At 63.7% G+C, this 113,707-nt stretch carries 102 protein-coding genes and 1 tRNA gene (2 of these 103 cut by a window edge); 45 read left to right on the top strand and 58 right to left on the bottom strand.

Translation table 11 applies throughout. The features are described 5' to 3' along the window. A protein-coding gene (gene xdhB / locus AC3EMP_RS06180; RefSeq protein ID WP_352713687.1) for a xanthine dehydrogenase molybdopterin binding subunit crosses the window boundary here: on the top strand, positions 1–1,672 show its 3' portion. It extends 695 nt beyond the left edge of the window; only the last 1,672 of its 2,367 coding nucleotides appear in the window; its start codon lies beyond the left edge, outside the window; its stop codon occupies positions 1,670–1,672. A 74-nt stretch (positions 1,673–1,746) separates the two neighbouring features. After that, entirely contained in the window at positions 1,747–2,769 is a 1,023-nt protein-coding gene (gene xdhC / locus AC3EMP_RS06175; RefSeq protein WP_023823873.1) for a xanthine dehydrogenase accessory protein XdhC, read from the top strand. Here the strand turns inward: xdhC and AC3EMP_RS06170 are convergent. Continuing rightward, entirely contained in the window at positions 2,766–4,025 is a 1,260-nt protein-coding gene (locus tag AC3EMP_RS06170; protein WP_352710714.1) for an LLM class flavin-dependent oxidoreductase, read from the bottom strand. The two genes, xdhC and AC3EMP_RS06170, sit on opposite strands and share 4 nt — an antisense overlap. Next, positions 4,022–4,999 carry an LLM class flavin-dependent oxidoreductase gene (locus AC3EMP_RS06165; RefSeq protein WP_352710712.1) on the bottom strand — a complete coding sequence of 326 codons (978 nt, stop codon included), beginning with the start codon at positions 4,997–4,999 and terminating at the stop codon, positions 4,022–4,024. The genes AC3EMP_RS06170 and AC3EMP_RS06165 overlap by 4 nt, the downstream gene beginning before the upstream one ends. 268 nt (positions 5,000–5,267) lie before the next feature. Between AC3EMP_RS06165 and AC3EMP_RS06160 the strand changes: the two genes are divergently transcribed. After that, positions 5,268–5,798: a hypothetical protein gene (locus AC3EMP_RS06160; protein ID WP_352496977.1), complete on the top strand. Its 531-nt coding sequence runs from the start codon at positions 5,268–5,270 to the stop codon at positions 5,796–5,798. Positions 5,799–5,815: 17 nt separating this feature from the next. Beyond that, positions 5,816–6,133: a hypothetical protein gene (locus tag AC3EMP_RS06155; protein WP_352496978.1), complete on the top strand. Its 318-nt coding sequence runs from the start codon at positions 5,816–5,818 to the stop codon at positions 6,131–6,133. A gap of 2 nt (positions 6,134–6,135) precedes the next feature. Here AC3EMP_RS06155 and AC3EMP_RS06150 read toward each other — a convergent pair whose 3' ends face one another. After that, positions 6,136–7,056 carry a LysR family transcriptional regulator gene (locus AC3EMP_RS06150; RefSeq protein WP_352496979.1) on the bottom strand — a complete coding sequence of 307 codons (921 nt, stop codon included), beginning with the start codon at positions 7,054–7,056 and terminating at the stop codon, positions 6,136–6,138. 135 nt (positions 7,057–7,191) lie between these two features. Between AC3EMP_RS06150 and AC3EMP_RS06145 the strand changes: the two genes are divergently transcribed. The 4 genes from AC3EMP_RS06145 to AC3EMP_RS06130 all read left to right on the top strand — a co-directional run bounded on the left by AC3EMP_RS06145 (position 7,192) and on the right by AC3EMP_RS06130 (position 11,986). Then, positions 7,192–8,409, top strand: coding sequence for a urate hydroxylase PuuD (locus AC3EMP_RS06145; protein WP_352594970.1), 1,218 nt, complete (start codon positions 7,192–7,194; stop codon positions 8,407–8,409). Positions 8,410–8,411: 2 nt separating this feature from the next. Then, a complete protein-coding gene (gene guaD / locus AC3EMP_RS06140; protein ID WP_488494593.1) occupies positions 8,412–9,728 on the top strand; it encodes a guanine deaminase in 1,317 nt (438 codons plus the stop codon). 311 nt (positions 9,729–10,039) lie between these two features. Beyond that, positions 10,040–10,546 (top strand): heme-degrading domain-containing protein, encoded by a 507-nt coding sequence (locus AC3EMP_RS06135; RefSeq protein WP_352594976.1) that lies wholly within the window; start codon positions 10,040–10,042, stop codon positions 10,544–10,546. A gap of 159 nt (positions 10,547–10,705) precedes the next feature. Beyond that, complete coding sequence (locus tag AC3EMP_RS06130) at positions 10,706–11,986, top strand: glycerate kinase type-2 family protein (RefSeq protein WP_031209106.1); 1,281 nt, start codon at positions 10,706–10,708, stop codon at positions 11,984–11,986. Between the two features lie 137 nt (positions 11,987–12,123). Here the strand turns inward: AC3EMP_RS06130 and AC3EMP_RS06125 are convergent, their stop codons facing one another. From AC3EMP_RS06125 to AC3EMP_RS06110, 4 genes are all read right to left on the bottom strand, one after another. Then, entirely contained in the window at positions 12,124–13,590 is a 1,467-nt protein-coding gene (locus AC3EMP_RS06125) for a UdgX family uracil-DNA binding protein (RefSeq protein WP_023694723.1), read from the bottom strand. Between the two features lie 2 nt (positions 13,591–13,592). Beyond that, positions 13,593–14,828, bottom strand: coding sequence for a putative DNA modification/repair radical SAM protein (locus AC3EMP_RS06120; RefSeq protein ID WP_023694722.1), 1,236 nt, complete (start codon positions 14,826–14,828; stop codon positions 13,593–13,595). A gap of 231 nt (positions 14,829–15,059) precedes the next feature. Next, positions 15,060–16,445, bottom strand: coding sequence for a glutamine synthetase family protein (locus tag AC3EMP_RS06115; RefSeq protein WP_023683505.1), 1,386 nt, complete (start codon positions 16,443–16,445; stop codon positions 15,060–15,062). 35 nt (positions 16,446–16,480) lie between these two features. After that, positions 16,481–17,863, bottom strand: coding sequence for an aspartate aminotransferase family protein (locus tag AC3EMP_RS06110; protein WP_023752459.1), 1,383 nt, complete (start codon positions 17,861–17,863; stop codon positions 16,481–16,483). A 155-nt stretch (positions 17,864–18,018) separates the two neighbouring features. Here AC3EMP_RS06110 and AC3EMP_RS06105 point away from each other — a divergent pair, with 155 nt between their 5' ends. Continuing rightward, on the top strand, positions 18,019–18,471 hold the full coding sequence (locus tag AC3EMP_RS06105) for a hypothetical protein (protein WP_023683507.1): 453 nt from the start codon (positions 18,019–18,021) through the stop codon (positions 18,469–18,471). 1 nt (position 18,472) lies between these two features. Here the strand turns inward: AC3EMP_RS06105 and AC3EMP_RS06100 are convergent, their stop codons facing one another. From AC3EMP_RS06100 to AC3EMP_RS06085, 4 genes are all read right to left on the bottom strand, one after another. Continuing rightward, on the bottom strand, positions 18,473–19,447 hold the full coding sequence (locus tag AC3EMP_RS06100) for a WD40 repeat domain-containing protein (RefSeq protein ID WP_352710707.1): 975 nt from the start codon (positions 19,445–19,447) through the stop codon (positions 18,473–18,475). A 111-nt stretch (positions 19,448–19,558) separates the two neighbouring features. After that, the gene (locus AC3EMP_RS06095) at positions 19,559–20,086 is read right to left on the bottom strand and encodes a hypothetical protein (RefSeq protein ID WP_023752460.1); all 528 of its coding nucleotides are present in this window, start codon (positions 20,084–20,086) and stop codon (positions 19,559–19,561) included. Then, a complete protein-coding gene (locus AC3EMP_RS06090; protein WP_352710704.1) occupies positions 20,083–20,361 on the bottom strand; it encodes a type II toxin-antitoxin system TacA family antitoxin in 279 nt (92 codons plus the stop codon). The genes AC3EMP_RS06095 and AC3EMP_RS06090 overlap by 4 nt, the downstream gene beginning before the upstream one ends. Positions 20,362–20,430: 69 nt before the next feature. Continuing rightward, positions 20,431–21,486 (bottom strand): CobW family GTP-binding protein, encoded by a 1,056-nt coding sequence (locus tag AC3EMP_RS06085; protein WP_023694718.1) that lies wholly within the window; start codon positions 21,484–21,486, stop codon positions 20,431–20,433. A 419-nt stretch (positions 21,487–21,905) separates the two neighbouring features. Here AC3EMP_RS06085 and AC3EMP_RS06080 point away from each other — a divergent pair, with 419 nt between their 5' ends. After that, complete coding sequence (locus AC3EMP_RS06080; protein ID WP_023694717.1) at positions 21,906–22,376, top strand: MarR family winged helix-turn-helix transcriptional regulator; 471 nt, start codon at positions 21,906–21,908, stop codon at positions 22,374–22,376. 26 nt (positions 22,377–22,402) lie between these two features. Here the strand turns inward: AC3EMP_RS06080 and AC3EMP_RS06075 are convergent, their stop codons facing one another. After that, the gene (locus AC3EMP_RS06075; protein WP_023694716.1) at positions 22,403–23,266 is read right to left on the bottom strand and encodes an AraC family transcriptional regulator; all 864 of its coding nucleotides are present in this window, start codon (positions 23,264–23,266) and stop codon (positions 22,403–22,405) included. A gap of 47 nt (positions 23,267–23,313) precedes the next feature. Here AC3EMP_RS06075 and AC3EMP_RS06070 point away from each other — a divergent pair, with 47 nt between their 5' ends. Continuing rightward, entirely contained in the window at positions 23,314–23,721 is a 408-nt protein-coding gene (locus AC3EMP_RS06070) for a DUF2000 family protein (protein ID WP_352710701.1), read from the top strand. Here the strand turns inward: AC3EMP_RS06070 and AC3EMP_RS06065 are convergent. After that, positions 23,718–24,506, bottom strand: coding sequence for an alpha/beta fold hydrolase (locus tag AC3EMP_RS06065; protein ID WP_352710698.1), 789 nt, complete (start codon positions 24,504–24,506; stop codon positions 23,718–23,720). The two genes, AC3EMP_RS06070 and AC3EMP_RS06065, sit on opposite strands and share 4 nt — an antisense overlap. 128 nt (positions 24,507–24,634) lie before the next feature. Between AC3EMP_RS06065 and AC3EMP_RS06060 the strand changes: the two genes are divergently transcribed. The 6 genes from AC3EMP_RS06060 (at position 24,635) to AC3EMP_RS06035 (ending at position 29,962) form a co-directional block, all read left to right on the top strand. Continuing rightward, positions 24,635–25,537 carry a LysR family transcriptional regulator gene (locus AC3EMP_RS06060; RefSeq protein WP_352710695.1) on the top strand — a complete coding sequence of 301 codons (903 nt, stop codon included), beginning with the start codon at positions 24,635–24,637 and terminating at the stop codon, positions 25,535–25,537. Between the two features lie 181 nt (positions 25,538–25,718). Beyond that, entirely contained in the window at positions 25,719–26,603 is an 885-nt protein-coding gene (locus AC3EMP_RS06055) for a DMT family transporter (protein WP_352447225.1), read from the top strand. A 65-nt stretch (positions 26,604–26,668) separates the two neighbouring features. Continuing rightward, the gene (locus AC3EMP_RS06050; protein ID WP_023671355.1) at positions 26,669–27,691 is read left to right on the top strand and encodes a LacI family DNA-binding transcriptional regulator; all 1,023 of its coding nucleotides are present in this window, start codon (positions 26,669–26,671) and stop codon (positions 27,689–27,691) included. Beyond that, positions 27,688–28,668: a 2-hydroxyacid dehydrogenase gene (locus tag AC3EMP_RS06045; protein ID WP_023703659.1), complete on the top strand. Its 981-nt coding sequence runs from the start codon at positions 27,688–27,690 to the stop codon at positions 28,666–28,668. Before AC3EMP_RS06050 ends, AC3EMP_RS06045 begins: the two co-directional genes overlap by 4 nt. A gap of 81 nt (positions 28,669–28,749) precedes the next feature. After that, on the top strand, positions 28,750–29,139 hold the full coding sequence (locus AC3EMP_RS06040; protein WP_027049205.1) for a hypothetical protein: 390 nt from the start codon (positions 28,750–28,752) through the stop codon (positions 29,137–29,139). A 151-nt stretch (positions 29,140–29,290) separates the two neighbouring features. Then, the gene (locus AC3EMP_RS06035; protein WP_488494592.1) at positions 29,291–29,962 is read left to right on the top strand and encodes an outer membrane protein; all 672 of its coding nucleotides are present in this window, start codon (positions 29,291–29,293) and stop codon (positions 29,960–29,962) included. A gap of 39 nt (positions 29,963–30,001) precedes the next feature. Here the strand turns inward: AC3EMP_RS06035 and AC3EMP_RS06030 are convergent, their stop codons facing one another. Further along, on the bottom strand, positions 30,002–30,775 hold the full coding sequence (locus tag AC3EMP_RS06030) for a gamma-glutamyl-gamma-aminobutyrate hydrolase family protein (protein ID WP_352710690.1): 774 nt from the start codon (positions 30,773–30,775) through the stop codon (positions 30,002–30,004). Positions 30,776–31,069: 294 nt separating this feature from the next. Between AC3EMP_RS06030 and AC3EMP_RS06025 the strand changes: the two genes are divergently transcribed. Beyond that, positions 31,070–32,179 carry a TRAP transporter substrate-binding protein gene (locus tag AC3EMP_RS06025; protein WP_023725935.1) on the top strand — a complete coding sequence of 370 codons (1,110 nt, stop codon included), beginning with the start codon at positions 31,070–31,072 and terminating at the stop codon, positions 32,177–32,179. Positions 32,180–32,430: 251 nt separating this feature from the next. On the opposite strand, the gene AC3EMP_RS06020 is transcribed toward AC3EMP_RS06025, so the two are convergent. The 4 genes from AC3EMP_RS06020 to AC3EMP_RS06005 all read right to left on the bottom strand — a co-directional run bounded on the left by AC3EMP_RS06020 (position 32,431) and on the right by AC3EMP_RS06005 (position 36,976). After that, complete coding sequence (locus AC3EMP_RS06020; RefSeq protein WP_352710687.1) at positions 32,431–33,459, bottom strand: zinc-dependent alcohol dehydrogenase family protein; 1,029 nt, start codon at positions 33,457–33,459, stop codon at positions 32,431–32,433. Between the two features lie 33 nt (positions 33,460–33,492). Beyond that, positions 33,493–35,271, bottom strand: coding sequence for a TRAP transporter large permease (locus AC3EMP_RS06015; protein ID WP_352710684.1), 1,779 nt, complete (start codon positions 35,269–35,271; stop codon positions 33,493–33,495). After that, complete coding sequence (locus AC3EMP_RS06010) at positions 35,268–35,873, bottom strand: TRAP transporter small permease subunit (RefSeq protein WP_023683517.1); 606 nt, start codon at positions 35,871–35,873, stop codon at positions 35,268–35,270. The genes AC3EMP_RS06015 and AC3EMP_RS06010 overlap by 4 nt, the downstream gene beginning before the upstream one ends. A gap of 197 nt (positions 35,874–36,070) precedes the next feature. Next, positions 36,071–36,976 carry a branched-chain amino acid ABC transporter permease gene (locus tag AC3EMP_RS06005; RefSeq protein WP_023732628.1) on the bottom strand — a complete coding sequence of 302 codons (906 nt, stop codon included), beginning with the start codon at positions 36,974–36,976 and terminating at the stop codon, positions 36,071–36,073. An 89-nt stretch (positions 36,977–37,065) separates the two neighbouring features. On the opposite strand from AC3EMP_RS06005, the gene AC3EMP_RS06000 reads away from it, so the two are divergent. From AC3EMP_RS06000 to AC3EMP_RS05980, 5 genes are all read left to right on the top strand, one after another. Further along, positions 37,066–37,674: a CGNR zinc finger domain-containing protein gene (locus AC3EMP_RS06000; RefSeq protein WP_352710682.1), complete on the top strand. Its 609-nt coding sequence runs from the start codon at positions 37,066–37,068 to the stop codon at positions 37,672–37,674. After that, positions 37,667–38,197 carry a hypothetical protein gene (locus AC3EMP_RS05995; RefSeq protein ID WP_023746550.1) on the top strand — a complete coding sequence of 177 codons (531 nt, stop codon included), beginning with the start codon at positions 37,667–37,669 and terminating at the stop codon, positions 38,195–38,197. The genes AC3EMP_RS06000 and AC3EMP_RS05995 overlap by 8 nt, the downstream gene beginning before the upstream one ends. Positions 38,198–38,418: 221 nt before the next feature. Further along, positions 38,419–41,889 carry an indolepyruvate ferredoxin oxidoreductase family protein gene (locus AC3EMP_RS05990; RefSeq protein WP_352710680.1) on the top strand — a complete coding sequence of 1,157 codons (3,471 nt, stop codon included), beginning with the start codon at positions 38,419–38,421 and terminating at the stop codon, positions 41,887–41,889. Between the two features lie 112 nt (positions 41,890–42,001). Beyond that, positions 42,002–44,344, top strand: a complete 2,343-nt coding sequence (locus AC3EMP_RS05985) for a putative bifunctional diguanylate cyclase/phosphodiesterase (protein ID WP_031196397.1) — start codon at positions 42,002–42,004, stop codon at positions 44,342–44,344. A 167-nt stretch (positions 44,345–44,511) separates the two neighbouring features. Continuing rightward, a complete protein-coding gene (locus AC3EMP_RS05980) occupies positions 44,512–45,279 on the top strand; it encodes an N-acyl amino acid synthase FeeM domain-containing protein (RefSeq protein WP_023695933.1) in 768 nt (255 codons plus the stop codon). On the opposite strand, the gene AC3EMP_RS05975 is transcribed toward AC3EMP_RS05980, so the two are convergent. Then, positions 45,254–45,385 carry a hypothetical protein gene (locus AC3EMP_RS05975; RefSeq protein ID WP_280793507.1) on the bottom strand — a complete coding sequence of 44 codons (132 nt, stop codon included), beginning with the start codon at positions 45,383–45,385 and terminating at the stop codon, positions 45,254–45,256. The genes AC3EMP_RS05980 and AC3EMP_RS05975 overlap by 26 nt on opposite strands. Here AC3EMP_RS05975 and AC3EMP_RS05970 point away from each other — a divergent pair. From AC3EMP_RS05970 to AC3EMP_RS05950, 5 genes are all read left to right on the top strand, one after another. Then, positions 45,384–45,533, top strand: a complete 150-nt coding sequence (locus AC3EMP_RS05970; protein ID WP_023671341.1) for a DUF3096 domain-containing protein — start codon at positions 45,384–45,386, stop codon at positions 45,531–45,533. The two genes, AC3EMP_RS05975 and AC3EMP_RS05970, sit on opposite strands and share 2 nt — an antisense overlap. Before the next feature lie 165 nt (positions 45,534–45,698). Beyond that, entirely contained in the window at positions 45,699–45,923 is a 225-nt protein-coding gene (locus tag AC3EMP_RS05965; RefSeq protein ID WP_023671340.1) for an aa3-type cytochrome c oxidase subunit IV, read from the top strand. 83 nt (positions 45,924–46,006) lie between these two features. Next, positions 46,007–47,284, top strand: coding sequence for a Re/Si-specific NAD(P)(+) transhydrogenase subunit alpha (locus AC3EMP_RS05960; protein WP_023695932.1), 1,278 nt, complete (start codon positions 46,007–46,009; stop codon positions 47,282–47,284). Continuing rightward, a complete protein-coding gene (locus AC3EMP_RS05955) occupies positions 47,284–47,709 on the top strand; it encodes an NAD(P) transhydrogenase subunit alpha part 2 (RefSeq protein WP_032891560.1) in 426 nt (141 codons plus the stop codon). Before AC3EMP_RS05960 ends, AC3EMP_RS05955 begins: the two co-directional genes overlap by 1 nt. Before the next feature lie 6 nt (positions 47,710–47,715). Next, positions 47,716–49,113, top strand: coding sequence for an NAD(P)(+) transhydrogenase (Re/Si-specific) subunit beta (locus tag AC3EMP_RS05950; protein ID WP_023671337.1), 1,398 nt, complete (start codon positions 47,716–47,718; stop codon positions 49,111–49,113). A gap of 92 nt (positions 49,114–49,205) precedes the next feature. On the opposite strand, the gene AC3EMP_RS05945 is transcribed toward AC3EMP_RS05950, so the two are convergent. Then, positions 49,206–50,123 carry a membrane protein gene (locus AC3EMP_RS05945; RefSeq protein ID WP_023695930.1) on the bottom strand — a complete coding sequence of 306 codons (918 nt, stop codon included), beginning with the start codon at positions 50,121–50,123 and terminating at the stop codon, positions 49,206–49,208. A gap of 331 nt (positions 50,124–50,454) precedes the next feature. Here AC3EMP_RS05945 and AC3EMP_RS05940 point away from each other — a divergent pair, with 331 nt between their 5' ends. Beyond that, the gene (locus AC3EMP_RS05940) at positions 50,455–51,897 is read left to right on the top strand and encodes a hypothetical protein (RefSeq protein WP_023736882.1); all 1,443 of its coding nucleotides are present in this window, start codon (positions 50,455–50,457) and stop codon (positions 51,895–51,897) included. Between the two features lie 231 nt (positions 51,898–52,128). On the opposite strand, the gene gyrB is transcribed toward AC3EMP_RS05940, so the two are convergent. The 3 genes from gyrB to AC3EMP_RS05925 form a co-directional block, all read right to left on the bottom strand. Then, on the bottom strand, positions 52,129–54,600 hold the full coding sequence (gene gyrB, locus AC3EMP_RS05935; RefSeq protein ID WP_023671333.1) for a DNA topoisomerase (ATP-hydrolyzing) subunit B: 2,472 nt from the start codon (positions 54,598–54,600) through the stop codon (positions 52,129–52,131). Between the two features lie 145 nt (positions 54,601–54,745). Beyond that, positions 54,746–57,376, bottom strand: a complete 2,631-nt coding sequence (locus AC3EMP_RS05930; RefSeq protein ID WP_352594995.1) for a caspase family protein — start codon at positions 57,374–57,376, stop codon at positions 54,746–54,748. A 76-nt stretch (positions 57,377–57,452) separates the two neighbouring features. Continuing rightward, positions 57,453–58,022: an NADPH-dependent FMN reductase gene (locus tag AC3EMP_RS05925; RefSeq protein WP_352652439.1), complete on the bottom strand. Its 570-nt coding sequence runs from the start codon at positions 58,020–58,022 to the stop codon at positions 57,453–57,455. A gap of 217 nt (positions 58,023–58,239) precedes the next feature. Between AC3EMP_RS05925 and AC3EMP_RS05920 the strand changes: the two genes are divergently transcribed. Next, positions 58,240–59,610 (top strand): cytochrome P450, encoded by a 1,371-nt coding sequence (locus AC3EMP_RS05920; RefSeq protein WP_352710678.1) that lies wholly within the window; start codon positions 58,240–58,242, stop codon positions 59,608–59,610. Between the two features lie 15 nt (positions 59,611–59,625). Here AC3EMP_RS05920 and AC3EMP_RS05915 read toward each other — a convergent pair whose 3' ends face one another. From AC3EMP_RS05915 to AC3EMP_RS05885, 7 genes are all read right to left on the bottom strand, one after another. Further along, positions 59,626–60,606 carry a complex I NDUFA9 subunit family protein gene (locus tag AC3EMP_RS05915; RefSeq protein ID WP_023732640.1) on the bottom strand — a complete coding sequence of 327 codons (981 nt, stop codon included), beginning with the start codon at positions 60,604–60,606 and terminating at the stop codon, positions 59,626–59,628. A 104-nt stretch (positions 60,607–60,710) separates the two neighbouring features. Next, positions 60,711–61,163 carry a DoxX family protein gene (locus AC3EMP_RS05910; protein WP_023700422.1) on the bottom strand — a complete coding sequence of 151 codons (453 nt, stop codon included), beginning with the start codon at positions 61,161–61,163 and terminating at the stop codon, positions 60,711–60,713. A gap of 329 nt (positions 61,164–61,492) precedes the next feature. Beyond that, positions 61,493–62,494 carry an Ldh family oxidoreductase gene (locus tag AC3EMP_RS05905; protein WP_023739667.1) on the bottom strand — a complete coding sequence of 334 codons (1,002 nt, stop codon included), beginning with the start codon at positions 62,492–62,494 and terminating at the stop codon, positions 61,493–61,495. 112 nt (positions 62,495–62,606) lie between these two features. Further along, on the bottom strand, positions 62,607–63,416 hold the full coding sequence (locus tag AC3EMP_RS05900) for an ABC transporter permease (RefSeq protein WP_352595002.1): 810 nt from the start codon (positions 63,414–63,416) through the stop codon (positions 62,607–62,609). Then, positions 63,416–64,081, bottom strand: a complete 666-nt coding sequence (locus AC3EMP_RS05895; protein WP_032891566.1) for an ABC transporter permease — start codon at positions 64,079–64,081, stop codon at positions 63,416–63,418. Before AC3EMP_RS05895 ends, AC3EMP_RS05900 begins: the two co-directional genes overlap by 1 nt. A 208-nt stretch (positions 64,082–64,289) precedes the next feature. Then, positions 64,290–65,090, bottom strand: a complete 801-nt coding sequence (locus AC3EMP_RS05890) for a transporter substrate-binding domain-containing protein (protein WP_352595004.1) — start codon at positions 65,088–65,090, stop codon at positions 64,290–64,292. 54 nt (positions 65,091–65,144) lie between these two features. Beyond that, positions 65,145–65,960, bottom strand: coding sequence for an ABC transporter ATP-binding protein (locus tag AC3EMP_RS05885; protein WP_023693139.1), 816 nt, complete (start codon positions 65,958–65,960; stop codon positions 65,145–65,147). Between the two features lie 226 nt (positions 65,961–66,186). Here AC3EMP_RS05885 and AC3EMP_RS05880 point away from each other — a divergent pair, with 226 nt between their 5' ends. The 4 genes from AC3EMP_RS05880 to AC3EMP_RS05865 all read left to right on the top strand — a co-directional run bounded on the left by AC3EMP_RS05880 (position 66,187) and on the right by AC3EMP_RS05865 (position 70,171). Further along, positions 66,187–67,059, top strand: a complete 873-nt coding sequence (locus AC3EMP_RS05880; RefSeq protein ID WP_352595007.1) for a dimethylarginine dimethylaminohydrolase family protein — start codon at positions 66,187–66,189, stop codon at positions 67,057–67,059. Further along, on the top strand, positions 67,029–67,697 hold the full coding sequence (locus AC3EMP_RS05875) for a TetR family transcriptional regulator C-terminal domain-containing protein (RefSeq protein WP_023725953.1): 669 nt from the start codon (positions 67,029–67,031) through the stop codon (positions 67,695–67,697). The genes AC3EMP_RS05880 and AC3EMP_RS05875 overlap by 31 nt, the downstream gene beginning before the upstream one ends. Beyond that, entirely contained in the window at positions 67,694–69,274 is a 1,581-nt protein-coding gene (locus AC3EMP_RS05870; RefSeq protein WP_352595010.1) for a 5-guanidino-2-oxopentanoate decarboxylase, read from the top strand. The genes AC3EMP_RS05875 and AC3EMP_RS05870 overlap by 4 nt, the downstream gene beginning before the upstream one ends. A gap of 189 nt (positions 69,275–69,463) precedes the next feature. After that, positions 69,464–70,171 carry an SDR family NAD(P)-dependent oxidoreductase gene (locus AC3EMP_RS05865; protein ID WP_352595013.1) on the top strand — a complete coding sequence of 236 codons (708 nt, stop codon included), beginning with the start codon at positions 69,464–69,466 and terminating at the stop codon, positions 70,169–70,171. Between the two features lie 135 nt (positions 70,172–70,306). On the opposite strand, the gene AC3EMP_RS05860 is transcribed toward AC3EMP_RS05865, so the two are convergent. The 4 genes from AC3EMP_RS05860 to aroA all read right to left on the bottom strand — a co-directional run bounded on the left by AC3EMP_RS05860 (position 70,307) and on the right by aroA (position 75,539). Further along, positions 70,307–71,128 (bottom strand): MOSC domain-containing protein, encoded by an 822-nt coding sequence (locus tag AC3EMP_RS05860; protein WP_352595016.1) that lies wholly within the window; start codon positions 71,126–71,128, stop codon positions 70,307–70,309. A 247-nt stretch (positions 71,129–71,375) separates the two neighbouring features. Continuing rightward, positions 71,376–73,073 (bottom strand): 30S ribosomal protein S1, encoded by a 1,698-nt coding sequence (gene rpsA / locus AC3EMP_RS05855; protein ID WP_023671316.1) that lies wholly within the window; start codon positions 73,071–73,073, stop codon positions 71,376–71,378. Between the two features lie 204 nt (positions 73,074–73,277). Further along, on the bottom strand, positions 73,278–73,922 hold the full coding sequence (gene cmk / locus AC3EMP_RS05850) for a (d)CMP kinase (protein WP_352595019.1): 645 nt from the start codon (positions 73,920–73,922) through the stop codon (positions 73,278–73,280). Between the two features lie 258 nt (positions 73,923–74,180). Continuing rightward, entirely contained in the window at positions 74,181–75,539 is a 1,359-nt protein-coding gene (gene aroA, locus AC3EMP_RS05845) for a 3-phosphoshikimate 1-carboxyvinyltransferase (protein WP_023703673.1), read from the bottom strand. A 206-nt stretch (positions 75,540–75,745) separates the two neighbouring features. On the opposite strand from aroA, the gene AC3EMP_RS05840 reads away from it, so the two are divergent. The 3 genes from AC3EMP_RS05840 (at position 75,746) to AC3EMP_RS05830 (ending at position 76,879) form a co-directional block, all read left to right on the top strand. After that, the gene (locus AC3EMP_RS05840; RefSeq protein ID WP_023683538.1) at positions 75,746–76,138 is read left to right on the top strand and encodes a TIGR02300 family protein; all 393 of its coding nucleotides are present in this window, start codon (positions 75,746–75,748) and stop codon (positions 76,136–76,138) included. 173 nt (positions 76,139–76,311) lie between these two features. Next, positions 76,312–76,387, top strand: a tRNA-Ala gene (locus tag AC3EMP_RS05835). Positions 76,388–76,489: 102 nt separating this feature from the next. Further along, a complete protein-coding gene (locus tag AC3EMP_RS05830; protein ID WP_023683541.1) occupies positions 76,490–76,879 on the top strand; it encodes a hypothetical protein in 390 nt (129 codons plus the stop codon). A gap of 50 nt (positions 76,880–76,929) precedes the next feature. On the opposite strand, the gene AC3EMP_RS05825 is transcribed toward AC3EMP_RS05830, so the two are convergent. From AC3EMP_RS05825 to msuE, 5 genes are read right to left on the bottom strand one after another with little or no spacing between them, the layout of a single operon-like run. Beyond that, positions 76,930–77,694, bottom strand: coding sequence for an ABC transporter ATP-binding protein (locus tag AC3EMP_RS05825; RefSeq protein WP_023671311.1), 765 nt, complete (start codon positions 77,692–77,694; stop codon positions 76,930–76,932). 24 nt (positions 77,695–77,718) lie between these two features. Next, positions 77,719–78,717, bottom strand: a complete 999-nt coding sequence (locus tag AC3EMP_RS05820) for an ABC transporter substrate-binding protein (protein WP_023671310.1) — start codon at positions 78,715–78,717, stop codon at positions 77,719–77,721. Positions 78,718–78,757: 40 nt separating this feature from the next. After that, positions 78,758–79,606 (bottom strand): ABC transporter permease, encoded by an 849-nt coding sequence (locus AC3EMP_RS05815; protein ID WP_023683543.1) that lies wholly within the window; start codon positions 79,604–79,606, stop codon positions 78,758–78,760. Positions 79,607–79,630: 24 nt separating this feature from the next. Next, positions 79,631–81,007, bottom strand: coding sequence for an LLM class flavin-dependent oxidoreductase (locus AC3EMP_RS05810; protein WP_023689214.1), 1,377 nt, complete (start codon positions 81,005–81,007; stop codon positions 79,631–79,633). Positions 81,008–81,062: 55 nt separating this feature from the next. Beyond that, on the bottom strand, positions 81,063–81,620 hold the full coding sequence (gene msuE / locus AC3EMP_RS05805) for an FMN reductase (RefSeq protein WP_023689213.1): 558 nt from the start codon (positions 81,618–81,620) through the stop codon (positions 81,063–81,065). Between the two features lie 60 nt (positions 81,621–81,680). Between msuE and AC3EMP_RS05800 the strand changes: the two genes are divergently transcribed. Beyond that, complete coding sequence (locus AC3EMP_RS05800) at positions 81,681–81,878, top strand: hypothetical protein (RefSeq protein WP_155921640.1); 198 nt, start codon at positions 81,681–81,683, stop codon at positions 81,876–81,878. A gap of 82 nt (positions 81,879–81,960) precedes the next feature. Continuing rightward, complete coding sequence (locus AC3EMP_RS05795; protein ID WP_352710673.1) at positions 81,961–82,980, top strand: LLM class flavin-dependent oxidoreductase; 1,020 nt, start codon at positions 81,961–81,963, stop codon at positions 82,978–82,980. Between the two features lie 81 nt (positions 82,981–83,061). Here the strand turns inward: AC3EMP_RS05795 and AC3EMP_RS05790 are convergent, their stop codons facing one another. From AC3EMP_RS05790 to AC3EMP_RS05770, 5 genes are all read right to left on the bottom strand, one after another. Further along, on the bottom strand, positions 83,062–83,907 hold the full coding sequence (locus tag AC3EMP_RS05790; protein ID WP_352710671.1) for a fumarylacetoacetate hydrolase family protein: 846 nt from the start codon (positions 83,905–83,907) through the stop codon (positions 83,062–83,064). Between the two features lie 146 nt (positions 83,908–84,053). Next, on the bottom strand, positions 84,054–84,785 hold the full coding sequence (locus AC3EMP_RS05785; RefSeq protein WP_023746527.1) for an SDR family oxidoreductase: 732 nt from the start codon (positions 84,783–84,785) through the stop codon (positions 84,054–84,056). A gap of 293 nt (positions 84,786–85,078) precedes the next feature. After that, positions 85,079–87,451, bottom strand: coding sequence for an aldehyde dehydrogenase family protein (locus tag AC3EMP_RS05780; RefSeq protein ID WP_352710669.1), 2,373 nt, complete (start codon positions 87,449–87,451; stop codon positions 85,079–85,081). A 225-nt stretch (positions 87,452–87,676) separates the two neighbouring features. Further along, positions 87,677–88,726 carry a deoxyribose-phosphate aldolase gene (gene deoC / locus AC3EMP_RS05775; protein ID WP_352710666.1) on the bottom strand — a complete coding sequence of 350 codons (1,050 nt, stop codon included), beginning with the start codon at positions 88,724–88,726 and terminating at the stop codon, positions 87,677–87,679. Between the two features lie 206 nt (positions 88,727–88,932). Further along, complete coding sequence (locus AC3EMP_RS05770; RefSeq protein WP_488494591.1) at positions 88,933–89,760, bottom strand: ferredoxin--NADP reductase; 828 nt, start codon at positions 89,758–89,760, stop codon at positions 88,933–88,935. A 221-nt stretch (positions 89,761–89,981) separates the two neighbouring features. Between AC3EMP_RS05770 and AC3EMP_RS05765 the strand changes: the two genes are divergently transcribed. Continuing rightward, the gene (locus AC3EMP_RS05765) at positions 89,982–92,066 is read left to right on the top strand and encodes a hydantoinase/oxoprolinase family protein (RefSeq protein ID WP_352595033.1); all 2,085 of its coding nucleotides are present in this window, start codon (positions 89,982–89,984) and stop codon (positions 92,064–92,066) included. 1 nt (position 92,067) lies between these two features. Beyond that, on the top strand, positions 92,068–93,750 hold the full coding sequence (locus tag AC3EMP_RS05760) for a hydantoinase B/oxoprolinase family protein (RefSeq protein WP_352510608.1): 1,683 nt from the start codon (positions 92,068–92,070) through the stop codon (positions 93,748–93,750). 22 nt (positions 93,751–93,772) lie between these two features. On the opposite strand, the gene AC3EMP_RS05755 is transcribed toward AC3EMP_RS05760, so the two are convergent. Next, positions 93,773–94,663 carry an SGNH/GDSL hydrolase family protein gene (locus AC3EMP_RS05755; protein ID WP_023729748.1) on the bottom strand — a complete coding sequence of 297 codons (891 nt, stop codon included), beginning with the start codon at positions 94,661–94,663 and terminating at the stop codon, positions 93,773–93,775. Between the two features lie 254 nt (positions 94,664–94,917). On the opposite strand from AC3EMP_RS05755, the gene AC3EMP_RS05750 reads away from it, so the two are divergent. Beyond that, positions 94,918–95,688, top strand: a complete 771-nt coding sequence (locus AC3EMP_RS05750; protein ID WP_023689202.1) for an ABC transporter substrate-binding protein — start codon at positions 94,918–94,920, stop codon at positions 95,686–95,688. 70 nt (positions 95,689–95,758) lie between these two features. Next, positions 95,759–96,874 (top strand): aminomethyl transferase family protein, encoded by a 1,116-nt coding sequence (locus tag AC3EMP_RS05745; RefSeq protein WP_352595037.1) that lies wholly within the window; start codon positions 95,759–95,761, stop codon positions 96,872–96,874. Position 96,875: 1 nt separating this feature from the next. Here the strand turns inward: AC3EMP_RS05745 and AC3EMP_RS05740 are convergent, their stop codons facing one another. The 6 genes from AC3EMP_RS05740 to AC3EMP_RS05715 are packed head-to-tail and all read right to left on the bottom strand — an operon-like array spanning position 96,876 to position 104,171. Further along, positions 96,876–97,337, bottom strand: coding sequence for a MarR family winged helix-turn-helix transcriptional regulator (locus tag AC3EMP_RS05740; RefSeq protein WP_352595039.1), 462 nt, complete (start codon positions 97,335–97,337; stop codon positions 96,876–96,878). Further along, entirely contained in the window at positions 97,334–97,918 is a 585-nt protein-coding gene (locus AC3EMP_RS05735) for an amino acid synthesis family protein (RefSeq protein WP_023703687.1), read from the bottom strand. The genes AC3EMP_RS05740 and AC3EMP_RS05735 overlap by 4 nt, the downstream gene beginning before the upstream one ends. Beyond that, positions 97,911–98,795: a UPF0280 family protein gene (locus AC3EMP_RS05730; RefSeq protein ID WP_352595042.1), complete on the bottom strand. Its 885-nt coding sequence runs from the start codon at positions 98,793–98,795 to the stop codon at positions 97,911–97,913. Before AC3EMP_RS05730 ends, AC3EMP_RS05735 begins: the two co-directional genes overlap by 8 nt. Beyond that, positions 98,795–100,336 (bottom strand): hypothetical protein, encoded by a 1,542-nt coding sequence (locus tag AC3EMP_RS05725; RefSeq protein ID WP_023739686.1) that lies wholly within the window; start codon positions 100,334–100,336, stop codon positions 98,795–98,797. Before AC3EMP_RS05725 ends, AC3EMP_RS05730 begins: the two co-directional genes overlap by 1 nt. Beyond that, entirely contained in the window at positions 100,333–103,296 is a 2,964-nt protein-coding gene (locus AC3EMP_RS05720; RefSeq protein ID WP_488494724.1) for a molybdopterin-dependent oxidoreductase, read from the bottom strand. Before AC3EMP_RS05720 ends, AC3EMP_RS05725 begins: the two co-directional genes overlap by 4 nt. Positions 103,297–103,307: 11 nt before the next feature. Further along, entirely contained in the window at positions 103,308–104,171 is an 864-nt protein-coding gene (locus AC3EMP_RS05715; protein WP_352535874.1) for an FAD binding domain-containing protein, read from the bottom strand. Between the two features lie 283 nt (positions 104,172–104,454). Here AC3EMP_RS05715 and pncA point away from each other — a divergent pair, with 283 nt between their 5' ends. After that, on the top strand, positions 104,455–105,069 hold the full coding sequence (pncA, locus tag AC3EMP_RS05710) for a bifunctional nicotinamidase/pyrazinamidase (protein ID WP_023683560.1): 615 nt from the start codon (positions 104,455–104,457) through the stop codon (positions 105,067–105,069). 85 nt (positions 105,070–105,154) lie between these two features. Further along, complete coding sequence (locus AC3EMP_RS05705) at positions 105,155–106,522, top strand: sodium:proton antiporter (protein WP_050586861.1); 1,368 nt, start codon at positions 105,155–105,157, stop codon at positions 106,520–106,522. Here AC3EMP_RS05705 and AC3EMP_RS05700 read toward each other — a convergent pair whose 3' ends face one another. The 7 genes from AC3EMP_RS05700 to pncB all read right to left on the bottom strand — a co-directional run. After that, positions 106,523–107,260, bottom strand: a complete 738-nt coding sequence (locus AC3EMP_RS05700) for an ABC transporter ATP-binding protein (protein ID WP_023683562.1) — start codon at positions 107,258–107,260, stop codon at positions 106,523–106,525. Next, positions 107,257–107,982, bottom strand: a complete 726-nt coding sequence (locus tag AC3EMP_RS05695; RefSeq protein ID WP_023683563.1) for an ABC transporter ATP-binding protein — start codon at positions 107,980–107,982, stop codon at positions 107,257–107,259. Before AC3EMP_RS05695 ends, AC3EMP_RS05700 begins: the two co-directional genes overlap by 4 nt. Further along, complete coding sequence (locus AC3EMP_RS05690) at positions 107,979–108,941, bottom strand: branched-chain amino acid ABC transporter permease (protein ID WP_023683564.1); 963 nt, start codon at positions 108,939–108,941, stop codon at positions 107,979–107,981. Before AC3EMP_RS05690 ends, AC3EMP_RS05695 begins: the two co-directional genes overlap by 4 nt. Then, positions 108,938–109,819 carry a branched-chain amino acid ABC transporter permease gene (locus AC3EMP_RS05685; RefSeq protein ID WP_023683565.1) on the bottom strand — a complete coding sequence of 294 codons (882 nt, stop codon included), beginning with the start codon at positions 109,817–109,819 and terminating at the stop codon, positions 108,938–108,940. Before AC3EMP_RS05685 ends, AC3EMP_RS05690 begins: the two co-directional genes overlap by 4 nt. Positions 109,820–109,978: 159 nt before the next feature. Continuing rightward, positions 109,979–111,283: an ABC transporter substrate-binding protein gene (locus AC3EMP_RS05680; protein WP_023683566.1), complete on the bottom strand. Its 1,305-nt coding sequence runs from the start codon at positions 111,281–111,283 to the stop codon at positions 109,979–109,981. Positions 111,284–111,435: 152 nt separating this feature from the next. Continuing rightward, positions 111,436–112,878, bottom strand: coding sequence for a hypothetical protein (locus tag AC3EMP_RS05675; protein WP_023700438.1), 1,443 nt, complete (start codon positions 112,876–112,878; stop codon positions 111,436–111,438). Between the two features lie 191 nt (positions 112,879–113,069). After that, a protein-coding gene (pncB, locus tag AC3EMP_RS05670; protein WP_023683568.1) for a nicotinate phosphoribosyltransferase crosses the window boundary here: on the bottom strand, positions 113,070–113,707 show its end. 667 nt of this gene lie beyond the right edge of the window; only the last 638 of its 1,305 coding nucleotides appear in the window; its start codon lies beyond the right edge, outside the window; the stop codon is at positions 113,070–113,072.

Raw genomic sequence — 113,707 nt, 5'->3', positions numbered from 1 at the left:
CGCCATCACAGTGGAAATCCGCCGCATGGGTGGCGGCTTCGGCGGGAAGGAGACGCAAGGCAACCAGTTTGCGGCATTGGCTGCGATCGCCGCCAAGAAACACCATCGCGCGGTAAAAATCCGGCCCGACCGCGACGACGACATGATCGCCACCGGCAAGCGCCATGATTTCCTTGTCGACTACGACGTTGGCTTCGACGACGACGGCAACATTTTAGGCGTCGATTTCATGTTTGCGGCGCGTTGCGGCTTTTCCTCGGACCTGTCCGGACCGGTCACCGACCGCGCGCTGTTCCATTGCGACAACACCTATTTCTGGCCGGCGGTGCATGCGCAATCGGCGCCGCTTTACACCAACACCGTGTCGAACACGGCGTTTCGCGGCTTCGGCGGCCCGCAGGGCATGGTCGGCGCCGAACGGGTCATCGACGAGGTTGCCTTTGCCGTCGGCAAGGACCCGCTCGAAATCCGCAAGCAGAATTTTTATGGCACCAGTGGTGATAAAGACGGGGGCCGCAACGTCACCCCTTATCACCAGACGGTCGAGGACAACATCATCCACCGCATCGTCGCCGAGCTGGAGGCGAGCGCCGACTATGCGGGGCGCCGCCGCATCATCCAGGCCTTCAACGCCAACAGCCGCTTCATCAAGCGCGGCCTGGCGCTGACGCCGGTCAAATTCGGCATCTCTTTCACAGCCACCCACTACAACCAGGCCGGCGCGCTGGTGCATGTCTACACAGACGGTTCGGTGCATCTGAATCACGGCGGCACCGAGATGGGGCAAGGCCTCTACGTCAAGGTGGCGCAGGTGGTGGCGGAAGAGTTCCAGATCGACCTCGACCAGGTCAAGATCACCGCGACGACCACCGGCAAGGTGCCCAACACTTCGGCCACCGCGGCGTCGTCCGGCACCGACCTCAACGGCATGGCGGCGCAGAACGGCGCCCGCCAGATCAAGGAACGGCTGACCGACTTCGCCGCCGAAAAATACCAGGTGCCGCGCGAGCAGGTGCTTTTCCTGCCGAACCGGGTGCGCATCGGCAACCAGGAGATCGCCTTCACCGACCTTGTCAAGCAGGCCTATATGGCCCGCATCCAACTGTCGGCGGCGGGTTTTTACAAGACGCCGAAAATCCACTGGAACCGTGACAAGGGCGAGGGCCGTCCGTTCTATTATTTCGCCTATGGCGCCTCGTGCTCGGAAGTCTCGGTCGACACGCTGACCGGCGAATATGTCGTCGAGCGCACCGACATATTGCATGAAACCGGCCGCTCGCTGAACCGCGCCATCGATCTCGGCCAGATCGAGGGCGGCTTCATCCAGGGTATGGGCTGGCTGACGACGGAGGAACTGTGGTGGGACGACAAGGGCCGGCTGCGCACGCACGCGCCGTCGACCTATAAGATCCCGCTCGCGTCCGACCGGCCGAAGATATTCAACGTCACGCTGGCCGACTGGCCGGAGGCCAACGAGCCGACGGTGCACCGTTCCAAGGCGGTCGGCGAACCGCCCTTCCCGCTCGGCATGTCTGTGCTGCATGCGCTGTCGGACGCGGTGGCAAGTGTGGCCGATCATAAGGTCTGTCCGCGTCTCGACGCTCCTGCAACACCAGAACGGGTGCTGATGGCGATCGAACGGCTGAAGGGTGAAGCCAAGAATAGCGCCTGACTCTGACCTGGATTCTGGCAAAACGTGCAATTCAGACTGAAAAACCCTATATTTCCCGTACGGGAATGCGAAATATGAAGTCGAAAGTGCAAAGCCTCAGAGCTTTTCTCGCCAGCGCCGACCGGTTTGCCTTGGTCGAAGTGGCCAGTACCAAGGGCTCGACCCCCCGCGAGAAGGGCGCCTTCATGCTCGTCTCGCAGGCGGCGACTTTTGGCACGATCGGCGGCGGTCAGCTCGAGTACATCGCGATCGACAAGGCGAGGCAGATGGTGGGGTCTTCACCCTCCCCCTTGTGGGGAGGGTCGGCCGGCGAAGCCGGCCGGGGTGGGGGTGCGGACGATCGTGCCAAGCCACCCCGTTTCGCTGACGCCGCCACACGGCGTCCGCTCACCGACCCTCCCCACAAGGGGGAGGGTAAAGAAGCCCGCATCGGCTTCGACGAAGTCTGCGCCACGCTTGACGTGCCGCTAGGCCCCGAGATCGGCCAGTGCTGCGGCGGGCGCGTCGAAGTCTTGATCCGTGTCGTCGATGCCGCGCTTACTGCCGAGCTGATCGCGGCCGCAGAAGCCGAGGAAGCCCACCTGCCGCATGTCTATATCTTCGGCGGCGGCCATGTCGGCCGGGCGCTGGCCTCGACTGTTGCACTTCTTCCCGTGCGTGGTGTCGTCATCGAGACGCGGGCCGAAGCGCTGGAAGGCATGCCGGAAACCGTCGAGACGCGGCTGACGCCGATGCCCGAGGCCGAGGTGCGAAACGCCCCCGCCGGCACCGCCTTCGCCATCCTCACCCACGACCATGCGCTGGATTTCCTCATCGTCGCCGAAGCGCTGAAGCGCGACGACGCGGCCTATGTCGGCATGATCGGCTCGAAAACCAAGAGAGCGACGTTCAGGAACTGGTTCCTGAAATCGGCTGAGGGCACGGAGGCTGAGTTCGCCCGCCTCGTCTCGCCGATCGGCGGCGATGCGGTCAAGGACAAGCGCCCACCGGTCATAGCTGCGCTGGCCGCGGCCGAGATCATGACGGCGCTGGTCGCGCACGGCGCGGCACCGGCGGTAAGCCAGCAGGCGCGGCAAGGCCAAGAGGTAGCCGGCTAATCTTTTTTATCCGACCGCTTCAGGCCAAGATGATCTCGCAAGGTGCTGCCTTCGTATTCCCGACGGAACAGTCCGCGTCGCTGCAGTTCCGGCACCACCAGCGTGGCAAAGGCATCGAGCTCGCCGGGGAAGTATGACGGCATGACGTTGAAGCCGTCCGCGCCGCCGCCCTCGAACCGCGCCTGCAATTCGTCAGCGATCCGCGCCGGCGTGCCGACGATACGCCAATGGCCACGTGCGCCGGCGAAATGGCGCGCAAGCTGGCGGATCGACAGGCCGTCGCGGCGCGATTGTTCGATGACCAGCGCCTGGCGGCTTTTCATGCCCTCGGTCTCCGGCAGCTCGGGCATCGGTCCGTCGATCGGATAGCTCCCGAGATCGGAGATGCTGAGATAGCTGGACAGCAGCGCCACGCCGACATCGTCAGGGATCAGCGCCTGCAATTCCTCCTGTTTCTCCCGCGCTTCGGCCTCGGTTTCCGCCACCACCGGGGAGACGCCGGGCATGATCTTGATGTCGTCGGGTTCCCGCCCATAGGCAGCCATACGGCCCTTGAGGTTGTCGTAAAAGCCCTTGGCTTCCTCGAGGGTCTGCGCCGCCGTGAACACGACGTCGGCGGTGCGGGCGGCAAGGTCGCGGCCGACATCCGAGGCGCCGGCCTGCACCATCACCGGCGCGCCCTGCGGCGAGCGCGGCAGGTCGAGCGGGTCGCGCACCGAAAAGCTCTGGCCGTTGTGACCGTGAAAGCCACTGCCTTGCCAAAGTCCTGATACCACCTCGGCGAATTCGCGCGCCCGCTCGTAGCGGTCGGCATGCGGTTTCAGGCCCGTCGCGCCGAAATTGGCGGCTTCGATGGGGCTGGCCGACGTCACCAGGTTCCAGCCAGCCCGGCCACCACTCAGATGATCGAGCGACAGAAAGGTGCGCGCCAGGCCGTAGGGCTCGTTGTAGCTGGTCGACGCCGTCGAAACGAGGCCGATGCGGCTGGTCTGCACGGCGAGCGCGGACAGCAGGCTGATCGGCTCGAAGCCGATCGAGCGTGAGGTCTGCCTGGCGATGCCGACATTGGCTTCGCGCAGACCGGCGGCGTCCTCGCAGAACACCATGTCGAACTTCGCCGCTTCCGCCGTGCGCGCCAGCTGGATGTAATGATCGATGTCGATGCCTGCAGTAACATGCGCCTTGGGGTGACGCCAGGCGGCGATGTGGTGGCCCGTCGCCCACAGGAAGGCGCCAAGCTTCATCTGGCGGGTCATTGCGCTCCTCCGGCAAGTCTGAGATGAGAGCGCAAGGTGGTGCCGGGATAATCCGGGTGGACGAGGCCGCGGCGCTGCAATTCCGGCAGCACGCGGCCGATGAAACCGTCAATCGCCGCAGGCGGTATTGCGATGTTGAACCCGTCGCAGCTTTGCGAGCTGAACCATGTTTCGAGCGCGTTGGCAGCGACATCTGCGCCAACGTTCAGCAGCAGCTTGACCGCACCCGGATCGCGTCCGCAGGCCACAACGCGGCGCTTGAGATCGTCATGGCGCGCCTTGGGGTCCTTTGTGGGTCTGTCCAGCAGGACGACATCGGCAGTGCGGGCGGCCATATCCAGGTCGGCCTCGGACAGGCCGGACAGCACCAGCACCGGCGTATCCTGCGGCGAGCGCGCGACGTTCAGCGGCCCGCGCACGGAGAAAAATTCGCCCTTGTGGTCGAGCAGGTGCATTTTTTCGGGATCGTGGAAGCGGCCGCCGATCTTGTCGAACAGCAGCGCGTCGGCATCCCAGCCCTGCCACAGGCGCTGAACGATGCCGATGTATTCCTGCGTGCGGCGGCGGAACACATCGTCGGAAAATCCATCCGGCCGGCTGAAATTGGCGGCTTCCCGTGGCGCCTGCGCCATGGTCGCGTGCCAGCCGGCGCGGCCATGGCTGATGATGTCGAGCGAAGCAAAACGGCGCGCCAGATTGTACGGCTGGTGAGCGACCGTCGAGGCTGCAGCGACAAGGCCGATCCGACTTGTCACCGTCGCCAGCGCCGCCAGCAAGGTCGTCGCTTCGAAGGCTACCAGTTGGTTTTGTGTGTCTTCGGAACCCGTCGCGGTATCGGCAAGCAGCACCATGTCCAGCCCGGCGGCTTCGGCCTTCTGCGCAAAGCTGGAAAGGCGATTGAATTCCGGCACATTCTGCGGCGAAGTGTCGAGGATCGGTGAAACGGCAAGATGCATCATGGTGCCGTTGGGCATCGGTCTTCCCTGGCAACAGATATTTCGCGAAAATTATCATCGCCGTCAGCGCGTAAATCAACCCGATCCGTGATGCCAGTAGGCCATCATTTCCCAGCCAGAACGCCATCGATAGGCCGCAGGGTAAGCGCGGCCACTGCTTCCTTTGAGCCGACAGCCGAGGCCTGAAAGGAATTATTCAAGCCACGATCGCAACTGCAAGAAATTTATGCTTGATTTGCTAATTTAGAAATGAGCAATATAAGTTATCATTGGTAGGGGGTAGGAAATGACACCAAAGAATGTGACCCAGGCTTTTTCCTGCTTGACTTTCTCTTTTTTTGTTACGGCATGTGTCGCGATTGTATCGCCATATGACATCACGTTTGATCAGACGCTGAACAAACTATCACAGGACACTTCAACATTTTTGGCTGCCGCTTCAGCCGGGGGTAGTGAGCGAGGCTATTCTTCGAAGGAAACAGTGGCCTACTACGCGTCGACCTACAATGTGCTGGATCGGCTGGAGCAGAGGGCCAGATTGACGAGAGCGATGGTCGCGTGCCCCACAGATGCCACTCTGCGTGACTTTGCGGCGGTGGCGACAAGTCGTACGCAACTGCCCCCCGACTATCTGAGCTTCGATTGCCGTGAGTTCCAACTCTACGCGGTTCAATTCTATGTCGACCAACTGCACTACGCCCATGAGAATGACGGCGTCTTGAACAAGTCGGAAGTGAACGCTCTCGGCGGCACCCTGCAAGCCTCCATTATGGGCGCGATCCAGACCTTTCTCGTGAATAAACCCGAGAAAGCATGATTTAAGGAGGAGACAAAATGGCCGATCTAGCGAAGCAAATATTGGCGCAAGCTGCCGCCACCGGCGGTGAGACGTGGGGCAAAATCCAGAAGTCGGCGCCTCTGTACGTTAAATCCTATGCGCAATCACTGGTCGACATCGCTGCAGGCGTCGTTGCCGGCGAGATTACAAAAAAAGACGCGAAAATGTACGTGCAGAATGCCCACCTGTTACTGGTTATGGGCATCGCAAACACGTCCCACATCATTCTTGCCCAGGTTCAGAAGTTCATCGACGGCGTGATCGCGACTCTTAAAAGCGCTATTAATGCGGCGCTGCCGATAGCGATCCTGTAATTCTACCGGCCGGCCAGCAAATCCTTGATCAGCCGCTGGCAACGCTCGGCCATGAAGTCGAGCAACAGCCGCACCTTCGGGTCCTGCAGCTTCTTGTGCGGATAGACGGCGGCGAACTGCACCGGCGTTGGCGGCGTGCTGGCCAGGATGACCTGCAGCCGCCGGTCGCGGATGAAGGGTTCGACCTCGAAGCGCGGCTTGTTGATGATGCCGCGGCCCGACAGCGCCCAGCCGGTCAGCACATCGCCATCGTCGGTGTCGTAGGGGCCGTGCACCTCGAATTTCTGCGGGCCGGACGGCGTCTGCAGCGTCCAGACATATTCGCGCGCCCCGGAATAGCGCAGCATCAGGCAGTCGTGCTTCTTGCCGATCAGCTCCTGTGGCTCCACCGGCTCGCCGCGCGCTTCGAGATATTTCGGTGCCGCCACCAGCACGCGTTCACATTCCATGATGCCGCGCATCCGCAGGCTGGAATCCTCGATGATGCCGAGCTTGAAGGCGACGTCGATGCCTTCCTTCATGATGTCGATATTGTGGTCGGAGAGCCTCAGCCGCACCTCGATATCGGGGTATTTGTCGTGGAAATCCGGAATGCCCGACGCCACCAGCCGCCGTCCGAGGCCGAGCGGTGCGGTCACCTTGATGGTGCCGCGCGGTTGGCCGGAAAGAGCCGAGACCGCGGCTTCCGCCTCGGTGATCGCCTCCAGCACCTGCTTGGCGCCGGAGTAGAACACCGTGCCATGCTCCGTCGGCATCAATTGCCGTGTGGTGCGGTTGAACAGCCGCACGCCGAGGTGTTTTTCCAGCTCCTTGATGCGGTTGGAGGCGACCGCCGGCGAAATGCGCATGTCGCGGCCTGCCGCCGAGAGATTACCAAGCTCGACGACGCGGACGAAGACGGCGATGTTGTCGAGATAGGCCATTCGTGGCTCTTTATGTGGCGGCGTACGTGGTCAGCCTAGTATTTTCCATTTTTTTTTGAAAGTCATCGTACACCTCGCCTCTTTTCGTTTGCGCCCGACACCGTAAAGTCAGCCGATCGGCAGGGACGATTTCAAATGATGGATTTCGCGATTTTCTGGGACTGGCTGAGTTTCGCCGTGCGCTGGCTGCACGTCGTCACCGGCATCGCCTGGATCGGCTCGTCCTTCTATTTCGTCGCGCTCGACCTTGGGCTGCGCCAGCGCCCCGGCATGCCGGCCGGCGCATTCGGCGAGGAATGGCAGGTGCATGGCGGCGGCTTCTACCACGTCCAGAAATATCTGGTGGCGCCGGCCGAAATGCCGGAACACCTGACCTGGTTCAAGTGGGAATCCTACGCCACATGGTTGTCCGGCTTCGCCATGCTGTGCGTGGTCTACTATGCCGGCGCCGATTTGTTCCTGATCGACCCCAATGTTCTGTCCATGTCGGTTCCCGTGGGCATCCTGCTGTCGATGGCGACGATCGGCGTCGGCTGGGTTGTCTACGATCTGCTCTGCCGGTCGCCGCTCGGCAAAAGTGACACCGGACTGATGCTGGTGCTCTATGGCGTGCTGGTGTTCATCGCCTGGGGGCTGACGCATCTGTTCACCGGCCGCGCCGCTTTCCTGCATCTGGGCGCCATCACCGCCACGATCATGTCGGCCAACGTCTTCATGGTGATTATTCCAAACCAGAAGATCGTCGTCGCCGACCTGATTGCCGGCCGCAAGCCCGACCCGAAATACGGCAAGATCGCCAAGCAGCGCTCGCTGCACAACAATTACCTGACGCTGCCCGTGCTGTTCCTGATGCTGTCGAACCACTATCCGCTGGCGTTTGCGACGGAGTTCAACTGGGTCATCGCCTCGCTGGTGTTCATCATCGGCGTCTTGATCCGGCACTATTTCAATACCGTGCATAAGCGTGCCGGCAACCCGCACTGGACCTGGATGGCGGCTGCGGTGCTGTTCGTCATCATCATGTGGCTGTCGACAGCGCCGAAAATACTGACCGGCGAGCTCAAGGCATCCGCCGCGGCTGAAGTCTATATCGCCTCGTCGCATTTCCCGGCGGTGCGCGACACCGTGCTTGGCCGCTGCTCGATGTGCCATACGGCCGAGCCGGTCTATGAAGGCATCTACCATGCGCCGAAGGGCGTGATGCTCGACACCGACGCCGGCATTGCCGAGCATGCGCGTGAAATCTATTTGCAGGCCGGGCGCAGCCACGCCATGCCGCCCGCCAACGTCACCCAGATCAGCGACAAGGAACGGGCGCTGCTGGTCGCCTGGTTCGAAGGCGCAGGGAAATAGGGATGACCTCCACACTTCTGCGCGGCCGCACGCTAAGCTTCTTGCGCTGGCCCGAAGCCATCGACGACCATGCCGCCTGGCGCTATGAGGAGGATGGCGGCCTGCTGATCCGTGACGGCCGGATCGTTGCCGCAGGCAGCTACACGGAAGTCGAAAAGCAAGCGGGCGACGGTGCGAAAAGGATCGATCATCGGCCGCATCTGCTGCTGCCCGGCTTCATCGATGCGCATGCGCATTTCCCGCAGATGCAGGTCATTGCCTCCTACGGCGCCGAACTGCTCGACTGGCTGAACACCTACACCTTTCCCGAAGAGACCAAATTCGCCAACGCCCAGCATGGCCGCCGCATCGCCCGGCTGTTCCTGGACGAGATGGTGCGCCACGGCACGACGACGGTCGCCGCCTACTGCTCGGTGCACAAGGCGTCTGCCGAAGCGTTCTTTGCCGAATTGCATGCGCGCGGCATGCTCAACATTGCCGGCAAGGTGATGATGGATCGAAACGCGCCGGCAGGCGTGCTCGACACGCCGCAATCCGGCTATGACGATACGAAGGCACTGATTGCGGAATGGCACGGCAAGGGCCGCCAGCTTTATGCGATCACGCCGCGCTTCGCCATCACCTCTTCGCCCGAACAGTTGGAGATGTCGGGCGCGCTCTGCCGCGAGCATCCCGATCTGCATATGCAGACGCATCTGTCGGAAAACCACGCCGAAATCGCCTTCACGCAAAAACTCTATCCGCAGGCGCGCGACTACACCGATGTCTACGAGCAGTATGGCCTGCTGGGGCCAAAGAGCCTGTTCGGCCACTGCATCCATCTCTCGGAACGAGAGGCCGATGCGCTGTCGGACTCAGGCTCGGTGGCGGTGTTCTGCCCGACCTCGAACCTGTTCCTCGGCTCCGGCCTGTTCGATTACCAGCGCTTTCGGCGCCGCGACAAGCCGCTGCGCATCGCCGCGGCCAGCGATGTCGGCGGCGGCACCAACTATTCGATGCTGCGCACCATGGACGAGGGCTACAAGGTGATCGCGCTGACTGGCGAAAAGCTGAACCCGTTCCAGTCCTTCTGGCAATTAACACGTGGCAATGCCGAGGCGCTGTCTATGGCGGACAAGGTCGGCACGCTGGATGAAGGCACCGATGCCGACATCACCGTGCTCGACGCCCGCGCCACGCCGGCGATGCGGCTGAGGATGGCGACTGTGGAGACGCTGGCGGAGGAGCTGTTCCTGCTGCAGACGCTGGGCGACGACCGTGCCGTGCGCGAGGTCTATGTCGCGGGGCGGCCGGCCAAGAGTGATATGATCGCGGGTTAGGACTTATCATCCGCGCGGGACAAGATGATGATTGCGCCTGGTTGCCAAGAGGTTCCCCCACTCCGTCGCCGCTTCGCGGCGCCAACTCTCCCCCCTCCGGAGGGAGAGGAAGGGAGCCTTTGCTTCGGAGGACGGGCGCCGGTTCGGACAGCTTTGCGCCCTTCCTCTACCCCGTCGATCGGGGGAGAGGTGTCGAGAGAAGCTCGACGGAGTGGGGGGCGACCCTGGCGGGGCAAGACCACCACCGCGACGAGACCTTGACCGGGCGGAGCTTGTCGTACACACGATTTGTGACGATTTCGGAGAACAAAATGGCCGCTGCCGACGACATCGCTCTGATCCAGAAGCAGGAAGAGACACTGGTCTTCCCGGCCTTCGACGAGGCCGTCGCGTTCAAGATCGGCGCGGCGATCCGAGAGCGGGCGCTGGCCGAAAAGCTGCCCATCATTGTCGATATCAGGCTGTGGGATCGGCCGCTGTTCTATGCCGCGCTGCCGGGTTCGAACGCCTCCAACCCCGACTGGGCGCGACGCAAGATCAATGTGGTCAAGCGCTACCTCAGGAGCACCTATCGCCTGGTGCTGGAGCAGCAGCGACCGGACCGCACCTTCAAGGTCGGCGAGGGGCTGGATATTGCTGATTACGTACTGGCCGGCGGCGGGTTTCCGGTGACTGTAAAGGGGGCTGGCGTGATCGGCGTCATCGCCGTCTCCGGCCTGCCGGAACGCCAGGACCACGGCGTCGTCGTCGATGCACTGTGCGATCATCTCGGCCTCGATCGGACACAATTGGCGCTGCCGCCGGAAGATAAATCGTGACGCTACCGCTGCCCCTCATCCGCCTGCCGGCACCTTCTCCCCCTATAGTGACGGGGAGAAGGGACAAGCCCGCTCTCCCCGTCTTTCACGGGGAAAGGATAAGGGAGAGGGGCAGCGCCAACGTTTGCTCAGTTTGAAAACCGCCAGTTACGGCCAAGGATAACCGTGCTCGACCCAAAATCCTTTCTCATCTCGATCTTCAATGCCGCTGTTGCCGCTGCCGATCCTGAACGGACCATCCGGAATCATCTGCCGGCGAGGCCCAGTGGCCGCACCATCGTCATCGGCGCCGGCAAGGGATCGGCGCAGATGGCGGCGGCATTCGAGAAGGTGTGGGACGGGCCGATCGAAGGGCTGGTCGTCACCCGCTACGGCTATGGCACCAGATGCGAGCGCATCGAAATCATCGAGGCGGCACATCCGGTACCGGACGCTGCCGGTCTTGAGGCGTCGCGGCGCCTGCTCGAAAAGGTGCAAGGGCTGACTGCGGACGACCTGGTAGTGGCGCTGATATCGGGAGGAGGATCGGCGCTGCTGCCGTCGCCTGCCCCCGGCCTGACGCTCGCCGACGAAATCGCCGTCAACGAGGCGCTGCTTGCCTCCGGCGCGCCGATTGCGGCGATGAACACAATCCGCAAGCATCTCTCGACCATCAAGGGCGGCCGGCTGGCAGCTGCCGCCTGGCCGGCCAAACTGGTATCACTGGTTGTCTCTGATATTCCCGGAGACAACCCGGCGCTGGTGGCCTCCGGCCCGACCGTGCCCGACTCCGGCAACCGCGCCGATGCGCTGGCCTCGATAGCGGCCTACGGCATGAAACTGCCCGACGCCGTCATGGCGCACATCAACTCGCCAGAGGCCGATGCGCCAGATCCGGATGACCAGCGCTTTTCACGCAATGAAGTGCACCTGATCGCCTCGGCTGGCGTGTCGCTGGAAGCGGCAGCCGCTGAGGCAAAACGGCAGGGCATCGAAGCCGTCATCCTCTCCGATTCCATCGAGGGCGAGGCGCGCGAGGTCGGTGGCGTGCATGCAGCCATTGCGCGCGAAGTGGCGACGCGCAACCGGCCGTTCAAAAAGCCGGTGCTGATCCTGTCCGGCGGCGAGACGACCGTGACCTTGCGGGCCCCTGTTGACGGAAAAAGGGGCAAGGGCGGCCGCAACTCCGAATTCCTGCTCGCCTTTGCCATCGGCATCAGCGGCGCGGAAGGTATTCATGCACTGGCCGCCGATACCGACGGCATCGATGGCTCGGAAGACAATGCCGGCGCCTTTGCCGATGGCTCGACCGTCTCGCGCATGCGTGCCGCCGGCGTCGGCGCCAAGGCGATGCTGGCCGGCAACAATGCCTGGACGGCGTTCAACGCGATCGGCGATCTGTTCGTGCCGGGGCCGACGGGTACGAATGTGAATGATCTGAGGGCAATCCTGATCAGTTAATTCGGCCGTGGCGGCCGAAGTTTCCAACGTTGGATTCACGACCGTGAAGCCACTCAGCTTCGTCATCCCTGGGCGAAGCAGGAGCGAAGCTCCTTGTTCGCCCGCGGATGACGATGTCGCTGAGGCTTTCGCTCATCTCACGACCCCATCAGCCGCTTCACCTCTTTCATATCCTTTAGGAACCGCTCGCGCTCAGCCTCCTTGTCCGTCGGCTCGTGAATGCGCAGGATAAAGGACGGGTGGATGGTGATGAACACGCGCAAGCCATCCTCGCGTTCGATCAACTGGCCGCGCATTTTCGTCACGGCAATGGCCTTGCCCAGCAGCGACAACGCCGCCGTTGCCCCAAGCGCCACGGCGAGGTCCGGCTTGATCAGCTCAAGCTCCCGGCCGATCCACCAGCGGCAGGCCTGGACTTCGCCGGTATTTGGCTTCGAGTGGATGCGGCGCTTGCCGCGCGGCTCGAACTTGAAGTGCTTGACGGCGTTGGTGACGTAGACTTTTTGCCGGTCGACGCCTGCGTCATCGAGAATTGCATCGAACACTTTGCCCGCTGGCCCGATAAAAGGTTTGCCGGCGAGATCTTCCTGATCGCCAGGTTGTTCGCCGACGAAGACCACTTTGGCGTCATCCGGCCCCTCGCCGAACACGGTCTGTGTCGCGTCGCGCCACAACGGGCAGCGGCGGCAGCCTTTCGCGGCTTCGCGTAGCTCGGAAATGGTGTTGGCGTCATCGTCCGGCGCCTCGGCCGGCTCGCGCTTCGGCCAATGTTTCGCCTGCAGCTTGGCGTGGTGCGGCGCCGGCATTGTCGGCAGTCTGGCAATCATATCCCTGGCGGCCTCGTCCGCTCCTGCGATCAGATCTGGAATGAGCGAGGCCTCGGGAAGGTTCCGCCAATATTTCTTCGGCATCTCCTTCTGCATCGCCTTCACCTTGAGCCGCGCCGGGTTGAAGATGTTTTCGAAATAGGTCAGCCACAACGCCTCGGTGTCGTCCTGATCGGGTGCATCGCCCTTGGCCGCACCCGGCCCGATCGCCAGCCTTTCGCCGTTCCAGTCGGCGGAGGCATAGGGCGTCAGGATGGTCCAGCGCATGCCGGTGAACCGCCGGACGAAGAAATCCGCGTTGCGCTCGACAATGAAATGCTCCGGCTCGAACCAGGCGACGTAGCGCTCGTTCTCGCCGTCGCCGATCTTCCGGAAGCGTACGAAGGCATGCATCTTATGGCTGTCGCGCCGCACCGCCTTTTCCATGGCTTCGAGCCGCCTGGTGTCGGGATCGGATGCGATCGCCAGCAGTTTCGGCTCGGTGCGAAGGCGCCAAAGCATCCGGTAGAGAAAGGCAAACCGGCCGGGGTCGGAGTGGCAGAAGGCAGTTTCTGCATGGGCGATGAACTCGCGCGGGACGGTAAGCTGCGCGCCCTCTGGCACCGCCGGCAAGGCATCTTGAGGATCATTGGCGTCGGACCCGACACCCCAACTAATATCCTCAGGCCGGACCTCATTCAGCGCCAGACGCCGTGCCGCATCGCGCCAACCGGCGAAATCGGTCTGGCTCGCTAGCCGGACGGTGTATCGGGCAAGGTCGAGCTGGGCCGGCTGCATGGTCAAAACAGCGACAGTTGTTCGCAGGACTTTACGATCGTATCGCGCAGGCCTGTCTTGTCGGTGAGTCCGCCCGGCGACCAGCCTTCGGCGATGATGAAGGGCCTCAGCTTGGCGATCGAATGGCAGATCCGTCCGACATCTTCCAGCCGCATACGTCGGTGGCGGCGGGTTTCAAGGATCTTCGCCACCACCTTGGTGCCCAGACCCGGAACCCGCAGCAGCGCTTCCCGATCGGCGCGGTTGATGTCGACGGGAAACCTCGCCCGATTGCGCAAAGCCCAGGCGAGCTTGGGGTCAATGGCGAGATCGAGCATGCCGTCGCTGCTGCCGGCGAGGATTTCCGGCTGCGAAAAGCCGTAGAAACGCATCAGCCAGTCGGCCTGATAGAGCCGGTGCTCGCGCATCAGCGGCGGTTTTTGCAGCGGCAGCGACGATGACGAATCCGGGATTGGGCTGAAGGCGGAATAATAGACGCGCCGCAGGTGATAGCTGCCATAGAGCCGCGCGCTGGTGTGCAAAATGCCGTCGTCGGATGTTTTGTCGGCGCCGACAATCATCTGCGTCGACTGACCTCCGGGCGCAAAGCGTTCGCGCTTCTTGGTCCTCAGCGTCGGCTCGGCCTTTTCCTCCATCTTCCGGCGCAGGTTCGCCATGGAAAGCCGGATCGTTTCCGGCTTCTTCTCCGGCGCCAGTTTCTTGACGCCCTCATCGGTCGGCAGTTCGACGTTGATAGACAGCCGATCGGCGTAGAGCCCGGCCTGCTCGACCAGTTCGGCCGAGCTTTCCGGAATGGTCTTCAGATGAATATAGCCGGAGAATTTTTCGTCCAGCCGCAGCCGCCGCGCCACTTCCACCATTTCGGCCATGGTCTCGTCGGGCGAACGGATGACGCCGGAGGACAGGAACAGGCCTTCGATGTAGTTGCGCCGATAAAAGTCCATGGTCAGCTTCACCACCTCGTCGATGCTAAAGCGGGCGCGGCGCACATTCGATGACGAGCGGTTGATGCAGTAGCTGCAATCGTAAATGCAGAAATTGGTGAGCAGGATTTTCAGGAGCGAAATGCAGCGGCCATCCGGCGCGTAGGAATGGCAGATGCCCATGCCTTCTGTGGAGCCGATACCGCCGGATTGGAGCGAATCCTTCTTCGCCGAGCCGGACGAAGCACAGGAGGCGTCGTATTTGGCGGCGTCAGACAGGATTGCCAGCTTTTCACGGACGGTGGGCGCGCTCATCCGTTCATGATATGTTCTTGAAGGCTGCAGCGCCACCTCATTTGATGCAGGCGGCGAAAAAGTGATCGCCGCCCGCCGTCAGGGCAATCAGAGACCGTTTCGAAATTCGCTCTGGCGAGTCATATGGTGGTGGTTTCGAGAACCGAAGCGCAGCGGACATTTGGTCCGTGAGCATCGGAAGCGCAGAAACCACCATCGATGGCCGCCGGAGTAGAATTTCGAAACGGTCTCTCAGACCTCGTGCAGGTAGAGGTGGTAGTCCAGCTCGCTCACCGTACGCGCGACGCGCAGATACTCCGACTGCTTGATCGCCACGAAGGTGCGATGCAGATCCTCGCCAAGCGCCTCTTTCAGGAAGCTCGAGGCCCGCGCCGCCTCGATCGCGGCGCGCCAGTCGACCGGCATGGTCGTGCGCGTGACAGCGGCTTCATAGCCATTCCCAGTGGTTTCAGGGCCGGGGTCGAGGCCTTCGTCCAGACCCTTGATGATGCCGGCCAGCACCGTTGCCGCGATCAGGTAGGGATTGGCGTCGACGCCCGACGGCCGGTGCTCGATGCGCCGATTCTTGGCGTCGCCGGCCGGCACGCGCAGCGCCACCGAACGGTTGTTGACGCCCCAGGTCGGCGCCACCGGCGCATAGGACTGCGAGACGAAGCGCCGCCAGGAATTGGCGTGCGGCGCAAACACCAGCATCGATTCGGCCATGGTCTGGATCAGCCCGCCGAGCCCCTGCAGCAGCGGCAGCGACCAGCTTTCGCCGCCTGCTTCGGCAAAAACGTTGCGGCCGTTCTTGTCCTGCAGCGAAACATGGAAATGCATGCCGGAGCCGGCATATTTTTCGATCGGCTTGGCCATGAAGCAGGCGGTAACACCATGGCGGCGCGCCTGCGCCCGCACCAGCCGCTTCAACATGACGAGGTCGTCGGCCGCCCGCATGACATCCTTGCGGTAATTCAGCGTCAGCTCGTACTGGCCGGGCGCGTATTCGGAAATCACCGTTTCGGCCGGAATGCCTTGCGCCTTAGCCGCGGCATAGATGTCGGAAAACAGCGGCTCCATGCCGTGCAGATGGTCGACGGAATAGACTTCCGTCTTGGCCGAGCGGCGGCCGTCGAGCACGGCGTCCGCCGGCTTTACCTTGCCGTCGGCGTCACGCTCATTGGCAAGCAGGAAAAATTCGAGTTCGAAGGCGCCGGCGGGATAGAGGCCCTTGGCCGCCAAGATGTCGACCTGCCTGGCCAGCGCCAGCCGTGGGTCCGACGACATAGGCTGTCCCTCGAGATGGTACATCGCCATCAGCAACTGGCCGCGCGGCGGGTTCGTGCCGTAAAGCGGCACCAGCGTGCCGGGGATCGGCCATGCCCTGAGATCGCCGTCTCCAGTCGTCCAGATCAGCCCGGTTTCGTGCACATCCTCCCCGGTGATGTCGAGGCCGAGGATCGAGATCGGCATGTGGCGGCCGCCCTCGAAGATGCTTTTCAGCTCATGCCGGCGCACGATCTTGCCGCGGCCGACCCCGTTGGCGTCGGTCAAGACGATGTCGAAGGCTTCGATTTCGGGATGGGCGTCGAGAAAGGCTTGCGCCTCGGCGGGCGTCGAGCCCGAAGGTGAAGTCATGATTAGTGTACTCGAGTTTGGCTTGGCAGCTTGTCTCATGCCGTCAGCCTTGCCGCAACCGTGGCGAAGGCGGTGACCAGCCGGTTGACCTGGGCGCCGGTGGTGGCCGGTGAGATCAGCATCATGTTGTGAAAGGGCGCGATCAGCACGCCCTGGTTGACCAGCGCGACATGGATAGCCGCCTCAAGCTCCGGCGCATGGGCAGTCTCGGCTTCGGCGCCGTTCCTGAGCGGGCCAGGGGCGCAGATGAACTCGACGCGGGCGCCGACGCGGGCGACATGCCAGGGCAGATTGTAGCGATCGATGACGCCGGTCAGCCCGGCATCGAGCCGCAGGGCGAGGCGATCCATCCGGGCATAATTCTCCTGCGTCATCACCTCTTCGAGCGTTGCGCGCATGGCTGCGAACTGCAGCGGGTTCGCCGACAGCGTCGTGCCCATGCCGGAATAGCCCGGCTCCTTGGTTCGATTGTAGTCGGCATAGCGCGAGGCGGCCTCGTCGCTCATGCCCCACACGCTTGCCGGCACGCCGCCGGCGATCGGCTTGCCCAGCACGAACAGGTCGGGCTGCAGCCCGAATTTCCTGGTGTAGCCGCCGGGTCCAGTCGAAATCGTGTGCGTCTCGTCTATCAGAAGCAGCGTTCCGGCCGCGCGCGTCAGTTTGCGCAAGGCGTCGTGAAAACCCGGATCGGGCAGCACCATGCAGGAATTGGTCAGCACCGGCTCAGCAATGACGCAGGCGACATCCTTGTCCTTGAGCGCTGCTTGCAGCGCGGCGACATCGTTGAATTCAATGACCTTCGCCGTCTTGGTCAGGTCGCGAAACTCACCCGCCAGCCCCGGCCGATTCACGGGCTTGCCGTCGACCATCCGGACCATCGTCTCGTCGACCGAGCCGTGATAGCAGCCGTTGAAGACCAGTATCTTTTCGCGGCCGGTGACGGCGCGGGCGACGCGCAGCGCGAAGCGGTTGGCGTCGGTGGCGGTGGTGGCGATCTGCCAGAACGGCAGACCGAAACGCTGTGTGAGCAGCGGCCCGATGGCCAGCGCATCTTCCGAAGGCAGCATATAGGTCAGGCCGCGCCCGGCCTGGCGGCGGATGGCGCGCGCCACCGGCGGCGGCGAATGGCCGAACATCGAGCCGGTGTCACCGAGGCAGAAATCGTCCAGCCTGTTGCCGTCGATATCCGTGATGGCGGCGCCCTTGGCGCTTTCGACCAGGATCGGGAATGGCGTCGGCCAGTCGTTCATCCAGTGCATCGGCACACCGCCGAAGAAGCCTGGCAGGCCGTTACCGACCTTGGCCTGCGATTTCGGCCGCGCCTTGCGGAAGGTGTTCGCCTCGCTTGTCCGCAATGCAGCGATGCGGTCACGGCTGATACCGCCGATGGATGCTTTTGAACTGTTCGTGCTGTGCATGAAATCCCTCTCGGCCGGCACACTACCCAATTGGCGACGGCAACCGCAATTGGCCGTGTTGGTGCCCTGCATTGGGTCAGCAGCAAGTTCGGCAGACTTGACCTTCCGGCGCAGTCGGGCGCCAATGCGATCGGGTCTGTGGTTTGGGGAGAAAAATGCGGACGATCATCTGCGCTATTGCGCTACTCTTGTCGGCCGCTGCGGCTTCCGCATCGGGCGGCGTCTGGTGTTCCGTCGATGACAAAGCGGTGCAATTCGAGGTCGGCGCCGGGGTCACCAGAGGTATGGGCGGCCCGACCTTCAATTTTCGCGGCGATCTCGAGATACTTGGCCGGCCGGAAGGCGACAGTCTGCGCAAGACCGTCTTTGAGGATTCCGACCTCACCCAGTACTGGCTGGACGACAAGGAGTTGCGGCTGAACGTCTACCACGAGCATCAGCTCGGAGATAAATTCAACTCTGTCGAACTGACGATCCTGACCAAGACCAGTGACGAGGGCGTCTATGACGGCCGGTACACGCTTGCCGTCTACGACAACGCCGCCGACACGGAACAGGACGGCAAGCCGAAAGAATTGACCGGCAAGGTGTCGTGCGGAGCCGAATAGGTCACGCCGAGATATCGATGACGCCGCAGTCGCCGGCGGCACTGCCGAAGGCGACCCGGCGCTCTTCCTTATCCCACATCATCGCGGTGATGGCGCCCTTGCCCGGGCGGCGCAACAGCACCTCTTTGGCATCGGTAAAGCGCACCGCCATGACCATGCCGTCATCATAGCCGACGGCGACGACATCCTGGCTCGGATGGCAGGCAACCGATGTCACCATGGCGTTGCCGCGCGTGCCGAGCTCCAGCGGCGCCTTGCCCATCGGGCCGTCCTTGCCCGAAAACGGCCAGACGATCGCCGCCGGCGCGCCGGAACTCGCCAGCCATTTGCCCTTCACGCTCCACGACAGGCTTTTGACCTTGCCGGGATAGCCGGTCATGCGCATGTGCTTGCCGTCGGCGAGCTTCCAGCCATGCAGCGCGTTTTCCTGCATGGTGGTGACGAGGAAGGCGCCATCCGGCGAGAAGGTGACGCCGGTATGGGCACCGGCCCATTCCAGCTCCACCGGCTTGCCCTCGGCGGCCGGGAAATGCAGCGTCGCGCCATTGTAGCGGGCGACGCCGAAGCGTATGCCCTTGGGGGAGAAGGCCATCCCCTCGACCGAACGCGGATGGGCAAACTCTTTGGTCTTGCCGTCGGCAAAGCGCACGAAGGCAGTCTTGCCTGTGGCATAGGCGATAGCGCCTTGCGGCCCGGCGGCGACGCTGGTGATCCACTTCTTGCCGGCGCTCGCCAATTCGCCGACGGTGCCACCTGCGGTGACAGCAAAAATCTTGCCGTCCTCGCCGCCGGTGATCAGGCGGTCGTTGGCGGCGTCATGGAACGTGGAGAGCAGGCCGTCATTGGCCTGAATTGCCTTGTGGCCGTTGTCGAGCCTATGAACTGTCCCATCGGCCAGCGCAAAATGCGGCACGTTGTCGAGGAAGACGGCGGCAAGGCAGTGACCTTCCAGGTCAAGGGGGGCAACTGTGGGCATGGCTTCCTGGGCGAAGGAGGTTTCGAATTTGTCTTGGCGACTTACTTGACGTTTCCCTCATCGGCAATCACCAGGGATTGGTGGCGGTCGCCAAAGGCAAGAAGGTAGGCATCAAAGCAGCCTGTTTGTTCGCAACTCCGTCGCGAAGGTCGCGAGCGGCATTATCAGCGTCAGTGGTTGGTCTAGAAGAGACTCTGCACCGTAGCCGGCATACCAACTCGCTGCCCGCTCGCTTTTGGCGTCAATGATGAGCAGGATGCCGCCGCCTTCGCCAGCCAGGCGTAAGCAGCGCAGCGCAGCGGCCGCAAGCAACTGCCCACCCAATCCGTGACCCGCAACACTGAGATCCGTCGCAAGACGTGCAAGCTTGAACCCAGAGACTTCGTGCCGCGCCAACCCTTTCGTCATCGCCGTGGGTACGGCGTCGTGAGGTACGGCAGACGGAGCAATTGTGTAGAAACCCAAAATCCGCTCCGGGGCTCTATCGTCTATTGCGCAAAAGGTCTTTGCCGCATTCTGCTCGTGGCTTTGTCGCGCGAACCTTCGCAAAAAATCGTTCATTTGCGTATCACCGCAATCAAACGAAGCCCGATCGTGCTGTTTAGTAATGGGCTGCTCATGCCAGGACGGAAGGGTCACAGCGTATCTGGCAAGGCGGCTATCGCCGCTCGAACTTTAGCGTTGGGTTTCGGCGGGTTTTCCAACAGGTCGAGTATGCGTGCAAAATCACGATCGGATACTTTCGTAATCTCAGCCGCTTCGATAACAGCCTGCGCCTCGGGAACGATCCTGTTGAGGATGAAGTCGGCAACATCCTGGTTAGACAACGCAGCGGCGCGTGCAATCATCGCCTTATGCGCGGGCGCAATGCGAATCTGATAGCGCTCAGTCTTGTTGTCGGCGGGCCGCGGCATAAATTGTCTCCTCAACGTGATGTACACATCATATGTGTACATCACGCCAAAATCAACCCTCTGAGGCGTTTAGGCCGCCTGGCAGGCGTCAAAGCTCTTCTTCAGCCGCTCGGCGTCAAGCTCGCGGCCGATGAACACCAGCCGGCTCTCATGCTTTTCGCCGTCTTTCCAGGCGCGCTGGTGGTCGCCTTCGATGATCATGTGCACGCCCTGGATGACATAGCGCTCGTCGTCGCCCTTGAGCGCGATGATGCCTTTCAGCCGCAGGATGTTGGGACCTTCCATCTGAGTGATCTTCTCGATCCACGGGAAGAATTTCTTCGGGTCCATCTCGCCGCCGCGCAGCGACACCGACTGCACGGTCACGTCATGGATGTCGGAGGGATGCGCGTGATCGTGATGATGATGGTCGTGATCATGGTCGTGGTGATCGTGCCCGTCATGGTCATGGTGGTCGTGATCATGATCGTGCGCCTCGAGGAAATGTGGGTCGTTCTCCAATGCGCGCGACAGGTCGAAGGCGCCGCGGTCGAGCACTTCGGACAGCGCCACGCCGGCGCGCGTGGTGCGGTGGATCCTGGCCGCCGGGTTGATGGCGCGGATGGTGGCCTCGACCTTGGCCAGCTCTTCGGGCGTCACCAGGTCGGTCTTGTTGAGCACGACGACATCGGCGAAGGCGATCTGGTCCTCGGCTTCCTTGGAATCCTTCAACCGGAGCGGCAGGTGCTTGGCGTCGACCAGGGCCACGACAGCGTCGAGCCTGGTCTTGGAGCGCACGTCGTCGTCCATGAAGAAGGTCTGCGCCACCGGCACCGGATCGGCAAGGCCGGTGGTCTCGACGACGATGGCGTCGAAGCGGCCCGGGCGGCGCATCAGGCCTTCGACGACGCGGATCAGGTCGCCGCGCACCGTGCAACAGACGCAGCCATTGTTCATTTCGTAGATTTCCTCGTCGGATTCCACGATCAAATCATTGTCGATGCCGATCTCGCCGAATTCATTGACGATGACGGCATAACGCTTGCCATGGTTTTCCGACAGGATGCGGTTGAGCAGCGTCGTCTTGCCGGCGCCGAGATAGCCGGTGAGAACGGTCACGGGGATTTGCGTCTGTGCTTCGCTCATATCTTGCCTCGAAATGGCTGGGCCACGGAATTGCGGGCCGCAAGAAGGGATTGTTGGCCTGATATAGGATGTGTGCCGGCCTTTTGCACGAGGCAAACCGCCTGGGTGTTTGACCCAGGTTGACGAAGCGGGTGGGTAGACCGAGAGGCCGAGTGCGAGGGATGCCGACCATCAACGTGTCGCCGGAAACGCCTCTTCGTTGACCTGTGCTGAGCCGCGCCGCGTCAAACCGTTGCAATCGCCTTGGCGGAAACTCGTTTGTCATCTAACTGAAATAAACATCTGGCATCACCATTTCGAGCACCACAAATGCTTGCCGGCAAAGCTGTTTCGAAAGCCGGAATCTTTTGGATCGTCGATTGCCAACCGGCCGGCTGCGTCTATGCTGCACGCACCGGTACGGCCGAAGAGGGATCACCATGGCCAAGGCGGACAAGACTGCAACGATGAGCCGGCTGCATTCGGCGGCAAGGCTGGCAAGGACCGCGCTGGCGGCGCGGCTTCTGGCGCATGGCTTCTATGCCGGCCAGGACCAGATCATGCTGACGCTCGACCGCGAGGACGGCCAGACGCCCGGCAATCTCGCCGGCCGCCTCGGCGTGCGCCCGCCGACCATCACCAAGACCATAAACCGGCTGCAGGCCCAGGGCTTTTTGGAAAAGCGCGCCTCTTCCGCGGATGCACGCCAGGCGCATATCTTTCTCACCGACACCGGCCGCGAGATCATCCACGCCATCGAGAAGTCGGTTAAGAAGACCGAGAAGCAGGCGTTGAAGGGCCTCGACAAGAAAGAACAGAAGACGCTGTTCAAGCTGCTCGCCCGCATCGAGGCCAATTTGTCGAACGAGGAGCTGGTGCTCGTCGACGACGACGCCGACATCGACGACTGACCGGCACGGCGGCCGCGTGTCTTGAGCTAGGCCGCCACCGAAGGGCCGCGCACCAGCGCCGACCAGCGGCCGGGCGTCAGGCCGAATGCTTTCTTGAAATGTCTGTTGAAATGGCTCTGGTCGCTGAAGCCGGCGCCGACGGCAATCTCGGCCAGCGGTTCGCCGATCTCGATCATCCGTCTTGCCTTTTGCAGCCGGCGCATCAGCAGGAAACGATGCGGGCTGGTGGAATAGGTCGCGCGAAAATGGCGTGACAGCGCATAGCGGTCGAGCCCGGTGACGGCTTCCAGCTCATCGGAACGAACGGACCGCTCGGCATTCTCCTCGAGATAGCCGCGCGCCAGCGCTGCCGCACGCGAGGCCGACTTCCCCATCGGCTTTGCCTTCTGTCCCGCATGACGCCCCAGATGCCGCGCCAGCTCCGCAACGAAATCGGCGACGAACAGCTCGTTCAGTTCCTCATCGAGCGGCGACAGGGCCGAAAGCAGCGTGCCACGCAAGGCGGGATCGCTGACCACAGCATCCCTGACGAAAGGCAGCGGCGCGCCGTCGAGGCAGTCGAGCAGCAGAGACGGTTCCAGATAGAGGATCCGGTAGCGCAGACCATCCTCGGTCCCGGCGCCGCCATCGTGCACTTCGTCGGGATGCAGCACGATAACCTGGCCGGGCAGGCTGTGGTTGACAGTGCCCCTGTAGTGGAAGCGCTGCACACCGGAAAGCGTCACGCCGACGGCAAGTGTATCATGACGGTGCAGGTCGAAGGCGTTGCCATGGAAATGCGCCTCGATGCGCTCGATGCCAGCGGTAACAGGCGCCGACACGATCCGGTCCTCATCCGCGCACGAACGTTCAAGACCCTGCGTCGCCTCACCGTCTAGATCGTGCGTCATCACCTATCCCTGCCCCTTCATGGGCGTGCTCCGGAGTCCTCATTTTGGTGTTCGATACGAAATTTGCAATCGTGCTGCGGGACGATCTCGCCGTCTGGCAACAGCTCAACGTCACGGCCTTCCTGACCAGCGGCGTCGTCGCGCAATTCCCCGACATTATCGGCGAACCCTACCGCGACCGCGCCGGCAACCTTTACAATCCTCTGTCGATCCAGCCGGTCATCGTGCTTTCGGCCGATGGGCCGACGCTCAACTCCATCCACCGGAAGGCGCTGGAGCGGGGCGTGACGGCGTCAGCCTATGTCGAGGAGATGTTTGCCACCGGCTTCGATGCGGCCAACCGCGCCGTCTTCGCCGAGTTCGGCCCTGAGGACGCCAAGATCGTCGGCATCGCGCTGCGTGCCGACAAGAAACTCGTCGACAAGATCACCAAGGGCGCCCGCATGCACGCCTAATTCAGCAGGAAGCGTGTAACGGCGCTCATGAATTCAGTCGGCCGCTCGACGTTCAGCATATGGACGCCCGGAAGCAGTGTAAGCGTGGCGCCGGGGATGCTGGCTGCGATCGCCTCGCTGTGGCTTGCCAGCGTTATCTTGTCGTCTTCTCCACCGATCACCAGGGTGGGGGCGGTAATGAGGGAGACAGTCCGGCGCAGATCGCAATCGCGTACGGCGGCGAAGCATCCCGCGAGACCTTGGGGCGGCGTCGCCAGGACCATCGCGCGGAACGCGTCGACGGTTTCGTTTGGGCCGGCAAGCATCGAGGCGGGAAACCAGTTGTGCATGAACATGTCCGCGGCGGCCGACATGTTGCTCGCAGCAAGGACAGTACGGATCTGCCCGTCAAAGTAAGAAGCCGGCCCGAGATGTGGCGAGGTGTTGGAAAGGCTGAGACGCTCGATGCGGTCCGGGGCATGGATACCCAGCCACTGCCCTACGAAGCCGCCCAGCGACAGCCCGCAGAAATGCACGCGGGCGATCTGAAGCGCATCCAGCAGCTCAAGGACGTCGCGGCCCAGCCGATCGAGCGAATAGGCTCCGGCCGGAGCATCGGAACTGCCGTGGCCGCGCAGATCATAGCGCAGCACCCGGAAAGATCCGGCAAATTCCGCAAGCTGCCGGTCCCACATATGCAGGTTCGTCGCAATGGAATTCGAGAGCACAAGTACAGGGCCGGCCCCCGCCAGCTGATAGGCGATCCGGCAGCCGTCGCCCGTCGTAAAATAAAGCGTGTCAGTCATCTGGTCCTCATCTCACCCTGGCGAAAGGAGTTCGATGCTCCCGCCGCCCTTTGAATGAGCCACCCTAGGCCTCGTAATTATCCAGGAAAATTACTATGATTGGACAATCTCAGTAGGTTTTGGCGATAATGAATGGTCTGAAACTCCACGACCTACGGTGCTTTGACGCCGTGGCAAGCGAGGGCAGCTTCCAGGCGGCCGCCCTTGCCTTCAACCGATCGCATCCATCCGTCTTCGCCGCTGTCGCACGCCTCGAGCAGTTGCTCGGGCTCACACTTCTCGACCGCAGCGGATATCGGGTGGGGCTGACGGAGGCGGGCCGCGAGTTTCACGCGCGAGCGCAGCTGACATTGCGCGAGCTCGACCATCTGCGAACCTATGCGGGCCAGTTGGCGAGTGGCGAGGAGACGGTCCTGCGTGTGGTCGTGGGTGATCTGTGCCCGCGACCGCAAATCCTGCCTATGCTCAGCGGCTTCTTTGCCGAACGCACCGGGACACGCCTGCACCTGGAGTACGAGGCGGTCGGCGGTCCGCTCGAACGGTTGATGGAAGGCGAGGCTGACCTCATCTTCCATCGCGCGGATCCTTCCGATCCGCATCTCGAGCGGATCCATCTCTGCGCGGTGCCCCTCGTGCCGGTGGTGGCGCCTGGGTTCCTTCCGTTCGCGCCTGGCCGCGAGATTGCGCCGGAGCAGATGCGGCCCTTCACCCAGTGCGTGATCCGCGACACGGCGCGGCGGCCGTCGCCGGAGAGCTATTTCCTCGTCGACGGTGCGCATCAGTGCTCGGTGCCGGATCATCTGATGAAGAAGGAACTGATCCTTCACGGATTGGCCTGGGGCCATCTGCCGGCATGGCTGATCGAGGACGAACTGCGGGATAGGAGGCTGATCTCGATCGCTGGTGCACATCTGCCCGGCCGGACGGAGACCCTGGCGGCGGTGCGCCGGCGCGACCGACCGCACGGACCCGTCGCCCAGGCGTTGTGGCTTCATCTCCAGGCGCAAGTGGCATCCGGCGAGGCGCTTTAGCCGGCATAGGATCGGCCCGCGCTGAGCCTGCGCGCGGCTCCTGTTGTGCCAGTCGCTTTTGGCTTGCCGGGCGCAGGCGATTGCCGCAAAGGTTAAGCGTTGATCCTCCCTGCCCGGCCTGACATTGAACGTTCCCGCAAAATCAGACGAAAGCGCAACGCCGCCCGCGGCGATGCTGTTCATGCTTTCGACCTATGTCTTTTTCACCTTTCTCGACACCTCGAGCAAATATCTGGTGCTGGCCGGCGTCTCGGCGCTGATCGTCGCCTGGGCCCGCTTCACCGTCCATGTCCTGCTTGTCGGCGTCTTCCTGCGCGGCTGGCGCGAGCCGTCGCGCTTCCGCGCCAACAATTTGCCGGCCCACATCCTGCGCGGCGGTCTGCTGTTCGGCTCGACGATGTGCAACGTCATGGCGCTCAAAACGCTTCAACTGGCCGAGACCACCTCGATCTACTTCTTCGGGCCGATGGTGATCACCGCCCTTGCCGGACCGCTGCTTGGTGAATGGGCCGGCTGGCGGCGCTGGCTGGCAATCCTGTCGGGCTTTGTCGGCGTGCTCGTCATTACAAGGCCGGGCATCGGCGTGTTCGGCATCGGCCATCTTTTCGCGCTCGGCTCGATGCTGTCGAACAGTTTTTACGTCATCATGACGCGGCGGATGTCAGCCAGCGAAACCTCGGAAAGCCTGATCCTGTTTTCGGCGCTGGCGCCGGCCGTGCTGCTTCTGCCGATGCTGCCGTTCTCGCATGGGCTGCCGCAGGATGGCTGGCACTGGTTCATACTGGTGATGCTGGGCGTGTTCGGCGCCGGCGGCCACTGGCTGCTGGTGCAGGCCTACCGCCTGGCGACCACCACGGCGCTGGCGCCGTACCCCTATTCGCAGATGGTCTGGATGATCCTGTCCGGCTGGATCATCTTCCACCAGTTCCCCGACCGCTGGACGCTGGTGGGTGCAGCCATCATCGTCGCCAGCGGCCTTTACATCATCCATCGCGAGCACCGTTTGCGGCTGCGCAATCGCACGACCGTCGATGTCGAGGCGGAGGCTCTGGCGAAAAAACTTTGATTTGCTCCGAATCCGATGGCATAACGCCGCATTTAAAAAATTTAAAAAACTCGGGGAGCCAAGGGCTGGCACAAAAGATCAAGCTTTCGACGATCGCGGATGCGCTTGGCGTCTCCACGGCCACCGTCTCCCTCGCCTTGCGCGACAGCCCGCTGGTCGCAGGCGCCACGCGTGACCGCATCAAGGAGCACGCGCGGGCCATCGGTTATATCTACAATCGCCGCGCCGCCTCACTGCGCACCTCGCGCTCGGGCATTGTCGGCGTCGTCGTGCATGACATCATGAACCCGTTCTTCGCCGAGATCCTGCGCTCGATCGAGAGCGAACTCGACCGCAGCCGGCAGACCTTCATCCTGTCCAATCACTACGACCAGCTGGAAAAGCAACGCACCTTCATCGATACGCTGCTGCAGCTCGGCGCCGACGGCGTCATCATGTCCCCGGCCATCGGCACGCCGGCCTCCGACATCGTCATGGCCGAGGAAAACGGCCTGCCGGCGGTGCTGATCGCACGCAGCGTGGAAGGCGCCGACGTGCCGGTGTTTCGCGGCGACGATGCCTATGGCACGGCACTTGCCACCAATCATCTGATCTCGCTCGGGCACAAGCGCATCGCCATGATCGGCGGCACCGACCAGACCTCGACCGGGCGCGACCGCTACCAGGGCTATCTCAACGCCATGGAGGCCGCCGGGCTTGAGGTCAGGCCGTCCTGGCGCATCGCCGGGCCGCGCACCAAGCAGGGCGGATTCGAGGCGGCTGGACAGTTTCTGGCGCTTAAAGACAAGCCAACCGCCGCTTGCTGCTGGAATGATCTGGTCGCCATCGGCCTGATGAACGGCATTGCCCGCGCCGGCCTGGTGCCGGGCGCCGACATCTCGGTGACCGGCTATGACGATCTCGAGGAGGCGGCAATCGCGACACCGGCGCTCACCACAGTCTGGAATGGCCAGCGAGAGGTCGGCCGCCGTGCCGCCAGCGCGCTGCTCGACAAGCTGAACGGACAGGCGGTACGGCCGTCACAGGAACTGATCAAGCCGGAACTGCATGTGCGCCAGTCGACCGGCAAGCCGGTGGAGCGTGCATGACCAAGACTGATGCGTTGCAGACCGTCGCCGTTCTGGTGCCAGGACATTTCAACGACCATGCGGTCGAGCGCATCGACCGCACCTTCAAGCGGGTCAAGATAGAGCGCGCCGATCCCGCCCTGGTCACCGACGAGATGCGCCATGACGTGCGCGCCATTGCGTCCTTCGCCGGCGTCAATGCGGCATTGATGGATGCATTGCCCAACCTCGAACTCATCGCCTCCTTCGGCGTCGGCTATGATTCGGTCGATGCCGGCCATGCGGCCAAGAAAAACATCATGGTCACCAACACCCCCGATGTTTTGACCGAGGAGGTCGCCGACACCACGATCGGCCTTTTGCTCAACACCGTGCGTGAACTTTACAAGGCCGAGAAATGGCTGCGCGACGGCAGTTGGGTGAAGAAGGGCAACTATCCCCTGAGCCGGCTGACCTTGCGCGGTCGGCATGTCGGCATTTTCGGCATGGGCCGCATCGGCCTTGCCATTGCGCGCCGGCTGGAAGCGTTCGGGCTGCCGGTGGCCTACCACAACAGGCGCAAGGTCGAAGGTCTGGCTTATGAATACCACCCGACGCTGAAGGGCCTTGCCGAAGCGGTCGATACGCTGATTTCCGTAGTGCCGGGCGGCGCTTCCACGGAGAAGGCGGTCAATGCCGAAATCCTGGCGGCGCTTGGCGCCAACGGCGTTTTCGTCAACATCGGCCGTGGCAGCACGGTCGACGAGGCAGACCTCGCCGCAGCGCTTGCCAACGGCACCATCGCCGCGGCCGGGCTCGATGTTTTCGCCGATGAACCGAATGTGCCCAAGGCTTTGCTGGAGGCGCCAACCTCGCTTTTGCCCCATGTCGGCTCGGCCTCGCACCATACGCGCCGCGCCATGGCGGATCTGTGCGTCGACAATCTGGTATCCTGGTTCAGCGAGCGCCGGCCACTGACCCCGGTGCCTGAGACGGCGCAAGTCAAGCCACGAAGCTGAGCGGCTCTCTGCCACACTCGTTAACGTCGGCTTAACGCTTTGGAATCATTCTGCATCTGCGCCGGGGGCGCGGAGTGCAAGATGACGAAACTTCCGGCATTGATTGCGGCAGCGGCACTTTTCGCCGGCTTTCAGCTGTTTCACGGCGGCAGCAGTGAAAGTTCGGCCAATGAAGCAAGGCCGGCAACCACCTTCAGGCTGGTCGCCAATGGCGACGAAGGCGACTGCGCGGTTAGCCGCGGCGCCGCGATTGACGATGGCCTGTCGCTGTTGACCGTGGCGCCGAGTTGCCGCGGGTTGCTGCCGGGGATCGAGCGGGCAAAATTCTGGCGAGAGGGCGAGGACGGCACAATCGCGTTCAGCGCCGACGGCACCGACCCGATCGTCACCTTCTCGGTTGCGGATGGCGACGGCTACGAATCCTACGCTCCGGCCACGCCGCTGCTTTCGCTGGCGACAACCGAAGATTGATCTGCCGGAGATCGCTTGTCGAGCAAAAACCGTGGGCTTTCTGCAACGGCGGATGGGAAAAGTGCTTCGAGGGCGCCTCAAAGTGACCCGACATCCTTGCATTGCAACCGAAGCGGGATAGGCTTCCCCCTGTTCTATCCGGGGGTGCTACGTGAAATCGATCCTTCTTGCGTCAACCATTATTGCGGCCTTTTCGGGTTGCGCTTTTGCTGCGGATTCGATTACCGCGGCTCCAGTAGCTTACGAATGGAGCGGCTTTTACGTGGGCGCGCAGCTTGGCTACGGCTGGGGTGATGTCAAAGGCCACGATCAGAACATCGGTAGCGGCAGTTCCGACTGGGCTGATTCATGGAACTCTGACGGAGTGCTCGGCGGTATTCACCTCGGCTACAACAAGGCCTTCAATTCGATCGTTCTCGGTGCCGAGGCCGATATCGAAGGCTCGGGAATGAGCGGCTCCGTGGATTTAGACTTTGCCGGCACCATCAAAACCAAGATCGATGTCCAGGGCTCGCTTCGCGCACGCCTTGGCTACGCAACGGGACCAGCCCTGTTCTATGCAACGGGCGGTCTTGCGATAGCTCATTTCGATACCCACTACGATGAAGGCATAACGACAGACAGTTCGTCTCATACAAAAGCAGGTTGGACACTGGGTGCGGGCGTGGAATATGCCTTCACGCAAAACTGGACGACCCGTGTCGAATATCGCTACAGCGATTTCGGCAAGTTCACCGACAACCCGGCGACCGACAGTTCTTGGCTTTACCCGACCGAGGTGACGACTCAAACTGTCCGCGTGGGCTTCAGCTATAAGTTCTGATATCGCTTGATGGCGAGTGAAAGCGCCGGTGGCCGACGTCTACTCGGCCGCCGCCCGCGCGCCGGCTTTCGCCGCCGCATGCAGGCGCACCGCATCGCCGAAAGCGCGAAAGATCTTGGCCGAGTTGCTGTCCGACTTGACCCAGTATTCGGGGTGCCATTGCACGCCGACGGCGAAGGCGCGGGCGTCCTTCACCGAAATGGCCTCGACCGTGCCGTCGCCGGCAACGGCCTCGACCTGCAGCTTCGAGCCGAGGCGGTCGATGCCTTGGCGGTGCAGCGAGTTGACCTTGATGTCGCTGGCGCCGAATACACCGGCCAGGCAACTGCCCGGCTTGATCGAAATGGTCTGGTGAATGGCGAAACGTTCGTCCTGGTTGTCGCTCACCGGCGCGCGATGGTCCAGCGAACCTTCGCGCTCCTGGATCTCGGTGCCAAGCGTGCCGCCTAGCGCCACGTTCAACTCCTGGATGCCGCGGCAGATGGCAAGCAGCGGCACGCCGCGCTCGATCGCCTTGCAGATCAACGGCAGCGTGGTGGAATCGCGCGCCGGGTCGTAGGGGCCGTTGGCCTCGCTGGCGTCGCCGCCATAGAGCGAGGGATGCACGTTGGACTTTGAGCCGGTGACCATGACACCATCGACCGAGGACAACAGCTCGTCGAAATCGAGCCGGTCGCCGAAGGACGGCACCAAAAGCGGGAACACGCCGGCGCCGGAAAGTGCTGCCTCGATATATTGCTGCGGGACGGCATGCCAGGTGTAGTTGTCAAACTGACGGACGTCGGTGGATATGGCGACGAGCGGCTGGCGCATTTGGGTCCGGATTCCATTTGGAGCGAAGCGAATTATCTATTGTGCCTGCAAAATAGGCGATCCGAAGGCGCTTTTCCATGGCAAGTTTCGCCATCTCGCATGGGCCACGCGGCGAACGTTAGACTATAGTTGCAGGCTGGCTGGCCGGCCCGCGGATTTGTCGCCAGCGCCGCCGTCAAATCCCGCTGCCATGCTGGACTCGACCCCTTGCCCGTGTATTGTTTCGGCAAATCGATACCGGGCGCGAGGAGATGTCCCTGATGTCGGTTTGTTGGTCCAAAAGGGAGGTTCTGCATGGATCGTCGTTCATTCATCCGCAAGGCCGGGGTCACCGGCGTGGGCGCTGCGGCGGCTGCCGCGACGCTAGCCGCACCGGCAATCGCCCAGTCCAATCCGAAAGTGACGTGGCGGTTGGCGTCATCCTTCCCCAAGTCACTCGATACGATCTATGGCGGCGCGGAAGTCTTCTCCAAGATGCTGTCGGAGGCGACGGACGGCAATTTCCAGGTCCAGGTCTTCGCCTCCGGCGAACTCGTGCCCGGCCTGCAGGCGGCCGACGCCACCACGGCCGGCACCGTCGAGGCCTGCCACACGGTGTCATACTATTACTGGGGCAAGGACCCGACATGGGCGCTGGGTGCGGCAGTGCCGTTCTCGCTCAACGCGCGCGGCATGAATGCCTGGCACTATCATGGCGGCGGAATCGACCTGTTCAACGAGTTTCTTGCCACGCAAGGCCTGTTCGGCCTGCCGGGCGGCAACACCGGCGTGCAGATGGGCGGCTGGTTCCGCAAGGAGATCAACACCGTCGCCGACCTCTCCGGCCTCAAGATGCGCATAGGCGGCTTTGCCGGCAAAGTGGTCTCGAAGCTCGGTGTCGTGCCGCAGCAGATCGCCGGTGGCGACATCTATCCGGCACTGGAAAAGGGCACCATCGACGCCGCCGAATGGGTCGGCCCCTATGATGACGAGAAGCTCGGCTTCTACAAGGTCGCGCCCTACTACTACTATCCCGGCTGGTGGGAAGGCGGTCCGACCGTCCATCTCCTGTTCAACAAGGCGAAGTACGAAGAGCTTTCGCCGGCCTACAAGTCGCTGGTGCACACGGCCGCGCACGCGGCAGACGCCAACATGCTGCAGAAATACGACTATCTCAATCCTGCAGCAGTGAAGCGGCTGGTGGCCGGCGGCGCGAAATTGCGCCCGTTCAGCCAGGACATCATGGCCGCCTGTTTCGAGAAGGCCAATGAGGTCTACACCGAAATGGAAGCCACCAACGCGCCGTTCAAGAAGATCTGGGACTCGATCAAGGGCTTCCGCAAGGAGCACTATCTGTGGGCCCAGGTGGCCGAGTACAATTACGATACCTTCATGATGGTCCAGCAGCGCAACGGCAAGCTGTAGGAACATTAGCCCCTTCTCCCCGTCACTATACGGGGAGAAGGTCCCGGCAGGGGGATGAGGGGCGGCGCAAACTTCGGCGATCGCCTTGGGCCTGGTAGGCGCCTTGAGCCCGAAATCATACCTTATCCATCCAAGCGTTGACGCTGCCCCTCACCTGCCTGCCGGCATCCTCTCCTCGTATAGTGACGGGGAGAGGGACGCGGTCATCGCCGTTTCGCCAATCGCCAACACCGCAGGATTGAGGCTGCCCTTCATTCCCTGCCCGGCACCACCAACACCTTGACCTCGCCCGGCGCTGCCGGATTGGCGATCACCGAGGCGGCTTCCTCCAGGCCGACCTGCCTTGAGATGAGCTTGTCGATCTCGATTGCGCCGTACGCGACAAGGTCCGCCGCCCGCCTGTGGGTGAAGGGATTGATGAACGAGCCGAGAACCTTCAGCTCGCGAAACAGGATGTCGAACGGTTCGAAGGGCACTTTCACGCCTTGCGGCATCACGCCGACGATCACCACCGAGCCGCCGGACTTCGCCAGCCGCATCGATTGTTCGACGGTATCGGGGACACCGGCGCATTCGAGCACCACGTCGGCCCCGCCGGGCACAAGGCCGGCTGGGCCGGCGATCGCCTCGATCGGGTCGACCGCGCTTGGGTCGACCGTCGCCGTTGCACCGAGTTCTTCGGCGAGCACACGGCGGGAGGCCTGCCGCGTCGACAGGATGATGGTCGCCGCTCCTGCGAGCCTCGCCAATTGCACGGTGAGCAGGCCGATGACGCCGCCACCAAGCACCACCACGGCAGCGCCGGGTCTGATTCCGGCGAGGTCGACAGCGTGCAGGCAGCAGGCCAGCGGCTCGCAGAAGGCGCCATGCGTTGGCTTGAGGTTCGCAGGCAGAAGAAAGGCCTGGCTCTGCGGCATCACGACGTAGTCGGCGAAGCCGCCGTCGCGATGGATGCCGATGGCCCTGAGATTGCTGCACAAATTGACCCGGCCAGCCCGACAATGACTGCAGCGTCCGCAGAAGATGTTGGGATCGCCGGTAACACGGTCACCGATGGCGATGCCGGAAACCGCATCACCGACAGCCTCGACGATGCCGCAGAATTCGTGACCAAGCGTCACCGATGGGCTCGAAGGGAATTCGCCGTGGAGGAGGTGACGGTCGGTGCCGCAAACGCCGCAGGCTTCGACGCGCACCAGAACGTCCTGCGGTCCCGCAACAGGCTTGTCGACCTCCCGTAGCGCAATGCTGCCCACGGCTTCCAGGCGCACGGCTCTCATAACATCCTCACTCAGGTTCTCAGTGTTCACACATCAGTTGAAGTTCGGCGGCTGCGACAGGTCGGTCGCCGGCGCCGCCGGCTTGGCGGGCGGCGTCTCGCCGAAATTCGGCGGCTGCGAGAGATCGTTCGACAGTGGCGCCGCGGGTGATGGGCCACCGTTGGCTGGTGGTGGTGTGCCGAGAGGCGCAAGGCCTGGCATATCAGGCAAGTTGATCTCGATCGTTCCCGGATCGACGGCCGCACCCTTGTAGCGCATGACCATTTGCGGGAAGGCGATGGTCAGCCCGATCATGATCACCTGGATGCAGACGAAGGGCACGGCGCCCCAATAGATCTGGCCGGTGGTCACCGGCGCGATCTGCTTGCCGGTGAGGCGATCGAGATAGGGCACGCGCGCGGCAACAGAGCGCAGGTAGAACAGCGCAAAGCCGAAAGGCGGGTGCATGAAGGAGGTCTGCATGTTGACGCCGAGCAGCACGCCGAACCAGATCAGGTCGATGCCGAGCTTATCGGCTGCCGGCGCCAAAAGCGGCACGATGATGAAGGCGAGCTCGAAGAAATCGAGGAAGAAGGCGAGCACGAAGACCAGGATGTTGACGCCGATCAGGAACCCGACTTCGCCGCCCGGCAGCGACGTCAACAAATGCTCGACCCAGACGTGGCCGTTGACGCCGTAGAAGGTCAGCGAGAACACCCGCGCGCCGATCAGGATGAACAGCACGAAGGAGGAAAGCCTGGTGGTCGACGCGAGCGCCTGTTTGATGACATCCAGCGACAATCGCCCCTTCATTGCCGCCATCGCCAGGGCGCCAACCGCGCCCATGGCGCCGCCCTCCGTCGGGGTGGCGATGCCGAGGAAGATGGTGCCCAGCACCAGGAAGATCAGCGCCAGAGGCGGGATCAAAACGATGATCACCTGCTGCGCCAGCCTGGACATCATGTTGATGTTCAGGCCCTTGTCGGCGATAGCCACGATATAGATCAGGGCTACGCCGACGCTGGCGCCAAGAATATCGGCATTGTCGCCATGCGCCGGCGCAAGATAGCGATAGGCCGCATAGGAAGCCGCGACTGCCACCAGCAGTGCCGCCAGCAGCGACAGCACGCCATGGCCGAGCGTGCGGGCCGCCAGCGGCAACGCCGGCATCGAGTTCGGCCGGACGATCGACATGATCAGGATGTAGAGCGTGTAAAGGCCGGTCAGCAGCAGGCCGGGGATCAGCGCGCCGGCATACATGTCGCCGACCGAACGGCCGAGCTGGTCGGCCAGAACGATCAGCACCAGCGACGGCGGGATGATCTGGGCGAGTGTGCCGGATGCCGCGATGACGCCCGACGCCAGTCGTCGGTCATAGCCGTAGCGCAGCATGATCGGAAGCGAGATAAGTCCCATGGCGATGACCGACGCCGCCACGACGCCGGTGGTTGCTGCCAGCAGCGCACCGACGAAAATCACCGCATAGGCAAGGCCGCCGCGAACCGGGCCGAACAGCTGGCCGATCGTGTCGAGCAGGTCCTCGGCCATGCCCGATCGTTCCAGCACGATGCCCATGAAGGTGAAGAACGGGATTGCCAAGAGCGTGTCGTTCGACATCACCCGGCTGCCGTAGAAATTGTCGGGCAGCGCATGCAGCAGCGGCCACGCCAGGTTGATCGAGCCGCCCGAATAGGGCGACAGCACGACGCCGATGAAGAAGAACATCAGGCCGTTTGCGGCGAGTGAAAAAGCGACGGGATAGCCGATCAGCAGGAAGATGATCAGCGAAGCGAACATGATCGGCGCCATGTTCTGGGCGATGAACTCGATCATGGGCGCGCCTCCTGGGCGAGCGCCTTGGCTTCTTCGGCAAGGGCTTTCGCCTCGAGCTCGGCCTGTTCGTGCACCGAGATGAACGGATTGGGATCGTCCATGTCGCCGCGCATGATGGCGATCTTCTTGATGATCTCGGAGATGCCTTGCAGCGCCAGCAGGAAGAAGCCGACGAGCAGGATCGCCTTGGCCGGCCAGATGATCAGGCCGCCGGAATTGTTCGACATTTCGCCGCTGCGGAACGACAGCGACACGTAGGGGACAAAATAGATCACCATCAGCGTCACGAACGGCATCAGGAAGAAGACATGGCCGAGCAGGTCGATCCAGTGCTGCACGCGGCGCGACCACATGCCGTAGACGATGTCGATGCGGATATGGTCATTCTGCTTCAGCGTATAGGCGGCGGCCAGCATGAAGGCGGCGCCGAACAGGTACCACTGCAGTTCCAGCCAGGCATTCGACGAGACGTCGAAGACCTTGCGGATGATGGCATTGGCGGCGCTGACCAGGATTGCCAGCAGGATCAGCCACGATATCCACCGGCCGATGAACTCGTTCATACGGTCGATCGTTCTGGATAGAGCGAGCAGCCCTGCCATGCATTTCCTCCCTGAGGTCGAAGGCGCGCCGGCTCCCCTATTTTCCGTCGCGCCGCTGTGGCCCAACGGTATGCCGTGCGTGGTTCGGCGGGTCAACATGGCATGGGCGCGATCAACGCCGTCGTGACGGGAGGCAGGGGATAAGTGCCGACCGGCTGCTGCGTCATGCAACCAAAGTCTGACAGCGGATGCGGCGATCAGGCGATCTTCTGCTGGTCGCGGCCGGGACCGATCAGCACAAGTGCCGCGACCAGGAACAGATACATCCAGCCATCGCGCCATTCGATCGGGAAATAGCCGGCCCATAGCGATTCGGCCATGCCGAAGGCGGCCGCACCGAGCGCGGCCCGAGGCGGCGAGAGATAGCCGCCCACCGCCGTCACGAACAGGATTTTCAGCCCGTAAACGAGGCCCGAGCCGAAGCTGACATTGCCGTAGTAAAGGGCGGCCATGATTCCGGCCAGCGCGGCGCAGAAACCGCCAAACAACACCGCATGCCGGAACACTGCGCGCACGTCCACGCCGCACATGGCAGCCGCTTTGGGATCGTCGGAGACGGCTCGCCAGCGGCGGCCGAAGCCTGAGCTGGCGAACGCCCATGCGGCGAGCATGATTGCCGCCAGAACCACCGCGCAATCGATGAGCTGGATCAGCGTCAGCGTCGCCTGGAAGCCGGCATCCTGAGCGAAGACAATGGGTTGCGCCAGCATAGGCGGCAGCCACCAGTCATGCGTGTCGGCGGCGATACGGCTTGCTTCCGACAGCACCAGCAGGATGCCGAGCGTCGTCACCACAATGGCATTGGGCGTGCGGTCGGCCAGCGGTTCGAAGACGCTGCGCGACAGCACGTGGCCGATCAGCGCGGCATAAAGGAAAGCCGTGACGACGCCGAGCACCACTGCCGCCAGCAAGGTCAGCCACAATACCTGATAGCCGAAGGCCACGGTCAGGATCATCGTCTGGCCGCAAAAGGCGAACAGCGCGCCATAGGCGAGATTGGTCCGGTGCAGGATGCCGTTGGTCAGCACGTAGCCGAAGGCAAGCAGCGCATAGAGCGCGCCGGAATGCAGCCCGTTCAGCACCTGCTGGAAGAAATAGAGCATAGACTGCTTTCCGGGCGCTGGAGCCCGCGCCAATGTTTGCATCCTAGAATCTAACTTGTCAAATGCGGTTTATCGGTTAGATTTCTGATATGACGGTATCTTGGACCCCGCATCGCTTCACCGGCGGCATTCTTGCGCTCGATACGGCCAACACCGTGGTGTTGCGCAACGATCCGGAAAAGACCTTCGACCGTTTTGACGATCCGGCCGAGATCGCGCGCTTCGCCGATGCCGCAAGCGGCTTTCGCGGTGCCGAGCTTGGCGGCAGACCGCTGGAGGCGACCTCGCCGGACAGGATCGCTCCGGTGGTGCTGGCGATCCGCGAGACGACCGACTGCCTGTTTCGCGGCGCGGTGTCGAAAGGTGCGCTTGCCGCCGGCGACCTCGCCGCTTTTCTCAAGGCCTGCGCCAACGGCCTCGACCGGAGCCTGGCCGAAATCGGCGCACCGGGCAGACCGTTCGGCGATCCGGCGACGCCGATCGCGTTCGAGGCGGCGCTGGCGGTTTCGGCCTTGTCGCTGCTGCGCGACGACACGGTCGCCAGGCTCAGGATCTGTCCCAATTGCAGCTGGCTGTTCGTCGACAGGAGCCGCAATTCCAGCCGCCTTTGGTGCGATATGGCTGTGTGCGGCAACCGCCAGAAAGCAAGCCGTCACTATCGCCGCCGCACGGCGGCACATGAGGTCAACAATGCTTAGGGTTGTTTTTCGTTCGATCCTTGTCGGTGCTGCGCTCATTGCAGCCGTTGCGCTTGGCGCCTGCCGCGACACCGGCGGCGACGGCAAGCTGTTCGAGGTTTCCGGCAAGGTCGTCGTCTTCAATTACCGCCTCGCCCGGGCGACCTATGTCGTGACGCTGCGGCCCCTGCAGCCGATGGGCGAAGGCCAGGTTGCGGTCGCCAGCTTCCAGAATCCGGCTGGCGGTCCTCCCCTGGTGATCGAGCAGAAGGTCTGGCCGAAGCTCGACAAGGTCAGCCTGGAAAGCCCGGCGCTGACCTGTATCGTCAAGGACAAGCCCTATGCGATTTCGATCAGCATCAGGGGTCCTGACGGCACGTTCCTGCAGAAGATCGACACGACGCTGATGTCGAGCGAGGACCAGTCGATCCTTCCCGACCGGCCGCTGGTGGTCGACCAGCTCTATACGGCCAATCCCGATCTTGCCGGCCATCCCGACGGCAAGCTGCCGGGTGAGCCGAAGCCGGATTGCTCGAAAGGCTGACGCGTCTTAGCCCGGCGCGATTGCGTGGAAATTTTTGGTCGCCGGACAACCGCCGCGGACCGATTTCGTGCCGGATACGCGACGGCAGCGGATCGTTCGTTGCGATTTGCCTGGCACTTTCGATTTCGTTTGACCTGCCTTGCAAGCGGAGAAAGACTGCGCCATCTCACTCCTACGTTGGCTGCGCGCCCCCGGTGCTGTCTCCGCAGAGGAAATGCCTGATGACGCTGCACGACGTCGCGCTCGACGACAAGTTCGATCTTGGTAAGGAGCGCATCTTCCTGTCCGGTGCACAGGCGGTCATCCGCATGCTTTTGATGCAACGCGAGCGCGACCGCCGGGCCGGCCTCAACACGGCCGGCTTCGTGTCCGGTTATCGCGGCTCGCCGCTCGGCGGCCTCGATATGCAGCTGTGGCGGGCGAAAAAGCAGCTGGCGCAGGCCGACATCGTCTTCCAGCCCGGCCTCAACGAGGAGCTTGCCGCCACTGCCTGCTGGGGCTCTCAGCAGACGGAATTAATGGGCGAAGGCAAGCATGACGGGGTGTTTTCGGTCTGGTACGGCAAGGGACCGGGCGTCGACCGCTCCGGCGACGTTTTCCGCCACGCCAACCTCGCGGGATCGTCGAAGTATGGCGGCGTGCTTGCGCTGATGGGCGACGACCATATGGCCGAATCATCGACCAATGCGCACGCCACCGAATTCCTGTTCGTCGACACCATGGTGCCGATCCTCAACCCGGCCGGCGTTCAGGAGATCATCGACTACGGCCTCTACGGCTTTGCCATGTCGCGCTTCGCCGGCACCTGGGCGGCTATCAAATGCGTCAAGGACAACATCGAATCCACGGCCTCCGTCGATGCCGCGCTCGAGCGCCTGAACATCGTCGTGCCGGAGTTCGATATGCCGCCCGGCGGCCTCAACATCCGCGACGAGATCGACATGCTCGGCCAGGAGGAGCGGCTGCATGAATACAAGCGCGCCGCTGCATCCGCCTTCATCCATGCCAACGGCCTGAACCGCATCGTCTATTCGGGCGGCCGCGCGCCGAAGCTCGGTATCATCACGCTCGGCAAGAGCTATCTCGATGTCCGCCAGGCGCTGGAAGACATCGGCATCGACGAGGCCGCCGCCGGCCGCATCGGCATCCGCCTGTTCAAGGTCGGTTGCCCATGGCCGCTCGACCTGCAGCATATCGCCGAATTCGCCCGCGGCCTCGACACCATCGTCGTCGTCGAGGAGAAGCGCTCGCTGATCGAGGTGCAGCTGCGCGAAAACCTCTACGGCACCGCCACCCAGCCGATGATCGTCGGCAAGAAGGACGAGCGCGGCGACTGGCTGTTCCCGGCCAAGGGCGCGCTCGACCCCAACGAGATCGCCATTGCGCTGGGCGAGCGCATCCTGCGCACAATCGGCCCTTCGGAAGAGATCACTGCCAAGGTGGCAAAGCTGCGCCAGTTCCAGGCGATGCTTGCCGACACCAGCGATATCGGTTCGCGCACGCCGTTCTTCTGCTCCGGCTGCCCGCACAATTCCTCGACCAAGGTGCCGGACGGCTCGATCGCCGCCGCCGGTATCGGCTGCCATTTCATGGCGCTGTGGATGGACCGCAACACGGTCGGCTTCACCGCCATGGGCGGCGAGGGCGCACAATGGGTCGGCCAGGCGCCATTCTCCAAGCGCGGCCACATTTTCCAGAATCTCGGCGACGGGACCTACAATCACTCCGGCACGCTGGCGATCCGCTTCGCGCTGTCGACCGATGCCAACATCACCTACAAGATCCTCTACAACGACGCCGTCGCCATGACCGGCGGCCAGCCGCATGAGGGCGGCCTGACTGTCGACATGATCGCCAGGCAGGTGCGCGCCGAAGGCGTCGAGCGCATCGCCATCGTCACCGACGAGCCGGACAAATATGCGGGGAAGGCCGAATTCCCCTCCGGCGCCACCATCCACCACCGCGACGACCTCGACCTCGTCCAGCGCGAGCTGCGCGACGTCAAGGGCGTCTCGGTGCTGCTCTACGACCAGACCTGCGCCGCCGAAAAGCGCCGCCGCCGCAAGCGCGGCACCTTCCCGGATCCCGACAAGCGGGTCTTCATCAACGAACTGGTCTGCGAGGGCTGCGGCGATTGCGGGGTGCAATCGAACTGCGTCTCGATCCAGCCGGTCGAAACCGAGTTCGGCCGCAAGCGCAGAATAGACCAGTCGAGCTGCAATAAGGACTTCTCCTGCGTCAACGGCTTCTGCCCGTCCTTCGTCACCGTGCACGGCGCCAAGATCAGGAAGGCCGAAGGCATTGCCGGGCGCTCCGACCCGCTTGACGGCGTGCCGGTGCCAGCCGAATTCCCGCTCGGTAGCGAGGGTTGGGCGGCGATCATCGACGGCGTCGGCGGCACCGGCGTCGTCACCATAGGTGCTGTGCTCGGCATGGCCGCCCATCTCGAGGACAAGGGCTGCGGCATGATCGACATGGCCGGCCTCGCCCAGAAGGGCGGCTCGGTGTTCACCCATGTCCGCATCGCCCGCACCCCGGACGACATCCACGCGATCCGCGTTTCGGCCGGCAAGGCGGACCTGGTGCTCGGCTGCGACCTCGTCGTCTCGGGCGCCAAGAAGGTGCTTGGCGCGGTACGCGAAGGCCATACCATCTTCCTCGCCAACACCGCCGAGATCATGCCTGGCGAGTTCGCCCGTTCGGCCGATTTCTCGCTGCCGATCGAGCGCCTGAAGAAGGCGATCCGTGCTGCCGCCGGCGAAGACAAGACCCATTTCTTCGACGCCACGCGCACCGCCACCCAATTGTTCGGCAATTCGCTCGGCGCCAACATGTTCATGCTCGGCTTCGCTTTCCAGCATGGCGGGCTGCCGCTGTCCGCGCAAGCCGTTGAAAAAGCAATCGAATTAAACGGCGAGGCGGTGGCGATGAACATCGCCGCCTTCCGCTGGGGCCGGCGCGCCGCGCATCAGCCGGAGTTTGTGCGCGGCCTCGTCGCCCAGCCGGGCAAGGCCACTGAGATCGCCAAGACGCTGGACGATATCATCGCCCGCCGCGTCGCTTTCCTCTCTGCCTATCAGAATGCCGCCTATGGCAGGCGCTATGCCGAGAAGCTGGCGGTTTTGCGTGCTGCCGAGGCCAAGGCCGTGCCTGACTCGACCGCGGTGACCGAGGCCGCCGCCAGAAACCTGTTCAAGCTGATGGCGATCAAGGACGAATATGAGGTGGCGCGGCTATACACCGACGGCTCCTTCGCTATGGAGCTCTCAAAACAGTTCCAGAGCTACGACAAACTCGAATTTCATCTGGCGCCGCCGATCATGGGCAGGCGCGGCAATGACGGCAAGCCGAGGAAATCGAGCTTCGGCCCGTGGATGATGAAGGGTTTTCGCCTGCTGGCGGCGCTGAAAAGCCTGCGCGGCACGGCCTTCGACGTGTTCGGCTACAGCGCCGAGCGGCGCATGGAGCGGCAGCTTCTGGCCCGCTATGAGGCCGATCTGGAGCTTGTCGCCAAAGCACTTGCGCCAGGCAGGATCGAGGCCGCCATCGCCCTTGTCTCGGTGCCGGCGCTCATTCGCGGCTACGGCCATGTCAGGCAAGCCAGCGCCGAAAAGGCAGAGGGCGAGCGCACAAGGCTTGTCGAGCGGCTGGCCAACACGCCGGCGCGGCCTGAACTTCAGGCCGCCGAGTGATCGATACGCCTTGTTTACCTGAACACGAATTTTCGCGGTTTACGCCGATGGAGCCGACTTGACGCCAGGCGTCGGAACGGCATCTCTAAACCTTTCTTAAGGCGAATGTGACATGACTGCGGTTCGTGCGACACCGCAGGCCATGCAAGAAAACAAAGCCGCAGAGATAGGTGAGGACGTCTATGCTGGGTTCGTGCGATCGTTGTTCAACGATCCCGGGATCCTGCTGATTGGCGCATTTTGCCATGGCCTCATCGGCATTCTGGTTTATTTTACCTCGGGGCATCCGGCCTATCTTGCATTGGCCGCGCTTATGCTTGCGGCGGGGCTTTACCGTTACTACGGCATCCGCAAAGGCCTGCGCATAGGCAGTTTCGAAACTTATGAACAAGCCAAGAAGTGGGAACGCTACTACCTGGTTGGCGGCACCATCCAGGCTTTCTTCATGGGGCTTTTCTGCTTCACCTCAATCTATCTCATTCCCGATGTCTTCGGGGAAAGTGCCGCCATCGCCGTCATAATGGGCTCGACGGTGACCATTGTCGGCCGCAATTACGGCTCCAAGACCATGGTTGCGGTGCAGGCCTTCACGGTCGTGCTGCCGATCGCGGTCGGGCTGATGCTCAAGGGACATCTCGGCGATTTCATCCTCGGCCTCTACATAGTGCCGTTCATCTTCATCATCACCCGGATGGCCAGCCACGTCCGCACCGTGCTGTTCAACGCCATTTCGGAGCGCAAGACGGCCGCCAGGCTCGCCGAGCGCTTCAACCGCGCGCTCAACACCATGTCGCATGGCCTGGTCATGCTCGGCCCCGACGGCAAGGTCGTGGTCGGCAATGCCGAAGCCGCGCATCTGATGTCGCTGCGCTCGCCCGACCAGCTGCTCGGGCGGTCGATCCATTCGCTGCTCCTGCGCGGCGTTGCGGGCGGCATGCTGGCGCCGAAAGACTGTCGTTATGTCGAAGCGCAGCTGACGCGCGCCTTGCGCGAGGGCCGCGACCGCAAGGTGCTGGTCTCCTTCTCCAATGGCCAGCACTATGAGTTCTCGGCCCGCGAAGGCAATCAGGATCTCGGTGTCATCACCTTCGAGGACGTCACCGCCCGCGTCGAGGCTGAGGAAAAAATCCGCTTCATGGCGCGCTATGACAGCCTTACCGGCCTGCCGAACCGCGCGTATTTCCATGAGCTGGTCGGTGAAGCCATGGCGTCGGGCAGCCGCGACCGCCTGTGCGCCCTGGCGGTGCTCGATCTCGACGATTTCAAGAGCGTCAACGACACCCTCGGCCATCCGGTCGGCGACGGACTTATCTATGCCGTTGCCGAGCGACTGGCGGCCGTCGCCGGGCAAGGCGTCAATGTCAGCCGCTTCGGCGGCGACGAGTTCATGATCTTCTTCGACCGCGTCGAGGATGAAAGCCATCTGACGGGCCTGCTCGACCAGATCTTTGCCGATCTGCAGGGCGAGGTCGACGTCGCAGGCCACGGTCTGCGCATCCAGGCAAGCGCGGGCGCCGTGCTGTCCAGGGTCGACGACACCGATGTCGACGCCATGATCGTCAAGGCCGATCTGGCGCTCTACAAGGCCAAGGAACTCGGCAAGAACAACTGGCGGCTGTTCGAGGCAGCGATGGATGCGGCGTTCCGCAACCGCCAGCTGATGAAGGCCGATCTGCGCACGGCGGTCGAAGGCAAGGCGCTGCGGGTGGTCTATCAGCCGATCGTGGCGATGAACACCATGCGCATCGCCAGTTGCGAGGCGCTGTGCCGCTGGGATCATCCCGATCTCGGGCCGGTTTCGCCCAGCATCTTCATTCCGCTGGCCGAAGAAATGGGCATCATTTCCGAGATCAGCACTTTTGTGCTCGCGGCTGCCTGCGCCGAATGCGCTAAATGGCCCGCACAGACCAGCGTCTCGGTCAACCTTTCGGCCAAGGATTTCCGCAACCGCGACGTTGTCCAGAAGGTTCGCGACGCGCTTGCCACTTCGGGGCTCGCCGCCGGCCGCCTCGAGATCGAAGTCACCGAAACCGCACTGCTCGACGACAAATCGCTAACGCGCCAGTATATCGAGGAACTTAAGCAGCTTGGCGTGCGCATTGCGCTCGACGATTTCGGCACCGGCTATTCAAGCCTGAGCTACCTCCACAAGCTGCCGCTCGACAAGATCAAGATCGACCGTTCGTTCCTGATGGACGTGACCCAGAACAAGCGTTCGCTCGACTTGTTGAAGGGCATCGTCGACCTGACCCGCGTGCTCGGGCTGACCGTCACCATCGAAGGTGTGGAAACCTTCGAACAGCTGAAGATCCTGGTGCATTCGGTCAAGCCGGACCTCGTCCAGGGCTTCCTGTTTGGCGCAGCACTCAGTGCCTCGGGCATAGAGACCATGTCCAACGTGACCTGGCCTTTCGCCGCCGAGCTGCGGCCGGCGGCAAAACTCGCCACGCCCTGACCCGTCATTAAATTGCGCTTGAAAAGCCCGTCTAAAAAGCGTTGTATTGTCTAGGCGTTAACTGATTGTTAAGGTTAATGATCGGTAAACACAGACGATTAGAGTTTCATCTTCTTGTTCCTTCGGTCGTCCGGTATTGTTCTCCTGCGGCGGTACGAGGGGAAGTAATGGACACGCATCAGTCAGGTGTGCTTTCGGGTGCGGCAGTCAAATCCGGCCCGCCTTCCTTGTTCGCCCGCAACGTCCTCGACGTCCTCGAGCGTGTCGAATACCGGCGCTGCGAAAGCGGCGAGGATCTCGAAGCGGTCTACCGGCTGCGCTACAAGGCCTTTCATACACACGGCCTGCTTGACACCATTACCGAACAGAAGCTCGTCGATCCCCTTGACGAAGTGCGCAATTGCTACTGTTTCGGCGTCTTCATGGATGGCGAGCTGGTCAGCACCGTCAGGCTCCACCATTTGACCCGTGAGACCCCCGAAGCGCCGATCATGACCGTTTTCGGCGACCGGCTGCTGCTGCGGCTGGCGCGCGGTGAAACCTTCATCGACCCGAGCCGGTTGGCGATCGATCCGCAAATGTCGTCGGCCAACCGCGCCCTGCCCTATGTCACGCTGCGGCTCGCGGTTATCGCCAACACCTTCTTCAACGCCACCAGCTGCATTTCGATGATCCGCGAGGAGCACACGGCCTTCTACCATCGCATCTTCGGATCGGTGCAGGTCGGCGAGCCGCGCCTCTACCCGCCCTTCACCATGCCGATCTTCTTCTATGAATCGATCTGCGAGCAGAACATGGCCCCGACGCTGGAGCGCTTTCCCTTCTTCCAGTCGACGGCGCTGGAGCGGCGTATGCTGTTTGCCAAGGCGCCGGCCGGCGAGCTCGCGCCGCTGACCATCCTGCCCACCGCTAAATATTTTCGCGAAGCAGCGTAATGTCGGCAAAGCCGGCGCACTTTAGCGCCCGGTGCGAGGAGCTTTCCGGCCGCTTCGGCGTTCTGGACGTCACGACGCCGACGCGGCCATAGAAAGGAACCGACATGCATATTCCCGAGCTAGCACTGACCCCGCTGATCTCGCTGATTGCCGGCGTGCTGATCCTGGTGATGCCGCGGCTGCTCAACTACATCGTCGCGCTCTATCTGATCGTCATTGGGCTGCTCGGGCTGTTTCCGCATCTAGCCGGTTGAAACGCAAAATCCTCAACCTTCGACGCCAGGCCGGCGACAAGCCCATACCGCCGGCTTTCAACATTCCTTTGAGGCTGTTGTCACTGGTCGTGCGGCAATAGCGCCATTGCTCTTGGCCCGGCTTTTCGCTATGTGCCTCAAAGATGTCTTCGAAGGGGTATTCCTATGGCTGATCACACGCCGACCGGTCCTGTCGAACTGGGCGCGAAGATGGACTATGCCGAACATGACCGCACCTATCATGGCTTTCTGGCGCTGGCCAAATACGGCTCGCTGTTCTGCGGCGCCCTGCTCCTGGCCATGGCTTTCGGCTTCTTCGCAGGCGGCTTCTTCTCCGCGACCATCCTGTTCGTGCTGATCCTCGCCCTCGGCGCCTTCATTCTCCGATAGTCTATACAGACCCCTTGCCAGGGCGTAGCCGGATATCCGGCCGCACTCTTGCGCAAACAGGTTCCAGCCGAAAGGATCATGCGGTGGGACAGACGGTTTTCATCCCTCGCGAGCTCGATGCCAGCGAGCCTCGTGTCGCGGCCTCGCCCGATACCGTGAAGCGGCTGGCGGCGCTGGGCTTCGACGTCACCGTCGAGACGGGCGCCGGCACCAAGTCGCGCATTCCCGATGAGGAGTTCGCCAAGGCGGGTGCCGCGATCGGCAAGGCTTCGGATGCGAGCCGGGCGGATGTGGTGCTGAAGGTGCGCCGGCCGACCGACGCCGAGCTGAAGGGCTACAAATCGGGTGCGGCGGTCATCGCCATCATGGATCCCTACGGCAATGATGCCGCGGTCGCGGCGCTTGCCGAGGCTGGGGTCACCGCCTTCTCGATGGAATTCATGCCGCGCATCACCCGCGCCCAGTCGATGGATGTGCTGTCGTCGCAGGCCAATCTCGCCGGCTACCAGGCCGTGATTGACGGCGCATCGGAGTATGACCGCGCGCTGCCGATGATGATGACTGCGGCCGGCACCGTGCCGGCGGCGAAGATCTTCATCATGGGCGTCGGCGTTGCCGGCCTGCAGGCGATCGCCACGGCGCGCCGTCTCGGCGCTGTCGTCACCGCCACGGACGTTCGTCCCGCCGCCAAGGAACAGGTGGCGTCGCTTGGCGCAAAGTTCCTCGCCGTCGAGGACGAGGAGTTCAAGGCGGCCGAGACCGCCGGCGGCTACGCCAAGGAAATGTCGAAGGAGTACCAGGCGAAGCAGGCAGCGCTCACCGCTGAGCACATCGCCAAGCAGGACATCGTCATCACCACGGCGCTGATCCCCGGCCGGCCGGCGCCGAAGCTGGTGTCGGCGGCGATGGTCGCCTCGATGAAGCCGGGTTCGGTGATCGTCGACCTCGCCGTCGAGCGCGGCGGCAATGTCGAAGGCGCGGTTGCGGGTCAGGTGGTGACGACGGCCAACAACGTTAAGATCGTCGGCCACCTCAACGTGCCCGGCCGCGTCGCCGCATCGGCCTCGCTGCTCTACGCCAGGAACCTGTTCGCCTTCCTCGAGACGCTGGTCGACAAGACCAGCAAGACGCTCGCCATCAACCGCGAAGACGATCTGGTTAAGGCGACGATGCTGACCGACGCTGGCCGCGTGGTGCATCCGGCCTTCGCCAAGGCGGCGGAACAGCCCCATATCGAACCGGCGGCCATTCCGGCCGAGACCATGGTGGCTGATGCCACGCCGAAGAAGGCTGCACCGAAAAAGGCGTCCGACAAAGCCACTGCCGGCAAGTCCGCCGCCAAGCCGAAGGGGATCGCGTGATGGATCAGACCTTGCAGAAAGCCCTCGATCAGCTCGACCAGGCAAGTGCCGCCGTCCGGCTGGCTGTGCAGAACCTGGCCAACGCGCCCGGTGGCGTCGATGCGGCGGGCGATGCCGCGCACGCACTGTCCGGCGGCGCCATCGATCCCTTCGTCTTCCGCTTCGCCATCTTCGTACTTGCGATCTTCGTCGGATACTACGTCGTCTGGTCGGTGACGCCGGCGCTGCACACGCCGCTGATGGCGGTCACCAACGCCATCTCCTCGGTCATCGTCGTCGGCGCGCTGCTGGCCGTCGGCATCTCGGCCTCCGGCATTGCCACCGGCTTCGGCTTCGTCGCGCTGATGCTGGTCTCAGTCAACATCTTTGGCGGCTTCCTGGTCACCCAGCGCATGCTGGCCATGTACAAGAAGAAGGACCGGTAGAGAGCCATGAACGCCAACTTCGCGTCCTTCCTCTACCTGGTCTCCGGCGTCCTGTTCATCATGGCGCTGCGCGGCCTGTCGCATCCGACCACCAGCCGCCAAGGCAATCTCTACGGCATGATCGGCATGGGCATTGCCATTGCCACCACGCTGGCGCTGGCGACTCCGTCCGCCGGGCGCTTCGGCCTGATCGTGCTTGGTCTGGCCATCGGCGGCGGCGTCGGCGCCGTTACAGCGCGCCGCATCGCCATGACGTCGATGCCGCAGCTGGTCGCCGCCTTCCACTCGCTGGTCGGCCTTGCCGCCGTCATGGTAGCGGCAGCCGCCATCTACGCGCCGGAAAGTTTCGGCATCGGCACCAATGGCGACATCCACGCCCAGGCGCTGATCGAGATGAGCCTTGGCGTTGCCATCGGCGCCATCACTTTCACCGGCTCCGTCATCGCCTTCCTCAAGCTCGATGGCCGCATGTCGGGCAAGCCGATCATGATCGGCGGCCGTCACATCATCAACGCGGTCCTCGGCATCGCGCTGATCGTGCTGATCGTGCTTCTGGTCACCACCGAGGCCAAGCTGGTGTTCTGGCTGATCGTCGCGGCGTCGCTGGCGCTCGGCGTCCTCTTGATCATCCCGATCGGCGGCGCCGACATGCCGGTCGTCGTCTCGATGCTGAATTCTTATTCCGGCTGGGCCGCCGCGGCACTCGGCTTCACGCTTGGCAATCTGGCGTTGATCATCACCGGCGCGCTGGTCGGCTCGTCCGGCGCCATCCTGTCCTACATCATGTGCAAGGGCATGAACCGGTCGTTCATCTCGGTCATCCTCGGCGGCTTCGGCGGCGAGACCGCGGCGGTTGCCGATGACGGCATCGAACGCACGGTCAAGCAGGGCTCGGCCGACGACGCTGCCTATCTGATGATGAACGCACAGAAGGTCATCATCGTGCCGGGCTACGGCATGGCGGTCGCTCAGGCCCAGCACGCGCTGCGCGAAATGGCCGACAAGCTCAAGGCCAATGGCGTGGATGTCAAATACGCCATCCACCCCGTGGCCGGCCGCATGCCCGGCCACATGAACGTGCTGCTCGCCGAAGCCAATGTTCCCTATGACGAAGTGTTCGAACTGGAAGACATCAACTCCGAGTTCGCGCAGGCCGATGTCGCCTATGTCATCGGCGCCAACGACGTCACCAATCCGTCCGCCCGCGACGACAAGTCGTCGCCGATCTACGGCATGCCGATCCTCGACGTCGACAAGGCCCGCACCTGCCTGTTCGTCAAGCGCTCGCTCGGCTCCGGCTATGCCGGCATCGACAACACGCTGTTCTACAAGGACGGCACCATGATGCTGCTCGGCGACGCCAAGAAGATGACCGAGGAAATCGTCAAGGCCATGGATCACTGATCCCGCTGCAACCTTCCACTGGAAGGTTGTCGGTCCATCATCGGAAACAAAAAAGCCCGGTTCGACCGGGCTTTTCTATGTTGAAGACCGGTTCAGCGGCTGGTCAGGAAAACCGCTTCCTCGTCGTCGCGCTGCCTGCCGCCCAGTGCTGCCGCAGCGCTGGCGATGAAGGCGCCGATAACCAGCGACAGGGCGCCAAGCAGTGCGAAGGTGGCGCTGCCTTTCCGGGCGGCGTCGGCGGCCTGCTTGGCCTTGACCTTGGCGTCCTCGACCCTGGCCACCAGGGCGTCGACACGCGCCTTGGCGTCAGCCTCGGAAAGCCCGGTGCGGGCGGCGACGAGCTGCGACAGATAGGTCTTGTCGTCAGCCGAAATTTCGCCTGCCGCCGCACTGGCGATGAGGATGCGCGAAGCCTGCCCGGCCGCAGCCGCATCGCTGTCCGGATTGGCCGCCGCGAGCCTGGCGGCATCAGCCGGACGGAACAGCGTATCCACAAGATAGGACGTTGCATTGTCGGCCGGTGCGCTGCCGGCATTGGCGGACGCGCCGGCCGAAGCACCCATGGCGGCGCCTGAGGCAACAGTAGAAGCCGCCTGCACGCCTGAACCAAGCACTGCCGACAGCGCCGACCCGAGAATGCCGACGACCAGCAATGTCGCCAGCGCCCAGGCGAGGAGGCCGTGCGCGGTGTCACGGAAATAGACCTCGTCGGTGTGGATGCCGACCCATTTGGTGCGCAGGCGTCCGGCAAGATAGCCACCGACCCCGGAGGACAGCCATTGCACGATGATGAGCCAGATGGCGCCGGACACCGCGAAGGTGGTCAGCGAGGCACTGGCGCCGGACCACGGCGAGACCATGGTCAGCCCCAGCCCCGAACCGAGCAGCATGAGGATGAAGGTCAGCGTCGAGGCCGCGAAGGCGCCGGCGATGATCGGACCCCAGCTGACGGCCGGGGCGGAGGATTCTGTTGAGGCGGATACGTCGACAGCCGATACGGTGGACTGCATCGACGCCTCCTACCGTACGAACAGCATGATGAGAATGATGATCGGGATCGGAATACCGAGCAACCAGAGCAAAATACCGCGTCCCATAAAGAGCCTCCCTGCGAGAAATTGATCGATGTCGTCACAATGTTCCTGAGCGATTTCCGTTCCGAAGGGCAATGAAATGATTTGCTTGCCGGGAACGGAACCATTTTCCGCGCGGCCCGAGGCACGACTGCGAAACTGTGGATTGGTTCACGGAGTTCCACATGGGCTGCCGTGTATTGTTGGCTCGGTGAGCCGGGGGTAGCATGAGCGATCCCGCCGTCGGATGTCGTCAACGGAGACGCTGATGCCCAAGACTGTCGCATCGCTGGCTTACAAAAAGGCGCAGCCCGGCCAGGCGGTGGTGATCGTGCACGGCATGGGCGAGCAGCGGCCGATGGGTACGCTGAGGGGATTCGTCCAGGCGGTCTGGAGCAGCGATCCCACCCGTGCTCCACCCTACGCCCAGATTCCCGATCCGGCCGTTTCCGGCGCCACGATCAACCAGAGCTGGATCACGCCCGACAGCCGGACCAAGTCACACGAGCTGCGCCGCATCACCACGCCCTACGACGTCGATGGCCGCCGTACCGATTTCTACGAGCTTTATTGGGCCGACATCACGCAAGGCACGACGCGCGGCCGGCTGGCCGCCTGGGTTACGAACCTGTTGTGGCGCAAGCCCGCCGACATTCCGCTCGACGCCCGCAAGCTTTACGTCGCCACACTTCTGATCGTTATCGTCATTCTGGGCGCAGCACTCGTGCTGGCAACATCGGTCTGGCAACAGGCCGTTACCTTGACGACCGGCCTGATGATCACCACCCTCGCTTCTTTTGTCATCTGGGCGGTGGATCAGTTCGCCCTGCCCTATTTCGGTGACGTCGCCGCTTATGTGCGCGCCGAGGCGGCGACGATCGAGAAGCGTGCGCTGATCCGCGACCGCGGCCTGACGTTGCTCAAGACGCTGATGAAGGACGATGCTTACGACCGCATCGTGCTAGTCTCGCACAGCCTGGGGTCGATCATCGCCTATGATTTGCTGCAGATCCTGTGGGCCGAGTTCCGGCCGCGAAGGCTGGAAGCGGTCCGCGACAAGGCCAAACTGGCGGCGGTCGAGGCCATCGACAAGGCAACGCTCGGCTCTGATGGGTCAGCGTGGCCAAAGAACCTTGAAGACCTCGCCGGGTTCCGGCGCGGCCAATGGGCGCTCTACCAGCAGCTTCGGGCCAAGGACGCCGACCACCCGCTGCCCTGGAAGATCAGCGATTTCGTCACGCTTGGCAGTCCGCTCTCCCACAGCGAATTCCTGGTGACCTACAATCTCGCGGAATTCAGGCGTGGCCTTGCCGAGCGCCTGTTCTCGGCTTGCCCGCCGATTGCCGATGACGGGCGCCCCGGCGGCACCGTGCTTTACCGGGAAGGACACAGCCAAGGCAAGGCGCAGCGCGCGGTGCATCATGGCGCGGTGTTTGCGGCAACGCGCTGGACGAACGTCTACGACCGCGGCAATGGCTGGGCGACAGGCGATCCGATTTCCGGTCCGATGACGGAAAACTTCGGCCCCGGTGTGGAGAACATCCAGATCGAGCTTCGCAGCTCACTTGGCCGTATCTTCACCCACACGCTTTATTGGTCATCGACGGCAAACGGCGTCGAAATCGCCCTGCCGGCGGGCACCGCGCCGCGCTCGCATCTGCAAGTGCTGCGCGACGCGGTGGACCTCGGGCGAAAGCTGGAACCGAGTTGAGTGGAGATTGACTGAAGCCCCTCAACTTCGTCATCCTAGGGCGAAGCAGGAGCGAAGCTCCGTCGCGAAGACCCTGGGATCCATTCCGTGACCTCGGTCGAATGATGCAGCGGCGTAGAATTCTGCACCGTTTTCAAGGCCTTAACCTCACGGCATGGATCCTAGGGTCTGCGCTGCGTCGCTGCGCTCCTTGCTCCGCCCTAGGATGACGAAGCGATGGGCGCGCAGCCATCAAATGTCCAGATTGGCCACCGACAGCGCATTGTCCTGGATGAATTCGCGCCGCGGCTCGACCTCGTCGCCCATCAGCCGCGAGAACAAGCTGTCAGCATCGGTTGCGTCATTCACCTTGACCTGCAGCAGCGAGCGCACATTCGGGTCGAGCGTGGTTTCCCAGAGCTGCTCGGCATTCATCTCGCCGAGGCCCTTGTAGCGCTGCATGGTCAGGCCCTTGCGGCCGGTCGCAAACACCGCGTTGAGCAGCGCCAGCGGCCCCGAAATGGTTTCGGAGACATCCTTGCGGCGCAGCACCGGCGGCTCGCCATAGACTTCCATGAGGCGCGGGGCATAGCGGTCGAGCTGGCGTGCGTCGGCCGAATTTATCAGCCCGGCATCGAGCTGCGCGAATTCCTTGACGCTGCGCACCGTGCGTTCGAACACGTAGCCGCCGACGCCTTCATTGGAGGTCGACAGCCGGCCGGTCCAGCCGCGCTCGGTGTCTTCGGCAATGATGTCGAGGCGCTGGGCGACGCGCTCGGCCATGGCGTTGGCGCGGCCGAGATCGTTCAACACGTCGGCATTGAGCGCGCCGGCGATCGCCGCCTGTTCGACCACGCCCCTGTTGTAGCGCGTGTGCAGCCCGTTGATGAGCTGGCGCACGGCCAGTGCATCGTCGATCGAGCCGCGCAGATCCTGTCCGGCCCGCGCTTCGCCGGAGGCAAGCGTCAGCGACGCCTCCTCCAGCCCGGAGCCGATCAGGAACTCCTCGAAGGCGCTCTCGTCCTTGATGTATTGCGAGCTTTTTCCGCGCGTCACTTTGTAGAGCGGCGGCTGGGCGATGTAGAGATGGCCGCGCTCGATCAGCTCCGGCATCTGGCGGAAGAAGAAGGTGAGCAGCAAGGTCCTGATATGGGCGCCGTCGACGTCGGCGTCGGTCATCAGGATGATCTTGTGGTAGCGCAATTTGTCGGCGTTGAACTCGTCCTTGCCGATCGAGGTGCCGAGCGCGGTGATCAGCGTGCCGATCATCTCGGAGCCGAGCATGCGGTCGAAGCGGGCGCGCTCGACATTGAGGATCTTGCCGCGCAACGGAAGGATCGCCTGGTTCTGGCGCGAACGGCCGCCCTTGGCCGAGCCGCCGGCGGAATCACCCTCAACGATGAAGATTTCGGATTTCGCCGGGTCGCGTTCCTGGCAGTCGGCAAGCTTGCCGGGCAGAGAGGTGACGCCGAGCGAGCTTTTGCGGGTGATGTCGCGGGCCTTGCGCGCGGCTTCGCGCGCCGCAGCCGCCTGGATCACCTTGTCGATGACCACCTTGCCCTCGGTCGGGTGTTCTTCCAGCCAGGTGCCAAGCGCCTCGTTGACCAGGCCTTCGACCACCGGGCGGACTTCCGACGAGACCAGCTTGTCCTTGGTCTGCGAGGAGAATTTCGGGTCGGGAACCTTGACCGACAGCACCGCCGTCAGGCCTTCGCGGCAGTCGTCGCCGATCAGCGCCACCTTTTCCTTCTTGGTCAGGCCCGACGATTCGCCATAGCCGGTGATCTGGCGCGTCAGCGCGCCACGGAAGCCGGCCAGATGGGTGCCGCCATCGCGCTGCGGGATGTTGTTGGTGAAGGCCAGCACGTTCTCGTGGTAGCTGTCGTTCCACCACATCGCCACTTCGACGGTAATGCCGTCGCGCTCGGCCTTAATGGCGATCGGCTTGTCGATCAGCGGTTTCTTGACCCGGTCGAGATATTTGACGAACTCTTCCAGGCCGCCATCATAGTGCAGTTCGTGGCGCACGAGATCGGCATGGCGGGCATCGGTCAAGATGATGCGTACGCCGGAATTCAGGAAGGCGAGTTCGCGCAGCCGGTGCTCCAGCGTGCCGAAGTCGAACTCGACCATGGTGAAGGTTTCGGACGACGGAAAGAAGGTGATCTCGGAACCGCTGCGGCCCTCATAGGTGCCGGGCTGCTTGTTCTGCTCATAGCTGCCGGTGGCCTTGAGCGGCGCATCGGCATTGCCATGCGTGAAGCTCATCTCGAAAATCTGGCCGTTGCGGCGGATTTTCAGCTTCAGCCAGGCCGACAACGCGTTGACCACCGAGACGCCGACGCCGTGCAGGCCGCCAGACACCTTGTAGGAATTCTGGTCGAATTTGCCGCCGGCATGCAGCTGCGTCATGATCACTTCGGCCGCCGAAATGCCTTCGCCAGTGTGAATATCGGTCGGAATCCCGCGGCCATTGTCGATAACGGTGACCGAACCGTCGGGATTAAGCGTCACCGTGACGAGATCGGCATGGCCGGCCAGCGCCTCGTCGATGGCGTTGTCGACCACCTCATAGACCATGTGATGCAGGCCCGAGCCGTCGTCGGTATCGCCGATATACATGCCCGGCCGCTTGCGGACAGCGTCCAACCCCTTCAAAACTTTGATGGAATCGGCGCCGTATTCGGCCTCAGCGCCGTTGGCGTTGTCGCTTTGATCGCTCATGAAAACCTGTCTGATTGCTGCCGCATGCTCAGCGCGAAAAAATGGCTTCGAATCACGCCGCTTTGATGTCCTAGATATAGGCGCAAAAGGCGGTTTTTCCAAGGTTTGCGGGCATTTCAGGGCTGAATCCCGAGCTGGCAGCCGGCTATTTTTTCGCGGCTTTCAATTTGGCCAGAAGACCGCGCAGATATTTGATCGTGGGTTTGTCCCTCGGCGCCAGTTTGCCTGTGCGGTCAAGCTCCAGCGTCAGGTCTAGCGCCTGCGACAACACAGCCTTCGGATTCTTCGCCACATAGGCATAGTTGATGTAGGCCTGTACCAGATCGAATTGCCAGATCGCATTGTCCGGATCGGACAGGGCCAACCGCTGGCGGATGGCCAGGCTGGCTTCGAAGGCCTTCTTCGAGCCCTCATAGTGGCGCTGCTTGGTCTCCAGCAGGCCTATTTCCTCGAACGTGATCGACAGGTCGCGCTGCCAGTCGGAATTGCCCGGGTCGAGATTTGCCAACCGGTCGGCAATGACGAGACTGTCCTGGTAGTTCTGCAAAGCACCGGCGATATCGCCCTGGGCATCAAACACGCCGGCAATTTTTTCCAGACAGACCGACAGGTCGCGCTGCCAATCGGTGTTGCCTGGGTCGCTGGCGGCAAGGTCTCGCGCCGTGGCCAGCGCCTGCTGGTAGGCCTCCAACGCGAGTGGCCAGTCCTTCTGGTCGCCGTAAGCATTGCCGATCTTGGCGTAACCGACCGACAGGTCGCGCTTCAAATCGGTGTCGTTTGAGTCGCGGCGCACCAGCGCTTCGGCGATTATTTGGCTCTTGTTGTAGGCGTCGAGCGCGCCCGCAGCGTCGCCACGCTCGCGCAGGACGTCGCCGATCCTTGTGTAGCTGACGGAGACGGCGCGCTGATGCCTGGGGTCGTCGGGGTTGTTCTGCGCCAGCGCCAGCCGAATTCTCAGGCTCTCTTCGAATGCAGTCTGGGCGCCATCCAGCTGGCCGGCGGTACGGGCAAGACCGCCGATTTCGTCGTAGGTAATGGTCAGGTCGCGCAGCAGATAGACGCTGTTCGGCTCGGCATCGGCCAATTGCTGCTTGATGGACAGGCTTTGCTGGTAGGCCTGGGCTGCCGCACCCAGGTCGCCTTGCGTGGCCAGCACATTGCCGATCTTGTCATTGGCCATGGCGAGATCGCCGAGCCAGTCCTTCTTGTCCGGCACGTCTGTGGTCAGGCCCTGCAACATGTCCCTGGCCGCCTCATAGTTTTGCAGGGAGGCCGGCAGATCGCCTTGCGCCATCTTGATGTTGGCGAACTTGATATGGCCGATGGCCAGGTCGCGCTTGACGCTCGGATCGGTTTCCTGGCGCGCTCGCTGCTCAAGATTGGCGACCAGCGCCGCAAAGGCGCGGCCGGCGGCGTCGGTGTTGCCGACCGTTGTGTAGAGGATGCCGAGCTCTTCCAGCGTGCGGCTTTGGCGGTCGGCCTGTTCCAGGCTGAGCGAGGTCTGCCCGGCTTCGCCATAGAGCGCCAGCACCGTTTCATAGTCCTTGATGGCGGTTGCATAGTCCAGGGTGGCACGCGCCGCGCCGCCCGAGAGAAATCGCGTCGCGGCTTCGGACAGGGTGCGGCTGACGAAATTGGCCTTCAACGCCTGGCGCGAGACATTGTCGACGTCGGCGGCCTTGGCGAGGATCACGCGTGCGCCATCGAAAGCGCCGAGCGCCAACTGTTCCTCGGCCTGGCGGCGCAGTTCGGTCACCTGCGGGTCGTCGGCGGCCAGCGTCTTCATCTCGCCGCGCACCTTGACGAAGGCGTCGGCCGCCTCGCGCAGCTTGGCGTCCAGGCTTTCGCCGGAGAGATGGCTGGTGTCGGAACTGATCAGCGCGCCATAGAGCGGCGCCAGCGGCATGTCGGCATCGCTGGCGACCCGTTCGACCGCGCCGCGCATTTCCGGCGTCACATCGGCCATGGCAAGCAACAGCCGCTCGCGCTCCGGCAGTTGTTCCTTGGCCGCCGAGGCGAAGAACAGCTTCGGCAGCCCGCTTTCGACGTAGGGCAGCTGTTTTCCGCGCGAAAGGTCGTAGACCTCCTGCTGCACCAGCGTCAGCACCGAGCGGATTTCGAGCCCGTCGGTGCCGAGGTATTTGATCAGCGCCGCTGTAAAGGGCGAATTCGCACCGGTACCGTCGGCAGCCGCCTCGCCGGGCGCCGCCGAAAAGGCGAACAGGATGTTTTCCGCCTTGCCGACGCGTCCGAGGCCCGGCTTGATCTTGTCCACAAGGTCCTTGATCAGCGATGTGGCGCCACGCCCGTCGCCGTTGCCGCCTGTGAACGGATCGCTGCGGCAGGCGTCGAGCACGATCAGCCCGACCTTCGCCGTGGCGGCAACCGCATCGCGCACTTCCTCCAGCGGCAGGCTGGTCTTCTCCAGCTGGTCGAGCGAGGAGGCATCGGCATCGACCGGCAGAAGACGGTTGTCGCCGGAGATTTCGACGCCATGGCCGGAGAAATACACCAGCGCCACGTCGGCGCCCATGGCGTCCTCGCGAAAATCGTCGAGAGCCCGGCGCATGCGCCTGAGATCACGATTGGTCTCGACCACGACCTCGAAGCCGAGCTTCTTCAGCGCCACTTCCATCACCTCGCCGTCATTGACAGGATTGGCCAGCGGCCGCACCAGCCGGTAGTCGTCCTCGGCAATGACCAACGCCACGCGCCGCTCCGCCACCGCTGTGGCGGTGGTCGCAAGCATCAACAGCAAGGCAAACAACAGGCGCAAATCGAACCGCCCCCGGCTCAGTCACCTGCCGACCATTCCACCTCTTTATGGCATGAGCAAGCCGGGGCCGGCTGCGTTACGCAGCCCGCATCGGCTTCAGCGCCCCGCTCCAGCGCGAGAGCTCGTCCAGCATGGTCTTGGTCCCACCCTCTACCTGCTCACTAGCCTGGAAGGAGCCGTCGCTCTCCAGCAGTTTCTGATACATCGGCAGCGCGACGCCTTCCGAGATGGGCATGACGCCCACCGCGGTCAGCAGCGGCTTCAGCGCCTGCGCGGCGCGCAGGCCTCCGGAAACCCCGCCATAGCTGAAGATGGCGGCAGGTTTGTATTTCCATTCGCGCGCAAGGTAGTCGATGGCGTTGACGATCGCAGGCGCCACGAAATAATTGTACTCCGGCGCAACGAACACGAAGGCGTCGGCGGCATCAATGACCTTCGACCAGGCTTTGGTGTGGTCGTTCTGGTAATTGCCGAGCCTGGGGTGATGCGGCTCGTCCAGAACCGGCAGATGGAACGTGGCAATGTCGGTCAGCACCGGTTCGAATTTGCCGTGCTCGCGGGCAAAATCCTCCAGCCAGTGGGCGAAGACCGGCCCGGCGCGGCCCGGCCGCGTGCTGCCGATTATGATGTTCAGCTTGTGCTTCAAGCGGACTCTCCTGGGCGATTGGCAGTAGCTGTTGGCAACTGTCACCTATGGCAGAGTGTCCAACCGGACAAGCCGCAACCGTTTCACCGGCGGTCACGATCCGATGAACACACCGTCTGTCGGGCACACCGGGCGCTGCAGCGTTTCAGTTTGCCGTTCGGTCACATGGACGCCCGGATTGCCAGCCACTACATCTGAGCTATCAGCGGAGCACCTCATGGACACGCAGCCCGTCCCCTTCGTGCCGCCGGCGCCCAAGCCGCGCACGACGCCGCCTTCGACGCTGGAGATGATGCGGATCGTCTACCGCAATCCGCTCGAACTGTGGGGCGAGCACACCTACAACGAGCCCTGGATTTCGGCGAATGGCGTCGGCGGGCATCTGATCGTCGCCAACGATCCCGGCCTTATCCGCTACGTGCTGATCGACAACGCCAGGAACTACAAGATGGCGACGGTGCGCCAGATGATCCTGCGACCGATCTTGCGCGACGGGCTGTTGACCGCCGAAGGCGAGGTGTGGAAGCGCTCGCGCAAGGCGATGGCGCCGGTGTTCACGCCGCGGCATATCTTCGGCTTCGCCGAGCCGATGCTGCGCCGCACGATGCAGTTCGTCGCCCGCTATGACGAAGGCGGCATGACCGATGTCGCCCATGACATGACGCTGCTCACCTACGATCTCCTGGCCGAAACGCTGTTTTCGGGCGAGATTGCGGGCGAGCCCGGCAGTTTCGCGCAGGAAATCGACCGCCTGTTCGAAACCATGGGCCGTGTCGATCCGCTCGACCTGTTGCGCGCGCCCGAATGGCTGCCGCGGCTGACCCGCATCCGCGGCCGCAAGACCATGGCGTATTTCCGCAAGATCGTCACCGATACGGTCAAGATGCGCGAGGAGCGGCTGAAGCGCGACCCCGACACCGCGCCGCAGGATTTCCTGACGCTTCTGCTGCGCGCCGAAGGCCCCGACGGGCTGACGCGGGCGGAAGTCGAGGACAACATCATCACCTTCATCGGCGCCGGCCACGAGACCACCGCGCGGGCGCTGGGCTGGACGATCTACTGCCTCGCCGAAGCGCCGTGGGAGCGCGAAAAGGTCGAGCGCGAGATCGATGCCGTGCTGGCGCGCGAACCCGACCCGACGAAATGGCTCGACGCAATGCCGTTCACCCGCGCCGCCTTCGAGGAGGCGCTGCGGCTTTATCCGCCGGCGCCGTCCATCAACCGCGAGCCGATCGAGACGGAGACCTGGAACGATCTGGTGCTCCCCAAGCGCGCGGCCGTACTGGTGATGCCTTGGGTCGTACACCGCCACAGAAAACTGTGGGACATGCCCGACGCCTTCATGCCCGAACGCTTCCATCCGGGAAACCGCGAGAAGATCGACCGCTTCCAGTATCTGCCGTTCGGCGCCGGTCCGCGCATCTGCATCGGCGCCAGCTTCGCCATGCAGGAGGCGATCATTGCGCTGGCCATCATGCTGTCGCGCTTCCGCTTCGACGTGACGGCCGAGACCAAGCCGTGGCCGGTGCAGAAACTGACGACACAGCCGCAAGGCGGCCTGCCGATGCAGGTGACGCGGCGCGTTTAACGGCGCAACGCCTTGTTACGCGATGCCGGCGGGCTTGCGCTGGAACTGGCCTGCGGCGCGGAAGCGCCAGAGATAGCTGGGCAGGATTGTGCCGATAGACTGCGGCTGGATGTCGAGGCCGGCAAGGTTCCGGTTGGCCTTGTTGGCCTCCTCCGACACAATGTTGGGCTGGCGCAGCAGCAGCACCTGGTCCTTGGTCAGCAACGGGTTGGGCAGCAGGCCGAGGATCGAGGCCTGCAGATTGGCCATCCACCACGGCACCGGCACCAGGAGCCGCTTGCGCTCGATGACGGTGAGCAGCTCTTCCATGCACTGCTTGAAGGTGAGCACTTGCGGCCCGCCGAGTTCATAGATCTGGCCGCCCTTGATCTTGCCCTCGACCGAACGCGCCACCGCTTCGGCGACATCGCCGACATAGACCGGCTGGAACTTGGTCTGGCCGCCGCCGATCAGCGGCAGCACCGGCGAATAGCGCGCCATGTCGGCGAAGCGGTTGAAGAAACTGTCCTCGGGTCCGAAATTGATCGACGGTCGGAAGATGACGGCGTCCGGGATCGTCTCCAGGACGGCCTTTTCGCCGAGCGCCTTGGTGCGGGCATAGTCGGACTCGGCGTTGAGGTCGGCGCCAAGCGCCGAAATATGGGTCAGTCCTGCGCCGACCGAGCGCGCGGCTTCGGCGACGGCGCGGGCGCCGAATTCGTGCACGGTGTTGAATTTCTGCCGGCCGCTTTCATGCGGGATGGCGACCAGATTGATGACATGGTCGGCGCCCTGCACGGCGCGGTCGACGGACCAGCGCACGCGCACATTGGCCTGCACCGGCTGGATCTGGCCGACATTGCCGAGCGGCTGCAGATGTCCCGCGAGATCGGGCCGGCGCACCCCCACCCTGATGCGGTAGCCGCGCTTGGCCAGCGCCCGCACGATGTGGCGGCCGACGAAGCCGGAGCCGCCGAAGACGACCACGAGCTTGGGGATCTGCAGGATTTCGGTCATGGCTGGCTCCGGCGCTCGAAAGCTTGGCTGAAGCCGTTTCATAGTCCGTTTTGGGCCAAAGGCAAAGGGTGACGCGTCGTCGCTGCCACCCTCTTATGGACCCTTCAGAACGCCTTGCCGAGGCGCGCGTCGACCGACTGGCGGTTGCCGCCGCGGATAACGAAGAACAGCAGGATCGCCGCCCATAGAAGCGACTTTTCAGCGCCGGAAAAGCCCTGGCCGACAGTGATCCAGTGGAACCAGACGGTGACCAGCAGCACGATCATGCCGGCAAAGGCGGCGGGCCGAGTCAACAGGCCGATGGCGATCAGAATGCCGCCGAAGAATTCGGTGCAGGACAAAAGCAGCGACCAGAACGCGCCGGGATAGAAGCCGAGGCCTTCGACCATCTCGGCGGCGCCGAAAGGGTTGGTGATCTTCTGCGAGCCGTGAATGGTGAGAAACCCGCCGGCGACGACGCGCAGAAGGGTTTCGGCGCCATCATGCAGCGACGAATACAGGCGGCCAAACACCGGAACGATAAGTTTTCCGCGGGAAGCGTCGGTGGTTGCGGACATCGTAGCTCCTGTTGTTGTGACGATCCCTTGCAAACGCCCGATGGTTCCCGGCAAGTCAAGTTAACAAAAGTTAACTTCTGGCATCATGTTTTAGCACACAGAGCACGAACGTAGAAAACCCCGCCGAAGCGGGGTTTTCCGGGTGACGCAACGGTCGAGACAGAGCGCAACGGGGCGGGTAACCTGAGACGGCATACGCCCGCCCGGGCCCTAAACGCATCCGACAGAAGACACCGACCGGGCAAACCCGACCCGGCAGCTATTGGTCGTTGCGATCGGTAGAAAGGTTCAGCCAGGTCGCGTAAAAAATTCGTTGTCGCAGGACTGCTTCAGCCCGAATAGCGCTCGGCGAATTCGGAAATGCGCTGCACCACGGCTTTGGGGGCGTTGATGCCGCGCGCCTGCGCCTTCTCCGCCGCTTCGGCCCGCGCCCGGCCCGGCACGTGCACGCCAAAGCGCCGGCGCAGCCGGTCGAGCTGGTTCTTCATGCGCTGCTCGAAATCCGGGTCGAGCAGCTTGGGCTCGACGGCGAGCACGAACAGGCCGGTTCCGGGGCTGTCCGGTCCGCCGGAGAACCAGGGCGCGTCGAGCGACCAGTTGGCGCCCGACAAGCCAGCCGCCAGCACTTCGACCATCAGCGCGATGTTGGCGCCACGCTGGCCGCCGAAGGCCAGCATGGCGCCCTTCATGGCCGCGGCCGGATCGGTGGTCGGATTGCCGCTGGCGTCCAGCGCCCAGCCTTCGGGGATCTTCTTGCCGTCCTCGGCCGCCTTGCGGATGTTGACGAAGGCGGTGGCGCTCGACGACTGGTCGATGACCAGCGGCGCGCCATCGGCGGCGGGTGCCGCAAACGACATCGGGTTGGTGCAATAGACCGGCTTGACCGAGCCCGAGCCTGCCAGCACCGCCGGCCCGTTGGTGGCGGCGAAGGAGACCAATCCCAGCTGCGCCAGACGCCCAGTGAAATAGCCTAGTGCGCCGCAGGTATAAGCGTTCTTCTGCGAGAAGATGGCGACGCCGAACAGCTTTGCCGCCTTGGCGAGGTCGTCGATGGTGCGGTCGAAGCCGGTATGGGCGAGGCCGCCACGCGCATCGGATTGATAGACGGCGAGCGCCGGCCTGGTGATCACGGGATCGGCATTGCCGTCGATGCGGCCGGCTTCCAGCGCTTCGAGGTAATCGATGAAATGGGTCAGCCCGACGGTCGAAAGCCCTTCCGCCTCGGCGGCAATGATCGAGGCGGTGAGCGACCTCGCCGCCTCCTCATTGGCGCCGGCGCCGAGCGCCGCCATGCGGCACAGTCCTGTTGCCTGGTCGAGAGAGAGTTGCATGGTGCGGACCCGATTGGTGGTGAGTGAGTAGGGAGTAGTCAGTAGGGAGTAGCGAAAGCAAGCGGTTTCCCGGTCATATGCTGACTACTCACTACTGCCTACTCACTATTCCCTAACCCACCTTGTTCGGAATCCGCGCCTCGATCTTGCTGAATGCAAACACCAGTATGCCGGTGATGATCATGTAGATCAGCGCCAAAAGCAGCAAGGGTTCGTAGGTGAGATAGGTGTCCTGCCGGACCTTGGACGAGACGGCGAAGATGTCGATGACGCTGATCGTCGCCACCAACGGCGTCGATTTCAGCTGCAGCACGGTTTCGCCGGTCAGCGTCGGCAGCGCCCGGTAGATGGCTTGCGGCAGCCAGATGCGGCGGAAAATCTTCCAGCGGCTCATGCCGAAGGCGCGGGCGGCTTCCAACTGCCCCTTCGGCACGCCGGCAAAGGCGCCGCGCATCACTTCGCCCTCATAGCCGGCGAAGGACAAGGTCAGCGCCAGCACTCCATAAGGCCAGGCTTGCCTCAGATACGGCCACATCCAGGATTCGCGGATCCAGGGAAATTGCGGAAACAGCGAGCCCAGCCCGTAATAGAGCAGCCATAGCTGGATCAGCAGCGGCGTGCCCCTGATGACGGTGCAGAATGTCCTGGCGGGGGCGGAAAGCCATAACGGGCCGGCGGCCTGCGCCAGCCCGAGCGGCACGGCGAGCAGGAAGCCGAGAAAGCAGGTAACGGCCAGGATCCACAGCGACCGCCAGATGCCGAGAAGCCCCATTTCGTAAAATTGCGGCAGCCAGTCCCAGCGCAAGAAGAAGGCCGCACCGAAAACCAGCGCGATTGCGACCAGGATCAGCACGATGCGATGCGGCTGCAGCCACAGCGACGTGCGCGCGGCAGCGTTGATGATGGTCGCTTCTCCGGCCATCAGCGCGCATCCTTGAGCGACGGCATACCGCGCCGCGACCAGGCCTCGAGGCGGCCGATGAGCAGGTTGGAGACCAGCGACAAGATGAGATAGAGCACGCCCGCGGCGAAAAAGAAGGTGAAATAGGCTTTGGTGACCCCCGCAGCCTGCCGCGTCGCCAGCGCCAGCTCGTAAAAGCCGACGACCGCCAGAAGGGCTGTGTCCTTGGTGGCGATCAGCCACAGATTGGCGAGCCCGGGTATGGCGAAGGGCAGCATCGCCGGCAAGGTGATGCGCCGCAGCATGAGCCCGGGTGACATGCCATAGGCGCGGGCGGCTTCGATCTGGCCCTGCGGTATGGCCAGGATGGCGCCGCGGATCACTTCGGTCGAATAGGCACCCTGGACAAAGCCGAGCACGGCGATGCCCGCGGCAAGGCCGCTGATGTCGACGCGCTGGTAGCCCATTGCCGTCAGCGCCTGGTTGATCAGGTCTGTTCCGGCATAATAGAGCAGCAGGATCAGCACCAGTTCGGGCACGGCGCGCACGATGGTGGTGTAAACCGCCAGCAAGTCGCGTACGACCGGCCCGCCGTAAAGTTTGCCAAAGGCGCCACCGGTGCCGATCAGGAGACCAAGGACCGTGGCGCCGAGCGCGATCTCGATCGAATGGAGCAGCCCAAGCAAGAGCGTGCCGCCCCAGCCCGGCGGATTGGGCGAAAGAAGCTCGATTATGCCGGCCGCCGAGGCCGAAAGAAGTGCGTCGATCAGCGTCGCCCCCGGATTGCTGGCTTCAACCACCGCCGACGGCAGCGTCGGTGGCAGCATGTCTGGGAAAGGTCGGGCAGGAGGGGCATGGCGTTGGCGCCATGCCCCTCAGCTCATGCGAGGATCGTCAGTTCGACTGCGCGCCGCCACCACCGTAAATGTCGAAATCGAAGTATTTCTTCGATATCTCGTCATATTTGCCGTTCGAGCGGATCGCCTTGATGCCGGCGTTGATCTTGGCCTTAAGGTCGGTGTCTTCCTTGCGCACGCCGGCGCCCACACCCGGTCCGAGCACTTCGTCATCGGGAGCCACCATGCCCTTCAGGTCGCAGCAGGCCTTACCCTGGTCCGACTTCAGGAATTCGCCAAGCGCGATGGAATCGGCCTGCACCGCGTCCAGACGGCCGGCGGCAAGATCGTTGTTGGCCTCGTCCTGGGTCTGGTATTCCTTGATCTCGGCAGCCGTTGGGCCGAAATGCTTCTTGGCATAGACGGCATGGACGGTCGACACCTGGACGCCGATGATCTTGCCCTTGAGGTCGTCCGGCGTGGCGCCGAATTTCTGGTCCTTCGGGCCGATGATGGCGGTCGGGGTGTTATAGTACTTGTCCGAGAAGTCGATGGTCTTCTCGCGTTCGGCGGTGATCGACATCGAGGAGACGATGAGGTCGATCTTCTTGGTCGTCAGCGCCGGGATGATGCCGTCCCAGGCGACAGGCGTGATGACGCAGTCGAGCTTCTCCTCGGCGCAGACGGCGTCGATGAACTCGATTTCCCAGCCAACCCATTTGCCGGAAGCGTCCGGCGAGGTGAAGGGCGGATAGGGCTCGGCGGCGACGCCGATCTTGACCGGATCGGCCTTGGCCACGCCCATGGCGGCGACGCCGAGCAGCAGCGCTGCGGCGAATGTTTTCAGAACAGTCTTCATGTCACGACTCCCAGTTTGTTGTTGGTTCCCGGTTTTCTTCCGTCCCGGCTTGTCCTAGCCGATGTTGCGGATGAACTGCTTCAGCCTTTCGGATTTCGGTGCGCCGAATATCTGCTCCGGCGGCCCCTCTTCCTCGACCAGCCCGTTGCAGAGGTAGACGACATGGGTCGCGACCTCGCGGGCGAATTTCATTTCATGCGTGACCAGCACCATGGTGCGGCCCTCGCGCGCCAGGTCGCCGATCACCTTCAGCACCTCGCCAACCAGCTCCGGGTCGAGCGCCGAGGTCGGCTCGTCGAACAGCATGACGCGCGGGTTGATGGCCAGGGCGCGGGCGATCGCCGCGCGCTGCTGCTGACCGCCGGAGAGATAGGCCGGATAGACGTCGCGCTTTTCGGCGAGGCCGACGCGCGCCAAAAGCTTTTCGGCTTCCCTGATCGCCACGTCGCGCCTTACGCCCAGAACATGCACCGGAACCTCGATGACGTTCTCGATCAGCGTCATGTGGCTCCACAGGTTGAAGTTCTGGAACACCATGCCGAGCTTGGCGCGGATGCGTTCGATCTGCCGGCGGTCGGCGGGCACGGTGTGGCCGTGGCTGTCGGCCTTGAGTTTGATCTCCTCGCCATTGACGCGGATGATGCCGCTGGTCGGGTTTTCCAGGCAGTTGATGCAGCGCAGCAGCGTCGACTTGCCGGAACCCGAGCCGCCGATAATGGCGATCACCTCGCCGTCGCGCGCCGACAGCGAAACGCCTTTCAGCACATGCAGCTGGCCGAATTTCTTGTGCAGGTTCTCGACATGGATGGCTTCGGCGGCGCCGTCCTGCGCCTTGCCGGATTGGACTGCGGCGGTTCCCGCCGCGCTCACCGGGGAACCTCTGCCACAGGGTCCACGGCAGATCGTCGAACGTCTATCCGGCTAATCAACATACGCTGTAATGCCCACTCCAGACTTCAGCATGGACCCAACAGCGCGAGCCCGTCAATCCCGCTCATTACGGCACTTGCGGCCTTATTGTGCAAGTGTATAAATAGCCTCCGATGAAATTTCTTCCATTTTTTTCACCCTGAACACGGCATTGAAAAGGGCACCGATGAGCGCTTTCGGATCACAGTCCATGGCGGCGCCGTTGCGGCGCGTGCTGATGCGGTCGGCGGCCAATGCCATGCGCGGTGCCGACCGGGCTACCTGGCACTATGGCCCGGGTTTCGACCCGGCGAAAGCGGCGGCGCAGCACGCGGCTCTCGCTGAGCTGGTGACGGCGTCCGGCGCCGAAATCGAATGGATCGATGACAAGGCCGACGGGCTGTCGGATTCCGTATTCACCCACGATCCGTCACTGATGACCGACCGCGGCGCGCTGATCCTGTCCATGGGCAAGGCATTGCGCGCCAGGGAGCCATCACTGCATGAGGAAACCTACACACGCCTGGGTATTCCCATCCTCGGCCGCGTCGAGGCGCCCGGCCAGGTCGAAGGCGGCGATTGCGTATGGCTGGATAAAAACACGCTGGTAATCGGGCGCGGGGTGCGCTCCAACCAGGAAGGCATACAGCAGGTTTCCAACCTGCTGACGCCGCTCGGCATTTCCGTCTACGGCTTCGATCTGCCGCTGTGGCAGGGCGAGGAGGCGTGCCTGCATCTGATGTCGGTGATCAGCCCGCTGGCCGACGACCTGGCCCTGGTCTATTCACCGCTTTTGCCGGCTCCGTTCTATCAGTTGCTGAAGGCGCGCGGCATCCGGCTGGTGGAAGGCGACGCCGAAGAGTTTGCCGAGTCCAACGGCCTCAGCCTGAACGTGCTGCCGACCAGCCCGCATAAAGTCATTGCCGTCGCCGGCTCTCCCAAGACCAAGGCCGCGATGGAAGCCGCCGGCTGCACGGTTCAAATCTTCGAGGCGGATGCCCTCTGCATCGCCTGCGAAGGTGGGCCGACATGCCTGACGCGGCCCATCCTGCGGCAATGAATGAGCGCCGCAAGTTCCGCCGCGAGGGCGAGGAGCGGCGGCGGCAGGATTTGATCGACGCGACCCTGGACAGCGTGGCCGAACATGGGCTGGAGGGCGCCAGCCTGCGCACCATCGCACTGCGCGCCGGTGTCACCGCCGGGCTGATCCGGCACTATTTCCCCGGCAAGGAAGACTTGCTGCAGGAAGCGTACGCGGCGCTGATGGGCCGCATGACCGAGCAGGCGAAGGCAGCATTGCTCATGGAAGACGCCGCGCCGCGCCAGCGCCTTGCGGCCTTCGTTACCGCCAACCTCAACGCCCCGATCATCGATGCACGCGTGTTTTCGCTCTGGGCAACCTTCATCGGCCGCGCCGGCGCGGATCCGAGCCTGGCTCGCGCCCACCGCGAAGGCTATCTTGGCTTTCGCAACGAGGTGGAAGCAGTCGTTGCCGAAGTGCTCGGCGCCGAGCAGCGCAGGCCAAACGCAAATGAACTGCGCCGCCATGCCATTGCCATTAACGCGATCATCGACGGGCTCTGGATCGAAGGCTGTCTGGCCGCAGAGATGTTCTCGCCTGGCGAATTGGCGGCGATCGGCGTCAAAGCCATAGAGGCCGAGCTCGGCCTCGCGCCGCAAAAGGGAGAGAAGCCATGACCACCATCGGCGAAGCGCTGATCACGCTGCTCGAAGCGCATGGCGTCGACACCGTTTTCGGCATTCCTGGCGTCCACACTGTCGAGCTTTACCGCGGGCTGGCGCGTTCAAAGATACGCCATGTCACGCCGCGTCACGAACAGGGCGCCGGCTTCATGGCCGACGGCTATGCCCGTGCCAGCGGCCGGCCGGGCGTTGCCTTTGTCATCACCGGACCGGGGCTGACCAACACCATCACCGCAATGGGCCAGGCGCGCGCCGATTCGGTGCCGATGCTGGTGATTTCGGGCGTCAACGCGATGCCGACGCTGGGAAAGGGGCTGGGCTTCCTGCACGAACTGCCGGACCAGCGCGGCATGATGGAGAAGGTGGCGCTGTTTTCGCAGCGTGTCACCGAGGCCAGCGAATTGCCGGGCGCTTTGGCGCGGGCCTTCGCGCTGTTTTCGTCGTCGCGGCCGGGCCCCGTCCATATCGAGATCCCGACCGACGTCATGGTCAAACCGGCCGACGGCATCGCTGCTTTGCTCACCAATGCAGCGCCGCCGGCGCCGGATGGCGCGGCCATTGCCGAAGCAGCCAAACTGATCGCAGCCGCGCGCCGGCCGCTGATCCTTGCCGGTGGCGGCGCCAAGCGCGCCGAACAGCCACTGCAGCGCCTGGCCGAGCGGCTCGGCGCACCTGTCGTCCAGACCGCCAATGCGCGCGGTCTGCTGCACGCGCATCCGCTTTGCGTGCCGGCCAGCCCCAGCCTGAAGGCGGTGCGTGCGCTGATGGCAGACGCCGATCTGGTCATCGCTGCCGGCACCGAATTCGGCCCGACCGACTATGACGGTTACAGCGACGGCGGCTTCGTGCTGCCCGCCAACCTGATCCGCATCGATATCGGCGCCGACCAGCTCGCCCGCCGCCCGGTGAGCGTCGGCATCCAGGCCGATTGCGCGGAGGCGCTTGGTGCACTGCTTGGCGCGCTCCACCCTGATCATGCCGCATCGAAGGACGGCGAGAGCCGCGCAGCCGCGTCGAGGAAGGCGGCCTTTGCCGAGCTCAGCCCGGCCTATGCCGCGCAGGTGCGTGCGGTGGAAACCATCCGCGACGCGCTGCCGGGCGCCATAATCGTCGGCGATTCGACGCAGCCGATCTACGCCGCCAACCTTTACTACGACCATGACCGGCCAGGCGGCTGGTTCAATGCCGCCACCGGATTCGGCGCGCTCGGCTACGGACCGCCGGCGGCGATCGGCGCAGCCCTTGCCATGCCCGGCGTGCCGGTGGTCTGCCTCACCGGCGACGGCGGCTTCCAGTTCACCTTGCCGGAGCTGGGCGCGGCGCTCGATGCACCCGCACCGGTCATCTTCGTCGTCTGGAACAACAGAGGCTATCGCGAGATCGAAACGTCGATGCTCGATGTCGGCGTCGAGCCGGTCGGCGTGTCGCCGGCGCCGCCGGATTTCTGCAAGCTGGCCGAGGCCTACGGCATATCAGCCGAACGGCTTGCCGGTACTGCCGGTCTCGCCGATGCGCTCAAACGCGCACGCGCAACCGGACTGCCTCACGTCATCGAAATCACCATCGACTGACGCCTGGCCGCACGCCGTTCGTCCATGCGCGGGTCAAAAGGGGGCGGTCGGCGGCTTCGAGCGATGCAAAGACGCAACAACTGCCATGTCGAGATGGCGGTTGAGTGATCGCGCAAAAGGCGCGACGCTCTGCGTCGGCGCGGCACAACAAGCGACATAATCATAAGAAACGACAGGAGCGGTCATAGGATGACGGAAACACTTCAGGGCAGGCATATCGTGGTGACCGGTGGCACCGGGGCGCTCGGTGCAGCGGTTGTCGGCAAATTGCTGGCCGACGGCGCCATCTGCCATGTGCCCAATGCCCATGCGTCGGCCCCCTCGCATTTCCCCTTCGCGGCCGATGAGCGCGTCAGGCTGGCGCACAATGTCGATCTCGCCGATCCCGCCAAGGTCGATGCCTTCTATGACAGCGTTCCCGAATTGTGGGCCTCCATCCATCTGGCCGGCGGCTTTGCCATGGCCCCCGTCGAGAAAATCGAATCCGCATCCTTTGCCGAAATGATGGACACCAACGCCCGCACCGCCTTTCTGTGCTGCCGCGCGGCAGTGCGCTCCATGCTGGGCTCGAACACAGCGGGCCGCATCGTCAATGTCACGGCACGCGCCGGGCTCGACCCGCGCAGAGGCGCGGGCATGGTCGCCTATACCGCGAGCAAAGCGGCGGTGGCGGCGATGACCGTGGCGATGGCGGAAGAGCTGAAGCACAAAGGCATACTGGTCAACGCGGTAGCGCCCTCGACGCTCGATACGCCGGCCAACCGCGCCGACATGCCGGATTCCGATTTCGGCAAATGGGTCAGCCTCGAAGCCGCCGCCGAGGCAATCGCCTATCTGGCATCACCGGCCAATCTGGCAATGAGCGGAACGCTGGCGCCACTTTACGGCCGCGCCTGAAGTTCCGCCGCGCAGGCGACTCATTTGGTTTGGCTTCCGATGGCGGCCTTTGCCGACCTCGCCTGATCTACAGCGGAGGTTAGCCATTCAATCATGGCGACCGCCGACGCCTCCACGGCATTAGAAGGCCTGCGACTACGTCAGGTTCGAGACGCCCGCTTCCACGACCTCGACTGCGTCGCCGATGGCGATCGCGCCGGCGTTGTTGGGAATCGCATTCTGGCCGAAGATGATGCCGCCCTTGGCGGAGCGGTGGATTTTGCCAAGCGTCTGCAACGGCTCGCGCGGGTCCGGCTGCTCGCCGCTCAACGGATCTCGGGTCGTGATGACGCACCGCGAGCAAGGCTTTGCGATGCGCAACTCGACAGCGCCGATGCGGATCGTCTTCCAGCTGTCTTCGAGCCATGCGCCGTCTGCGTCGACGACGATGTTTGGCCGGAACCGCGCCATCTCGATGGGCCTGGCAAGATGGCTGTTCAGATGGTTCAGCGAGCCTGTCGTGGCGATCAGCAGCGGAAAACCGTCGGCAAAGCCGACGAAATCGCCGGGCTGGCCGAATTCCGCATCGACCGGCCGGTTTTGCGGATCGTCGAAATAGACGAGATCGACGGGCCGGCCAAGAATAGCCGAGAGATAGGCGCCGGCGGCCGGATCGCCCGGCCGCGCGGCAGCCATATCCTTCCAGATCTTGACTTGCCGGAGCGCGGTGCCGGGAGCCGGTGCCTCGACGAAGTGCGAGCCATGCCTGTCATGCTTCAACAGAATGCCCGTTCCGCGATGCTCGACGTCGATCGTCGTCATATCAGGTATCTGGCGAATGGTGAGGAACTGCCCATCCTTGTCGACGACCATCCAACGGCGGTCGCCTTCCATGCCCATTGTCTCGATGTCGGCGCTCGGCACGGCATGGCCGCGCAGGCTCTTGACCGGATAGCGATAGAGTTCGACGACCTTCATCGCGCATGCTTCTCCGTTGCCGAAGGGCCGGACTTCCGTGTTTACGTCTGCAACGACAGCCGAGCCTACAGCCGCGCATGCGGAATTGAAGGGGTTCCGCCGTCTTTGTCTTGTGCCAACCGCGTCGCCGAGCATGAAAAAACCCGCGAGCCTTGCGGCCCGCGGGTCTTCTTGTTCAAGCCGCGCGCGAGGCGCAGCCGAGGTTTACGCTTGCGCGAAGCGACTTACGCGCTGCGCGCGAAGCGGCTTAGCTGCCCTGCTTCTTCAGCGCGGCGCCAAGGATGTCGCCCAGCGAAGCGCCGGAGTCGGTAGAGCCGTACTGTGCGACGGCTTCCTTCTCTTCGGCGATTTCCAGCGCCTTGATCGAGACCTGCAGCTTGCGGGTCTTCTTGTCGAAGGCGATGACGCGGGCGTCCAGCTTCTGGCCGACCGAGAAGCGCTCGGGGCGCTGCTCGTCACGGTCACGGCTGAGGTCGTTGCGCTTGATGAAGGTTTCGATGCCGCTGTCGACCAGCCGCACTTCCAGGCCGCCATCCTTGATGCCGGTGACTTCGCAGGTGACGACCGCGTTCTTGCGCAGTTCGCCTGAAGTCGCGGCTTCGCCGACCGTATCCTTGGCCAGCTGCTTGATGCCGAGCGAGATGCGCTCCTTGTCGATGTCGACGTCGAGCACCTGCGCCTTGACCATGTCGCCGCGATTGTACTCTTCGATGACCTGCTCACCCGGACGGGTCCAGTCGAGGTCCGAGAGGTGCACCATGCCGTCCACGTCGCCTTCAAGGCCGATGAACAGGCCGAACTCGGTCTTGTTCTTGACCTCGCCCTCGACCTGGCTGCCGACCGGATGGCTCGCGGCAAAAGCCTGCCACGGATTCTCGAGCGTCTGCTTGAGGCCGAGCGAGATGCGGCGCTTGGCCGGATCGACCTCGAGCACGACCACGTCGACTTCCTGCGTCGTCGACAGGATCTTGCCGGGGTGCACGTTCTTCTTGGTCCACGACATTTCCGAAACGTGGATGAGGCCTTCGATGCCCGGCTCCAGCTCGACGAACGCGCCGTAGTCGGTGATGTTGGTGACGGTACCCTTGATCTTCTTGCCGATCGGGAACTTGGTGCCGATCTCGGACCACGGATCGCTCTCGAGCTGCTTCATGCCGAGCGAGATGCGGTGGGTTTCCTGGTTGATGCGGATGATCTGCACCTTGACCGTCTGACCGATGTTGAGGATCTCGGTCGGGTGGTTGACGCGGCGCCATGCCATGTCGGTGACATGCAGCAGGCCATCGATGCCGCCGAGGTCGACGAACGCACCGTAATCGGTGATGTTCTTGACGACGCCTTCGACAACCTGGCCTTCTTCGAGGTTCTGCACGATTTCCGAACGCTGTTCGGCGCGGCTTTCCTCGAGCACGGTGCGGCGCGACACAACGATGTTGCCGCGGCGGCGATCCATCTTGAGGATCTCGAAGGGCTGCGGGTTGTGCATCAGCGGGGAGACATCGCGGATCGGGCGGATATCGACCTGGCTGCGCGGCAGAAAGGCCACGGCGCCGTCGAGGTCGACAGTGAAGCCGCCCTTGACCTGGTTGAAGATGACGCCTTCGACGCGCTCACCCTTGGTGAACTTCTCTTCGAGCTTGACCCAGCTCTCTTCGCGGCGGGCCTTGTCGCGCGACAGGACGGCTTCGCCCAGCGCGTTTTCGATGCGCTCAACCATAACCTCGACCGTGTCGCCGACCTTGAGCGTCGAGTCCTTGCCCTTGACGCCGAATTCCTTCAGCGGCACGCGGCCTTCGACCTTGAGGCCGACATCGATGATGGCCATGTCTTTTTCGATCGCCAGGATCGTGCCCTTGACGACCTGACCTTCGCCGGAGTGACCGGTGGTAAATGATTCTTCGAGCAGGCTCGCGAAATCGTCGCGAGTGGGATTTGCAGCTGACATATTTTCTCCTGGAGTGCCCCGCATCTGAAGCGGAACGGGCGCCGTGGGTTAGCGTTGCGTTGGCCTGCCGGCGTTCCGGGCTACAAAAGCCCTGGGCCGCCTAAGCGGCAATTCCGGCGCATGAAGAATGCTGGCAGGCTGGTTCGTGCCCGATATGGGTATTTTCTTCGCTTCCGGCAATCGGTGGAGCGGGAAAACCCTGGATCAGGCTTTGTCTCTCTTAGCCAGGGCGTCGTCGATGATCGCTTTGGCCGCTAGAAACGCGGCCTCTATAGCCATTTCGGAGGTATCAAGCAAGTGCGCGTCCGCCGCCGGCTTCAGCGGCGAGTCGGCGCGGCCCATGTCGCGCTCGTCGCGCCGCACGATATCGGCAAGGATTTCGGCGTAATCGGCAGTGCCGCCAATGCTCTCGATCTCCGCCAGCCGGCGCTGCGCGCGCACCTGCGCGCTCGCCGTCACATAGAGTTTTATGTCGGCATCGGGGCACACGACGGTGCCGATATCGCGCCCGTCGAGCACCGCGCCCGGCGGCGTCCTGGCGAAATCGCGCTGCTTTTCGACCAGGATGCGCCGAACGGTAGGGTAAACCGCTACCTTCGAAGCCGCTTCGCCGACAGCATGCGCCGACAAGACCGCCCGGTCGAGCTTGGCTAGATCGACCTGGCGGGCAGCGGTTTCGGCGGCCGAGACATTGTCGAGCGGCAGCGCGTGCCGGATCAACGCATGGGCGACCGCGCGATAAGTGAGGCCGGTGTCGAGCAGGTTGAGACGGTAGTGGTCGGCCAGCCGGCGGGCCAGCGTGCCCTTGCCGGCGCCGGCCGGGCCGTCGATGGCGATGGTGAAGGTCATTGGCGGGCCAACACGATCGAAAGGCTCGATGAAAAAGACAGACGCCGCGATCCTTCGCGCCCCCCTCTGTCCTGCCGGACATCTCCCCCTCCAGGGGGGAGATCAGAAGCTTCTGCGCCCCACTCTTTCCTGCAATTTCGAGAACTGGCGAAAGCCGCTGTGACGGCCGATCTCCCCCCTTGAGGGGGAGATGTCCGGCAGGACAGAGGGGGGCGCTGTCCCGCCGACATCTCTGCTTGCTTTGCGCTTGGCATCAACCTACCCGATCTCCGCACCGAGCCCCGTCATCAGACCCATGAACTCCGGGAAACTCGTCGCGATCATGGCAGCGTCGTCGATGGTCACCGGCTTTTCCGTTGCCAGCCCCATCACCAGGAAGCTCATGGCGATACGATGGTCGAGATGCGTCTGCACCGTCGTGTCCTGGCCATTGGGATGGCCGCCCAGCCCCTTGCCGCCGGGCTTTCCGCGCACCGCGAGCGAAGCTTCGCCTTCGGTGCAGTCGACGCCGTTGAGCTTCAGCCCATTGGCAACCGCTGCCAGTCGGTCGGATTCCTTCACCCGCAGCTCTTCCAGCCCCTGCATCAACGTCTCGCCCTCGGCGAAGCTCGCGGCAACCGCCAGCACCGGATATTCGTCGATCATCGACGGCGCCCGCTCGGGCGGCACGGTGACGCCCTTGAGCTCGGAGTAGCGCACGCGCAGATCGGCAACATCCTCGCCGCCGGCATTGCGCGGGTTCAAGATGTCGATCTGGCCGCCCATTTCCTGCAACGTTAGAAGCAGGCCGGTGCGGGTGGGGTTCATCAGCACGTTCTCGATGACGATGTCCGAACCCGGCACGATCAGTGCCGCGACCAGCGGGAAGCCGGCCGAGGAGGGGTCGCCGGGCACGGCGATGGTCTGCCCCGTCAATTTGCCCTGGCCCTCGATGAAGATGTGGCGCACGCCGCGCTCGTCGGTCTCGACCGAGAGATTGGCGCCAAATCCCCTAAGCATCTTTTCGGTATGATCGCGCGTCATCACCGGTTCGATCACGGTGGTGATGCCGGGCGTGTTGAGGCCTGCCAGCAGCACGGCCGACTTCACCTGCGCCGAGGCCATCGGCACGCGGTAGGTAATGGGTGCGGCGTGTTTCGGCCCATGCAGCGTGATCGGCATGCGGTCGCCCGGCGTCGCCTTCAGCACCTGCACGCCCATCTGGCGCAAGGGTTCGAGCACGCGGCCCATCGGCCGTCCCGACAGCGATGCGTCGCCGATGAAGGTCGTTTCCATGTCGTAAGTGCCGACGAGGCCCATCGTGAGGCGGGAGCCGGTACCGGCATTGCCGAAATCGAGCGGGCCTTCCGGCTGCAGCAGCGCGCCATTGCCGGTGCCGCGGATCACCCACTCGGCGCCGCGCTTCTCGATATGCGCGCCCATCGCCTTCATGGCGGCCGCCGTGCGCATCACATCCTCGCCTTCGAGCAGGCCGGTGACGCGGGTTTCGCCGGAGGCAAGGCCGCCGAACATCATGGAACGGTGCGAAATCGACTTGTCGCCCGGCACGCGAGCGGTGCCGGAAAGGGCGGATGATTTGCGGGCGGTGGCCGGCTTGGCAGCGGCGGCGTGAGACATGGAATTTCCCTGGACGGAATGCCGGCGCACCGGCGCTTTTCATTTGTTGCGGCGGTCTCGTATCACGGCGGGCACGAATGGTCATCCCCATGGTCGTCGCTTGGCGCGAGGCCTTTCAGTGCTTGGTTTTGCGACGCCGGCTTTTCGCTTTGACAGCGCGGTAAACTGTGGTTAAGGGGACCACTCTTTTACTGACGAGGCTTGACGTGGCAAAAAACGAACTTGGCACAAAGCGTGTCGACCCTGAAACGGGCCGAAAATTCTACGACCTGAACAAGGACCCTATCGTCTCGCCCTATACGGGCAAGACGTATCCGCGTTCCTATTTCGAGGACGGCAAGATCGCCGCCCTCGAAGAGGAAGAGGAAGTGGCCGAGAAGGAAGTGGACGCCGAGGAAGAAGAAGGCGTTGAAGTCGTCTCGCTTGAAGAGGCCGACGAAGACGTCAAGGCCGGCGACGAGCTTCCCGATCTGGGCGACGACGAGGACGATGTCGATCTAGGCGACGATGAGGACGATACTTTCCTTGCCGACGAAGAGGAAGAAGACGACGACGTCGCCGACATGATCGGCGTCGGCGATGACGACGACGAAGTCTAGGAACGCTTCGAACGCATGCATTTAGCGGCGTTGACGGGCTATGACGAAAAAGCGGCCCTCGAAGGCTTGATCTTCAGGGAAGGCGGGGTTAGAAGCCGCCTGCACTAAACGGCGCGGTCCTGAAACCCGCGCCGGACCTCTCGCCGGCAACGGCGACGGCTGACTGCCGGAGTGGGGCCATAGCTCAGTTGGGAGAGCGCTTGAATGGCATTCAAGAGGTCGTCGGTTCGATCCCGATTGGCTCCACCAAACAGTCTCTTTCCGACGCTCGGTTTCGCGGCATTCGTGCTTGTCGCCTGCCAGTCGGCGCCTGAACCATCATCGCCGCCGCCAGCGCCCGCACCTCAGCCCATGGCGCCTGCCGCGATCTCTGCTCCGGATGGTGCGGCGGTCCTCGATCCATCCGTGCGGGTTATGCCGCCCGGCGAAGGCGTCCCGGCCAAGTATGTCGCGTTTTCCGGCATATGGGGCGGACAGCTGGACGGGATGTATGACGGCAAGCTCGCCGTGCTGACGATTACGCGCGGCGGCAATGTCACCGCCACCTATGCCTGGGGCGATGTCGCCGACAACAAACCGGGCGTGGCCGACGGCGAAGGCAAGATTTTCGGCAACACGTTGAAACTGCGGCGCCTTCCCAATGGCGCGGACGTCAGCGCGGTCATTCAGGCGGACGGAACGCTGGCCGTCACCTATGGGCTTGCCGACCGAACCTATACGGGCACGTTCACCAAGCAATAATCGCGAGAGCTAATCTTCCCGGGGGAGCCACGGCTGGCCCCTTCCCTTGATCAGTGCAATCCGAATTCGCGCAGCAATTCTTCACGGTAGCGCACGAAGCGGCTCTCGCTGCGCTCGCGCGGGCGTGGCAGGTCGATGTCGATCAACCGCGCCGCGCCGCCTTTCTCCTTGGGCAGGATCAGCACCCGGTCAGCCAGATAGATCGCCTCCTCCAGATCGTGGGTGACCATCACCATGGTGACGTTCTCCTCGCTCCAGATGCGCGCCAGTTCCTCCTGCATGCCGATCTTGGTCATGGCGTCCAGCGCCCCCAGCGGCTCGTCGAGCAGGAGGATCTCGGGCTGCACGGTGAGCGCCCGGGCGATGCCGACGCGCTGCGCCATGCCGCCGGAAAGCTGGCTCGGAAAAGCATCGGCGAATTCGGCAAGGCCGACCAGGGCGACGTAGAAGCGGGCGCGTTCCTCGGCCTGCCTCTTGGGAACACCGCGCACTTCGAGGCCGAACGCGACATTGCCGAGCACGCTCAGCCAGGGCAGCAGCCGCGGCTCCTGGAAGATCACGGCACGCTCGGCGCCGACGCCATGCACCGGCTGGCCGTCGATCGCGACACCGCCGCTGTCGGCCGCCTCCAGCCCGGCCAGAATACGCAGCAGCGTGGTCTTGCCGGAGCCGCTGGCGCCGACGATGACCAGGCATTCCCCCGAACGAATGTCGAGGTTGAGCGTCCGCAGCACGGCAAGCTGGCGCCCGCCGAGGCTGAAGGATTTGGACAGGTCGCGGATCGAGACCTCTCCGCCACGGTTGGAACCGGCCATCTTGTCTCTCAGCTATTTCAAAGCTCAGTTGATCTTGGTTTCGCCGGGCCGGTACAGGATGTCGGCGGCTTTCAGCTTGCCCTTGGCCAGACGGCCGTCTCGCTCCAGCACGGCGACCCAGAAGTCGATGTCGCGATCGGTCGCCTGCGCACCTTCGCGCAGACCAAAGCCGGTCCAGTAGCGGGCGAGATCGCCGTTTTCGCCGCGCTTGTCGAGGATAGTGGCCAGCACCTTGCGGGCTTCGTCCGGGTTCTGGCGCGACCAGTCCGAGGCGCGCGCCGACTGTTCGACGAAGTTGCGCGCCGCATCCGGGTTGGCGGCAATGAAGTCGCGCCTGAGTACGACGAAGCCGCCGGCGAGTTCGCCGAGCACCTGGGTGTCGTCGAACACGCCGCGCACGCCGCCGTTGGCGACCAGCGCGCCGGCAAAGGTCGCCTGCCAGTAGCCGAGGCCGGCAATGTCGACCTGGCGCGAGCGCAGCGTCTGCTCAAGCTGCGGGCCGGGCACGACAATGAGGTTGGCGGCGGTCGGCGGCAGGCCGACGCTGTGCAGGGCCTCACGCACCGTATAGTCGAGATGAGCGCCGAGCGTGTTGACCGAGATGGTCTTGCCGGCAATGTCGGCGATCGATTTGATCGGGCTGTCTTCCAGCACGTAGAAGACGCTCTTCACATCCTTGTTGATGCCGTTGCTCGGATACGCCGCGACGAAGTCGTTGCCGCCGGAGATCGAGTTGATCACCGCTGCGGTGGCGGCCGAGCCGATGTCGACGCTGCCGGAAGACAGCGCAAACAGCGATTCCGGTCCACCCGAGGAATAGCCGACATTCTCCAGCTCGACGCCGAGCCCTTTGAAGTAGCCGAGCTCGTCGGCCAGCTCGTGCGGGGAGATGCTGCCACGGCTGGCGAGGTAGCGGAACTTGACGGCTGCGGCTTGCGCAAAGGCCAGGCGCGGCAGGCCGGCGGCGATGAGGCCGGCGGCAAGCGGCGCGCCGGCAAGCAGCGAACGGCGGGTGATTTTCATGATCGGGTCCTTGTGAGGTAAACGGTGAGGGGCGGACTGCTCAGTTGACAGGATTGCTCCAGCGACAGAGCCGCCGCTGCAGGGTGACCAACGCCTGGTTGGCGATCAGGCCAAGCCCGGCGAGGATGACGATTGCCGCAAACATCAGCGGGATCTGGAAATTGTACTGCGCGTTCATCACCTGGAAGCCGATGCCCTTGTTGGCACCGATCATCTCGGACGCGATCAGCAGCAGCAGCGCCGTGGTGGCGCTCAGCCGCAAGCCGACGAAGATCGACGGCACGGCGCCCGGCAGTACGACGCGGCGAAACACGGTGAGCCGGCTCGCACCATAGACGCGCGCCATTTCAAGCAGCTTGGGATCGACTTCCTTGACGCCGCTGGTGGTATTGAGCAGCAGCGGAAACAGCGTCGCCCAGAAGATGACGAAGATCTTCGAGGTCTCGCCAAGTCCCAAGAGCAGGATGAACACCGGGTAGAGCGCCAGTGCAGAGGTCTGCCGGAACACCTGCAGGATCGGATCGAGCGCGGTTTCGACCGGGCGCACCTGGCCCATGAACAGGCCGAGCGGAATGGCGACGGCCACGGCTGCGGCAAAGGCGATGCCGGCGCGCTGCAGGCTGATGGCGATGTCGCCGAGCAGGCTGCCGCCGGCAAGCCCCTTCCAGAGCGCTTCGACGATCATGTCGATCGGCGGCAGCACCGCCGCGTTGACCCATCCGACGCTGCTCGCCACCTGCCAGAGCGCCAGGAAGCCGGCAAGCACGCCGTAGCGCTTCAGGAAGCGAACAGCAGCCCGGCCGCCGAGGCGCAGAAAGTCGGTGCCGAGCCCGGTTTCGCCACCACTGCGGCGAACCGTGATTTGCCGATCGATGTGCTGCAACGTCATTGCTTCACCCCTTCGATGCCAAGGTCATTCGGCGGCAAGGACGGTCGAGCGGGCGACGGTCCATGGATTTTCCGGGCGCCTGAGACCGAGATTCTCGCGCAGCGTGCGGCCTTCGTAAGCCGTGCGGAACAGGCCGCGCCGCTGCAGCTCGGGAATGACCAGGTCGACGAAATCGTCGAGCGCGCCGGGCAGCCAGGGCGGCAGGATGTTGAAGCCGTCGGCCGCCTCGCTGGTGAACCATTCCTCCAGCTGATCGGCGACCTGCGTGACGCTGCCGACGATGGTGTAGTGGCCGCGCGCCGTCGCTACCCATTGGTAAAGCTGGCGGATGCTGAAATTGTGCTCGTCGGCAATCTGCCGGATCAGCGCCTGGCGGCTTTTCATGCCTTCGGTTTCCTTGCTCGGCGGCAACGGGCCGTCGAGCGGATAGCCCCTGATGTCGAGCGTCTGGCCGGCCAGCCCGTTGAGCAGGGCGACACCGTCCTCGGGCAGGATAAGGTCGTTAAGCTGTTGGTATTTGGCACGGGCCTCGTCCTCGGTGCGGCCGACGAAGGGCGCGACGCCCGGCATGATCAGCACCTGGTCGGGATCGCGGCCGACTTCAGCCACGCGCGCCTTGATGTCGCGGTAGAATTCCTGCGCCGTCTCGAGCTTCTGATGGGCCGTGAAGATGACCTCGGCCGAGTGCGCGGCAAGCCCACGGCCGTCTTCCGACTGCCCCGCTTGTACGACAACCGGATGTCCTTGCACCGGGCGCGGCACGTTGAGCGGACCCTTGACGCTGAAATGCTCGCCCTTGTGGTCGATGTCGTGCAATCTGTCCTTGTCGTAGAAACGGCCCGACTGCTTGTCGCGGATGAAGGCGTCATCCTCCCAGCTGTCCCACAGCGCCTTGACCGTCTCGACATGCTCATGCGCCCTGGCATAGCGCTCGGCATGGCTGGGCTGGACGTCGCGGTTGAAATTGCGTGCCGTTTCGTCGCCGGCCGAGGTCACCACGTTCCAGCCGGCGCGGCCGTTCGACAACAGGTCGAGCGAAGCGAATTTGCGCGCCAGCGTGTAAGGCTCCTCATAAGTGGTGGACGCCGTTGCGATGAAGCCGAGATGCGTCGTCAGCGGCGCCAGCGCCGCAAACAGCGTCACCGGCTCGAAGCCGGCGATCTTGGCGTTGCCGCCCTCGCGGGCGCCGTGGCCGACGGTCAGGTTGTCGGCCAGGAAATAGGCGTCGAACAGGCCGCGCTCGGCGGTCAGCGCCAGCTTCTTGTGGAACTCGAAATTGGTGGCGCCGTCGGCCGGCGCATCGGGATGACGCCAGGCGGCGATATGCTGCCCGCCGCCGGGCAGGAAAGCGCCGAGCTTGATCTGCCGCGGCCTGCTATCGGACTTGCTGGCTCGAGTCATTGCAGGCGTCCTTCTGGTCTATGCGGGATGGAATATTGCGTCGCGGATCGTGGTTTCAGGCGGCAAGGACGACGCTGTAGGGCACGCCCGCCACCCGGCATGCCTCGGCGACCGCCTGCCGGGCTCGCGCCTTGACTGTCTCGGACACCAGCACGCCATCGGCAAAGTCCTTGTCCGAGGCGTAGATCGCGGTCGGCAGGGTCTGCGCCTCGAAGAAGCCGAACAACGGCCGCAACTGATGTTCGACGACAAGCGAATGACGCTCGCCGCCGCCTGTTGCCGCCAGGATGATCGGCTTGCCGCGCAGCGACGACGGGTCGAGCAGGTCGAAGAAGTGCTTGAACAGCCCGGTGTAGCTGCCCTTGAAGGTCGGGGAGCCGACCACCAGCACGTCGGCGCCGAGCAGCTGCTCGATAATACCGCGCGCCGCCGGATCGAGATCGCCAAGCTGTCTTGCAGGCGCAAAGGACGGGCCGAGATCCTCGATGTCGAAAACGCTCAAAGCCGAGCCGGCCCGGCTCGCCACCTCACCGGCGATGTGGCTGACGAATGCCTTCGTCTTGGACGGACGGGTCAGGTTGCCGGACAACCCCACCACCAGCTTTTTTGACATCCGAGGCTCCTTCTCGCAAACGCACTATCCGGATTAAGCCTACCGATTTTGTAGAATTAAATGAGCGAGAAGATTTCAAAACCGGGCTCTGAAGCGAATGGAGTTTGCGGTACATCGCCTTTGGTTGGTTCATTTGGCCCCAAAAGCGCCGCGGCAGATGCTGACGCGGTCGCGCAAGGCATCGCCGGGGACCATGGCCTTGGTCCTTTGCGCACCGATGGGTATCGTCGCGATACCGTCAAGGGCCGGCGGCATTGACACTGCGTTGTGTGAGTGTCGATTGAACCCAATCGCGTGGGCGACGAAGTAGGCAACTGCAATCAAAGAACAGGATACGCGCATGAAGAAGATCGGCTTTCTTTCCTTCGGCCATTGGTCGCCCTCGTTGCAATCGCAGACGCGCTCGGCGTCCGACGCGCTGCTGCAGTCGATCGACCTGGCCGTCGCCGCCGAGGAGCTGGGCGCGGACGGCGCCTATTTCCGCGTCCATCATTTTGCCCGCCAGCTCGCTTCGCCGTTTCCGCTTCTGGCCGCGGTCGGCGCCCGCACCAGCCGCATCGAGATCGGCACCGCCGTCATCGACATGCGCTATGAGAATCCGCTGTATATGGCCGAGGATGCGGGTGCTGCCGACCTGATCGCCGGTGGCCGGCTGCAGCTTGGCATCAGCCGCGGTTCGCCGGAGCAGGTGATCGACGGCTGGCGCTACTTCGGCTATGTGGCGCAGGACGGCAAAAGCGATGCCGACATGGCGCGCAATCATGCCGAGGTTTTCCTGAATGTGCTGCGCGGCGAAGGTTTCGCGCAACCTAATCCGCGGCCGATGTTCCCCAATCCTCCGGGAATGCTGCGGCTCGAGCCGTTCTCGGCCGGCCTGCGCGACCGGATCTGGTGGGGTGCCGCTACCAACGCGACCGCCGAATGGGCGGGCAAGCTCGGCATGAACCTGCAAAGTTCGACGCTGAAGTTCGATGAGGGCGGCCAGCCGCTCCACATCCAGCAGGCCGAACAGATCCGCGCTTATCGCGCGGCGTGGAAGGCGGCCGGCCACACACGCGAGCCGCGCGTGTCGGTCAGCCGCAGCATCTTTGCGCTGGTGAACGACCGCGACCGCGCCTATTTCGGCGGCGGCAGCAGCGAAGATCATTTCGGCTATATCGAGCCTGAGAAGCTTGCCGTCTTCGGCCGCTCCTATGCCGCGGAGCCCGATGTGCTGATCGATCAGCTGAAAGAGGACGAAGCGATCGCCGAGGCCGACACGCTGCTTCTGACCGTCCCCAACCAGCTTGGCGTCGAGTACAACGCCCACGTCATCGAGGCGATCCTGAAGCACGTCGCGCCGGCTCTGGGCTGGCGCTGACAAGAGGCGCCAGCCGCCCGGCAAACAAAGAGATAGACCGTTTCGCCGGCAAACGGTGAAACGCTCTAAGGGAAGAGGCGGCTAGGCATCCGCCTTGAAGGTCTGCTTCTGCTGGCCTAGCCCCTCGATGCCCAGTTCCACCACATCGCCGGGCTTCAGGAACACGGGCGGCTTCATGCCCAGCCCAACGCCGGGCGGGGTGCCGGTGGAGATGATGTCGCCAGGATGCAGCGACATGAACTGGCTGAGATAGGAAACGAGATAGGCGACGCCGTAGACCATGGTCCTGGTCGAGCCGTTCTGCATCGTCTTGCCGTTGACCGTCAGCCACATTTTGAGGTTCTGCGGATCGGCAACCTCGTCCTTGGTGACAAGCCACGGCCCGGTCGGACCGAACGTGTCGCAGCTCTTGCCCTTGGTCCACTGGCCCTGGCGCTCGGCCTGGAAGGCGCGCTCGGACACGTCATGGGCAACGGCATAGCCGGCGACATAATCCAGCGCCTCGGCTTCGGTGACGTATTTGGCTTTTCTGCCGATGACCACGGCGAGTTCAACCTCCCAGTCGGTCTTTTCCGAGCCGCGCGGGATCAGCACATCATCGTCGGGACCGACGATGGCCGAGCTCGCCTTCATGAAGATGATCGGCTCCGGCGGCACGGCGGCGCCGGTTTCGGCGGCGTGGTCGGAATAATTCAGGCCGATGCAGATGAACTTGCCCGTGCCGGCGACGCAGGCGCCGAGGCGCGGCTTGCCGGAAACCGCCGGCAGCGACTTCGGATCGAGCCTGGACAATGTCTCGATCGACGCCGGATCGAGCGCCTTGCCGGCAATGTCGGCGACATGACCTGAAAGATCGCGGATCGTGCCATCCGCATCGAGCAGGCCGGGGCGTTCGTTCCCTATCTCGCCATAGCGCAGCAGTTTCATCTTGCTCTCCAAATTGTGGCCCAAGGCCGTTTTCAAAACTCGCTCCGCCAAGTGATGACTGGGCGGACTCTGGCTATCGGACCCGACCTAGGGCAAGCCGGACTTTAGAACTGTTCGAGCCTGGACCTGCGGATCGAGGCTATTGCTCAGATCGACCAGCCGCCGTCGATATTATAGGCTTGGCCTGAGGTGTACGTGGCGCCGGCGAGGTAGACGGCAAGGTCGGCGATTTCCTCGGGCGTGCCGAGACGGCCCATCGGCTGGCGGGCAATGAAGGCTGCGCGGGCCGCCTCGTAATCGCCCTGCGCATGCATGCGGTCCTGCAGCGACGGGCTCTCGACAGTGCCGGGGCAGATGGCGTTGCAGCGAATGCCCTTGGCGACATAGTCCGCGGCAATCGCCTTGGTGAGACCGATCACGGCCGCCTTGGAGACGCCATAGGCGAAGCGGTTGGGCACGCCCTTGCCGGCGCCGGCGACGGACGACATGTTGATGATCGAGCCATCGCCGCGCTCCAGCATGCCGGGCAGTACGGCCCGAATGGTGCGGATCATGGCGCGGACATTGAGGTTGAAGGCGAAATCGAGATCGGCGTCCTTCATCTCGAGGATGGACCCCGAATGGACGAAGCCGGCGCAGTTGAACAGCACGTCGACGCGGCCGATTTCGGCGAAGCCGGATGCCACCGCATCGTCGTTGAGAACGTCGAGCTTGCGGGTCTTGATGCCGGAGGTCTTGGCGAGTTCGGCCAGCAGCGCCTCGTTGATGTCGGTGGCGTGCACGACGGCACCTGCCTTGGCGAAGGCCAATGCGCTCGCTCTGCCGATGCCTTGCGCCGCCGCCGTGACGACAACGACCTTGCCTGCCAGATCCGCCATGCGTTTCTCCTCGCCCTCTTTGGCCACTTCTCGGCCCGATTTACTGCCGGCTAACCGGGGCGTCCTGTGCCACACAGGCGCGACTATGCGGCCTGCACAATCCATCGGTCCATAAACAACAAATGTTTTTTCTGGTTAAAGAACACATGTCCGGGCGTCAAGCCCGAACGCGATCACCTTCGCGACGGCTGATGTAATGCACATCGCTTGCTCTGATGCAACAACATGTATGACAACCGGACAACGAGTCACGCTGCCATGGTTCACTCAAGCACAGCGCGCTTCAGGCGGCATTAGTCGCCGTATGGCACCCAGACGTTCTTCACTTCGACGGCGCGGCGCAGCAGGGCATCGCCGGCGGCCTCGTCGGACGCCCAGTCGAGGCTGCGGCCGTTGCCGGTCCAGACGCGCTTGAGATTGCCGACGGAATCGGCCTCCGCCTTGGCGCAAGTGTCGGCATCGGCAAACAGCCAGAGCCCGTCGACATCGTCATGCTTGGCCAGCACGCCGGCAAGCTCCGCCGTGCGGCCGGTGACGATGTTGATGGCGCCTGCCGGAACGTCGGAATATTCGATCACCTGGTAGAGATCGGTGGCGAGCAGCGGGTATTTTTCCGACGGCACGGCCACCACCGTGTTGCCCATGGCAAGCGCAGGTGCGATCAGGGAGATCAAGCCGAGCAGCGGCGCGCTGTCCGGGGCGACGATGCCGACGACGCCGACCGGCTCGTGCAAAGCGAGCGTGACGGCGCGGGCCGGTGGCTGATGCACCCTGCCCTCATACTTGTCGGCAAGGCCGGCATAGAGGAACAGGCGCTCGATCGATCGTTCCACTTCCTCCCGCGCGGCCTTGGCGTTGGCGCCGGTCAGTTCGGTCAAGCGTGCGGTAAATTCGCCGGTGCGGCCGGACAGGTTTTCGGCGAGATAATAGAGCACCTGGGAACGATTGTAGGCGGTCGCCTCCGGCCACGCCTTGCAGGCGCGGGCGGCGGCAACGGCGTCGCGGATGTCCTTGCGGCTGCCGAGACCGACTTCGCCGGCCAGCTTGCCCCTGGCAGTGGCGACATAAACCGAGTAATTTCCGTCGGGCCGCACCTGCTTGCCGCCGATGAACAGTTTTGCCGTGCGGTCGATGGCGCCGCCATCCGATTGCTCGACCGGCTGCGCCGAAGAGGTCGCCGGCTTGATCACGGGACCAAGCGGCAGTTTCACCGACAGATATTCGAACATGCCCTCGCGGCCGCCTTCACGGCCAAAACCGCTTTCGCGGTAGCCGCCGAAGCCGCAGGCTGCGTCGAACATGTTGGTACCGTTGACCCAGACGACGCCGGCCTTCAGCTGCGGCGCGACATGCAGCGCGAGATTGATGTTTTCGCTCCACACCGAGGCGGCCAGCCCATAGCGCGTGTTGTTGGCAAGCTCGATCGCTTCCTCGGTGTTGCGGAAGGTCATGGTGGCCAGAACCGGACCGAACACCTCTTCCTGCGCCAATATATTTGCCGGCGAAACACCGGTGGCGAGCGTCGGCAGGTGGTAGTAGCCGGAAGACGGCAGCACCGCGTCGGGCTGCCAGCAGACGGCGCCCTGTCTGGCGCCTTCGGCGACCAGACCCTTGACGCGGTCCAGTTGCGTCAAGTCGACCAGCGGTCCGATATCGGTGTTCTTGTCGAGCGGGCTGCCGACGCGAAGCCGGCTCATCCTGACCTTGACCTTTGCGATCAACGCGTCGGCAATGCCTTCCTGCACCAGAAGCCGCGAGCCTGCGCAGCAGACCTGGCCCTGGTTGAACCAGATGCCGTCGACCAGTCCTTCGACGGCGCTGTCGAGATCGGCGTCCTCGAAGACGATGAAGGCCGATTTGCCGCCAAGCTCCAATGACAGCTTCTTGCCCGATCCAGCCGTGGCTTTCCTGATGATCTTGCCGACCTCCGAAGAGCCGGTGAAGGCGATCTTCTGGATGCCGGGATGGTTGACGATGGCGACGCCCGCTTCCGGCCCGCCCTGGACGATGTTGACGACGCCCTTGGGCACGCCGGCACGCTCGCAGATCTCGGCAAACAGGATGGCGGTGAGCGGCGTGAACTCGGCCGGCTTCAGCACCACCGTGCAGCCGGCGGCGAGCGCCGGCGCAATCTTCCAGGCCAGCATCAGCAGCGGGAAATTCCATGGGATGATCTGGCCGACGACGCCGACACCCTTGTGGCCTGGGAAATCCTTGTCCAGCGCCTGTGCCCAGCCGGTATGATGGATGAAATGGCGGATGGCCAGCGGCACGTCGATGTCGCGGCTTTCGCGGATCGGCTTGCCGTTGTCGATTGACTCAAGCACTGCGAACAGGCGCTGATGACGCTGCATCGCGCGGCCAATGGCGTAAAGCACTTTTGCGCGCTGGTAGCCCGAGGATGCCGACCATTTCGGTAAGGCCCTATTGGCTGCGGCGGCGGCTGCGTCGATATCGGCGGCGCCGGCATCGGAGATCTTGGCCAGCAGCTTGCCGGATGAGGGTTCGCTGGTCTCGAAGGTCTTGCCGCCGCCTGCTGCCTTCCAGCCGCCGTCGATGAACAGCGCCTTGCCGAAATCGCGTCCGGCAAGCCAGGCATCGGCCTCGGTGCGGGCTTCCGGCGCCGGGCCGTATTCCATGGCGTGATAGCGTTCGAGAATGTTCATGACGCGCTCCAGATAATCGTCTTGGCAGGCGCTCTGTGGCGCCCCCCTCTGTCCTGCCGGACATCTCCCCCACAAGGAGGGAGATTAGCCTTCGCGCCTGTCGGCTCTGAAACGTCGACAATTGGCGAAATCGCCGACGTTAGCCAATCTCTCCCCAATCGGGGGAGATGTCCGGCAGGACAGAGGGAGGCGCGAAGGAACTCGACGTTCAAGGCCTTCTCCGCCTCACGCCATCGCGTGGCGGTGATTGGCCGAATAATGCCCGGTCAGATGGTGCTCGAGCTGGCGCTCGATGTCGGTGAGCAGGCTCGAGGCGCCGAAGCGGAACAGGTCTGGCTCCAGCCATGGCCGGCCGAGCTCCTCCTTCATCAGCACCAGCCAGTCGAGCGAAGCCTTGGCTGTAGAGATGCCGCCGGCCGGCTTGAAGCCGATGAGAAAGCCGGTCTCCTCGAAATAGGCTCGGATGGCGCGCACCATGGCGAGGCCGACGGGCAGCGTGGCGTTGACGCTTTCCTTGCCGGTCGAGGTCTTGATGAAATCGGCGCCCGCCATCATCGCCACCATCGAGGCCAGCATGACATTTCGCAGCGTGGCGAGGTCGCCGGTGCCGAGGATAACCTTGAGATGCGCATCACCGCAGGCTTCGCGCATCGAGACGATCTCGTTGTAGAGCTCCTGCCATTTGGCGCCGAAGATCAAGCCGCGCGGGATGACGACATCGATCTCGTCGGCGCCGTCGCGCACCGAAGCCTCGATCTCCTGCAGGCGGGTCGACAGCGGCGCAAGGCCGTGCGGGAAAGCGGTGGAGACGGCGGCGACATGGATGCCGGTGCCGCGCACGGCATCAACAGCCGTCGCGACGAAGGGATGATAGACGCAGACCGCCGCCGGCCGGATTTTCTCGCCCTCGATGCCAAGCCCCTCGACGATGTCGCGACGGAACGGGTTGATCGCCTTGGCGCATAGGCGGCGCACCCGCTCTTCGGTGTCGTTGGAATTCAGAGTCGTCAAATCCATGCAGGAGACCGCGCGCAGCAGCCAGGCGGCCTGGTTGTCAGCCTTGATCGAGCGCCGCTTTGTGAGGCTGGCGACCCTGCGTTCCAGCGCTGAGCGGTTGACCGAGCGCACCGATTCCATGAAGCCGAGATCGAGCCGCATGCCGGTGTTGCGGGCAATACCGTGGCTTTGCGGCACGGGCGTGTTGGCGGCCGCACGTGCCGGCAGCGGCGTGACCTTGGACGCGCCGAGATCGGCTTCGCGGATTGTGCTGCTCATCTCCTGCCCTTTCGCTCGACGATTTTACGTCGTGGTGCGTGTCGATGCTCCCGGACTTGGGCGACACACACCGAAGATAGCCCGTGAATCGATGCTTCACGAGTCCTTCAAGGGCTCATAACGGAAAAAGGCGGCAAAAGCAGCTGAATTTTGACCACATGGTCAAAACGTCAATTCAAGACGTGGCGCCGAGGCGCCGGCTGATGTCAGCCGACGAAAGCGCGCTCGACGACGAAGGTCGAGGGATGGCTGAGCGAGCCCTCATGGAAGCCGAGGCTTTCGGCCATTTCCTTGACGTCCTTCAGCATATGCATCGAGCCGCAGATCATGATGCGGTCCGTCTCCGGATTGAGCTTCTCGATGCCGAGGTCGGCGTAGAACTTGCCCGAGCCGATCAGCGCCGTGATGCGGCCCATGCGCGCCAATTCTTCGCGGGTCGTCGAATTGTAGAGGGTGACGCGGCCGCCGGTCAGTTCGCCGATCAGGGGATCGTTCTCGAGCGCGGCCACCAGTTCCTGGCCATAGGTCAGTTCGGCATTGTCGCGGCAGGTGTGGGTCAGGATGACCTGATCGAATTTTTCGTAGGTATCGGGGTCGCGCAGAAGGCTGGCGAAGGGCGCAATGCCGGTGCCGGTCGAGATCATGAACAGGCGCTTTGCCGGGGTCAGCGCGTCGACAACCAGCGTGCCGGTCGACTTCTGGCGCATGATGACGGTGTCGCCGACCTGGATCTTCTGCAGTTCGGAGGTCAGCGGACCATCCGGCACCTTGATCGAGAAGAATTCCAGCTCCTCGTCCCAGGCCGGGCTGGCGACCGAATAGGCGCGGTACACCGGCTTTTCGGCATTGGGCAGCCCGATCATGACGAACTCGCCGGAGCGGAAGCGCAACGACTGCGGGCGGGTGATGCGGAACGAGAACAGGCGGTCGGTGTAATGCTTCACCGAGACGACGGTTTCGGCATAGACATTGGCCGGAATCGGGAACTGCAGCGGACGGGCGCCGGCGGTGTTGAGTGCGGATGTGGTGTTCATCAATCCAACTCTGTCTTGCCCAAGCCACTACGCGGGCGCCAAACCGTTTCCTGCGCGCCCAGACCCTTCAGGTCCCGGCGCGCCGTTCACACACTCCAAAGCAGTAAGCTCTTGTGTCCCAAATTTATTAGTATACAAACGATATTTGTGTCAAGATACCACGCTAAAACAGCATTCCAAACTGCGGCATATTCATAGTCCTGGCATTTCGGGTTTCGACAATGAAAGAGAATTTTTCGGTGAAGCAGCCGGATTCCGCGGGCGACGTCGTTGCCGGCATCGATGTCGGCGGAACCTTCACCGACCTCATTTTGATCGACGGCAAAGATGGCGGAAAGGTGCATATCGCCAAGACGCCGACGACGGTCGACAATCAGGCGTTCGGCGTGGTTTCAGCGCTGGGCGCCACAGGCTTTGCCATAGACGGCATCGACCTCATCGTGCATGGCACGACCACCACCACCAATGCGGTGCTGGAACGCAGGCTGGCGAAAACCGGCATGATCACCACGCGCGGTTTTCGCGACGTGATCGAGCTTGGCCGCCGCACACGGCCGCAGCCCTACGGCATGACCGGAAGCTTCGTTCCGATCATCCCGCGCGATCTCAGGCTCGAAGTGTCGGAGCGCGTCGAAGCATCCGGCGCGGTGCGCACGCCGCTCGACGAGGCCGAGATGCGCGACGCCGTGAAGACGCTGATCGGGGCCGGCTGCGAGTCCCTCGTCATCCATTTCCTGCATTCCTACGCCAACCCTGGACATGAGCGGCGCGCCGCCGAAATCGCCGCCGAGCTTTGGCCGAACGGCTACATCACGACTGGCCATGCGCTGCTGTCGGAAGCGCGCGAATTCGAGCGCGGTGTGACCGCCGCGGTCAACGCGTCGGTGCAGCCGGTCCTCGAGCGCTATGTCGAGCGGCTGCGCAAGGAATTGGCCGCCAAGGGCTATGCCCGCGACTTCCTGATCATGAACGGCAATGGCGGCATGATCTCGGCCCGTTTCGTCACCAGGGAATCGGCCAAGACCGTGATGTCCGGACCAGCCTCGGGCGTCATTGCCGCGGCCTATACGGGCAAGCGCGCCGGCTTTGAAAACCTCGTCACCTACGACATGGGCGGCACCTCGACCGATGTGGCGCTGATCCGCAATGCGGAGCCCGCCGTCTCCAACGAGATCGAGATCGAATATGCGATGCCCATCCATGTGCCGATGGTGGCGGTGCATACGGTCGGCGCCGGCGGCGGCTCGATCGCCCGCGTCGATGCGGCCGGGCTGATCCAGATCGGCCCGGAAAGTGCCGGCGCCAATCCCGGCCCGATCTGCTACGGCCGCGGCGGCCTGGAGCCGACCATCACCGACGCCAATCTGGTGCTCGGGCGGCTGGCGCCGAAAAAGCTGCTGGCGGTCGAAAATCCGGTCACCGTCGAGCGGGTCACCGGCATTTTCGAAGACAGAATAGGCAAGGCCGCCGGCCTCTCCGGCGTCGAAGCGGCGGGCGCGGTGCTGCGCCTGGGCAACATGAAGATGGCCGGCGCCATCCGCATGGTCTCGGTGTCGCGCGGCCATGATCCGCGTGATTTCGCGCTGTTCGCCTTCGGCGGCGCCGGGCCGTTGCATGCCTCCGCCCTGGCGCGCGAACTCGGCCTGCCCCGTGTGCTGGTGCCGGCCCGTCCGGGCATCACCAACGCGCTCGGCTGCGTCGTCGCCGATCTGCGTCATGACTTCGTCAACACCATCAACCAGCCGGTCGCCGTGCTCGATGAAGCCAGGCTTCGCGAGGTGCTGGAACGTCACCGCGGGGAAGGCGAGGAACTGATCGGCAAGGAAGCGGCGAAGCCGGAAACGATCCGCGTCACCCATTCCGCCGACATGCAGTTCGTCGGCCAGACCCACATCATCAACGTGCCGTTGCCGTCTTCATCGGTGACAAGGCAGGAGTTGCAGGCGCTGTTCGAAAAAGCCTATTTCGCCCGCTTCAAGGTCGAGCTGCCGGAGATCCGCGCCAATCTGGTCAACCTCAACACGTCGGTGACGGGCGTGCGGCCGGCGATCGACCTGTCACGGCTGATCGACCCGGCCGGACGTACAAAGACGCTAGACGAGGCGCTGCGCGAAACAAGGCCTGTCTGGTACGCAGGACGTTGGCACGATACGCCGATATACGCACGCGAAAAGCTGCCGCCCGATGCCGTCATCGAAGGGCCGGCGATCCTCGAACAGATGGACGCCACCACCGTGCTCGAACCCGGCGACCGCGCAAGATCGGACGCCGACGGCAACATCATCATCGATATCGGCGAGGCCTGAGATGCAAAAGCTCGACGCCATCACGCTTTCGGTCCTGCAGGCAGCCTTGCAGCAGGTCTGCGACGAGATGGATCTTACTTTCTCCCGCGCTGCCTTCTCGCCCGTCATCGCCGAAGCCAATGACCGCTCCGACGGCATCTACTCCGCCGTCGACGGCTCGTTGATCGCACAAGGCAGCCAGGGCCTGCCGGTGTTCGTCGGCGTCATGCAGTATTCGACCAGGACGGTGATCGAGATGATCGCCAACGGCCGTTGCCTGCCGCCGGAACCCGGCGACATCTACATCGTCAACGATCCCTATCTCGGCGGCACGCATCTGATGGACGTGCGCTTCGCCATGCCGGTCTACCGCGACGGCAAGATATTTTGCTGGCTATCGAATACCGGCCACTGGCCCGATATCGGTGGCTCGGTGCCGGGCGGCTTCTCCGCTTCCGCCACAGCCGTCGAGCAGGAAGGCCTGCGGCTGCCGCCGGTCAAGCTGTTCAAGAAGGGCGTGCTGGACACGGAAATCTACGCCATCATCTGCTCCAACATCCGCGTCGCCGACCAGCGCATCGGCGATATAAGAGCGCAGGCCGCAGCACTGCTGATCGGTCAGGACCGGCTCAATGGAATCCTCGATCGTTACGGCGACGAAACTGTCGTCGGGGCGATCGCCGAACTGCGTCGCCGCGCCGCCGAGCAGATGCGCGCCAACATCTCCGCCATTCCCGACGGCACATACAGTTCGAAGGCCTTTGTCGACTCGGACGGCGTGGTCAACGAACCGCTGACCATCGCGCTCGCCGTCGAGAAGCAGGGCGACACGCTGACCTTCGATTTTACCGGCTCGTCAAAACCATGCGCGGGGCCGATGAACAGCGTGCTGGCGACGACATTGTCGTCGGTCTATCTCGCCATGCGCCATATTTTTCCTGATGTGCCGATCAGCGCCGGCGCCTTCGAGCCCCTGATCGTCAAGCGGCCGGAAGGCACCTTCCTCGACGCCAAATACCCGCGGCCGGTCTCGGGCTGCGCGGCTGAAGTCTCGCAGCGCATCGCCGAGGCGGTGTTCGCCGCGATGGTGCAGGCGCTGCCGGACAAGGTGACGGCCGCGCCCGCCGGCTCCAGCGGCAATTTCGCGCTGGGCGGCAACGATCCGGCGCGCGGCCGCGACTATGTGATGTATCAGATCTCCGGCGGCGGCTATGGCGGCAATTCAGGCCATGACGGGCTGACCAATGGCTGCTCGACCATCGGCATTTCCAAATCACCGCCGGTCGAGATCATGGAGCAGGCGTTTCCTGTGCTCTACCGCCACTATGCCTTGCGCGAAGGCTCGGGCGGCGCCGGCAAGCAGCGCGGCGGCTTCGGCCTCGCCTATGAGGTCGAGATATTGCGAGGAGAGGCGCGCGCGTCCTTCGTCATGGACCATGGCCGTTTCGGCCCGCAAGGCGCGCTCGGCGGCAAGGACGGCGCGGTGAACACGGTGACCGTGTTCCGCGACGGCGAGGCACATGTGCCGCCGCATCTGTCCAAGGAGCAGGACATCGCGCTCAAGGCCGGCGACCGCGTGCGCGTCGGCACGCCGGGCGGTGGCGGCTATGGCGATCCGCGTCAGCGCGACCCGAAACTGGTCGCCGAAGACATCAGGCTTGGTTACTACACCGATGAACAAGCCAAAGAGCTGTTCGGAACCTGACAGCCGACAGGCCCGAGCCGCGTCAGGTCTGCAGCTTGGCCTTCAGCGCATCGGCGAATTTCTGCGCGATCTTCTTGAAGCCGGCGGGATCGGGATGCAGTTCGTTGGCCCAGTCGGCCACCTTCAACGTTCCCTGCGTGTCGGCCAGATGGAAATTGTTGTTGGGATCGTCGGCCAGGCGCTTCACCACATCGCGGAACGCCGCCAGCGCGTCGTGAACGATGACCGTGCCCTTGGCGACCGTCCAGTTGCAGAAATCGAGCGACGGTTTCAGCCACGGGCCGACACAGGACGGATGCGCTCCGTTCGGGATCGGAAAATCATAGCAATGGCCAAAGATCGGCACGCCTGGCGCGACGCGGTCGCGCAGCGCGAACAAATCGAGATAGCAGGCCTCGACCATGCCGAGCGCCTTGGTGAAGCGGTTCTTGTTCAGCCCGGGGGCGTGGCCGTCATTGAAGTCGAGGAAGATGCAGAACTGGTCGCCGGCAATGTCGTTGCCACCGGCAGAGAACAGGATGGCATCGGGCTTGCCGTCCAGCCAGTTGGCTTTGTTGCGCAGGGCGGCGATCATGCGCTGCTGCTTGGGCAGCGACATCTCGTCGGTCGCCGCATCGCCATGATGGGCAAGGTTGAGGATGGTCGGCGGCATCGAGCCGATGCGTCGCAGCTGCGCGATCACGTCGGTGTCGACGAACGGAAAGCCGTTACCGGTGAGCGGATAGTCGAACCAGGAATCGCCCTGCGCCAGCATCACCAGCGGCCGGTTGGCGACGGCCGCCTCGAGATTGCCGGCGCTTTCCCTTGCGGTTTCGAGCCGCTCGATGTTGGCTTGGTGAACCCTGATGCGCTTGGCGATGTCGTCGTCGATGCGCCGTTGCGCGGCTTCCTGCACGAATTCCTGCTGGTCCATCCCCAGGTCCCTCCCATGACCGCCTATGTCCGGCTGAGCATGCGCCGATGTCCATGATCGGTCTGTAATTTAGATCACAGTAAGATTCCTGGGGAAGGACGGCTTGCCGCGCCGTGATCGCCGCAGAGCATGTCGTTTCCGTCTCCGTGGAGTCTGCAAAAGACCATAGACTTCTATCCTTGTTTTCGCGCAATTCCGGACGGGAAACCGCCAACACCTTCCCTGGAATTGCTTAGTCAACGGAGATCAGGAACATGCGTCTTTTCGGTCGTTTCGTGCTTGCCGCTTCCGCCGCCCTGCTGCTTGGGACCGGTGCTGCCTCCGCCGAGAAACTCAGGATCGGGACCGAGGGCGCCTATCCGCCCTTCAACTATGCCAATTCGGACGGCACGCTGGGCGGCTTCGACATCGACCTCGGCAAGGCGCTGTGTGCCGAGATGAAGGCCGAGTGCGAATTCTCCGTACAGGATTTCGATGGTTCCATTCCGGCGCTGCAGGCCGGCAAGTTCGACGCCATCATCAACATCACCATCACGCCGGAACGGGCCGAGAAGGTCGAGTTCACCCACAAATATTACCAGACGCCACCGGCCATCGCCGTGCCGAAGGATTCGACCATTGCAGGCACGTCGCCTGACGATCTGAAGGGCAAGGTGCTGGGTGTGCAGAGCGCCACCATCCACCAGAATTTCGCCGAGAAGAAATACTCGGGCTCGACCGTCAAGGCCTATCCGACCGGCGACGACGCCCGCACCGACATGGCCAATGGCCGGCTCGACGCGATGATGGATGGCTCGATCATCCTGACCGAATGGCTGAAGAAGCCCGATGGCGCCTGCTGCAAATTGCTCGGCACGCTGACCGCCGATCCGGCCATTCATGGACCCGGCGTCGGCATCGCCCTGCAAAAGGGCAACAAGGAACTGGCCGACAAGTTCAATGCCGCCATCGACGCCCTGCGTGCCAACGGCAAGTACAAGGAAATCAACGACAAATACTTCTCGTTCGACGTATACGGAAGTTAACCCCTTCACCGCTCCTACCTCGGCAGCGCCATCAGGCGCTGCCGTTTTCATGAGATGACGGAGAAGTTTCTTGGTTGAGCGGCGCTCCCCTTTCTACACCAGCATCGTTGGCCTCGGCGCCACGATGGGCCGGGTCGGCGGCGACTTCGTCTCGGCCAAAACTTATTCCGGCATCGCCGACGAGCATCTGAACACGCGCAAGAAAGTCGGCGTGCAGGATCTCAGCACCATGGGCAAGATGGACATCAAGGGGCCGGAAGCGGAGGCGCTGGTCAACCACGTTATCGTCAACGATGCGGCCGCGATGAGCCCCGGCCAGGTGCGCTATTCCACCGTCTGCCGCGACGATGGCGGCATCATGGACGACCTCACCGTGTTCCGGCTGGGATCGGAGCATTTCATGCTGGTGACCGGTTCGGTCAACCGGCTGAAGATGCTGCCCTGGCTGCAGCATCATGCTGAAGCGCGAAAGGCCTATGTCACCGACATCACCGCGGCCGTCGCCTTCCCGACCATACAGGGGCCGCGCTCACGCGAGCTGCTGAAAGCACTGGTTTCGGATGCCGATCTCGATGAGTTGAAACGCTGGGCGTTCACTTCAGGGCGCGTCGGCGAGACCAAAGTCCTGATCTCACGCACCGGGGTGACCGGCGAGCTCGGCTTCGAACTGTTCGTGCCGGCGGACGAGGCGACTTCCGTCTGGGACGCGCTGATGCGGACCGGCGGCGATTTCGGCCTGAAGCCATACGGCGTGCTGGCCATGTTCACGCTCGGGCTGGAAAAGGCCTATCCGGCGCATGGCATCGACATGGACGAGAGCCGTACGCCCTTCCATGTCGGGCTCGATCGCTGGATCAAGTTCGACAAGGGCGAGTTCATCGGCCGCGAGGCATTGCTCAAAATTCGCGACAAGGGGCTCGACGAACGCTGGACCGGGCTGATTCTCGACGGTGACAAGCCGGCCGCGACGGATGCCAGGGTTTTCGCCGACGGCGAGGATGCCGGCGTCGTCACCTACAGCGATCACGGCTATTCCTTAGGCAAAGTTCTGGCGACGGCGCATTTGCGGCTGCCGTTCACCGCCATCGGGACCGAACTCAGCATCGACATTGACGGCAAGCGGACACGCGCGGTGGTGGCGCCGATGCCATTCTTCGATCCTGAAGGCGCTCGGCTGCGGGCCTAAATCAGGCTAACTTCGCTAGCAGCCGCATAAACGTGGCCGCTTCCTTGGCCGTCAGCGGCGCCAGTGTCTCGTGGGTGATGGCGCGGGCCAACGGGATCAGCCGTTCGATCGCCTCGCGTCCCTCTGGCGTGAGGTTGACCAGCAGCCGCCTCTTGTCGACCTCGTGCTTGGTCAGGTCTACCAGGCCTCGCGCCTTCAGCCGGTCGATGACGCCCTTGACCGTCGCCGCGTCCATGGCGATCAGCGTGCCCAACTGGTTCTGCGAGGTCTCGCCGACATCGTGCAGCTTGGCAAGTGCAGCAAATTGCGGCGGCGTCAGGTCGCTTATCTGGGCGGCAAAGATCGAGACATGGCGCTGATGCGCCTTGCGCAGGATGAAGCCGACCTGCTCCTGCAGGCGGTAATCATGTTCGTCGGGCTCTTCGGCCTCGACCAGCTTGAGAAGATTGTCACCGCCGCTCATCGCAGGCCATCCCAGGCCTTGATGTCGCCTGCAGCCAGGCCGCCCATGCGGTCGTGCACGCGCGGGCCGCAGCTCATAGCGAGGCAAAACAGGATTTCGTCGGCACGCGGCCCGTCGCTGAGGCCGACCTCCATGGCGTCGAAATGGCTGCGGACATAGGCAGCGTTGGTGTGGCCGAGCGGCACGTCGAGCCGCGAGCCGAACGCCCCGACCTTGGTTGCCGACGGCACGATCGCCTTGGCGTCGCCCAGCCGCTCGCGCATGGCATAACCGCCCGGCACATGCCAGAGCGCGCCGTGCTCCAGCTCCCCTGACGAACCGACGATGGTGCCCTTGCCGTAGGCGTCGATCTGCTTGATGTCGCCGCCCAATGCGGCAATGAGCTTGTCGGTGAGCAGCAGGCCGAGCGGCTTCAGATCGTCCATGGCGCTCTGCAGTTCTTCGACGTAGCGGCCGGCGAACGGGTTCTTCACCAGGGCCACGGCTGCAGCGCGGCGGCGCGGCAGAGCAGCGACCGGCCCGCCATCGTGAAAGATCTCTTCGGTAAGAACCGCGATCTTGCGGATCGGAAACTCAGGCATGGGCAACTTCCTTCCCTGGACTTTTGTTGGGCGCGGCAAGCGCCATGGAACCACTGATGCGGGCTTCCCCACCTAGAAACAGCGCCGATGCGGCAATCAGGCCGCGCCGGCGAAAATCTTCGGCGACGGCAAGGCCATTGTCCAGCGCCCGCTCCACATCGCCACGCGCGAGCATGCCGACGGCTTGTGTCACCAGCCGCGCGCCGAGATCGCTGTCGGGCGCCAAGTCCTGCGCGGGAATGCGCTTGATGGCGGGATTGCCGGGCAGGTCGACGGCGTTTGCAATGAGTGTCGCGGCCGCATCGGCCTCGGCGCCGGTGCGGGCCAGCACGGTGACGGCGTCGGCAATGCCAAGCGAGAACGAACGGCCGCGCCAGCCGCTGGTGGCGACGCCGCGCACGCCGTCCGCCGAGCGAATGGTGAGGCGGTCGGCCATGCCGTTGCCGGTGCCGGCGATCGCCAGGTTCATCGACTGGCCCTTGCCGATATGGAGGGCGCTGTCGCCGCCATTGTTGACATAGGCCCGGTCGAGCTTGCGACCGGCAAGCAATGCCGAGAGCATTTCGTCGGCTACCGATCCCGCGACGGCGGCCATCGGCGTGATGAAGCATTCCGCCAACGGCATGACGGCTGCTTCCATGCGCCGCGCGGTCGGGCCGGCGAAAGTGCGCGGCGCCAGGAAAAATGCCGGCAGCCGCAATTCGGGAAGCTCCTCGACCAACTCGATCAGGATCGTCTGGAAGCGCTCGATCGCCTGATCGTAGGCGGCACGACACTCAGCCGCCTCACCAAAGGCCTCGACGATCAGGTCGATCGGCCCGTGGTTGAGGTGCAGCCGCTTGCCGTCCTGCAGCCAGTGGACTTGCGGGCCTTGCATCAAGAGGCCCCGTTCGAGCCGACGCGGCGCAACTGCGCCAGCGGCGGCCATGGATTGTGGGCCTCGGCGCCTGAGCCGCGGCGCGGGTTGAGATATTCGCCGCCTTTGGCAACGATATCCTCGACGCTGCGTATCTCGGCCTCGTAGCCGCCCAGCCGGACATAGTCGTCGCGGCGTAGCGTGAATTCGATCGGCGCCACCAGCGCCGGCGTCGGCACATAGCCGAAGGCGCCTTCCGGCACGCGCATGACGTCGACCATCAGCGTGATGCCGCCGCCCGGCCAGACATAGACCGGCGCGCCGCCAACGGTAACATAGGTATTCAAGCCCTGCACCGAGCGGGTGAGATTGACCGGGTTTTCGGTGACGCCGGCGCGCAGCGAACCGCCGGCGCCGCCGATGAACAGCACGGTGCAGAGCGCCGGCTCGCAATTGTCCTCGATCAGGCCGACCGATTTCTGCAGCCGCTCGGGGAACGGTTTTTCCACCGGCTTCAACTCGTCGTCGAGCTCGTAATAGGCGAACTGCTCGCCGGTGGTCGACACCATCAGCAGCGACAGGCCGGGGCGGGCGCCCTTCTTGGCGTTCCATTCGCCGAGGATCGACAGCGGGTCGGAAATCGAGGTGCCGCCCCAGCCGAGGCCGGGCTCGGAAACCTTGAAATAGCGGCCCGGCGTCGAACGGCGGCCGATGATCTTGATGCCGGTATCCTGCCAGCCCAGCACCTTGCCGGCCTGATGCTCGGAGACGACGCCGGTGATATGGTCGTCGACCACCACCACCTCGTCGACAAGGCCGCGCCATTGCGTGGCGAACATGCCGATGGTGGCCGACCCGCAGCCGACCCGCATACGGTGTTCCTGCTTGCCGTCGATGACAGGTGGTTTGCCGGCTTCGACGATGATGGTGGCGCCGCCATCGATGGTCAGTTCGACCGGCTTGCGATTGCACAGACTGAGCATCGCGTCGCAGGTTGCCCGGCCTTCGGCCTTAGAGCCACCGGTCAAATGATGCACTCCGCCGAGCGACAGCATCTGCGAGCCGTATTCGCCTGTCGTGACGTGGCCGATCGGCTCGCCTTGCGCGCGCACGATTGCCGTTTCGGGACCGAGATGGCGGTCGGTATCGATCTTCACCTTGACGCCGCAGTACGAAAAAATGCCTTCGGTGACCACGGTCACCAGATCGACCCCCTCGACCTCCTGGCTGACGATGAAGGGAGCCGGCTTGTAGTCGGGATAGGTGGTGCCGGCGCCGATTGCAGTGACGAAGCGGCGGCCGGTGTTGACCAGTTCGCCGTCCCATTGCTCGCCCTCGGCAGTGAAAGGCACGACCGCGGCGCCGCTCTCTGCCGCATGGTCGAGGATGGTCAGCGGGTCCATACGCACGATGCGGCCACCGACATTGCCGTAGCGGTCGCAGGCGCCGGTGCGGCCATCGGCGATGTAGCACATGACCGGACAGGCATCGCAGCGGATCTTTTCCGCCACCAGCTTTTCGCCGGGATCGTGGGTTTCGAAGCGTTCGGCAAGCTCGCTCATCGGCGTGCCTCCTTGTCGTCGATGCCATCTTTTTCGCGGATGGCGGCGCGGATGCGCGTCGGCGTCGCCGGAACCTTGGTGATGAGAAGGCCGGTTGCGTGGCGGATGGCGTTGAGGATGGCGGGTGCGGTCGGGATCAGCACATGCTCGCCCAGGCCCTTGGCGCCGAACGGCCCCTCGGGATCGGGAACCTCGATCAGAATGTGCTCGATCTCAGGCACGTCGCCGATGGTCGGAATGAGATAGTCGTGCAGATTCTCGGTGCGGCCGGGGATGTATTCCTCCATCAGCGCCATGCCGATGCCTTGCGCGATGCCGCCCTCGATCTGGCCTTCGACCAGCAGCGGATTGATCGCCTTGCCGACATCGTGCGCGGCGGTGATTTTCACGAGCTTCACCGTGCCGAGCTTGAGGTCGACCTCCAGTTCGGCGATCTGCGCGCCATAGCCATAGACGGCGTAAGGCTTGCCTTGGCCCTTGGCGTCGAGCGGCAGCGTCGGCGGGTCGTAGGTTTCCTCGGCGCGGAAGACGTAGCCGTCCGCATCGACATCGAGCGCGGCGAGATCGATACGCCGAGTGGCTTCGCCCTCACGAATGACGATCGCCGGGCCGTCCAATTGCAGGGCCGCGTTCTCCGAGACATTGGCAAAGCGCAGGATCTTTTCGCGCAAGGCGCGGCCGGCTTTTTCGGCCGCCTTGCCGGTGACAAAAGTCTGGCGCGAGGCCGATGTTTTGCCGGCGTCGGGGCTGATCGCAGTGTCGGCGCTCTTCAGCTTGAATTTTTCAAGCGGCAGGCCGAGTGCGTCGGCGCAGATCTGGGCAATGACGGTGTTGGAGCCCTGGCCGATATCGACGGCGCCCTGATGCAGGATGACCTCCCCCTCTGGCGAGATACCGACCCTTATGGTCGACGGATTGGGCAGCGAGGTGTTGCCGCAGCCATACCAGCAGGACGCGATGCCGACGCCGCGCTTTTTGCTCGTATTGGCATTGTTGAATGTATCTGCGTCGGCCGTCGCGCGAGCCCAATGCGGCCGCAAGGAGTCGAGGCACTCGAATATGCCGACGCCCGACTCCAGTCGCTGTCCGGTAACCGTTTCGGATCCGTTCCGAAGGCAGTTCTTCAGCCGAAAATCGAGCCGGTCCATGCCAAGCTTGCCGGCGAGCTCATCATAGAGCGTCTCCTGCATGATCGTCGCCTGCGGCACGCCGAAGCCACGGAAGGCGCCGGAAATCGGCCCGTGGGTGTGGATGGCGCGGCCTTCGGCGCGGTAGTTCGGCGTCGCATAGGGACCGGAGGCATGCACCGGCACGCGGTTGGCGACGGTCGGGCCCCAGCTGGCATAGGCGCCGGTGTTGAAATCGCCTGTGAAGACCATGCCGGTGACATGGCCCTCGGCATCTACGCCGATGGTCGCCTTCATCTCGGCGGGATGTCGCTTGGTGGTCGACATCATGGATTCGTTGCGGGTGTAGGCCAGTGCTGCCGGCCGGCCGGTCTTCAGCGCCACAAGGCCGATGAGCGGCTGCAGTGAAACGTCCAGTTTCGAGCCGAAGCCGCCGCCGGTCGCGGTCGGCACGATGCGCACCTTGTCGACGGCAAGACCGAGCACCTTCGCCGTTTCGTCGCGGTCCATGTAGGGGGCCTGGGTGCAGGCGACGACGACCAGCGTGTCGCCGTCCATGTAGGCATGGCCGGCTTCCGGCTCGATGTAGGCGTGCTCGACATAGGAGGTGTCGATGGCACCGGACACTGTGAAGGCAGCCTCGCCAAGCGACGCCTCGGGGTCGCCGCGCTCGACAAAGCCCTTGGTCAACAAATTGGCCGGGCGGTTCGCGTGGATGAGCGCCGCCCCTTCTGCCTGCGCGTCGCCGGGCTGCAGAAAATGCGGCAGCTCGGTCCAGCGGACCGGGAAATCCTGGAGGTCGAGATCGAGCATGGCCTCGCGCTCGCCGGCGACCAGCGCCACTGCCTCGCCGCGCAGCCGCGCAAAGCCTTCGGCCAGCGCCGGCTGGTCGGCAAACGGCCCGATGACGCCGAAACAGTTTTTTCCCGGGATGTCGGCGGCGGTGAAGACGCCGGCGATGCCGGGATGCGACTTCACCCAGCCCTCCAGGTCGCCGAAGGCGAAGCCGGCATGATAATGCGGCGAGCGGACCACCAGCACGGCCAGCGCATCGGCGGGAAAGGCATCGCCGCCGAATTTTTCAGCGCCGGTGACTTTTGGCACGCCGTCGAGCCGGACCGGGGAGGCGCCTACAGCATTCCCTGTGGTTGGCATTCTACGTTCAAAGTTGAATTCCAACGAATGACGTTGGCGCTGCCCCTCACCCTTACCCTCTCCCCGTGAAGAACGGGGAGCGGGGAGCGTTGGCGCTGGAGCACTTCCCTTCTCCCCGTCACTATACGGGGTGAGGGTGCCGGCAGGCGGATGAGGGGCAGCGCCGTCGGTCGACGTCTCGAACCGTCCCGCATCCATCACTGCCGCGATGATCTTTCTGTAGCCGGTGCAACGGCAGAGGATGCCGCCCAGCGCATCCTGCACCTCGGTCTCGGTCGGATTCGGCGTGCCATCCAGCAGCGCCGTTGCCGCGACCAGCAGCGCCGGCGTGCAGATGCCGCATTGCGCGGCGCCATGCGCCAGGAAGGACGCCTGCAGCGCCGAGAGCCGGCCATCGGCGAGGCCTTCGACGGTCGTTACGGACGTCCCGGCTGCGGAGGCCGCCGGCATCAGGCAGGCGCAGACGGCGTCGCCGTCGACCAGCACCGTGCAGGCGCCGCAATCGCCGGCATCGCAACCAACCTTGGTGCCGGTCAGCTGCAATTCGTCGCGCAAAACCTGCGACAGCCGGCGCAGCGGCGGCACATTGACCGAGACGGCGGCGCCATTGACGGCGAAGGCGATCTCGGCGCGCTCGATGCCGAGGCCCGGCACGAGGTCGGGCAGGGCTTCAATCATCTCGGAGTGGCTCATGCCGCCACCATGCTGTTGTCGTTCGTCAGCCCGCAAGCCCTCAGCACGGCGCGGGCGACAAGCTCGCGCGCTGCGTCGAGCCGGTATTCGGCGCTGCCGCGCACGTCGGCAATCGGCGAGAGCTCGGCCATCGGCGCGGACAGGAGCGCATCGGCGAGTGCCGGGCCGATAGGCTTGCCCACCAGCACCGCTTCGACAGCGGCGAGCCGCCTGGCGACGGCCGAGCAGGACCCGACCGCGACAGCGGCTTCCATGACCATGCCATTCTCGGCAACGAGGCGCGCCGCCACCATGGCGATGGAGATGACGAGGTAGCGCCGCGCACCGAGCTTGACGAAGGCCGACGTGCCGGTGGCCCTGGGCTTCGGCACCCGGATGGCGGCAACCAGCTCGCCCGGTAGCAGCGCGGTGCGGCGGTTGCCGAGAATGAACTCCTGCAGCGGCAGATGACGCGTCGCGGCTGCAGAGCGCAGCTCGACCTCGGCGTCCAGCACCAGCAGGCTAGGCACGCCATCGGCGGCAGGCGAAGCATTGCAGAGATTGCCGGCGATCGAGGCGACATTCTGGATCTGCAGCGAGCCCACTTCGCGCGCGGCCTGCTTCAGCGCATCGAAAGCCGCCGGCAATGGATGGCGGACAAGGTCGGTCCAGGTGGTGCGGGCGCCCAAAACCCAATGGGTTTCGGTCTCGGCAATGCCGCGCAGCGAGGCCAGGCCGTTAATATCGAGAACATTGTCGCGGAACGGTTTGGCGCCCTGCGCCGGATAGAAATCGGTGCCGCCGGCAAGCACGCGCCAGGCGCCCTCGCCCAGCAGAGCGAGCGCCTCGTCGAGCGTGGCGGGTTTCGCGTAACGGATCACGCTTTGCCTTCCAAAAAAATAGGCCTTCCCATTGGGACCTTCAAAAGGTGGGGTCTTCCCGAACCCCGCCAATGTCTGATCAGGCCAAATTCATTCGTATGCAAATGATATCAAGCTGGCGGAAATTGTCAAAGCCGGAGTTTAAGGGAACCCGGCCGCCAAGCATTTCTTACGCTTGCAGAGGTTGACGCAGGCGGCCATCCGGTCAAGTTTCAGCATCCGGTCGCATCAGCGGCGTATTTCACTCGATCCCCCGTTCGAGACGTAGAAGAGGAGAGGCGCCATGGCCGACGAAGCGCTTGTTGTCATCGACCTGCAAAACGACTTCTGCCCCGGCGGCGCACTGGCGGTTGCCGGCGGCGACGAAATCGTGCCGCTGGTCAACGATCTGATTCGGCATGCCGAGCATGTCGTGCTGACGCAGGACTGGCACCCGGCCGGACATTCGAGCTTTGCCTCCAGCCATCCGGGGGCGCAGCCCTTTAGCGCGATCGAGATGCCCTATGGGCCGCAGACGCTGTGGCCGGACCATTGCATCCAGGGCAGCCTCGGCTCGGATTTTCACTCGGGGCTCGCCTGGACCAAGGCCGAGCTGGTGATCCGCAAGGGATTTCGCCCTGATATCGACAGCTACTCCGCCTTCTTCGAGAACGACCACAAGACGCCGACGGGGCTCGCCGGCTACCTCAAGGAGCGCAGCATCGACAGTGTGACCCTGGTTGGCCTGGCGACCGACTTCTGCGTTGCCTTTTCGGCCCTCGACGCGGTCAAGCAAGGCTTCAAGACGACGGTGCGGCTCGACGCGTGCCGCGGCATCGATCTAAACGGTTCGGTCGAGGCGATGCTGAAGCGGATGCGCGATGCCGGGGTGAAGCTCGAAGACCCGATCTCGGAGTGACTGGATCGTGACGCAGCGAGGGGGCTGCACACAGTTGGGGAAGGCTTTCGCGGCAGGTGTACTCGCTTCCGCTGTGTCTCCGCAAATGGCCTTCGCGGCCGAGGCCCGCGGCCTGCCCGATGCTGCCATGTCGCTGTGGTGGGCGCTGCCTTTCGCCGGCCTGCTGCTCTCGATCGCCACCGGACCGCTGCTGTTCCACCATGTCTGGGAGCATCATTACGGCAAGATCGCCGCCGGCTGGGGAGCGCTGGCGGTCATCCCGCTGATGGTTGCATTCGGCGTTCCGGTAGCCGGTGAAGCCGTGCTGCACACGCTGCTCACCGAATACATGTCGTTCATTATCCTGCTGTTCGCGCTCTACACCATTTCGGGCGGCATCCTTGTCGCCGGCAACATCCATGGCACGCCGCTGGTCAATGCCGGGCTGCTGCTCGTCGGGGCGATGCTGGCCTCGGTGATCGGCACCACCGGCGCCTCGATGATCCTGATCCGGCCGATGCTGCGCGCCAACGACAACCGGCAGTTCAACGCCCATGTCGTCATCTTCTTCATCTTCCTGGTGTCTAACATCGGCGGCTCGTTGACGCCCTTGGGCGACCCGCCATTGTTCGTCGGCTTCCTGCGCGGCGTCGACTTCTTCTGGACGTCGGCGAACCTCTGGCGCGAGACGCTGTTTACCGGCGGCCTGGTGCTGCTTGTCTTCCTGGCCATCGACATCATGCTGCATCGCCGTGAAGGCGGCGCGCCGAAGATCAAGGATCCGACGCCGGATACGAAGGTGCGCCTTCGCGGCCTGGCCAATCTGCCGTTGCTGGCCGGCGTCATTGCCGCGATCCTGCTTTCAGCTGCCTGGAAGCCGGGCGTGACTTTCTCCATCCTCGGCGTCGGCCTCGAACTGCAGAACCTGGTGCGCGATGCCATCATCCTGGCGCTCGCCGGGCTGTCGCTTGTCGTTTCCCTCAAGAGCCATCGCGAGGCCAACGGCTTCACCTGGGGCCCGATCGCGGAGGTGGCAAAACTGTTTGCCGGCATCTTCATCTGCATCGTGCCGGTCATTGCCATCCTTCGCGCCGGCCATGACGGCGCGCTGGCGCCGCTGGTGGCGCTGGTGACGTCACCCACCGGCCAGCCCAATGATCTCGCCTATTTCTGGCTGACCGGCGGGCTGTCGTCCTTCCTCGACAATGCGCCGACCTATCTGGTGTTCTTCGAACTCGCAGGCGGCGACGCGCGGCACCTGATGACGGAGGCGGCCTCGACGCTGGCCGCGATCTCGGCCGGCGCGGTGTTCATGGGGGCCAACACCTATATCGGCAATGCACCCAACTTCATGGTCTACGCCATCGCCCGACACCGCGGTGTGAAGATGCCGGGCTTCTTCGGCTACATGGCATGGTCAGGGCTGGTGCTGATCCCGATCTTTTTGATCGCCGGGTTCCTGTTTTTCGGCTGATCAGCCGACGCCGACATAGCGCCTGACTGCCGATGGGTCGGCGCGCAATTGCTCGACATCGACGGTCTCGCGGTTGCGGCCGTTTTCGATGAAGCAGACGCGGTCGGCGACCGACAGCACGGCGTCGACGCGCTGTTCGACCAGAATGGTGGAGACACCTAGCTCACGCAGCTTCACCACCGTCTCGCGGATCTTGGCGATCATCGACGGCATCAGCCCTTCGGTCGGCTCGTCTAGCAACAGCACCTGCGGCTCCAGACAAAGCGCGCGGGCCATGGCCAGCATCTGCTGTTCGCCACCGGACAAAGTGCCGGAGCGCTGCCGCAGCCGCTGGCGCAGCAGCGGGAAGAGGTCGAGCACGCTCTCGCGCGTCGCTCTTCCCTTGCCGCGCGCCATCAGGCCGATCTCGATGTTTTCCGCCACCGTCATCTCGGCGAACAGCCGCCTGCCCTGGGGCACATAGGCGACGCCGGCCTTGGGCACCTCATGCGCCGCCAGGCCGGTCAACTCCTTGCCGGCGAGCCGGATCGAACCGGCGCTCGACCGAACCAGCCCCATGATCGCTTTCAGCGTCGTCGTCTTGCCGGCGCCGTTGCGACCGAACAGGCACAGCACCTCGCCCTTGTTGAGCACTAGGTCGAGCCCATAGAGCACCTGAACCTCGCCATAGAAGCAGTCGAGCCTGGAGATAGTCAGCGCTTCAGTCTCGTGGGCTTCAGTCTTGGGGGCTTCGCTCATGGCGCCGTCCCCAGATAGGCTTCCTGCACCTGTGTGTTGGCGCGAACCTGTTCGGGCGTGCCTTCGGCCAGGATCCTGCCGGCGTTGAAGACCGTGATGCGGTCGGCCAGCTGCATGACGACAGGCATGTTGTGCTCGATCAAAAGCACGGTGGCGCTCTTGGCGATCTCGCGCACCAGTTCGATGAAATTGTCGATCTCGCTGTCGGCCAGCCCTTGCGTCGGCTCGTCGAGGATCAAAAGCCGCGGCTTCAGCGCCAGGCCCATTGCCACTTCCAGCAGGCGCTGATGGCCGTAGGAAAGCTGGCCGGCCGGCATATGGGCGCGGCCGGCCAGTCCGGTGCGTTCCAGCGCGGCCATGACGCCGGTGCGCACCGCACCTTTCGAGCGGGCATCGGTCAGCGTGCGCTGCACCGGCAGCGCGACATTATCGTAGGCAGAGAGGTTGGCGAAGACGCTGGTGATCTGGAAGGTGTAGGCGATGCCCCGGCGCACCCTGAGATAGGCCGGCTGGCTGGTGATGTCGGCGCCGTCGAAGACGATCATGCCGGACGATGGCTGAATGCGGCCGCTGACCAGGCTGACGAAGGTGGTTTTGCCAGCGCCATTGGGACCGATGACGGCGCGGATCTCGCCCGGCATCAGCTGAAAATCGACACCGTCGACGGCGCGCAGGCCGCCGAAACTGCGCGCCAGGCCTTTGGTGGTCAGCAACGGCATCATGGCAGCCACCCGAGCCAGCGCTGGCGGATGGTGCCCAGAATGCCTTTGGGGAAAAACAGCACCAGCAGGATGAGCGCAATACCGACGATCAGGAGATAGGCGGAGGTGTAGCCGCTGGCGGTGTCGATGACATAGTACATGAACACCGTGCCGAGCAGCGCGCCCAGCGTCGTGGCGGCGCCGCCGAGCAGCACCCAGAGCAGCGGCAGGATGGAATACTGCACCGAGGCAAAGCTCGAGCCGACATAGCCGAACAGCAGCGCATAGGCCGCACCCGAGGCGGCGCAGATGGTGCCGGAGACGACGACGGCGATCAGCTTGTTGGAGAAGGTGTCGTAGCCCAGCATTTTCGTGCGCTCCTCGTTCTCGCGCACCGCGACCAGCACGCGGCCATAGCGGGAGCGGACGATGGCGAGGGTGATCAGCAGCACGACCGAGAACAGCGCCAGCGCGCTCATGTAGCGCACGGTCGGGTTGGTGAGGTCGAGCGATGTCGAGCCGAAGGCCAGAACCCGCGCCGGCTGCGGCACCACCAGACCCTGGTCGCCGCCGGTCCAGGCGGCGAAATAGAGGATGGTGAGGTAAAACACCTGCGCGAACATCATGGTGACGATCATGAAGGCGACGCCGGTGGTGCGCAGCGCCAGCAGGCCGATCACAAGTGCCAGCAGCGCGCCGCAGGCGATACCGGCGAGGAAAGCCAAAGGCACGCTCCAGCCGAGATGGATGACGGCGAGACCAGCGCCATAGAGCCCGGCGGCGAAGAACATGGCGTGGCCGAGGCTGAGCAGGCCGACATAGCCGAACAGCATGTTGTAGCCCATGGCGAACACCGCCAGCACCATGATGCGGGCGAGCAGGCCGTGATGATAATCCGGCAGGACGAAGCTCAGGGCGAACAGCAGCGCGATGGCGCCGATATGCAATGCATACGCTTTTGCCGGCGAAGCTTCGCTCATCGCGGCGCCTGCCCGAACAGGCCTTGCGGCCTGAACACCAGCACCATGGCCACCAGCAGCGTGGCTATGATCTTGGCCAAAGTCGGCGAGAAGAACACCGAGATGATGCCATCGGACAGGCCGATCAGCACGGCGGCAACGACGGTGCCGCGCAGCGAGCCGAGGCCGCCGATGATGACGACGATGAAGGACAACAGCAGCGGGTCCTGCCCCATCAGGTAGTGCGCCTGACTGATCGGCACGATCAGCACGGCGGCGATGGCCGCCAGCATGGCGCCGAGCGCGAAGACGCCGGCATAGACGCGGGCGACTGGAATGCCGAAGGCCTGCGCCGTCTCGCTGTCATATTGGGTGGCGCGCATGATGAGGCCGATCTTGGTGCGCGTCAGCACCAGCCAGGTGGCGATGAGCAGAAGGGCCGAAGCGGCAATGATCGACAGCTTGTAGCCGGAATAGCCGAACCAGGGCAAAAGGATGCGGTAGCTGAAGGGCGGCTCCACCGGGCGGGCTTCCGGGCCATAGAAGCTCAACGCCAGCTGCTGGATGATGTAGAGCATGCCGATCGTGGCGACGATGGTGGCTTCCGGATTGTAATTGAGCCGCCGCAGCACAAGCCGCTCGGCTACCAGCGCAATGGCGCCGACAATCAGCGGCGCAATCACCAGCGCCGCCAGGAAGCCGAGCGTGGGATGGCCGGGTATCGCCGTCGAGATCGCCCAGGCCAGCACCGCGCCCAGCATGAAGAACTCGCCATGGGCGACGTTGACGACGCGCATGACGCCGAACACCAGCGACAGCCCAAGCGCCGTCAGCGCCAGCACGGCTGAGGTGACAAGGCCTTCGAGGGCGGCGAGGAGGAGATGGGGTCCGAAATGCATTCAGGGCGCCCTTACCCTCCCCTTGTGGGGAGGGTGACCGCGCAGCGGTCGGGTGGGGGTTGGGCACGGGCCGTCGCGACCCCCACCCCGTCTCGCAAGCTTCGCAAAAGTGCGAAGCTTGCGTGCCGACCCTCCCCACAAGGGGGAGGGTAAGGCGCCTCACAGCGCCTGCGTCGTATAATCCCCTTCGGCCTCGTAAAGCCCGTCCTCGATCTTGGTCTTGTGGACGACATTCAGCTTGCCACCTTCGACCTTGGAGATGTTCTGGATGCCAAAACACTGGTGGATCTTGCCGTTGAAGGTCTTCGGCCCCTGCGGATGCTCCGGCCCTTCGGCGAATTCGGTCAGCGCCTCGGTCGCCTCGACCAGCTTGGCGCGGTCTTCCAGGCCCTTGTAGCCGGCGTCTTCCATCGCCTTCTTGACGACATAGAGCGTCTCCCAGCAGCCGAACATGTGGGCGGCGGTGGAGACGTCCTTGGGGTCGCCGACGGCAGCGCCATTTTCGTCGATGCCAACGGCGGCGCGGTAGGCTTTCTGCGCGGCCGAGTCATTGGCCTGGGCATAGCGCGGCGAGCCTTCCCAGAAATGGCTGCCGTCCAGGAATTCGAGGCCGGGGCTGTTGATGTCGGTGGCTTCGAGCGAATCGATGAAGCCGAACAGCTGCGGCCGGTTGGAGCCGTAGAACTCGCCGAGTTCCTTGACGAAGGTGAGCACGGCCGGGCCGACCATCACGTGGTAGATGACTTCGGTCTCGGCCGGTATCTGCGGGAAGTATTTCGTAAAAGACGACTCTGTCGGCGGGATGGCGATCTGGGCGATGACCTCGGCGCCTTGCGCCTTCAGCGCCGGCGGCAGGTAGTCGCGATGGTCGTAGCCGAAGGCGAAATCCGGGAAGATCTGCGTCACCTTCTTGCCGGCATTGGCCGCGATCCATGGCGCCATCGACTGGATCTGGCTCTTCACATCGGTGATGCCGGGCTGGAAGACGTAGCGGTTGAGCTTGGTCGAAGCGACATGGTGGCCTTCGCTGACGACGAAATAAGGGATCTTGTTTTCGCCGGCGGCCGGCGCCGAGCCGATCACGACATGCGAGAACAGCGTGCCGAAGACGATGTCGGTCTTGTGCTGGGTGGCGAACTTGCCGACCACTTCGGCGCCACGGCCGGGATCGGTGCCGTCATCCTCGATCACCAGTTCGACCGGCCGGCCGTTGATGCCGCCGGCATCGTTGATCGCCTTGACCGCGGCGGCACTGGTCTTTTCGTACCAGCGGCCATAGGCGGCGCCGATGCCGGTGCGGTGCGACTGGAAGCCGATCTTGATTGGCGCCGAACTCTGCGCCTGGCTGTAGCGGACGAAGCCGGGCGCGAGCGTCAGCCCGGCGCCGGCGGCGAGACCTTTCAGCGCGGTGCGGCGGCTAAGGGTGGATTTGGAGAGATCGAAAAACCCATTCTTGTCAGTCACGGCAGTTCCCCTGTTTTTGAGTTTTGACTGTCTGTAACGAGGCAAGGCCACTCCCTTGCAGGAGGGGCAGAAATTGCATGTGTACAAACTAAATCACCAAAGCACAGAGCTTGCAAGCGGGCTTTCCGCAAAGGCATGTTGATCAGCTTGTCTCATCCGGCCGTCGGCGTGGCAAGCAACCACAGGCCGAAGATCGTGTAGGCAATCATCAGCATGGTGAGCGGCAACTGGCTGAGGGCGGCGCGCGATGGCACCTGGTGCAGTCGCCAGGCCAGTCCATGGGCAACGAGCACCGCCAGCATATGGCCGGCGATGATGATGCCGGCCTGCAGGTTCCACAGCCACCAGGCGGAGTGGGCCCCGGCGACGATGCCGGCCTCGATCTGCATGTCGGCGGCGCCGAACAGGTTCCATCCCAGCGCGAACGGGTCGGACAGAGCGGCGATCGCATACTGGCCGTCGACCAGCAGCGCCGTCAGATAGTGCGCGACATGATAGGCGAGCGCGATCGGCACGATCGACCACACCAGCAGCCTGGCGGCCTCGCGGAGGGAATGTCGGCTGCCGGCGAGGCGCTGGCCGAGGATGACGGCCAGCAGGAATGCCGCCGCCAGCAGAACGAAGGTCAGCACGAGGCCGAAGCTGCTAATGCCGATGAGCGCGGTGCGGCCGGGATATTCCAGCGGGTTGATGCCGGACAGGCCGAGCCAGAAGAAGGTTTTCGACAGGCCGTCGAAGGACACCGATGACAGGCTGAGCAGCAGGAAAGCGATGCCGCTTGCCGGCAGGGGTGCCGCGCCGAGCAGTTTTGAGCCCGGCCAGCAGAGAGCGAGCCGCCCGTGTTCATTGCGCTCGACGATGGCGAAGCGCGCCACCATGGCGAAGAACACCGTCAGGAATTCGCCGCGCCGGCTCCAATCGCGGTAGCCGAAGGCGAGCATGGCGATGAAGGTAAGCAACCAGTAGAGGCCGGCGGCATAGGCCAGCCGCGCCGGGTCGTCGGGCGCCGGGTCGATCAGCTCGAACCAGGCAAAGGCGAAGAACAGGATAACGGCTGGCCAGCAGCCGAGCCATGAAGGCAAACGCAATTTCTGTCCCTCACCGCCACGAAGCTTGAACAGGCGGCTTACGATCCGCCACGGGCCATACCATGGATTCGGCCACGACCAGACATCGCCGAACAGGCCTTGCGCGATGGCAAGGCCGACCCAGAGCAGCGTCCAGATGGTCAGGGGCAGCGGATTGGAGAGCGGATCGCGGCTGCCGAACAGGCCGGCGGCGATGAGCGTTGCGAAACCGGCAAAGGAGATGAGGCTGATGATTGTGCGAGGGGTGTCGGCGAATGGGAAGAGCGGCAGGCGGCGGCGCCAGAAGCGGTCGAGGGTTGCGGGTGGCAGCAGGGCGAGGACGAGGAAGCTTACCGCGACGGCAAGCGCGCCGCCGGCGATGTAGTAGCCGGTCGGGAGGAGGAGGACGTGGCCGCGGTCGGAGGCGTGGGCGAAGGCAGGGGTGGGGAGGAGTGTGAGGGTGGGGGAGCAGGCGACATATGTCAGCCTGACGCGATCCTTCACACCCCCCTCTGGCCTGCCGGCCATCTCCCCCGCAAGGGGGGAGATTGGATGTCGCCGGGGCTTTCGCCAACTTTCAAGGGTAAAGAAAGAGGCGCGGTACTCGATGCTGCCAATCTCCCCCCTTGCGGGGGAGATGTCCGGCAGGACAGAGGGGGGTGGGCGGCAACTCACGCTATCGCGATTTCCATTTCGTCCAGCAAGGCACCCGCCGACCCTCAAACCTTGACCAGCTGCTCCACGCGGTCCTTCGCCCCAAAAATCCGGAGATAGCGCTCGATCTCCTTCTTGTCGCCCGTCGCTTTCGCCGGATTGTCCGACAGCTTCACCGCCGGCCGGCCATTGGCCTCCGTCACCTTGCAGACCAGCGATATCGCATCCAGGCTGTTGGTTTCGGTCGGCGCGCAGCCTTCGAAATCGTTGGTGAGGTTGGTGCCCCAGCCGAAGGACATGCGCACCTTGCCCTTGAAGTGCCTGTAGGTCTCCTCGATGGTTTCGACCTCGAGACCGTCGGAGAAGATCAGCAGCTTCTGCCTGGGGTCCTTGCCCTTCTCGCGCCACCAGTCGATGATTTTTTCGCCGCCTTCGATCGGCGGCGCGCTGTCGGGGCGGAAGCCGGTCCAGTCGGCGACCCAGTCCGGGGCGTCGCGCAGGAAGGATGCGGTGCCGAAAGCGTCGGGCAGCACGATCAGCAGGTTGCCGCCGTAATAGCGCTGCCAGTCCTGCAGCACCTTGTAGGGCGATTCCTTCAATTCCTTTTCCGACTTGGCAAGGGCGGCAAAAACCATCGGCAATTCATGCGCGTTGGTGCCGAGCGCTTCGAGGTCGTTGTCCATGGCCAGCAGCACGTTCGAGG

Source organism: Mesorhizobium sp. P160219 (assembly GCF_057786095.1).
Note: the sequence above shows the minus strand (reverse complement) of the source record. Positions and strands in the feature narration are given on the sequence as shown.

Bases quoted from the DNA above. Each gene is read 5' to 3' on its own strand.
- xdhC (WP_023823873.1), top strand. From the start codon at position 1,747: ATGAAGTCGAAAGTGCAAAGCCTCAGAGCTTTTCTCGCCAGCGCCGAC.
- AC3EMP_RS06170 (WP_352710714.1), bottom strand. From the start codon at position 4,025: ATGACCCGCCAGATGAAGCTTGGCGCCTTCCTGTGGGCGACGGGCCAC.
- AC3EMP_RS06165 (WP_352710712.1), bottom strand. From the start codon at position 4,999: ATGCCCAACGGCACCATGATGCATCTTGCCGTTTCACCGATCCTCGAC.
- AC3EMP_RS06160 (WP_352496977.1), top strand. From the start codon at position 5,268: ATGACACCAAAGAATGTGACCCAGGCTTTTTCCTGCTTGACTTTCTCT.
- AC3EMP_RS06155 (WP_352496978.1), top strand. From the start codon at position 5,816: ATGGCCGATCTAGCGAAGCAAATATTGGCGCAAGCTGCCGCCACCGGC.
- AC3EMP_RS06150 (WP_352496979.1), bottom strand. From the start codon at position 7,056: ATGGCCTATCTCGACAACATCGCCGTCTTCGTCCGCGTCGTCGAGCTT.
- AC3EMP_RS06145 (WP_352594970.1), top strand. From the start codon at position 7,192: ATGATGGATTTCGCGATTTTCTGGGACTGGCTGAGTTTCGCCGTGCGC.
- guaD (WP_488494593.1), top strand. From the start codon at position 8,412: ATGACCTCCACACTTCTGCGCGGCCGCACGCTAAGCTTCTTGCGCTGG.
- AC3EMP_RS06135 (WP_352594976.1), top strand. From the start codon at position 10,040: ATGGCCGCTGCCGACGACATCGCTCTGATCCAGAAGCAGGAAGAGACA.
- AC3EMP_RS06125 (WP_023694723.1), bottom strand. From the start codon at position 13,590: ATGCAGCCGGCCCAGCTCGACCTTGCCCGATACACCGTCCGGCTAGCG.
- AC3EMP_RS06120 (WP_023694722.1), bottom strand. From the start codon at position 14,828: ATGAGCGCGCCCACCGTCCGTGAAAAGCTGGCAATCCTGTCTGACGCC.
- AC3EMP_RS06115 (WP_023683505.1), bottom strand. From the start codon at position 16,445: ATGACTTCACCTTCGGGCTCGACGCCCGCCGAGGCGCAAGCCTTTCTC.
- AC3EMP_RS06110 (WP_023752459.1), bottom strand. From the start codon at position 17,863: ATGCACAGCACGAACAGTTCAAAAGCATCCATCGGCGGTATCAGCCGT.
- AC3EMP_RS06105 (WP_023683507.1), top strand. From the start codon at position 18,019: ATGCGGACGATCATCTGCGCTATTGCGCTACTCTTGTCGGCCGCTGCG.
- AC3EMP_RS06100 (WP_352710707.1), bottom strand. From the start codon at position 19,447: ATGCCCACAGTTGCCCCCCTTGACCTGGAAGGTCACTGCCTTGCCGCC.
- AC3EMP_RS06090 (WP_352710704.1), bottom strand. From the start codon at position 20,361: ATGCCGCGGCCCGCCGACAACAAGACTGAGCGCTATCAGATTCGCATT.
- AC3EMP_RS06085 (WP_023694718.1), bottom strand. From the start codon at position 21,486: ATGAGCGAAGCACAGACGCAAATCCCCGTGACCGTTCTCACCGGCTAT.
- AC3EMP_RS06080 (WP_023694717.1), top strand. From the start codon at position 21,906: ATGGCCAAGGCGGACAAGACTGCAACGATGAGCCGGCTGCATTCGGCG.
- AC3EMP_RS06075 (WP_023694716.1), bottom strand. From the start codon at position 23,266: ATGACGCACGATCTAGACGGTGAGGCGACGCAGGGTCTTGAACGTTCG.
- AC3EMP_RS06065 (WP_352710698.1), bottom strand. From the start codon at position 24,506: ATGACTGACACGCTTTATTTTACGACGGGCGACGGCTGCCGGATCGCC.
- AC3EMP_RS06060 (WP_352710695.1), top strand. From the start codon at position 24,635: ATGAATGGTCTGAAACTCCACGACCTACGGTGCTTTGACGCCGTGGCA.
- AC3EMP_RS06055 (WP_352447225.1), top strand. From the start codon at position 25,719: ATGCTTTCGACCTATGTCTTTTTCACCTTTCTCGACACCTCGAGCAAA.
- AC3EMP_RS06045 (WP_023703659.1), top strand. From the start codon at position 27,688: ATGACCAAGACTGATGCGTTGCAGACCGTCGCCGTTCTGGTGCCAGGA.
- AC3EMP_RS06040 (WP_027049205.1), top strand. From the start codon at position 28,750: ATGACGAAACTTCCGGCATTGATTGCGGCAGCGGCACTTTTCGCCGGC.
- AC3EMP_RS06030 (WP_352710690.1), bottom strand. From the start codon at position 30,775: ATGCGCCAGCCGCTCGTCGCCATATCCACCGACGTCCGTCAGTTTGAC.
- AC3EMP_RS06025 (WP_023725935.1), top strand. From the start codon at position 31,070: ATGGATCGTCGTTCATTCATCCGCAAGGCCGGGGTCACCGGCGTGGGC.
- AC3EMP_RS06020 (WP_352710687.1), bottom strand. From the start codon at position 33,459: ATGAGAGCCGTGCGCCTGGAAGCCGTGGGCAGCATTGCGCTACGGGAG.
- AC3EMP_RS06015 (WP_352710684.1), bottom strand. From the start codon at position 35,271: ATGATCGAGTTCATCGCCCAGAACATGGCGCCGATCATGTTCGCTTCG.
- AC3EMP_RS06010 (WP_023683517.1), bottom strand. From the start codon at position 35,873: ATGGCAGGGCTGCTCGCTCTATCCAGAACGATCGACCGTATGAACGAG.
- AC3EMP_RS06005 (WP_023732628.1), bottom strand. From the start codon at position 36,976: ATGCTCTATTTCTTCCAGCAGGTGCTGAACGGGCTGCATTCCGGCGCG.
- AC3EMP_RS06000 (WP_352710682.1), top strand. From the start codon at position 37,066: ATGACGGTATCTTGGACCCCGCATCGCTTCACCGGCGGCATTCTTGCG.
- AC3EMP_RS05995 (WP_023746550.1), top strand. From the start codon at position 37,667: ATGCTTAGGGTTGTTTTTCGTTCGATCCTTGTCGGTGCTGCGCTCATT.
- AC3EMP_RS05990 (WP_352710680.1), top strand. From the start codon at position 38,419: ATGACGCTGCACGACGTCGCGCTCGACGACAAGTTCGATCTTGGTAAG.
- AC3EMP_RS05985 (WP_031196397.1), top strand. From the start codon at position 42,002: ATGACTGCGGTTCGTGCGACACCGCAGGCCATGCAAGAAAACAAAGCC.
- AC3EMP_RS05980 (WP_023695933.1), top strand. From the start codon at position 44,512: ATGGACACGCATCAGTCAGGTGTGCTTTCGGGTGCGGCAGTCAAATCC.
- AC3EMP_RS05970 (WP_023671341.1), top strand. From the start codon at position 45,384: ATGCATATTCCCGAGCTAGCACTGACCCCGCTGATCTCGCTGATTGCC.
- AC3EMP_RS05975 (WP_280793507.1), bottom strand. From the start codon at position 45,385: ATGTCGGTTCCTTTCTATGGCCGCGTCGGCGTCGTGACGTCCAGAACG.
- AC3EMP_RS05965 (WP_023671340.1), top strand. From the start codon at position 45,699: ATGGCTGATCACACGCCGACCGGTCCTGTCGAACTGGGCGCGAAGATG.
- AC3EMP_RS05955 (WP_032891560.1), top strand. From the start codon at position 47,284: ATGGATCAGACCTTGCAGAAAGCCCTCGATCAGCTCGACCAGGCAAGT.
- AC3EMP_RS05950 (WP_023671337.1), top strand. From the start codon at position 47,716: ATGAACGCCAACTTCGCGTCCTTCCTCTACCTGGTCTCCGGCGTCCTG.
- AC3EMP_RS05945 (WP_023695930.1), bottom strand. From the start codon at position 50,123: ATGCAGTCCACCGTATCGGCTGTCGACGTATCCGCCTCAACAGAATCC.
- AC3EMP_RS05940 (WP_023736882.1), top strand. From the start codon at position 50,455: ATGCCCAAGACTGTCGCATCGCTGGCTTACAAAAAGGCGCAGCCCGGC.
- gyrB (WP_023671333.1), bottom strand. From the start codon at position 54,600: ATGAGCGATCAAAGCGACAACGCCAACGGCGCTGAGGCCGAATACGGC.
- AC3EMP_RS05920 (WP_352710678.1), top strand. From the start codon at position 58,240: ATGGACACGCAGCCCGTCCCCTTCGTGCCGCCGGCGCCCAAGCCGCGC.
- AC3EMP_RS05915 (WP_023732640.1), bottom strand. From the start codon at position 60,606: ATGACCGAAATCCTGCAGATCCCCAAGCTCGTGGTCGTCTTCGGCGGC.
- AC3EMP_RS05910 (WP_023700422.1), bottom strand. From the start codon at position 61,163: ATGTCCGCAACCACCGACGCTTCCCGCGGAAAACTTATCGTTCCGGTG.
- AC3EMP_RS05905 (WP_023739667.1), bottom strand. From the start codon at position 62,494: ATGCAACTCTCTCTCGACCAGGCAACAGGACTGTGCCGCATGGCGGCG.
- AC3EMP_RS05900 (WP_352595002.1), bottom strand. From the start codon at position 63,416: ATGGCCGGAGAAGCGACCATCATCAACGCTGCCGCGCGCACGTCGCTG.
- AC3EMP_RS05890 (WP_352595004.1), bottom strand. From the start codon at position 65,090: ATGAAGACTGTTCTGAAAACATTCGCCGCAGCGCTGCTGCTCGGCGTC.
- AC3EMP_RS05880 (WP_352595007.1), top strand. From the start codon at position 66,187: ATGAGCGCTTTCGGATCACAGTCCATGGCGGCGCCGTTGCGGCGCGTG.
- AC3EMP_RS05875 (WP_023725953.1), top strand. From the start codon at position 67,029: ATGCCTGACGCGGCCCATCCTGCGGCAATGAATGAGCGCCGCAAGTTC.
- AC3EMP_RS05870 (WP_352595010.1), top strand. From the start codon at position 67,694: ATGACCACCATCGGCGAAGCGCTGATCACGCTGCTCGAAGCGCATGGC.
- AC3EMP_RS05865 (WP_352595013.1), top strand. From the start codon at position 69,464: ATGACGGAAACACTTCAGGGCAGGCATATCGTGGTGACCGGTGGCACC.
- AC3EMP_RS05860 (WP_352595016.1), bottom strand. From the start codon at position 71,128: ATGAAGGTCGTCGAACTCTATCGCTATCCGGTCAAGAGCCTGCGCGGC.
- rpsA (WP_023671316.1), bottom strand. From the start codon at position 73,073: ATGTCAGCTGCAAATCCCACTCGCGACGATTTCGCGAGCCTGCTCGAA.
- cmk (WP_352595019.1), bottom strand. From the start codon at position 73,922: ATGACCTTCACCATCGCCATCGACGGCCCGGCCGGCGCCGGCAAGGGC.
- aroA (WP_023703673.1), bottom strand. From the start codon at position 75,539: ATGTCTCACGCCGCCGCTGCCAAGCCGGCCACCGCCCGCAAATCATCC.
- AC3EMP_RS05830 (WP_023683541.1), top strand. From the start codon at position 76,490: ATGGCGCCTGCCGCGATCTCTGCTCCGGATGGTGCGGCGGTCCTCGAT.
- AC3EMP_RS05825 (WP_023671311.1), bottom strand. From the start codon at position 77,694: ATGGCCGGTTCCAACCGTGGCGGAGAGGTCTCGATCCGCGACCTGTCC.
- AC3EMP_RS05820 (WP_023671310.1), bottom strand. From the start codon at position 78,717: ATGAAAATCACCCGCCGTTCGCTGCTTGCCGGCGCGCCGCTTGCCGCC.
- AC3EMP_RS05815 (WP_023683543.1), bottom strand. From the start codon at position 79,606: ATGACGTTGCAGCACATCGATCGGCAAATCACGGTTCGCCGCAGTGGT.
- AC3EMP_RS05810 (WP_023689214.1), bottom strand. From the start codon at position 81,007: ATGACTCGAGCCAGCAAGTCCGATAGCAGGCCGCGGCAGATCAAGCTC.
- msuE (WP_023689213.1), bottom strand. From the start codon at position 81,620: ATGTCAAAAAAGCTGGTGGTGGGGTTGTCCGGCAACCTGACCCGTCCG.
- AC3EMP_RS05800 (WP_155921640.1), top strand. From the start codon at position 81,681: ATGAGCGAGAAGATTTCAAAACCGGGCTCTGAAGCGAATGGAGTTTGC.
- AC3EMP_RS05795 (WP_352710673.1), top strand. From the start codon at position 81,961: ATGAAGAAGATCGGCTTTCTTTCCTTCGGCCATTGGTCGCCCTCGTTG.
- AC3EMP_RS05790 (WP_352710671.1), bottom strand. From the start codon at position 83,907: ATGAAACTGCTGCGCTATGGCGAGATAGGGAACGAACGCCCCGGCCTG.
- AC3EMP_RS05785 (WP_023746527.1), bottom strand. From the start codon at position 84,785: ATGGCGGATCTGGCAGGCAAGGTCGTTGTCGTCACGGCGGCGGCGCAA.
- AC3EMP_RS05780 (WP_352710669.1), bottom strand. From the start codon at position 87,451: ATGAACATTCTCGAACGCTATCACGCCATGGAATACGGCCCGGCGCCG.
- deoC (WP_352710666.1), bottom strand. From the start codon at position 88,726: ATGAGCAGCACAATCCGCGAAGCCGATCTCGGCGCGTCCAAGGTCACG.
- AC3EMP_RS05770 (WP_488494591.1), bottom strand. From the start codon at position 89,760: ATGAACACCACATCCGCACTCAACACCGCCGGCGCCCGTCCGCTGCAG.
- AC3EMP_RS05765 (WP_352595033.1), top strand. From the start codon at position 89,982: ATGAAAGAGAATTTTTCGGTGAAGCAGCCGGATTCCGCGGGCGACGTC.
- AC3EMP_RS05760 (WP_352510608.1), top strand. From the start codon at position 92,068: ATGCAAAAGCTCGACGCCATCACGCTTTCGGTCCTGCAGGCAGCCTTG.
- AC3EMP_RS05755 (WP_023729748.1), bottom strand. From the start codon at position 94,663: ATGGACCAGCAGGAATTCGTGCAGGAAGCCGCGCAACGGCGCATCGAC.
- AC3EMP_RS05750 (WP_023689202.1), top strand. From the start codon at position 94,918: ATGCGTCTTTTCGGTCGTTTCGTGCTTGCCGCTTCCGCCGCCCTGCTG.
- AC3EMP_RS05740 (WP_352595039.1), bottom strand. From the start codon at position 97,337: ATGAGCGGCGGTGACAATCTTCTCAAGCTGGTCGAGGCCGAAGAGCCC.
- AC3EMP_RS05735 (WP_023703687.1), bottom strand. From the start codon at position 97,918: ATGCCTGAGTTTCCGATCCGCAAGATCGCGGTTCTTACCGAAGAGATC.
- AC3EMP_RS05730 (WP_352595042.1), bottom strand. From the start codon at position 98,795: ATGCAAGGCCCGCAAGTCCACTGGCTGCAGGACGGCAAGCGGCTGCAC.
- AC3EMP_RS05725 (WP_023739686.1), bottom strand. From the start codon at position 100,336: ATGAGCGAGCTTGCCGAACGCTTCGAAACCCACGATCCCGGCGAAAAG.
- AC3EMP_RS05720 (WP_488494724.1), bottom strand. From the start codon at position 103,296: ATGATTGAAGCCCTGCCCGACCTCGTGCCGGGCCTCGGCATCGAGCGC.
- pncA (WP_023683560.1), top strand. From the start codon at position 104,455: ATGGCCGACGAAGCGCTTGTTGTCATCGACCTGCAAAACGACTTCTGC.
- AC3EMP_RS05705 (WP_050586861.1), top strand. From the start codon at position 105,155: ATGGCCTTCGCGGCCGAGGCCCGCGGCCTGCCCGATGCTGCCATGTCG.
- AC3EMP_RS05700 (WP_023683562.1), bottom strand. From the start codon at position 107,260: ATGAGCGAAGCCCCCAAGACTGAAGCCCACGAGACTGAAGCGCTGACT.
- AC3EMP_RS05695 (WP_023683563.1), bottom strand. From the start codon at position 107,982: ATGATGCCGTTGCTGACCACCAAAGGCCTGGCGCGCAGTTTCGGCGGC.
- AC3EMP_RS05690 (WP_023683564.1), bottom strand. From the start codon at position 108,941: ATGAGCGAAGCTTCGCCGGCAAAAGCGTATGCATTGCATATCGGCGCC.
- AC3EMP_RS05685 (WP_023683565.1), bottom strand. From the start codon at position 109,819: ATGCATTTCGGACCCCATCTCCTCCTCGCCGCCCTCGAAGGCCTTGTC.
- AC3EMP_RS05675 (WP_023700438.1), bottom strand. From the start codon at position 112,878: ATGGCCGGCAGGCCAGAGGGGGGTGTGAAGGATCGCGTCAGGCTGACA.